The following is a 115343-nucleotide window of genomic DNA, read 5'->3' on the forward strand; positions in this document are numbered from 1 at the left end:
CTGTAATACCGGCAACGAAACCCTGTGCCGCGATGTGAAAAACGCCGGTTATTCCGTTGATGGCGGCATGGCTGAAGAGTGCATTGTCACCGCGGATTACGCGGTAAAAGTGCCTGACGGGCTGGATTCCGCTGCGGCCAGCAGCATAACCTGTGCCGGCGTCACCACTTACAAAGCGGTAAAAGTCTCCCATATCAAGCCGGGCCAGTGGATTGCGATCTACGGCCTGGGCGGACTGGGTAACCTCGCGCTGCAGTATGCGAAAAACGTCTTCAACGCCAAAGTCATCGCCCTTGACGTTAACGACGAACAGCTGAAGCTGGCTGCAAGCATGGGGGCGGATTTAACCATCAACTCCCGCAGCGAAGATGCCGCTAAAATCGTGCAGGAAAAAACCGGCGGCGCGCATGCGGCTGTGGTAACCGCGGTCGCGAAAGCAGCGTTTAACTCGGCGGTGGACGCGGTGCGTGCCGGTGGTCGCGTGGTGGCCGTTGGCCTGCCGCCGGAAGCCATGAGCCTTGATATCCCCCGTCTGGTGCTGGACGGTATCCAGGTGGTCGGCTCGCTGGTTGGTACCCGTCAGGATCTGCAGGAAGCATTCCAGTTCGCTGCCGAAGGCAAAGTGGTGCCAAAAGTGACAATGCGCCCGCTGGAAGATATCAATGCCATCTTCAAAGAGATGGAACAGGGCCAGATCCGCGGCCGTATGGTGATTGATTTACGCTCGTAACGGTCCGTTCCCGCTAACCGCTCCGTTTATGGGGCGGTTTTTTATGACCACATTCCGGCACTCAGGCCAGCGCACGAGCATCAGACTGAGCCCGCCGGGCGCGCAGATAGCCATACACCAGCAGCGCGCTCATCGCCAGGAAGGATAATATCGCCGCCGGTAGCGTGACATAGCTCCAGCTAAAACCGAGCGTAATCATCATTCCGCCAAAATAAGCACCAATCGCACTGCCCAGGTTAAAGGCCATCTGCCCGCCTGCGGCACCAAGCATTTCCCCTCCTTTCGCATTTTGCAGCAGCAGAATTTGCAGTGGTGCAGAGAGTGCGAACAGCCCGGCACAGCAGATGAACCCCATCACCAGCGACGCGGTTTTCTGTTCACCAAAGGCGAAAAGCAATAACAGTGAGGCGACAATCACCATATCGGTCGTAGCAGCAATACGCAGCGGGCTGAAACGACCCGATAGTTTCCCGCTCAGCAGGTTACCCAGCACCATGCCGAGGCCCATTAACATCATGATGATCGTCATCAGCCCCTCGGAGAAGCCAGAGACATTGACCATAAACGGCTTCACAAAACTGAACCACGCAAAAACGCCAGCGTTGCCAAACATGGTGGCGGCGAAAATCAGCCACGGCTCCGGTTTTTTCAGGAAGTGAAACTGCTCGGTGAGTTTTATTTCTGATGCGTCATGAAGGTTTGGTACCCACACCAGCACCGAGAGAATCACCAGCGCGTCAAACAGGGCTATCAGGAAAAAGGTATAGCGCCAGTTGAATGTATGCCCCAGCCAGGTTCCAAACGGAACCCCCACCAGATTCGCCACGGTCATCCCGGCGATCATCCCCGCTACGGCCACCGTCACCTTACCCGGTGGCGCTATTTTCGAGAGGATAATCGCCCCCACACCGAAAATTGCGCCGTGCGGGAACCCCGAGATTAAGCGCCCTGCCGCCAGCCAAAAATAGGATGTTGAAAAGGTAAACATCGCGTTGCCCACCGCACACAGGGCAACCAGAAACAGCAGCGTGGTTTTTAACGAGAACTTACTGGAAAACAGCGCCACAATCGGCGCGCCAATCACCACGCCAAAGGCGTAAAACGAAATCATATTTCCGGCGGAGGGAATGGAAATGCCGGTATCATGCGCCAGTTCCGTCAGGACACCCATAATGCCAAATTCAGCCATGCCCAGGCCAAACGTGCTAAGGGCTAACGAGAAAATTGTCTTTTTCATACCACAACCACGAGTGAAAATTCGCAGCGGGCATTATTGAATAATCTTGTATGGTGAGCCAGTTCAAATCAGCAGACTGACACGTTAATCCATTAATTCAGGTGAATTACACTTCTTAATGCGGCCTCGCTTCTTCCCCGCGACCGGACAACCTGAGGATGACAATCATGGCAAGTAACAAGAAAACCAGCGTCGCTGTTGATGTCGTTAAAAATGCCCCTCTGAAAACAAAAGAGTATGAAAAAGAGCTTCGTCGCCTTCACGTTGAACTGGTCAAACTCCAGCAATGGGTTGTCGCCAAAGGATTGAAAGTCTGCATCGTGTTTGAGGGACGCGACGGGGCCGGTAAAGGCGGCACCATAAAAGCGATAACCGAACGCGTCAGCCCGCGCGTATTCCGGGTTGTCGCGCTGCCTGCGCCTACAGAGAAAGAGAAAACGCAGCTTTATTTCCAGCGTTATGTTCCGCACCTGCCCGCTGCCGGTGAAATCGTTATTTTTGACCGCAGCTGGTACAACCGCGCAGGCGTTGAACGGGTGATGGGGTTCTGCACGCCGGAACAGGTTGAAAAGTTTCTTGATGGCGCACCGGTGATGGAAAAAGCGATGGTCGATGCCGGGATCATTTTGCTGAAATACTGGCTTGAAGTGACGCCGAAAGAGCAGGAACGCAGGCTACGCGATCGCATCAACGATGGCCGCAAGATCTGGAAATTATCGCCTATGGATATTAAATCGTTCAATTTATGGGATGAATACACCGTAGCGCGGGATGCCATGTTTGCCTCCACGGACACTGCCTGGGCACCGTGGTTTGTGGCGCGCTCGGAAGATAAAAAACGCGTGCGGTTGAATATTATCTCCCATCTGCTTTCGCAGATCCCGTATAAAGAACTTCACGTTGAAAAAGTGGATTTGCCGAAGCGAAAAATTGGCAAAGTCAAACCGACAAAATATCCTTTCCGATATATTGCGGAGAAATTCTGATAAGCTGGAATACGGCTCGCATAATGAAGATTACCAGGGGAAACGGTATTGTTTTTTGTTGGCTGCGGTTGATAATGACCGCACCAACAAAGGAGATACCCATGAAACACTCAGCCGTGACGCCCCAACCCTTATGCACGCAATCCCGTGATTTACGACGTCATCATGAAATCGTCCCGACTTCAGTACGTACGCCATCCGCGGAGGATCGCGCATTTATACAAGCCATGAATGAGTTTGTGGAAAAACACGGAACCCTTACAGACGATGAATTTTTCAGGGTATTTTGATGCTTAAACAATTCAACGTTTATCGTAATCTTTCACCAGCAACCAGAGATATCCTGCCTTACTACATGCTTATTCAGGATGACTATTATGCTGATCTTACAACACGCGTTATTGTTCCACTTATGAGGAACAATAGATTACCAATATGGCAGAGTCACCTTGCCCCCAGAATAAATATAGATTTCGAAACGCTACTTATTTATTCACCAATGATAAGTAACCTTAATAATCAGAAAATTAATAGCAAAGATTTTGTGTGTAATTTACGCAATGCTCGTCATGATGTTATAGCCGCCGTTGATCGTTTATTGACTAACACATGAGCGAAGCGCCGCCGGGCAAAGCCGACGGCGCAGGACGTTTTACTTCATCCCTTCCGTACTCTCCTGTTTCGCTTCCTGTCGCTCCACTTCCCGGTACCATCGTGGGTGGTGTTTCTGCGCCCAGCGGCGGCTCACCTTCCCTTCAATCATGCCTTTAATCGACCCTTTAACCCAGAACGCCATATACATATGGATCAAAATGGCATGGATCAGAATGATGGCTGAGGTTGCGTGGATCAGCAGCGCGTAGCGGATGACCTGCATCGGGAAGTACTGCGCAAAATAAGGACGCCAGATGATCACACCAGTCACCAGCAGGACGAAAATCATGCTCATGATGCTCCAGAACATCATCTTCTGTCCGGCATTGTATTTACCGACCTTCGCGACTTTATGTTCGTTCCCCTTCAGGACCTCAATAATGCCCTTCAGCCAGGGAATATCCTGCTTGTCCGGGATATTGTGGTGGACGAAACGCACAAACATAAACATCAGCACCACAAAAATCAGTACGCCAAAAAACGGGTGCAGAATACGCCCCATCTGCGGCGTGCCGAACGTTTCCGTCAGCCATTGCAGCGTCGGGAAGAAGAACGAAATTCCGGATACGGCCACCAGGAAGAAGCAGATCACCACCGTCCAGTGACAGGCGCGATCGACAAACTTTGTGCGCACTATCATTTTCGACTTACTCATGATGCTCCTCCTCGTCGTCATCCACCTCTTTATTCGGCCCGATACCGATGTAGTGATAAATCAGCCCGGCAAAGGTGGCGATAAAGCCCGCCGCCGAGAGTGGTTTTAGCGCCCCTTTCCACAGGTTGATGGAGGTATCGATCGCCGGATCTTTCGGCAGATTGTGGTACAGCTCCGACTGGTCATTGTGATGCAGAACGTACATCACGTGCGTACCGCCCACCCCCTGCGGGTTGTAGATGCCCGCCTTGTCGTAGCCGCGCGCTTTTAGTTTGTCCACGCGCTGCTGCGCCACCTCCAGCATCTCTTTCTTGGTGCCGAAGTGAATGGCCCCGGTTGGACAGGTCTTGACGCAGGCAGGCTCCTGCCCGACGCTGACGCGGTCTACGCACAGGGTGCATTTGTATACCCGGTTATCCTCTTTATTGAGGCGCGGGATGTTAAACGGACAACCCGCAATGCAATATCCGCAGCCGATACAGTTATCCTGCTGGAAGTCGACGATCCCGTTCGCATACTGGATGATGGCGCCTGCAGACGGGCAGGCCTTGAGGCAGCCCGGATCTTCACAGTGCATACAGCCGTCTTTTCGAATCAGCCACTCCAGCTTGCCGTTCTGGTCAGTTTCGCTAAAACGCATCACCGTCCAGGATTTGGCGCTCAGATCGGCCGGGTTGTCGTAAACGCCAACGCAGTGCCCTACCTCATCGCGGATATCATTCCACTCTGAACAAGCCACCTGGCAGGCTTTGCAGCCCACGCAGGAAGAGACATCGATAAGCTTGGCGACTTCGGCCTTATAATCCCGCGCGCGCGGCGCGGGCGTTATCGGGTTGGTCGCGGAGCGTTTGATAATGTCTTGTGTTTCCATCGCCATTTACTCGCTCCTTACGCTTTCTCGATGTTGACCAGAAACGCCTTGTACTCCGGCGTTTGCGAGTTGGAATCGCCAACGTTTGGCGTCAGGGTATTGGCGAGATAGCCTTTCTGCGCCACACCTTCAAAGCCCCAGTGCAGCGGGATACCCACGGTTTCCACCTGCTGACCATTCACGTTTAACGTCTGCAGACGACGAGTGACCACCGCAACCGCACGGATAAAGCCACGTTTGCTGCTCACCGTCACGCGATCGCCATTGGCAATCCCTTTCGCTTTCGCCAGCGTTTCGCTTATCTCCACAAACTGTTCCGGCTGTGCGATGGCGTTAAGCCGCGCGTGCTTGGTCCAGGTGTGGAAATGCTCCGTCAGGCGATAGGTGGTTCCCACATACGGGAATTTGTCCTTTTTGCCTAAACGCAGCACGTCGTCAGCGTAGATACGCACGACCGGACTGGAGATAACATTTGGGTGTAGCGGGTTCGTGCCGAGCGGCGTTTCCATCGGCTCGTAGTGTTCCGGGAATGGCCCCTCAGCCAGCTTGTCGAGGGCAAACAGGCGTCCCAGCCCCTCCGGCTGCATAATAAACGGCCCGGTCTCACTGCCCGGTGGCGCGGTGTTGAAGTCAGGAATATCATTCCCCGCCCATTTCGCGCCGTTCCACGCGATCAGCATCCGTTTCGGATCCCACGGTTTACCGTTGATATCCGCCGACGCACGGTTGTACAGCACCCGACGGTTTAGCGGCCATGCCCAGGCCCAGCCCAGCGTATTGCCCAACCCGGACGGGTCAGCGTTATCGCGATTGGCCATCTGGTTGCCCTGCTCGGTCCAACTGCCGGTGTAGATCCAGCAGGACGACGCGGTGGAACCATCATCGCGCAGGACCGCAAAGCTGTTCAGCAGCTGGCCTTTCTTCGCCACCAGATTGCCGTTGGCGTCATAGAGATCGGCCAGCGCCACGCCGTTGTTCTCTTTGGCCACCTCTTCGGATTCAGGATGATCCGGTTGCTTATAGTTCCAGCTCATCTTCAGCAACGGTTCAGCGCCTTTGCCGCCTTCGGTGCGGTACATCTCACGCAGGCGATGGTAAATCCCGGCCAGAATTTCACCGTCATTACGCGCTTCACCCGGCGCATCCTGCCCCTTCCAGTGCCACTGTAACCAGCGACCGGAGTTGGCGATCGACCCGTCTTCCTCGGCAAAACAGGTAGACGGCAAGCGGAAGACCTCGGTCTGAATTGATGCGGGATCCACATCATTCATCTCGCCGTGGTTCTGCCAGAAGTTAGACGTTTCCGTCACCAGCGGATCGATAACGACCATGTACTTCAGCTTGCTCAGGCTGCGAACCACTTTGTTTTTGTCCGGGAAGGACGCTACCGGGTTAAAGCCCTGGCAGATATAGCCCGTGACGTTGCCCTTATCCATCATGTTGAAATACTTGATGACGTCGTAGGCCTGGTCCCATTTCGGCAGCCACTCAAAGCCCCAGTCGTTCTCTTTCTGCGCCGCATCGCCATAAAACGATTTCATCAGGCTGACGTAGAACTTCGGATAGTTGCTCCAGTAGTTCACTTGCTCCGCACGCGTCGCTTTTGGCGTATTGGCCGTGAGATAGGTTTGCAGATCGGCCTGTTTTTCCGACGGCAGCGTCAGGTAACCCGGCAGGCTGGTCGAGAGTAAACCCAGATCGGTTAAGCCCTGGATGTTGGAGTGACCGCGCAAGGCATTTACCCCGCCTCCCGCCATGCCCATATTGCCGAGCAGCAGCTGAATCATCGCCATGGTGCGGATGTTCTGCGCACCAACGGTGTGCTGCGTCCAGCCCAGCGCGTACAGGAACGTGGTGGTTCTGTCGGCGGCACTGGTAGAGGCCAGCACCTCACACACTTTCAGGAAGTCGGCTTTTGGCGTACCGCAGATGTTTTCTACTACGTCCGGCGTATAGCGGGAAACGTGCTGTTTCAGCAAGTTCCACACGCAGCGTGGATGACTCAGGGTTTCATCGCGTCTGGCATAGCCGTTTTCATCGAACTGATAGTTCCAGGACGATTTATCGTACTGACGTTTGTCCGCGTCATAGCCGCTAAACAGCCCCTCATCGAAGGCAAAATCATCCCTCACCAGCAGGCTGGCGTTGGTGTAGTGTTTTACGTACTCCGCGTTGATTTTATTGTTTTCAATCAGATACAGCAGCACGCCAGAGAGGAACGTAATGTCCGTACCGGAGCGGATCGGTGCATAGATATCGGCCACCGATGCCGTACGCGTAAAGCGCGGATCGACGACGATAAGCGTCGCATCGTTATTGTTTTTCGCTTCCATCGCCCAGCGGAAACCCACCGGATGGGCCTCAGCGGCGTTGCCACCCATCACCATCACGACGTTGGCGTTTTTGATATCAACCCAGTGGTTGGTCATCGCACCGCGACCAAATGTTGGAGCAAGACTTGCTACCGTTGGTCCGTGTCAGACGCGCGCCTGGTTATCAACCGCCAGCATCCCGAGGGAGCGAACAAATTTTTGCGTTAGCATGCCGGTTTCATTGCTGGCCGCCGAGGCGCACAGCATGCCGGTAGAGAGCCAACGGTTCACCGTCACGCCCTGCGCGTTCTTCTCAATGAAGTTGGCGTCGCGGTCGGCTTTCATCAGTCTGGCAATCCGGGAGAAGGCTTCATCCCAGGAAATACGCTGCCATTTGTCGGAACCCGGCGCGCGGTATTCCGGATAGCGCAGACGGTTGTCGCTGTGAACGTAGTCCAGCAGTCCCGCCCCTTTCGGGCAGAGTGCCCCACGGCTCACCGGATGGTCCGGATCCCCTTCAATATGATAAATGGCCTCTCTGGCGTTCTTCGCGCCATCACCCAGGCTATACATTAAAAGCCCACAACCCACGGAGCAGTATGTGCAGGTGTTACGGATCTCTTTGGCACGCAGCAGTTTATAGTTGCGCGCCTGAGCCAGCGCCATTTTGGGAGCGAATCCCAGCATCGCGGCTGTTGTTCCGGCCATACCGCCCGCGCAGATTTTGAAAAATTGTCTGCGGCTGACGTCCATTGTTGTCCTCATTTACGGATAAGACTTCGCGCCGCAAACTAACAGCAAAGCCCCTGTTTTTTTTGCGTCAAATCAAGGTCGCCGGTGTTCGCCCCCTTAATAGTCAGCCATCTCGCATTTAAATACCTCTTTTTGATTAACGGCTTAAGAGAATAATTCGCGACCGGGGCGCGATCGGTGCTATAAGTTTTGCCTTTGGTTTTGAGAGTAATGGCAAGGGTATGGACAGAAAAAGAGCAACGCTGATTGGGCTGGCAGCAATCTTGTTATGGAGCACCATGGTGGGGCTCATTCGCAGCGTGAGTGAAGGGCTTGGGCCTGTGGGGGGCGCCGCCATGATCTATACCGTCAGCGGCTTACTCTGTCTGGTGACGGTAGGATTTCCTCAAATCCGGCGCTTCACTCCCGGCTATCTTATTGCCGGCAGCCTCCTGTTTGTGAGCTACGAAATTTGTCTGGCGCTGTCGTTAGGGTATGCGGCTACGCGTTCACAGGCGATTGAAGTCGGCATGGTGAATTATCTCTGGCCAAGTCTGACCATTGTGTTTGCCATTTTGTTTAACGGGCAGAAATCGTCCCTGTGGGTGATCCCCGGATTAGCCCTCTCTTTACTCGGTGTGTGCTGGGTATTGGGCGGCGAACAGGGGTTGCAGGTGAATGAGATTATCCGCAATGTTGTCTCCAGCCCCCTCAGCTATGCCCTTGCATTTGCCGGCGCGTTTATCTGGGCGGCGTACTGCACGGTAACCAGTAAATATGCCAAAGGACAAAACGGGATCACGCTCTTTGTGTTGCTTACCGCGCTGAGTTTGTGGGTGAAATATGCCCTAAGCGATCAACCGGAAATGGTGTTCAGCGTTCCGGTGGTGGTGAAATTACTCATGTGCGGCGTCGCACTGGGGCTGGGCTATGCGTCGTGGAATATTGGGATCCTTCACGGTAACGTCACTGTGCTGGCAGCCGTGTCCTATTTTACCCCGGTCTTATCCGCTGCGCTGGCGGCGCTGTTGTTGAGCGCCCCACTTTCCTTCTCCTTCTGGCAAGGCGCCATCATGGTCTGTGTGGGTTCTTTGCTGTGCTGGTACGCCACACGAAAATAATCTTTTCCTGATGCCGGGTTAATTACAACCCGGCCACATAATTAACATAAATTTAAAATGTGATCGCCCATTCACTCTTTAGCAAAATAATAGAAAGCGGTTTAGTTTCTGTTTATATTAACTCTCGTTCGTAAAGATATGGCGCGCAAATTGACATAAACTGACACCGGAACGTAATAACTGCATAGCAAACAGTCACGTCAGAAAAAGCATAAAATAATATAATTCACTGCAAAACATTCACTTCACACATCGAAATCAGCGTGCGATTAATCTTATAAGCCACTGATTTTAATGCATATAAATTTCATCGACGATTGCAAAAGCACGAAAAAAACGATAATTAACGCCATGAAATAAAAATGGTAATAATTATATTCCCCGCAACGAAAATGGCGGTAAAACGCGCACAAAATGCATAATTTTCAGGCAATTTATTCGTTAAAGCTGAAATTTACCCGATTACGATCACACTAATTGAAATTATCTTTAATATTTTGAAACTTATTATTGAAAGCAGGCTACAAGATTTTTAAAAATAGCTTGCCATTGACGAACAGCCTCGTTTGTAAATCGTTCGAAGTGGTTCAGGAAATACCCAAGAAAATTATAAGGAATATTTAAGATGAAACTTAAATTAGTTGCAGTGGCGGTCACTTCCATGTTGGCAGCAGGCGTTGTAAACGCGGCTGAAGTTTTTAACAAAGACGGTAACAAACTGGATCTGTACGGTAAAGTCACAGGTCTGCACTATTTTTCTGATGATACTGACAACGACGGCGACAAAACCTACGTTCGTCTGGGCTTCAAAGGCGAAACTCAGATCAATGACCAGATGACCGGTTATGGCCAGTGGGAATATGAGTTCAAGGGCAACCGCTCTGAATCCCAGGGTGCTGACGGTAACAAAACGCGTCTGGCGTTCGCAGGTCTGAAATTCAACGAATTCGGTTCCTTCGACTACGGCCGTAACTACGGCGTGGCGTACGACATCGGCGCATGGACTGACGTTCTGCCAGAATTCGGTGGCGATACCTGGACCCAGACTGATGGCTTTATGACTGGCCGTACAACTGGCGTAGCGACTTACCGTAACACCGACTTCTTCGGTCTGGTTGACGGTCTGAACGTTGCCGCTCAGTACCAGGGTAAAAACGACCGTAACGACATCACCGAATCTAACGGTGACGGCTGGGGTCTCTCTTCTACCTATGAATTCGACGGCTTCGCAGCGGGTGCAACCTACGCGAAATCTGACCGTACTGACCGTCAGGTTCGTGCAGCAAGCGACCTGAACGCAGGTGGCGAGAACGCAGAAGTATGGGCAGCCGGTCTGAAGTACGATGCGAACAACATCTACCTGGCAACCACCTACTCTGAAACCCGTAACATGACGGCTTTCGGTGACGGTCACGTTGCAAACAAAGCACAGAACTTCGAAGTTGTGGCTCAGTACCAGTTCGACTTCGGTCTGCGTCCGTCCATCGCTTACCTGAAATCCAAAGGTAAAGACATCGGTTCTTACGGCGACCAGGATCTGGTGGAATATGTTGACGTTGGCGCTACCTACTACTTCAACAAAAACATGTCCACCTATGTTGATTACAAAATCAACCTGCTGGACGACAATGCGTTCACCAAAGACGCTAAAATCGCTACCGACAATATCGTTGCTGTAGGTCTGACCTACCAGTTCTAAGATTTGTCACACCAGAAAGCCAGCCCCTGCGGCTGGCTTTTTTTTGCCCCTCTGCCCGCTCCCCTGATCGTCATCCCCTGGTTCCGGTATACTGCTCTGTCGTCACTGTCCTAACGTCACAGCCTGAACAGGGAGCCCTCGATGATTACCACCCACGTTTTTATCGCCGTCAGTCTTGATGGCTACATTGCCCGCCAGGACGGCGATATCGGCTGGCTACTCCAGCGCGATGATCCAACGGAAGATCATGGTTATGATGCGTTCATTGCCGACAAAGACTGGATTGTGATGGGCCGGGGAAGCTATGAGAAAGTGCTGACCTTTGACCAATGGCCCTATAACCGACCCGTGCTGGTGCTCTCCAGTCAGCTGGCTGACACCGAGGTGCCCGAGCCGCTGAAAGGTAAAGTGCAGTTCTCCCGCTGTACCCCAAAGGAAGCGCTTGCTGAGCTGGCGGCGCAGAACGCACAACGCGTCTATATTGATGGCGGACAGGTGATCCAGTCGTTTCTGCGCGAAGGACTGGTGGCCGATATGGTTATCACCACCGTTCCTGTCCTGATCGGCTCAGGCAAGCCGCTGTTCGGCTCACTGCCCCGGGATATCGATTTGACGCTTTTATCCACCCGCAGCTTCCCGTCGGGTCTGGTGCAGTCGCACTATCGGCTGACGCGATAACGACACCGCGCCGCTGAACAAGAAGTGAATAGCCCGAAGGTGCAGCGCCTTCGGGCTTGCATTTACTGTTGCGGCGCGTTCGCCAGGCTAAACCAAATCCCAATCGCCAGCAGCAATAACATCCCACCGGCGCTGCCTAACGCCACGCTGTGCGACGTGATAAACGCCGTTTTTGCCGCCTCAATGACGGTTTCACCGAGCGCCGGACTGAGATCCTGCGCGACCTTCATCGCTTCACCAATGGATGACGAGGCTTTATCAGCCAGCGTTGAAGGTAAGCCCTGCGGTAGTTCAATCGACGCAGAGAAGCTGCGGGTCAGCAACAGACCAAATATCGCGATCCCCAGCCCTGCGCCCAGTTCGTAGGACATGGTTTCAATCGCCCCGGCAGCGGCGGCTTTCTCTTTCGGCGCCGCCGCCATGATTGCCGAGGTGGAGGCCAGCAGCGCACTCGCCGCACTGAAGCCAAGCAGCACCATCAGGCACCACGCCTGCCACTGCTGCGTGCTGAAGTCGAGCATCGACAGGCCAATAAAGCTGACGGCGCTCAGCCCCATTCCGCCTGCCGCTACCATGCGCAGCCCCAGACGACCAACCAGTATCCCGGCAATCGGGCCGCTGAACCCGCTGGCGACCATGAGCGGCAGCATGAACATGCCCGCTTCAAACGGGGTAAAGCCATGCACAAACTGCAGCTCCTGGGCCATCAGTAATTCATACCCCACCAGGGCGATCATGGCGGTCATCGCCATCACCACCCCGCTTAAAATGATGCGATGGCAAAACAGGCGCATGTCGATCATCGGCACGCGGGCGCGAAGCTGAATACGCACGAAGATAAACAGCAATACCGCGCCGGTGAGCAGTGTACAGGCCACCAGCCATGGAGAAAGCCCGCCTTTCAGCGCGGTTTTGGCGCTATAGACCAGCAGCAAAATTGCCACAATCAGCATGACGGCATGGCTAATATTCAGCGGCTGCTCTGGGCGCCCTTGCTGACGCGGAACATAGACCGCGGCCAGCGACACCACCACCAGCACAATCGGCACGTTGATCAAAAAGACCGATCCCCAGTAAAAATGCTCCAGCAGCATACCGCCAATCAGCGGACCAAACGCCGCCCCGCCGGACCCGACCGCGGCCCAGACGCCAAGCGCGATGTTGCGATCCCGCGCGTTAATAAACAAGGTGCGTATACCCGCAAGGGTTGCCGGTATGATCATTGCCGCGCCAATTGCCAGCGAGGCGCGCGCGGCAATCAGCCAGCCCGCAGAGGGGGCAAAGGCCGCCGCCAGTGATGACAGGCCAAACAGCGTGCTGCCAAGCATCAGCAGCCGTTTAAAACCGATGCGGTCGCCGAGCGCGCCCATTGGCAGCACCATACCCGCCATCACCAGCGAGTAGATATCGATGATCCACAATAATTCGTTACCGCTGGCGCCCAGCGTCATGCTCAATGTCGGCGCCGCCACGTGCAGCACCGTCGCGTCAATCGCCACCGGGATATACACCAGCACGATAATCACTAACGCTAACCACTGACGAAACATAAATTTCCTTTTTATATAAAAATGGACACATGTCCAGGATGCGATCCTACGGAATGTTGGACACTTGTCCAGCTCTTTGTTACACTCGTTTCATTGCTATTTAAGAGTGAGAGAAAATGGGTTATCTGACCAGGGATGAAAGACGGGAAGAGATCTTACAGGCCGCTATGCGCGTGGCGCTGGCCGAGGGATTTTCCGCCATGACGGTGCGCCGCATCGCGTCCGAAGCCGGTGTCGCTACCGGGCAAGTGCATCACCATTTCACCTCCGGCGGTGAGTTAAAATCGCTGGCCTTCATCCGGCTGATCCGCGAACTGCTGGATGCGGATGTGCTCGGGGAACACGCCAGCTGGCGGGCACGTTTACATGCCATGCTCGGCAGCGATGACGGCAGGTTTGAACCCTACATTCGCCTCTGGCGAGAAGCGCAAATCCTCGCAACCCGCGACGCGGAGATCAAGGGCGCGTATGTGCTGACAATGGAGATGTGGCATCAGGAAACGGTTGCCCTTATTGAAGCTGGCAGGAATGCAGGCGTATTCCGTTCCGGTGACCCGGCAGCAAGTATTGCCTGGCGTTTAATTGGCCTGGTGTGTGGCCTTGACGGCATATATCTATTAAACATGCCTGAAATGGATGACGCTGCGTTTAATAATCATCTTGATAAATTAATTTCTCTGGAGTTGTTTTAATACTCCCTTCTGAGTAATTAAATCCCACCGTTACAATTAGTAACACATTAGGCGAACCCCTATTTCATTTCCAAACTCTGGGGTTCGCTTTTTTATCTATCCTTTCAGATGTATCTCAATACTTCCAATAACCACAATACCAGACCTTCTCATATCTAGCTGTTTTTACTTATTTATTATCTTCATTTGGGTAAGCAAGAGGGCGATATGTCACAACAAAGTGAGAAAAGTCATCACCATCTTTTAAGTAACTGGAAACCGGAAAATCCGCAATTCTGGGAGAATAAAGGCAAACATATCGCGCGAAGAAACCTATGGATTTCTGTGGCTTGCCTGCTATTGGCCTTTTGCGTCTGGATGTTATTTAGTGCCATTGCGGTTAACCTCAATAAAGTCGGATTTAATTTCACTACCGATCAGCTTTTTATGCTAACGGCATTACCTTCTCTCTCCGGCGCAATATTGCGTGTCCCCTACTCTTTTATGGTGCCGATATTTGGCGGACGTAACTGGACAGTATTGAGCACCGTGATCCTGATTATCCCCTGTGTCTGGCTGGGGATTGCCATTCAGAACACCGCGACGCCTTACTGGGTCTTTATCGTCATTGCCCTGCTCTGCGGATTTGCGGGCGCTAACTTTGCCTCCAGCATGGGGAATATCAGCTTTTTCTTCCCGAAATCCAGACAGGGTAGCGCGCTGGGAATCAACGGCGGGCTGGGAAACCTGGGCGTCAGCGTGATGCAGTTGATCGCGCCACTGGTCATTTTTCTGCCGATGTTCACCTTTCTGGGGGTAAACGGTGTGCCTCTGGAGGACGGGTCCACCATGTGGCTGGCGAATGCCGCCTGGATCTGGGCTCCGCTTCTGCTGCTGGCCACCATTGCGGCGTTTATTGGCATGAACGATATCGCCAGCTCAAAAGCCTCTATCGCCAGCCAGCTTCCGGTACTTAAGCGGTTTCATCTCTGGCTGCTGAGCCTGCTCTATCTGGCGACCTTCGGCTCGTTTATCGGTTTCTCGGCAGGCTTTGCCATGCTGTCGAAAACCCAGTTTCCGGACGTTAACATTCTTCACCTTGCCTTCTTTGGCCCCCTGATTGGTGCGCTGGCGCGTTCAGCGGGCGGGATGATCTCCGACAGGCTGGGCGGCGTGCGCGTCACGCTCATCAACTTTGTCTTTATGGCCATCTTTAGCGCCCTGATCTTCCTGACCCTGCCCGGCTCGGGCTCCGGCAGCTTTGTCGCGTTTTATCTGGTCTTTATGGGGCTGTTCCTCACCGCCGGGCTGGGCAGCGGCTCAACCTTCCAGATGATTGCGATTATCTTTCGCCAAATCACCATCGACCGGGTGAGAAAGCAAGGTGGCACCGATGAACAGGCGCAGCATGAAGCCGTGACGGACACCGCTGCCGCGCTGGGCTTTATCTCTGCCATTGGCGCAGTAGGCGGATTTTTTATCCCTAAAGCCTTCGGCACCTCGCTGGCAATGACCGGATCGCCGGTCGGCGCCATGAAAGTCTTCCTCGTGTTTTACATCGTCTGCGTGCTCGTCACCTGGCTGGTGTACGGCCGTAAATCCTCACAAAAATAATAACTACATCTTCGCCGGAGCGTGATGCAGCACCCTCCGGCCATGCTATCGAAGCAGGAGAAATGTCATGAGCAAACTGCTGGACCGCTTTCGTTACTTCAAAACAAAAGGCGACAGTTTCGCCGATGGGCACGGGCAGGTGTATCACACCAACCGGGACTGGGAAGACAGCTACCGCCAGCGCTGGCAGTTCGACAAGATTGTGCGCTCTACCCACGGCGTGAACTGTACCGGCTCCTGCAGCTGGAAGATTTATGTCAAAAACGGACTGGTGACCTGGGAAACCCAGCAGACCGATTACCCCCGCACTCGCCCGGACCTGCCTAACCATGAGCCACGCGGTTGCCCACGCGGCGCAAGCTACTCCTGGTACCTCTACAGCGCCAACCGCCTCAAATATCCGCTGGTGCGCCGCAGGCTGATTGAACTCTGGCGCGAGGCGCTGGCGCAGCACAGCGACCCGGTACTCGCCTGGGATGCCATTCAAAACGATCCGCAAAAAGCGCAGAGCTACCGACAGGCACGCGGTAAAGGCGGGTTTATCCGCTCGAACTGGAAAGAGTTGAACCAGCTGATTGCCGCCGCCAACGTCTGGACCATCAAAAATTATGGCCCGGACCGCGTGGCCGGTTTCTCGCCTATTCCGGCGATGTCGATGGTCTCTTACGCTGCCGGTACGCGCTATCTTTCTCTGCTCGGCGGTACCTGCCTGAGTTTCTATGACTGGTATTGCGACCTGCCTCCCGCCTCGCCCATGACCTGGGGCGAGCAGACCGACGTGCCGGAGTCCGCCGACTGGTACAACTCCAGCTATATCATCGTCTGGGGCTCTAACGTTCCCCAGACGCGCACCCCCGACGCCCATTTCTTTACCGAGGTTCGTTATAAAGGGACCAAAACCGTTGCCATCACGCCGGACTTCTCAGAAGTTGCCAAACTGAGCGACCAGTGGCTCGCCCCCAAACAGGGGACCGACAGCGCGCTGGCGATGGCCATGGGACATGTGATCCTCAAAGAGTTCCACCTCGATAACCCAAGCGACTACTTCCTCAACTACTGCCGCCGCTACACCGACATGCCGATGCTGGTTCTGCTGGATGAGCAGGCCGATGGTCGTCTGGTGCCGGGACGCATGCTGCGGGCGTCCGACCTTGTTGACGGGCTGGGCGAAGCCAACAACCCGGAGTGGAAAACCGTCGCCTTTGATATTGCCGGTAATCTGGTGGTTCCTAACGGTTCCATTGGCTTCCGCTGGGGCGAAAAAGGCAAATGGAACCTGGAATCGCTGGCTGCGGGTCAGGAAACGGAGTTGACCCTTTCCCTGCTGATCACCCACGACAGCGTGGCGGATGTCGCCTTCCCCTACTTTGGCGGCAATGAGAACCCGCATTTTCGCAGCGTGAAACAGGAGCCAGTGTTGACCCGCCGCGTGCCGAGTAAAACCCTGACGCTTGCCGACGGCAGCCAGAAACATGTGGTCAGCGTGTACGATCTGGTGCTCGCCAACTACGGTCTCGATCGTGGTCTGGAAGACAGTAACGCGGCTGAAAATTATGGTGAGATCAAAGCGTATACACCGGCCTGGGGCGAACAGATCACCGGTGTTCCCGCGTATCTGATTGAAAAAATTGCTCGTGAGTTTGCCGACACGGCGCACAAAACGCATGGACGCTCGATGATCATTCTCGGTGCCGGGGTAAACCACTGGTACCACATGGACATGAACTACCGGGGCATGATCAACATGCTGGTCTTCTGCGGCTGCGTAGGCCAAAGCGGTGGTGGCTGGTCGCACTACGTGGGCCAGGAGAAGCTGCGTCCGCAAACCGGCTGGCTGCCGCTGGCCTTCGCGCTGGACTGGAACCGCCCGCCGCGCCAGATGAACAGCACCTCGTTCTTTTACAACCACGCCAGCCAGTGGCGCTATGAGAAGCTGACAGCGCAGGAGCTGCTTTCTCCGCTGGCGGATGCATCCCGATTCACCGGTCATCTGATCGACTTCAACGTCCGCGCCGAGCGTATGGGCTGGCTGCCGTCGGCGCCGCAGCTCAACCTCAACCCGCTGCACATCAAAGCCCGCGCTGAGGCAGCAGGCCTTTCTCCGCAGGAGTACACCGTTCAGGCGTTGAAATCGGGCGATATCCGCTTCGCCTGCGAGCAGCCCGACAGCGGTAAAAACCACCCGCGCAATCTGTTTGTCTGGCGCTCGAACCTGCTTGGCTCCTCCGGCAAAGGCCACGAGTACATGCTCAAGTATTTGCTCGGCACCGAAAGCGGGATACAAGGAGAAGATTTAGGCTCGACCGATGACGTGAAGCCTGAAGAGGTCGACTGGCAGACTAACGCCATTGAGGGCAAACTCGACCTGCTGGTCACGCTCGATTTCCGTATGTCCAGCACCTGCCTGTTCTCTGACATCGTCCTGCCCACCGCCACCTGGTATGAAAAGGACGACATGAACACCTCGGATATGCATCCGTTTATTCATCCGCTGTCTGCCGCCGTCGACCCGGCGTGGGAATCGCGCAGCGACTGGGAGATTTACAAAGGCATCGCCAAAGTTTTCTCTGACGTGTGCGTCGGCCATCTCGGTACGGAAACGGACGTCGTGTTGCAGCCTCTGCAGCACGATTCCCCGGCGGAACTGTCCCAGCCGTTTGATATTCAGGACTGGCGCAAAGGCGAATGCGATTTGATCCCCGGCAAAACCGCGCCGAACATTGCGGTCGTCGAGCGTAACTACCCGGAAACCTGGGAGCGCTTTACCTCCCTCGGCCCCTTGCTGGACAAGCTCGGCAACGGCGGGAAAGGGGTCTCGTGGAACACGCAAAACGAGGTCGAGTTCCTCGGCAAGCTGAACTACGTCAAGCTCGACGGCCCGGCGAAAGGCCGTCCGCGTATCGAGACGGCCATTGATGCCGCCGAAGTGATCCTCGCGCTGGCACCGGAAACCAACGGTCAGGTGGCGGTGAAGGCGTGGGAAGCGCTGGGCGAACTGACCGGACGCGACCACACCCACCTGGCGCTGAATAAAGAAGATGAAAAAATCCGCTTCCGCGATATTCAGGCGCAGCCGCGTAAAATCATCTCCAGCCCGACCTGGTCCGGTCTGGAAAGCGAGCATGTCTCCTACAACGCGGGTTATACCAACGTTCACGAGCTGATCCCGTGGCGCACCCTCTCCGGCCGTCAGCAGCTGTATCAGGATCACCCGTGGATGCGTGCCTTCGGCGAAAGTCTGGTGGCTTACCGTCCGCCGATTGATACCCGCAGCGTCAGCCATATGCGCGAGATCCCGCCGAACGGCTTCCCGGAAAAAGCGCTCAACTTCCTGACGCCGCACCAGAAATGGGGCATCCACTCTACCTACAGCGAAAACCTGCTGATGCAGACCCTGTCGCGAGGCGGGCCGATTGTCTGGATCAGTGAAACCGACGCGCGTGAGCTGGGCATTGAGGACAACGACTGGATTGAAGCCTTCAACGCCAACGGCGCACTCACCGCCCGCGCGGTGGTCAGCCAGCGCGTGCCACCGGGTATGACCATGATGTACCACGCCCAGGAGCGCATTCTTAACATTCCGGGTTCCGAGGTGACCGGACGGCGCGGCGGTATTCATAACTCGGTGACCCGCGTCTGCCCGAAACCGACGCACATGATTGGCGGTTACGCGCAGTTGGCTTACAGCTTCAACTATTACGGCACCGTTGGCTCCAACCGCGACGAGTTCATCATGATCCGCAAAATGAAAAACATTAACTGGCTGGATGGCGAAGGTCGGGATCAGGTACAGGAGACGAAAAAATGAAAATACGTTCACAGGTTGGCATGGTACTGAATCTCGATAAATGCATTGGCTGCCACACCTGCTCGGTCACCTGTAAAAACGTCTGGACCGGGCGTGAAGGGATGGAGTATGCATGGTTTAACAACGTCGAAACCAAACCGGGGATCGGCTACCCGAAAAACTGGGAAGATCAGGAAGAGTGGCAAGGCGGCTGGATCCGCGGTATTCACGGTAAGCTGACGCCGCGTCTCGGCGGCAAAATGGGGGTGCTGTCGAAAATATTTTCTAACCCCGTCCTGCCGCAGATTGACGATTATTATGAGCCTTTCACCTTCGATTATCAGGATCTGCACCGCGCGCCGGAGGGGGATCACCTCCCTACCGCTCGCCCGCGCTCGCTGATTGACGGCAAGCGGATGGACAAGATCGTCTGGGGACCCAACTGGGAGGAGCTGCTGGGCGGCGAATTCGAAAAACGCGCCCGCGACCGTAACTTCCAGAAGATCCAGAAAGAGATGTACGGCCAGTTTGAAAACACCTTCATGATGTACCTGCCGCGCCTGTGCGAGCACTGCCTGAACCCAAGCTGCGTCGCCACCTGCCCGAGCGGCGCCATTTACAAGCGCGAAGAGGACGGCATTGTGCTGATTGATCAGGACAAATGCCGCGGCTGGCGTCTGTGCATCAGCGGTTGTCCGTACAAAAAGATCTACTTCAACTGGAAGAGCGGCAAGTCAGAAAAATGCATCTTCTGCTACCCGCGCATTGAATCCGGCCAGCCGACCGTCTGCTCGGAAACCTGCGTTGGGCGCATCCGCTATCTCGGCGTGCTGCTGTATGATGCGGACCGTATTGAGGAGGCCGCCAGTACCGAGCATGAAACCGATCTCTACGAACGCCAGTGCGACGTGTTCCTCAACCCGAACGACCCGGCGGTGATTGAAGAAGCGCTGAAACAGGGCATTCCGCAGAACGTGATTGATGCGGCCCAGCGCTCCCCGGTCTACAAAATGGCGATGGACTGGAAGCTGGCCCTGCCGCTGCACCCCGAATACCGCACCCTGCCGATGGTCTGGTATGTGCCGCCGCTGTCACCGATCCAGTCCTACGCTGACGCAGGCGGTCTGCCGCAGAGCGACGGCGTCCTGCCTGCCGTGGAGAGCTTGCGCATTCCCGTGCAGTACCTGGCGAACATGCTCAGCGCGGGGGATACCGGCCCGGTGCTGCGCGCTCTTAAACGCATGATGGCGATGCGACACTACAAGCGCTCCCAGACGGTAGAAGGCGTCACGGACACCCGTGCGATTGAGGAGGTAGGCCTTACCGTGGAACAGGTTGAAGAGATGTACCGCTATCTGGCCATCGCCAACTATGAGGATCGTTTCGTGATCCCCACCAGCCACCGTGAAATGGCGCGCGATGCCTTCCCGGAACGTAACGGCTGCGGCTTCACCTTTGGCGACGGCTGCCACGGCTCTGACACCAAATTTAACCTCTTTAACAGCAGCCGGATTGATGCCATCAACATCACCGAGGTGCGCGAACATGGGGAGGGAGAGTAATGCAGATCCTCAAAATCATCGCGCTGCTGATTGAGTATCCCGATGAGACTCTGTGGGAAAATCGCGAGGAAGCGCTTTCGCTCATTGAGCAGGACGCACCCATGCTGCTGTCGTTTGCCCGTCAGCACCTGAGCGCCCCGCTGCTGGATAAACAGGCCGAGTGGTGCGAGGTATTTGAGCGTGGCCGCGCGACATCGCTGCTGCTGTTCGAGCATGTTCACGCTGAATCCCGCGATCGCGGTCAGGCGATGGTCGACCTGATGGGCCAGTATGAGAAAGCCGGGCTACAGCTCGACTGCCGCGAACTGCCGGACTATCTGCCGCTCTATCTGGAGTACCTCAGTATCGTTACGGACGACGAGGCGCGCGAAGGATTGCAGAACGTCGCGCCTATCCTGGCGCTGATTGGCGGGCGTCTGAAGCAGCGCGGCGTGGCGCATTATCAGCTGTTTGATGCCCTGCTGGTGTTGGCCGGAACGCGGCTTTCCAGCGACAGCGTGGCGAAACAGGTGGCCACGGAGAAACGCGATGATACCCGCCAGGCGCTGGACGCCGTCTGGGAAGAGGAACAGGTCAAGTTTATCGAAGACAACGCCACATCGTGCGACAGCTCGCCGATGCAGCACTATCAACGACGCTTTAGCCAGGACGTCGCGCCGCAGTACGTAGACGTCAGCGCCGGAGGCCCAAAATGACACATTACCTGAACGTCTTTTTCTATGACATTTACCCCTACATCTGCGCCACCGTGTTTTTCCTCGGCAGCTGGTTGCGCTACGACTACGGGCAATACACCTGGCGCGCCTCATCGAGCCAGATGCTCAGCAAACGCGGTATGAACTGGGCCTCTAACCTGTTTCATATTGGGATCCTGGGGATTTTCTTCGGCCACCTGTTCGGCATGCTAACCCCGCACTGGATGTATGCCTGGTTTTTACCCGTCGCGGTTAAGCAGCAGTTAGCCATGATTGCAGGGGGGATTTGCGGCGTGCTGACGTTGATTGGCGGGTCCATGCTGCTGATTCGCCGCCTGTTCAACCAGCGGGTGCGCGCCACTTCCACCACGCCGGATATCATCATCATGAGTATCCTGCTGATACAGTGCATTCTGGGGCTGACCACCATCCCCTTCTCCGCACAGTATCCTGACGGAAGTGAGATGATGAAGCTGGTCGGCTGGGCGCAGGGAATTGTGACGTTTAAGGGCGGCTCATCGGAAATGTTGAGTGGCGTTGCCCCCATCTTCCGCGTTCATCTGGTGCTGGGGATGACTATTTTCCTTATCTTCCCGTTCACCCGCCTGGTGCACGTGTGGAGCGCACCGTTTGAGTATTTTACCCGTCGGTATCAGGTGGTGAGATCGCGCCGTTGATTTTGTCGGGTGGCGGCTTCGCCTTACCCGACCTACGTTCAAGCACCTGTCGGCCCGGTAAGGCGTAGCCGCCACCGGGCTTTAATGTCAACTTACTGCCCCTCCGGTTACCAGAGAGAGAATAAATAGCAGCAACAGCACCGCGACGATCAATCCGAATGCAAGTAGCACAGCATGGAACGTTAGCGTTAGCCCTGAGAAAAGAAGTGCCCCGGAGATCCCCCAACGGCTCTCCTTGCACATCCCTCCGATGAACGAAAGCCCCAGAGCCACAACAGCGAGAATAATCCCGGCATTAAGAAGAATGCGGTCGATATCGACCGTTGTTTTTTCTGTTCGGGCAGCAGGACGCTCCCCCTTTAGCCCCGCAATTATCCCTTGTTTTACAGCCGAAACCTTCTCAGCAACCATAACTTCAAGCGCTGGCGGCTTTGGAGAAAACGGGCCGAATGAAAACTGGACGATTGAGAGAATGAGTGCAATTCCTCCCAGCAACATACCCAATGAACTGAATTTATTTCGTAAAACGATTTCCATATCAACATGCCTTCGAATGATGCCGCCGCGTGGGCTGTAGGCCCGGTAAGGCGTAGCCGCCACCGGGCGATGAAGGCTGAAGCATGCCGCTTTGCAGAAGAAAATTCCACCACGAAATGTCGTCTCATAATGGCCCAAAAGTATCGTTATTGGTTCTCCAGGTGACTCATACTGTGAGCAACTGTGCGGAATAATGGCTCCCGAACACAACACAGAAGGAGTTCGCGTGATGAAACCATTTTTTCGTACAGCATTGCTGATGAGCACTTTTTCCACTTATGCTAGCGCGCAGGAAACGACCGGCGCGAATAGCAAAACCATTTGTGCAATGACAGGCGCAACGGCGACTTCGTCTTTATCCGCCTCACAAACGGCGTTAATCGTGGTGGATATCCAAAACGAATATTACGCAGGTAAAGATTTTCGTGGTCAGATGGTGATCCCTGATGGAGATAAGGTACTGAAGAACAGTCAAAAGCTGGTTAGCTATGCCCATCAAAAGGGGATGCCGGTGTACTTCGTGCGCCATATAGCGCCAAAGGATAGCCCGCTGTTTGCCGAAGGGTCTGTTTATGCCAAGTTCCATCAAGACCTACAGCCTTCTGCACGCGATGCCATTATCACCAAAGCGACCCCGAGCTCTTTTGTTGGCACCGATCTGGATGCGCAATTAAATAAAAAAGGGATCAAAAAGGTGATAGTCATTGGCCTGATGACACACATGTGCATTTCCTCTACCGCACGTGACGCTGTTCCGCTGGGCTATAACGTGATTATCCCTGAAGATGCGACAGCAACACGCGATCTGGATGATGGTCAGGGTGGCGTGGTGGACCACAAAGCGCTGCAACGTGCGGCATTAGCCGGTGTTGCCGATGTGTTTGCCGAGATTATGACGACCAAAGACGTTATGGCGCTGCCAGTCACAGAATAAGACCGGACTTGATCCCCGTTGCCAGCCAGGTCTCTATACTGGCTGGCGCACGGAGGCTTAATAACACCTCGCCTTCTCGCTATCGGCGCGAGTTTCGCGGCCGATAGCGAGAAGGCTATTTTCCGTGAGTTTCGAAACCCGCCATCACCGCCGTCAACTCTGCCAGGGAAAAACCGTGCTTCGGATCGTCAACACCCAGCCCGAAGCGTTCCTGCATCAGCTGATACAGCGCCGCAGCATCGGGAAGATGGATCTGCTTCTCCACATGGCCCTTTTGCCAGTGGGTAAAGTTGAAGTTGGTCAGCGTCAGTTTGCCGCCGTCAGGCAGATGGCGACACATCAGCAGATGATGGCGGAAATGGGACTGCGGCCAGTGCGCCGACCAGAAATTCCCCATGACGTAATCACTGAAATATTGTGTCGTCAGGTCAAAGTGGTACATCGACTGCCAGTGCTCATGGTGACGGAATTGCAGTACCCAGTCGTTCCCCTCGCTCAGCAGACGATACAGCCCGTGCGGCGTCTCCTGCTCTTCGTTGGCAAGCAGACGAATCGGTGCCGTCAGCGTCTGGCCGCCAAACCCAACGTCGGCAATCCAGCGCTCGCCGTTAAGTTCGACGAGCAACAGGCGATGCGTGCGCGGCGGCATTTGCGGTGGATTCGCTAATACCACACGTCCCAGCACGCTGCGCACCGTAAACCCGACTTCGCGCAACACGCGCTCAAACAAGCCATTTTGCTCAAAGCAATACCCCCCGCGACGCGCCTTAACAAGTTTGTCGACAAGGCTTTGATCGTCGAGCTGTATTTCGCGCGGTAGTACGACATCGATATTCTCAAACGGGATCGCACAGTTGTGATGTAAATGCAGCGCGCGCAAGGTGTCGATATCAACAGTAGCCGGTTGTTTCCAGTCGATGCGGGCGAAATAGGCAGTCAGAAATGGGGACATGCATCAGTTTCCTTTAACAGTGATGTTCTGTTTATAAACTAATTTTACGCGTCCACTTTGATTTCCGTGCTTTTTCGCCATACTCATCGTTATTGATGAGGAGACCCTATGAGCCACTTTCGTCCTGTTGAATTACGTCATGCCAGCCGTCTTTTAAACCATGGTCCCACCGTGCTTATCACCAGTCGGGATGAAACCCTGGACAGGCGTAACGTTATGGCTGCCGCGTGGTCGATGCCGGTTGAATTTGAACCACCGCGTATCGCCATTGTGGTGGATAAAAGCACCTGGTCGCGTGAACTGATTGAACGCAGTGGGCAATTTGGCATCGTCATTCCCGGCGTGTCCGCCGCCAACTGGACCTACGCGGTGGGTAGCGTTAGCGGGCGCGACGAAGACAAATTCAACTGTTACGGCATCCCGGTGGTGAACGGCCCGGCACTCGGCCTGCCCGTCATTGAAGAGAAATGTCTGGCGTGGATGGAGTGCCGGTTATTACCCGTTACATCCGCTGCAGAAAAGTACGATACGCTATTCGGGGAAGTGGTTTCAGCCGCCGCCGATGAACGCGCGTTTGTCGCCGGACGCTGGCAGTTTGACGGGGATAAGCTGAATACCCTGCACCATCTGGGAGCCGGGACGTTTGTGGCGAGTGGGAAAATGGTGAAGGCGCTGGATTGATATACCCTCCCCCCATCGGGGAGAGGGTGAACGTATTACTTCGCACGCCGAGCAATAATCTCATCCGCCACATTGCGCGGTGCTTCCGCAAAATGGTGGAACTCCATCGTGTAGGTCGCGCGCCCTTGCGACATCGAGCGCAGCGTGGTGGCGTATCCAAACATCTCTGCCAGCGGCACGTCAGCGCGGATAATCTGGCTGCCGTACTGCTCTTCCATGCCCTGCACCATGCCACGACGGGATGAGAGATCGCCCATAATATTACCGGCATACTCTTCCGGCGTTTCCACCTCGACATGCATCACCGGCTCAAGGATCACCGGATCCGCTCTGCGAGCGCCCTCTTTAAACCCGAGGATCGCCGCCATGCGGAACGCCATTTCCGAGGAGTCGACGTCGTGATACGACCCAAAGGTCAGGGTCGCTTTTACATCGACAACCGGATACCCCGCCAGCACGCCGCTGTTCATGGCTTCGCGCAGCCCTTTTTCCACAGAGGGAATATACTCACGCGGCACCACGCCACCCTTCGTGGCATCTTCAAACTTGAAGCCACTACCAGGCTCTAACGGCTCAAGGCTCAGGACCACATGCCCGTACTGCCCTTTACCGCCGGACTGCCGGACAAATTTGCCTTCGATATCTTTCACCGCTTTGCGCAGCGTCTCGCGGTAGGTCACCTGCGGACGGCCGATGTTCGCCTCGACGCCAAACTCACGCTTCATGCGATCGACGATAATCTCAAGATGTAACTCACCCATACCGGAGATAATCGTCTGGCCGGACTCTTCATCGGTATGCAGACGGAACGACGGATCTTCCGCCGCCAGGCGTTGCAGGGCAATGCCCATCTTCTCTTGATCGCCCTTGGTTTTTGGCTCGATGGCAAGGGAGATCACCGGGTCCGGGAACTCCATTCTCTCAAGCGTGATGACCGCATTCGGATCGGTGAGCGTGTCCCCGGTGGTCACATCCTTCAGACCCACACAGGCCGCAATATCACCGGCGCGCAGCTCGTCCACCTCGTGACGATCGTTGGCATGCATCAGCACGATGCGTCCGATACGCTCTTTCTTGCCCTTCACCGGGTTATACACCGCGTCGCCTTTTCTCAACACGCCAGAGTAAACGCGAATAAAGGTCAACTGCCCGACGTACGGATCGCTCATCAGTTTGAACGCCAGCGCAGAAAACGGCTCTTCATCACTTGGATGACGCTCCGCATGCTGCCCTTTTTCGTCCACACCGTCGATGGCCGGTACATCCAGAGGGGATGGCATCAGCTCAATCACCGCATCGAGCATGCGCTGTACCCCTTTGTTTTTAAAGGCGCTGCCGCACAGCATCGGCTGGATTTCACCGGAGATGGTCCGAATACGCAGCCCTTTGATGATCTCAGCCTCATCAAGGTCGCCCGTCTCCAGGTATTTATCCATCAGCGCGTCGCTGGCTTCTGCTGCCGCAGAGACCATTTTTTCCCGCCACTCCTGCGCGGTGCTCAGCAATTCGTCCGGTACCGGCGCATAGTTAAACACCATGCCTTGTGTGGCATCATCCCACACAATGGTACGCATCTTGATGAGATCCACCACGCCGGTGAAATGCTCTTCCGCGCCCACAGGGATCACAATAGGCACCGGATTCGCCTTCAGGCGTTCCTGCATCATCCGTACGACGCGGAAGAAATCGGCACCCGGACGGTCCATTTTGTTGACGAACGCCAGGCGCGGCACATGATATTTATTCGCCTGACGCCAGACGGTCTCTGACTGTGGCTGGACGCCACCCACGGAGTCGTACACCATGACGGCACCGTCCAGCACGCGCATGGAACGTTCCACCTCAATGGTGAAATCCACGTGCCCCGGGGTGTCGATGATATTGATCCGGTGCGGTTCAAACCCTCTGTCCATACCCGGCCAGAAGCAGCTGACGGCCGCGGAGGTAATGGTGATCCCGCGCTCTTGCTCCTGCGCCATCCAGTCGGTTGTTGCCGCGCCATCGTGTACTTCACCCAGCTTGTGGCTCATCCCGGTGTAAAACAGGATGCGTTCGGTGGTTGTCGTTTTACCGGCATCGATATGCGCGGAAATACCGATGTTGCGATAACGTTCGAGAGGGATGGGTCGGGGCATAATATTTCCTTAAGTCTGTAAGACTGAGTTGTGACGACCGGGATGGTCGCCTGTGTGTTCGTTTGCTATAATAGTCCTATTGTACGAGTATTATCGAACTATTTTTTCACGGTTGACCTATTGTTGATATAGCTCAATCTGAACGTTGACGCAGGAAAACGATGATCCCAAACCACCCCGAACCTGAACAAATACTGCTGGAAAATGTGCTGTTTGCTCTCGGCAACCCGCTCCGGCTATCGATTATCCGCAGGCTGGCCGATGGCAGTGAACTGAGCTGCAACGCGCTGCGCCCGGACGATGTGGTGAAATCCACCATGACCCACCACTGGCGCGTACTGCGCGACAGCGGTGTAATCTGGCAGCGCCCGCAGGGGCGAGAGAATATGATTTCACTGCGAAGAGACGATCTGGATGCCCGTTTTCCTGGGCTGATGGCGATATTGCTGCGGGCTGTATAGCCCTGCGGTTACGTTAATATCCGTGGCAACGCTACGCTTTTTCCTGACGATAGACCGGGATCTGCCGTCGGGTGCTGGTCAGCGTATCAAAGACCTCGGTCCCGGAGGTGGTTATTCTCATCCCCGTTTTGCGCAACCGTTGCACATCGGCCGCGATGCGCTGAATGCCGAACCAGAAAAGCCCGTCGAGTGCGGTTACCGAGAGCCCGTTTTCCAGCGCTAACTTTAATCGCTCACGGGGCGCTTTCACCTGCTGGGCGATTTGCCGGTACGGCACTTCGCTCCCCCCTTCGCTATCACTGCGCTGGATACGCGTTTTCAGGTGGTAGTTAAATTCATCGGGGATCCCGTCCAGATTCATTTTCAGGCTATAAACACAGCCGAAGCGCTTGCCGTTAAAAAGCACATTTTTTTGGCTGAGTTGAAGCTCTTTTCTGAGGCCGTCAATTAACTGCGGGGCGCGGGTGAGGAGTAACCGGAAAGGAAGCTCAAAGCTGGTGACGTAATCCACATTCAGCAGCGCCAGACGCAGGCGTTCTTCTGCACCGGCCTGTTGCTCCCGACACTCTTCCAGTACCTCCGCCCACTGACGCGTCAGACGCTCTGGTTCGGCGGCTTCGGTAAAGAGAAATTTTTCAATCTGGTAATCAACTCTTCCGGTCATCGTGCGGTTTCCCGTCGCTGTGAATGCGGTAATTCTATCCAGCGCAGTGATATTTATAAAGAACTGAACCGCAACGGCGTGCTGAAAATGTCGTTGCGATTCAGTCTTCTGACATCCAGGATCAGTGCGCCATTAACCAGCCCATCAAAAGCGTGGCGAAAATCACCGTCGACGCACCGCCAATGCGGGTCGCAATCTGGGCAAACGGCATCAGCGACATGCGGTTAGACGCGGAAAGAATTGCCACATCTCCTGTCCCGCCCAGCCCGCTATGACAGCAGGTGACAATCGCCGCTTCCACCGGGTACATATTCAGGCGCGACGCAATAAAATAGCCGCTCAGCGCCATTGCGATGACGATCGAACCGCACACCACCACGTATCCCACCGAAAAGACCGACACCACGCTCTCGAGCGGCACGTACAGCATGCCGAGACCAATCATCAACGGCCAGACCAGCGCAGCGGAGACGAATTTATAGCAGCTGTGCGCGCCCTGCTCCATGGAGGCCGGGATCACCTTGAAGTATTTGCACAGCACGGCGATGAGGATCATCAATACCGGGCCGGGAATATGCACCAGCTTCTCAAACAGTCCGCCAACGATGAAAAACGCACACACCATCAGCAACCCGCCCCCCATCAGATGGAAATCCGTCTGCTGTACGCTCTGCGCGCTGGCAAACAGGCTTGTGTCATCTTTGCTGCGGGTTAACATGCCATTGCCTGAAAGCGAGGGACGTTTTGCCCCGAGGCGCGCCAGCGTACCCGCACAAATAATGGCAAAAATATTCCCCACTACGGCGGCGGGTGCCAGTTGCGCCACATACACGTCAGGTGTCTGACCCAGTATCGCCGAATAGGCCAGCGACAACGGTAAAATCCCCTCGCCAATCCCTCCGCCGATAATCGGTACGATGATGAAGAAGAAGGTGTGATACGGCGTATAGCCAAACAGCGAACCAACGAGTAAGCCGGTCAGCACGGCCATCAGGGTACCCACCACCAGCGGAACGAACATGCGGATCATCCCCTGGATCAACAGCACGCGGTTCATCCCCAAAATACTCCCCACCACCAGACAGGCGATGACGAAATAGAGCAAATTGGCCTCTTTCATCAACAGGTGAACCGTATCCAGGGTGTGTTTCTCGAATACGCCAAAATAGACCAGCACCGAGGGCAGCATCAGGCACAATATTGCCGGGCCACCAATATCTTTCAGAAGCGGGATTTGTCGGCCAATTTTGGCAAAGGCGAAACCGAGCGTCATGATCACCGCGAGTCCACCGATCATGTTTTTCGGCAGCAGCCCCGCCCACGCGGAGGTGGCCACAATGGCCGCGATCCCGACAAACAGCATCAACGGGACCGCGCCAACTTCAGCATTGCTCAACCCAAAAGCAAAACGTGAAGCAACTGGAGACGTGGTTACAGAATTATCTTTCATATAATCACCGGATTAGTAGGTTCGGATATCAATAAACAGGAATAAATCGTAATTAGCCTGTACTTAATAAAGCTTTAATATTTAATCGTATTCAAATTGCTATTTATAAAAATGGTTCATCGAGAAATTAGCATGGCGATTTCGCCGGAAATGTGAACAGCACGAGAATTTGTTTTTAAATAACTTAATTCATCTTTTCGTAACTAAAGTTTTTAATCGCCGCGTCGGTGTTTTGAAATTAATTAAACCAGAAAGACTGTGACCATTATCACTACGCCTATGTTCCTTAACCGCTAGATTAGCGCGAAACCAAAGACATAAATAAACCTGCGCCTGCAACTGAACCTTATCCGATTATTGAAATTCAGGAGTCATTCATGTCTCGCAAAGAAGTACTGTATACCCCTTATAGCGGCGCCGTATTACTGGAAAACCCGTTATTAAATAAAGGGCTCGCATTTATTAAAGAAGAACGTGATAACTTTAATCTGCACGGTTTGTTGCCACATAACGTCGAAACCATCGAGGAACAAACCGAACGCGCCTGGATACAATTCTGTCATTTTAAAAGCGATATTTCCCGCCACGTTTATCTGCGAAATATCCAGGATACTAATGAGACGCTGTTTTACAACCTGCTGCGTTCGCACCTGAAAGAGACGTTACCCATTATCTATACCCCCACGGTAGGAGAAGCGTGCGAACACTTCTCGACTATTTATCGCCGCGCGCGTGGGCTGTTTATTTCCTGGCCCAATCGTCACCGTATTGATGAAATGCTGCAAAGCTTCTCACGCAATGATATTCGCGTCATCGTCGTGACCGACGGAGAGCGTATTCTGGGGCTTGGCGATCAGGGAATTGGTGGGATGGGAATACCCATTGGAAAACTCTCGTTATATACCGCCTGCGGCGGGATCCACCCGGCGTCTACCCTGCCGATTATGCTCGATGTCGGTACCAATAATCAGCAGCATCTGGATGATCCCATGTATATGGGCTGGCGTCACCCACGTATCAGCGACGATCAGTACGCCGAGTTTATGGACATGTTTATCAGTACCGTGAAGCAGCGCTGGCCCAATGTATTGCTGCAGTTTGAGGATTTCGCGCAGAAAAACGCCACCAGACTGCTGCAGCGCTACCGCGACCAGCTGTGCTGTTTCAACGACGATATCCAGGGTACCGCCGCCGTGACCGCGGGCACGCTGATTGCTGCCGCCCATGCTGCCGGGACCCGTGTTCGCGATCAGCGCGTGGTCTTCCTGGGGAGCGGATCCGCCGGTTGCGGCATCGCCGAAAAAATCGTGGCGCTGATGATGGATGACGGGCTAACCGAAGCCGAAGCCCGCAGTCGGGTCTTTATGGTCGATCGCTTTGGCCTGCTGACTGACGATATGACCAACCTCCTCGACTTCCAGAAAAACCTGCTCACGGCGCGCGAGGCGATCCGCGACTGGCAGGTTGAGTCGAACAATATTTCGCTGCTGGATGTGGTTAAAAACGCGCATCCGACGGTAATGATTGGGGTCTCAGGCCAGCCGGGCCTCTTCAGCGAAGAGATTGTGAAAGAGATGCATCGCCACTGCCCGCGTCCGGTGATTATGCCGCTTTCTAACCCCACATCCCGCGCGGAGGCGCAACCGCAGGATCTCATTGCCTGGACACAGGGCGCCGCGCTCGTCGCCACCGGCAGCCCGTTTGCGCCGGTGTTCTGGCAGGGCGAGCAGTACGATATTGCCCAGTGTAATAACGCCTATGTATTCCCCGGGCTGGGGCTGGGTATTCTGGCCTGCCATGCACGCCGGGTCACCGAGGAGATGCTGATGGCGGCAAGCCGCAGCCTGGCCGCGCAGTCGCCGCTGGTGACAACCGAAAAAGGTGGATTATTGCCGCCGGTGGATCATATAGAAACGGTGTCACGCCATATCGCGTTTGCCGTCGCCAGAGCGGCCATTGAGCAAGGTGTTGCGCCAGCCATGGAGGATGAGATATTGCTGGCGCGGATTGAAGATACCTGGTGGCAAGCAGATTATGCCCCGTACCGCAGGGCTGCGCTGTAGCCGTCAGCCTGCCCTCACGTTACGGTGAGGGCATACTTTAGTGCTGAATGCCTGACTGTTCAGGCATGTCGCCTGTAGATACAGTACTGTTGGAAGTGACCACGCTTTTTTTGCGCGCATATCTGTCCGGCTGGCCTTCAGGACGGGTTTTGAAGCGTCGGTGCAACCACATATATTGCTCCGGCGCCATCAGCACCGCGCGCTCAATTGCCCTGTTCATTTGCGTGGCTACCGACGCTTTATCACCGCCCTGCAGCGTTTCGCCGATATCTTCAAGAATAATCAGTTCGTAACCGCTGCCGTCTGCCTTTCTGCGTGGAACGAACGGGATCACCGCCGGTCTGGCACTCTTCACCAGCATATAACTTCCGGCGGTTGTCGCGGCATCAGGAACCGCAAAGAACGGTACAAACACGCTGTTGGTTTTGCCGTAGTCGTGATCCGGGGCGTACCAGAGAATGTCATTCTGCTTCAGGGCGCGGATCATGCCCTTCAGGTCGTAGCGATCCAGCATGGTTTTATTTGAGCGCAGACGGCCGCGCGTCTGCAGCCAGTCCAGCAGCGCATTATTGTTAGGGCGATAAACACCGACACCCGGGTTGAGCATGCCAAAGATCCTCGCCCCCAGTTCAAGCGTGAGAAAATGCATACCGATGAGCACCACGCCATTTCCGCGCGCCCGGGCCTCTTCCATATGTTCATATCCGCTGACGCTGAAACATTTACGCACACGCCAGTCAGGCCAGAACCAGGCGATCCCGGTTTCGATGACGCCCATGCCAACCGATTCAAAATTACGCTGCAGTAGCTTTTCGCGCTCATCCTTTTTCATGTCGGGAAAACAGAGCTCAAGGTTGCGGCGAGCGATGTCCACACGACGGGGAAGCAAACGCATGGCCAGACGACCAAGCCCGTGTCCGATTCTTAATAAAAGGGGATACGGGAGCTGCACAATGCACCAGAGCGCTGCAATGCCTGTCCAGCTGAGCCAGTAACGAGGATGAAAAAAGGCGAGTGAGAACTGAGGTAATTTTGTCATGAGAAAATTATCCTGTACTGAATTTAACGCAACTGCTGTGCTTACCAGATGATTTCGTGAAAGTTTTAGAGAGGGAAAGTGTAACGGAAACGTCACAGGATCGTATTATCGATTTTTGCGAAATGTCGGGAGAAACTTAAATGCCGGGTCAACGAGGCCGCTGCCCGGCAAATAAAATTACATCGAATAGCCGGGCTTTTTAATCAACGAATCCAGCTTCGGGCCAATTTCGCTGTCCCAGACCTGCGCTTTCCAGTCTTCAGGATTAACCTGGTTTAACGCCACCGACACTGAACTGTCTTTACTGTTGAAATGACGAATTATCACCTCGGCAATATCAGCCGCCAGCGCGTTTTTTTGTTCGTCGTTTAAATCCCGGGGAAAACATTTGATATCTACATGTGGCATATGCAGGCTTCCTGTTATGAATCAGGTTTACACGTTACCAGATAATGCCGTTTGCCTTTAACACCTTGTGCAGTTCAGGAAGCTGACACACGGCGTCTGCAATGGCCGTTATCTTTGGCGTATTCTCGGCAAACCACGCATGCCGTGGCCCCCAGGTACGTGCGACCGCAATATAGACGTCGAGTAGCGTAAGCTGTTCACCCAGCGCAAACGGGGCCGCTTTGAGCTGGCTATCGAACCACAAATAGAGGGATTTGCGGTATTCGATACAATTTTTCTTCAACTGTTCCGGTGCGTCAGGCACCCAGCGTTCGGGATAATCGGCATAGGTAAAGGTCGGATAGACGTTCGCGACAAACCAGATAAGCAAGCGCTGAAACTGCTGACGTTCTGCCTGTCCGACGGGCGGCGCCAGATCGGGACACCTGTCGAGCACCATCAGGGCGATGGCGGCTGTTTCGGTCATGATCGCGCCATTTTCCAGCGCCAGTGTCGGCACCTGACACAATGGATTGAGTCTTTGCAGCAATTCGCGCTGCGGACCGGGCGCATCAAACCCGTCCACATTAATAAACTCGTAAGGGATGTCTGCCAGAGTCAGCATCACTTCGCTGATTGCCGAGCCCCAGCCGGGTGCACCATAAAGTTTGATCATGTTGCCCTCTCAGGAGTGAAAATCCTAAGTGTAGAGCACAATTAATACGTGATCCCAGGCGGGTTAACCTCCGAGTGTGTCACCGCTTCGCCCTGCTCTCCCCAGCGCGCCAGCACCTTCTGATACTCCCCGCGCGTGATCGCGCCGTCCAGCGCGGCCTGCAGGGCGTAGACCAGTTGATTGCCTTTTTTGGTGGTCGTGGCGACATACGCTTTTTTCGGGCCCAGCCCGACAACGCGCGTTTTACCGGTCAGCGCGGCTTTATACGCCGCGACCGACTGTGGTCCAAAGAACACATCCGCCCGCCCGGACTGAATATAAAGATTGCCCGAGGCATCATCCGTCAGGTACACCGGCAGCGCGGGCTCACGCCCGGCCTTTTTATTCTCCTCGTTCCAGCCTAAGAGGATGCGCTCCTGATTGGTGCCGGATCCGACAATAACCTTTTTACCCGCAAGATCTTCAGGACCGTTAATCGACCGCACCGGACTGGTGGATTTCACCGTAAACGCCAGCGAATCGACGCGATAGGTCGCAAAATCAAACTTCTCTTTGCGCTGTTCGGTCACCGCAATGTTCACCAGCGCCACGTCATAGCGCCCGGAAGTGATCCCCAGCGGCCAGTCTTCCCAGGCGGTGGGAACGAGCTTCAGTTTTAGCCCCAGGCTGCCTGCCAGCAGCCGGGCGATATCCGGATCGCTGCCGATTCGCGTACGGTTGTCGCTGGCAAGCAGGGCCAGCGGAGGTGAGTTAAGCGCAGAAATGGCCACCGTGAGGGTTCCCGGCTCGACAAATTTGTAATGAGCGGGGATCTTCGCCACCGCCTGCTGATCCACCGTCACCGGCAGCGGCTGCTCGTTGGCTTTTAAATCAATACTGGCATGGCTGGCGGCGGTAAAGGCCAGCCCTGCCAGAAGTCCATATTTCATGGGTACTCCTTACAGGACTCGGGAAAGGAACTGACGCGTTCGCGCGTGCGATGGCCGGTTCAGCACCTCATCGCTGCTGCCCTGCTCCACAATTTTGCCGTCGACCATAAACACCACCTGATCAGCCACTTCTCTGGCGAAGCCGATCTCATGGGTGACCACCACCAGCGTGGTGCCGGAACGGGCGAGTTTCTTGATGACATCCAGCACTTCGCCCACCAGCTCCGGGTCTAGCGCCGAGGTGGGTTCATCAAACAGTATGACGCGCGGACGCAGCGCCAGCGCGCGGGCAATGGCGATGCGCTGCTGCTGCCCGCCGGAGAGATGGCGCGACCAGGCATCCGCTTTATCACGCAGCCCCACCACATCCAGCAGGCTATACGCCTGCTCAACGGCCTCTTTTTTGCTCAGTTTTTTATGGGCGACAGGCGCTTCAATCAGGTTTTCCAGCACCGTGAGATGCGGGAAGAGATTAAAGTTCTGGAACACATAACCCACATTGACGCGCTGTTTGAGGATCTCTTTCTCTTTTAACTCGTAGAGTTTGTCACCCCGACGGCGATAGCCGATGTAATCCCCGTCAATCTGAATAAACCCTTCGTCGACGCGCTCAAGGTGGTTGATGGTACGCAGCAGGGTCGATTTACCGGAGCCGGACGGTCCGAGGATCACCGTGACGGAGCCCGGTGGGATCTCAAGCGACACGTTATCGAGCGCTTTATGGCGACCAAAGAATTTACTGACGCCGGTAATGGAAATATGTCCTTCATGAGAGGCTTGCATGGACGGGCTCCTGTGCGGGCGTGGTGGTGACGGAACGGGAACGGGTACGGCTGAGGGTACGGTTCTGATTCACCGCCGAGCGACGTTCGCTGCGGGCCAGTCCCCGCTCAACACCATACTGGATAGCGGACAACACGGTGGTAATCACCAGGTACCAGGCGGCACCTACCATCAGCAGCGGGATCACCTCCTGCGTGCGGTTGTAAATCATCTGGATGGTGTAGAACAGCTCCGGCATGGCCAGCACGTAAACCATCGCCGTCCCCTTCGCGAGACTGATGATTTCGTTAAACCCGGACGGCAGTATGGTGCGCAGTGCCTGCGGCAGAATGATCCGCACCGTACGACGCCAGGCCGGTAGCCCCAGCGCAGCGGCCGCTTCATACTGACCATGATCCACGCCGAGGAAGCCCCCGCGAATGATCTCCGCGGTATAGGCGCTCTGCACCAGCGTTAGCCCGACAACGGCGGTAGAGAATTGCCCCAGCACATTGATGGTTTCAAAGCTGCCCCAGGTCATGCCGGTGAACGGCACCCCGAGCGAGAGCGTGTCGTAGAGATAGGAAAAGTTATAAAGGATGATCAGCACTACAATCAGGGGCAGCGAGCGAAACAGCCAGATATAGCCCCAGGCCAGGCTGCTCAGCAGCCAGGATGACGAGAGTCTCGCCAGCGCCAGCATACCGCCCAAAATCACGCTCAGCGCGGTGCCGATCAGCGTCAGCAGTAATGTCTGGCCGACGCCTTCAAGGATCACCGGGTCGAAGAACCAGCGGGCAAACACAGACCACTCCCAGCGCGGGTTAAAGGCGACGGACTGGACAACGACCGCCAGGACAAACAGCGCCACCACGGCACCGACGGCCCGCAGCGGATAACGCGCCGGGACCACTTTTATGGTTTCAACGTTGCTCATCATCGTACCTCATGCGGTTTTACTTAACGCTTCACGAACCAGCGTTTTGGTGAAACGCAACCGACCATCAAACGGGGGCTGGCTGTACTCTTCCGGATCGCGGTTGAGATCGAACTGCGGCTGGTAACCCTGGCTAAGATAGAGCCGTACCGCTTCCGGCTGGCGAAAACCGGTGGTCAGGTAGATCTGGCTGTAGCCTGCCAGCACCGCCCGGCGCTCCAGCTCCTGCACCACGCGCCCGGCAAGCCCCTGCTGACGCAGGCTTTTGTCCGTCCAGATGCGTTTGATTTCTGCGGTGCGTTCGTCGAAGGGTTTGTACGCCCCGGTGGCAATAATCTTCCCGTCACGCTCCAGGACGATAAACAGCCCCTGCGGCGCCAGATACCACTCGGTGAGCTCGACCTCAGCATCTTTCGAAAAATAGTCACCGTAGCGGGCAGCGTATTCACCGAACAGCCCATTGATGATGGGCTGAAGATCGGCATCTTCCGGCGAAACGTCACGAAATTGTTCGCTCATAACGCCTCCTTAATCACCCAGACCGGCCGGGTTGACTTCCGACTGCGGGATGCGTTCCACCCCTTCTCCCCAGCGGTTCAGCACTTTGTCGTAATCGCCGTTTTTGATCACGCCATTAAGCGCGGTCTGCACCGGTTCCACCAGGCCGCTGCCTTTTTTCAGCGTCACCGCGATATGCGCCGCCTTCGGCCAGCCGCCGTCAACGCTACCAACCAGTTTGGTTTTACCGGTCAGCGCCGCTTTCCACGCGCCAATCACGTTTGGGCCAAAATACGCATCCGCACGCCCGGACTGGAGCGCCAGCGTTTGTGCCGCGTCATCTTTGGTGTAGACCGGGGTAAACGGTTTCAGTCCCTTCTTAAGGTTTTCGGCGTTCCATGCCAGCAGGATGGCCTCCTGGTTAGTGCCTGAGCCCACAATAATCCGCAGCCCGGCAATGTCCTCCGCCTTCTGCAGGGATGTGATTGGACTGGTTGATTTCACATAGAAACCGAGCGAATCCTTACGGTAGGTGGCGAAATCAAACTTCTCCTTACGCGCTTTAGTCACGGTGATGTTGCTGATCGCCGCATCGTATTTCCCGGAGGCCACCCCCAGCGGCCAGTCCTCCCAGGAGGTTGGCACCACGTTCAGCTCCAGCCCCAGGCTGTCCGCCACCAGACGGGCCACGTCAACTTCGCTTCCCAGAAGCGTTTTGTTGTCATCCGAGAAAACCGTCAGCGGCGGTTGATTGAGGCCCGCCACCGCGACGGTAAATTTCCCCGGCACGGCAAAGCGATAATCTTTCGGCAACTGCGCGATGGCATCGTCGTTTTTGGCGGTATTGATCGGCGTTTTGTTGGCCTCAATACTCACGCCGGTGCCGTTAATGTTCACATTCTCTGCCCAGACGGCAGGGGTAAAGGCCAGCGCGAGCGCCAGAATAAGTGATGGTTTCTGCATAGCGGGTTCTCTTTTATTGTTGTGTGAACTGATTTTTGGGTTCGTCCAGGCCCAGGCTGTCGCGCAGCGTGGTCCCGGGGTAGTCAGTGCGAAACAGGCTGCGGGCCTGTAGCACCGGCACCACCTGGTCAACAAAGCGCGGGAAGGTATCTGGCGTCCCGCCCTGGATGATGAAGCCGTCGGCTGCATAGCCGTCGAACCACGCCTGCAGGCCATCTGCCACCTGCTCCGGCGTGCCGGAAAAACGGGGGCGTGGTGAGGCCGCTTCCAGCGCGACCTGACGCAGCGTCAGCTGACGTTCGCGGGCATTGCGCTTTATCTCATCCGTGGTGCTGCGGAAGCTGTTTTTTCCCATGTCGCCGAGGTCCGGGAACGGCTCGTCGAGCGGATACTGGCTGAAATCGTGATGTTCGAAATAACGTCCGAGATAATTGAGCGCATCCTTAACCGACACCAGCGCCGCGGTGGTCTGGTACTGGTTTTCCACATCTTCGGCATCTTTTCCGACAATCACGCTCACGCCCTGGAAGATGTGCAAATCAGAAGCACGACGACCGTTATTTTCCAGCTGCTGCTTCACATCACGGTAGAACGCTTGTGCTTCTTCGAGAGTTTCATGGTGGGTGAAGATCGCATCGGCATGCTTCGCAGCCAGCTTTTTACCGTCGTCCGATGCGCCCGCCTGGAACACAATCGGACGCCCCTGCGGCGTGCGACCAATATTGAGCGGCCCGGCGACCTGGAAGAAATCACCCCGGTGATCCAGGGTATGCAGTTTGGCGGGGTCAAAAAACTGACCACTCTCTTTGTTGCGCACAAAGGCATCGCCTTCCCACGAGTCCCACAGCCCTTTCACCACATCGAGATACTCATCCGCAATGCGGTAGCGCAGCGCGTGCTCGGGGTGTTTTTCACGCGAGAAGTTCCTGGCCGACCCTTCCAGCGGCGAGGTCACGACGTTCCAGCCCGCACGGCCGTTGCTGAGATGATCCAGGCTGGCAAACTGGCGCGCCACGGTAAAAGGTTCGCTGTAGGAGGTGGATAACGTGCCCACCAGCCCCAGACGCGAGGTAATGCTCGCCAGCGCGGAGAGCACCGTTAACGGCTCAAAGCGATTTAAAAAATGCGGGATCGACTTCTCATTTATGTAGAGGCCATCGGCTACGAATAAAAAGTCGAGCTTGCCCTCCTCTGCTTTTAACGCCGTCGCTTTGACGAAATCAAAATTAATACTGGCATCGGCCACCGCCGCAGGATGGCGCCAGGCGGACATATTCCCGGAAGCACCGTGCAAAATGGTCCCCAGCCGCAATTGTCGGGTTGCAGACATATTCACCTCTTCTGAATTAAACGTGTTGCAGGGCTTTTTCCGCAAGCTGTGCAAAATAACGGGCAGCCGGCTCAATTAATGCTTCGTCCGGATTAAAGGCCGGGTGATGTAAACCATACGGGCTATTGCTGCCAATGCTGACAAACGCGCCGGGGATCTGCTGCAGATAGACTGCAAAATCCTCTCCGCCCATATGCAACTCGGCATGCTGCGTTTCATACCCCGCTTCCCGGGCGACCGACGTGGCAAACGCCGCCCAATGCTCGTCATTGACCAGCGCAGTCGGTCCGGCATACCAGGTGATATCAATCTGAGCACTGAAGGCGCTGGCGAATCCGGCGGCGATTTCACCGACACGCGCTTTGACGTTCTGTTGAACTTCCGTGCGATGCGTGCGCAGCGTCCCTTCCAGCTCAACGCTTTCCGGCAGGACGTTCCAGGTATTGCCGCCCGCAATGCGCGTTACGCTCAGCACAACGGAGTCCAGCGTATTAACGTTGCGACTGGCGACGCTCTGCAACGCGGTAACAAGCTGGCTTGCCAGCACAATCGCGTCGTTGCCTTCATGAGGCCGTGCGGCATGAGCACCTTTGCCGGTAATGCGGATCACAAACCGATCGACGTTGGCATAGAACGGCCCGCCGCGGGTGGCAAACTCACCCACCGGCAACCCCGGCTCGTTGTGCATGCCGAAGATGGCGCTGACGTCACGTAACGCCCCGGCCCGCACCATGCTCTTCGCACCGCCAAAGTTCTCTTCGGCAGGCTGGAACAGGATCCGCACGCGACCGTTGAGCAACGCTTCACGTTCTTTTAGTTTTAATGCCGCCCCGAGGATCACGCTGGTGTGGATGTCATGACCGCAGGCGTGCATGACTCCCGAACGCTGCGAGCTAAACGCCACCCCGCTGCGCTCTTCGATCGGCAAGGCATCAATGTCCGCCCGCAGGGCAATCAGTTTGTTGCCGGTGCCGATCTCCGCCACCAGCCCGGTAGGCAAGTCATAAGGCAGCGGCGTAATACCGGCATGAGTCAGCCACTGGTGCAAACGGGCGGTTGTTTCCACCTCCTGGCCCGACAGCTCCGGATGCTGGTGCAGCTCACGACGCCAGGCAATCAGTTGTTCGCCAAAACGCATACGTTGACCTCCCTGTTAAGTCGCGCCTGCGCCAGCAGACGCAGGGACTGCACGCGCGCGGCGCCGTCCGCAACCGGTGTGTCGATAATGAATTCGTCAATCCCCCACAGGTGATGCAGAGCGTCCAGTTGTGCCAGTACCGACTCAGCGGTCCCGGCCACCAGTGACTGCGCGCGACGCGCTATACGCAGCGGCTCGCTGCCTGCCTGACGCGCAAACGCATAGGCTTGCTCTTCGCTGGCCACCGTAACGCGCTGGCCGTTTGCCAGCTCCACGCCCCAGACTTCAACCTTTTGTGCCAGCGAGTGCGCCTGGGCCTGAGAATCCGCCACAATGACCTGCACCGCCACAATCACCTCCCGGGCGCTGTGTTCCCGCCAGGTGGTGATGACCTCGCGCAGCAGGTCGGGATCGCCATTCAGGTGAGCGGCAAAGACAAAATGCCAGTTGAGCTTTGCGGCCAGCAGAGCACTTTCGACACTCGCTCCCAGCAGGAATCCCTGCGCCGGAACCGGCGGCAGCGGCGTGGCGCGCACCGTCTCCTCCGCCGACTGATTTTCAGGACGGATCCAGCTATCGAGCTGCGCCAGCTGTTCGGCAAAGCTGCCCTTTTCCTGCTGATTCAGACCGCGTTGCAACGCGCGGGTGGAGAGCGGCAGACCGCCAGGCGCTTTTCCAACGCCCAGATCCACGCGTCCGGGAGCCAGGGCAGCCAGGAGATTGAAGTTTTCTGCAACTTTATACGGGCTGTAGTGTTGCAGCATGACGCCGCCCGATCCCACGCGGATACGCGTTGTCTGCCCGAGGATCCAGGCAATCAATAACTCCGGCGAGGGGCTGGCCAACTGTGGGGTGTTGTGGTGTTCGGCAATCCAGAAACGGTGATAACCGAGAGTTTCCGCCTGTTGCGCCAGCGCCAGGGTTCGCGCCAGCGCATCGGCGGCTGTTTCATTTTCAGCGATGGGGCTTTTATCCAGAATGCTGATTCGCCAGGACATGTTGCGTTCTCGTTTGACTTAACATGTCGTTATTAATAAAGGCGTATTTCACCGCTGAGAAACAATTAATTTACATTTGGTTTGCCGGAAATCAGATATATAAAACCCTGTTAAGAATAAGACTTTAGGGAGGAAATCAGCATTTCCGCCTGAGCGCGGCGGGTAATACGGATAAAGCGTATGTGTGCGTAGTCCGGGTTTTGCATATCGACCTGATAACGCCTGCGGTTGTTGCGCCAGGTTTTAATCGTCCAGATGATAATGGACTCTCTGCTGAAGAAGGCGCGCCGGAAACTCTCTTTATTGCCCGTTCCCGGCCAGAGTTCGTGTTGATGCCAGGCCCGCTTGATCGCCCGGATAACGGCCTGATACAGCGTACGGACAAATCCATAGTCCACCCAGACGACCAGATCCACATTGCGCCATTTAACAGGGCGCGTGCGGTTATAGTTGCCATCGAGCACCCAGTTTTGAGAAGCGCTTAATGCATGCTCCAGTTTTTCCAGAAACGCATCATCTGCTGTGCCCTGCCAGTTCGGGCGCCAGTAAAGCCTGTCCATCTCAATATAAGGAATAGCCAGCTCATCAGCGATCCGTCTTGCCAGCGTGGTTTTTCCACTTCCGCTGGTGCCGATTACATTAATTTTCACCGTTAGCCTCGTTCTGGCAGAATAAAAACCAAACCGATCATAGCGTTTACCTTCCGCTAGTTCCACTGAGCAACTGATAAGCGCCACTGATGTTTAAATCATCAATCCGCGAATCTTTTGTCTAAAAACTCACCACGATTCAGCGCGTTGTGATCCCCGTCTGCTCTGACCACACGATTTCCTTCGACGTGCATCACTTTCGGCACGGTTATATTTTGCGTCGCTTATCAATTGCAGGTAGGATGCCTCGCCATGTTTCGCCTTATCCATACGCAGAATGACTGGGAAGGCGACATGTGTTTGCGCAGAAGCAATCGTTTGTATGCTCTCTGCCAGGCAGGACTATCACGATAATGGTTCAGACAGGCAAACAGGTAACTCAATGAAAACAAGCAATAAAAGCGCAGCCGATCATCATGCTGCTAAACGTCGCTGGTTAAACTCCCATGAAGAGGGCTACCACAAAGCGATGGGCAACCGTCAGGTTCAAATGATCGCCATCGGCGGCGCTATCGGTACAGGTCTGTTTTTAGGTGCTGGTGCACGTCTGCAGATGGCTGGCCCGGCTCTCGCCCTCGTCTATCTGGTGTGCGGGATCTTCTCCTTCTTCATTCTTCGCGCGCTGGGCGAACTGGTACTGCATCGCCCTTCCAGCGGCAGCTTTGTCTCTTACGCCCGCGAATTTCTCGGTGAAAAAGCCGCCTACGTCGCTGGCTGGATGTACTTCGTTAACTGGGCGATGACCGGTATCGTCGATATCACTGCCGTTGCGCTGTATATGCACTACTGGGGCGCGTTTGGCGATATCCCGCAGTGGGTCTTTGCGCTTGGCGCCCTGGCGATTGTCGGCACCATGAACATGATCGGCGTGAAGTGGTTCGCCGAGATGGAGTTCTGGTTTGCACTGGTAAAAGTGCTGGCGATTGTGATTTTCCTGGTCGTCGGTACCGTCTTCCTTGGCAGCGGTAAGCCGCTGGACGGCAATGCAACCGGCTTCCATCTGATAACCGATAACGGCGGCTTCTTCCCGCACGGTCTGCTGCCGGCGCTGGTACTGGTGCAGGGCGTGGTGTTCGCCTTTGCCTCTATCGAACTGGTGGGTACGGCGGCAGGCGAATGTAAAGACCCGCAGACCATGGTGCCAAAAGCCATTAATAGCGTGATCTGGCGTATCGGTCTGTTCTATGTGGGTTCTGTGGTGCTGCTGGTTCTGCTGCTGCCATGGAACGCCTACCAGGCGGGTCAGAGCCCGTTTGTGACCTTCTTTTCTAAGCTCGGCGTGCCATACGTGGGCAGTATCATGAACATCGTAGTGCTGACCGCGGCGCTCTCCAGCCTGAACTCTGGCCTCTATTCTACCGGCCGTATTCTGCGCTCCATGTCGATGGGCGGCTCTGCGCCGAAGTTTATGTCGAAGATGAGCAAGCAGCAGGTGCCATATGCCGGTATCCTGGCGACGCTGGTGGTCTACGTGTTTGGCGTGTTCCTGAACTACCTGGTGCCGTCCCGCGTGTTCGAGATCGTGCTGAACGTGGCCGCGCTGGGGATTATCGCCTCCTGGGCATTTATCGTGGTCTGCCAGATGCGTCTGCGCAAAGCCATTAAAGAGGGCAAAGCGGCTGACGTGAGCTTCAAGATGCCGGGTGCTCCGGTGACCTCATGGCTTACCCTGCTGTTCCTGTTCAGCGTGCTGGTACTGATGGCGTTCGACTACCCGAACGGCACCTATACCATCGCCACCATTCCGCTGCTGGCCGTTCTGCTGATTGCCGGCTGGTTTGGCGTGCGTAAGCGCGTGCATGAAATCCACAGCACCGCGCCGGTTCATCATGACGATGAAAAACACGACGGCCCGCTGGTGGAAGAGACCTCGCGTTAATAAAAAAAGCCGGGTGGCGGCTTCGCCTTACCCGGCCTACATTTCAGGGTTTTGTAGGCCCGGTAAGCGCAGCGCCACCGGGCAATGCCCACATTAGAGCGCGATACGTACCACATCGTCAGGCTGAGTCGCTTCCTGCTGACGGTTGGATTTCTGTTTCACCGTCACGTACAGCGTTTTGCCATCGGCAGAGAGCGCCAGGCTGTTTGGATAGACCGGCGTGTCGAAGGTTTTCGTCACTTTGTAGGTTTTGGTGTCAATCACACTCACCTTTCCGGCTTCACGATGCGTCACGTACGCTTCGTTGCGCGTCGGGTTAAAGAGCACCGCCAGCGACTCTGGCGTCGCGATCTTCTCAATCACGCTGCCATCCTTCAGGCTCACCACCAGCACTTCCGGCTGTTTTGAATCGGTCAGGAAGGCACGCTGCCCGGCCGTATCCAGACTCAGGTTCAGATAGAAGTGCTCTTTACCATCATCCTGTACCTTTTTGCGGCTGATGATTTTGTTGCTGGCGGTATCAATTGTCACCAGTTCGCCGTCGGCGTTGGTGGTATAGAGTCGTTTCGCCTGCGCATCCAGCGCCAGGCCGGTGCCGTAAGTACCGGTATTGGCGATGGTGTCCTTCAGCTTCAGCGTTGTGCCATCCACCACCCAGATCACGCTCTCTTTACCGACCCCGGTGATGTACACGGTGTGGGTGGCATCATCCGCCACCAGTTGGCGTGGCTGCAGCGGTTTGACCGTGTCACTGCGTTTGCGGTCGTCCAGAACCAGGCGCCCTTTCACCTCGCCGGTTTTGGCATCAATGGCGGTTACGGCGCCGTTGATGGTGTTGCCGAACCACAGCGTCTGGGAGGCCGAATCCAGGGTGGCGCCAAACGGTTTAAGATCGTTATGAATAACCTGCGTCACGTCCAGTGTGACCGGATCGAGGCGATACACAATCCCGCCTTTATCCATTTTACGGCTTTGTGATGTCGCAACCCACAGCGCATTCTCCTGCTGGCTCACGGCCATTTCATACGCGCCTTTGCCTACCGCTTTGCGCAACATCTCTTCGCCAGCATGCACCTGGAAGGTACCGGCAAGCAGTAAAGCGCTACACAACAGAGAACGACGCAGACGCGGCGAGCACAGATGACGTAAAGACATAACAATTCCTTTTTCACAAGAGGGGGTGTACTGCTGACATCACTTCCGGTCGGCAACGTCATGGCATTGCCGTTTTGTTAATGAGAATAGTAATCATTAATCAGCAAAATGTGGAGTTTTTCTTTTCCGCTTCGCCTTTCCTTAACGCAATGTGCGGTTATAGTTTTCAAAGCATTTACAAAAGTTTTAACATATATGGACATGTTCCATTTGGTACGTTTCTTATCCTTAACCGGTTTATTTCATGAAAATCATTTCTGCCCATAGGGCTACGCTTCCACTGCTACTGGCTCCTGTTATCTTTTCGCCCCTCACCGCAATGGGCGCGGATGAACAGACCCTGATCGTCAGCGCCACCCCACAAACGGTATCGGAGCTTGATACCCCGGCCGCGGTCAGCGTCGTGAACGGCGATGATATGCGTCACGCCGCGCCACGCATTAACCTCTCGGAATCGCTTGGTAGCGTCCCGGGCCTGCAAATTCAGAACCGCCAGAACTACGCCCAGGATCTGCAGCTGTCGATGCGTGGCTTTGGTGCACGCTCCACCTTCGGGGTGCGCGGTATTCGAATGTACGTGGATGGGATCCCGGCGACCATGCCAGACGGCCAGGGCCAGACCTCTAACATCGATCTCTCCAGCGTGGAGAACGTGGAAGTGCTGCGCGGCCCCTTCTCTGCCCTGTATGGCAACGCCTCCGGCGGCGTGATCAACATCAACACCCAGACCGGTCAACAGCCGCCGACCATTGAGGCCAGCAGCTATTACGGCAGTTACGGTACCTGGCGCTACGGGATGAAAGCCACCGGCGCGATGGGCGACGGCACACACGCGGGCGATGTGGATTACACCGTATCCACCACCCGCTTCACCACCAAAGGCTACCGAGATCACAGTGGTGCGCGGAAGAATCTCGCCAACGCAAAACTGGGCGTGCGGATTGACGATGCCAGCAAGCTGACGCTGATCTTTAACAGTGTGGACATGAAAGCCAACGATCCGGGTGGACTGAATTACCAGGAGTGGCAGGATAACCCGCGCCAGTCTCCGCGTGGCGATCAGTACAACACGCGCAAAACCATCAAGCAGACCCAGGCCGGGCTGCGCTATGACCGCCAGCTCAGCGCGCAGGACGATCTCAGCGTCATGATGTACGCTGGCGAGCGTGAAATGACCCAGTACCAGTCGATCCCTTATCAGCCACAGCTGCGCCCCTCCCACTCTGGCGGCGTGATTGATATGCAGCGTCACTATCAGGGCATCGATACACGCTGGACGCACCGCGGCGAACTGCTGGTGCCGGTGACCTTTACCACCGGCCTGAACTACGAAAACATGAGCGAAGATCGTCGCGGGTATGAGAACTTCGTGATGAACAACGGCGTACCGGAGTACGGCGTAAAAGGCGACAAGCGCCGCAACGAACGTAACCTGATGTGGAACGTTGATCCTTACCTGCAAACCCGCTGGCAGTTAACTCAGAAACTCTCTGTGGATGCCGGGGTGCGTTACAGCTCCGTCTGGTTTGATTCCAACGATCATTACGTTACGCCAGGCAACGGTGACGACAGCGGCGACGCGAGCTATCACAAGTGGCTCCCGGCCGGGGCGGTGAAGTATGCCGTGACGGACGCGTGGAACCTTTACGCTGCGGCAGGTCGTGGATTTGAAACCCCCACCATCAATGAACTCTCCTACCGCGCGGATAACCAGGGCGGCCTGAACATTGGCCTGAAGCCGTCCACCAACAATACCTATGAAGTGGGTAGCAAAACCCGCATCGGCAATGGCCTGCTGACCGCGGCCCTGTTCCGCACCGACACCGACGATGAAATTGTGGTGGATGCCAGCTCTGGCGGACGTACCAGCTACAAAAACGCCGGTAAAACCCGTCGTCAGGGGGTGGAAGTTTCCCTCGATCAGCAGTTTGCTGAAAACTGGAAGCTGAAAATGGCATGGACATATCTGGACGCCACCTACCGCACCAACGTCTGCGGTGATGACAACTGTAACGGCAACCGGATGCCGGGTATTGCCCGCAATATGGGCTTTGCCTCGTTTGGCTGGCAGCCTGAGGAAGGCTGGTATGCGGGTACCGACGTGCGTTACATGAGCGATATCATGGCCGACGACGAAAACACGGCAAAGGCTCCGTCTTACACGGTGGTCGGTCTGAATACCGGGTATAAGTTCAACTATGGCAACTGGGGCCTGGATCTCTTTGGTCGCGTTGATAACCTGTTCGACAAAACGTATGCCGGCTCGGTGATTGTCAACGAATCCAACGGGCGTTATTACGAACCGGCTCCGGGTCGTAACTATGGCGTTGGCCTGTCGGTTGCTTATCGTTTCGAGTAGGACTAAAACAGGCATTTTATTGCCTGTTTTACTCTTTCGTAATCTTAAATATCGTTCCTGATGGCGTAGAGCCATCAGGACTTATTCATGGAGCGAATATTTTACGACGGAAATATAGATTGGCTGCTAAATAATTCCTCAGCTAAAATATTGACGCTGTAAAAGTGAATTAGCTTCATCAATCAGTTTATCCACCGCTTTCTGGCTGGCTTCAACATCCCCTCTTTCCAGTGCCGCAAGTAACTCCTCGTTGTGATACGCCGACGCTTTGATGTCGTTGAGCTCCTGATGCAGATAGTTAATACAGGGCCCGATGCGTATCCACAGTTGTTCAATTAATGCGCTGAGCGTTGGCATCTCCGCATACTGATAAAGGGTGAAGCGAAACACGCGATTCGCGTGCAGCGCCTGCTGAACATTGCCGTTGCGCATCGCCTCATGAAAGGCATCCGACATTTTGCGCAACGTCTCAAGCTTAGCTGGCGTCATATGCTGACAGGCGGCCGCTACCGCCATTGGTTCCAGTTGTTTCCTGATAGCGGTGATCTCGTTATAGCGTTCCAGCGTGACCTCCGGCACCAGAAACGCCTGCGCCGGTGTGGCCTGCAGCGCCCCAGAGGAGACCAGACGCAAAAGTGCCTCACGAACCGGTGTGATACTGGTTCCTAATTTATCGGCAATCTCTTTGGTAATCAGTCGAGCGCCAGGTTTCAACGAGCCTGTAATTAATGCCCCTTTCAAACTGATTTCAACTTGCATGGTAAGACTGATTCTTTGCGCTTTCTCTAAATGATCCAAATCAAGCATGTTCAATTCCTGTAGCTAAAACTTAATGCTATTTATTAACGTCAGTTTAAATAAACGACGTTGGTCCGATATATCCTGTATCGTCATGCCTGGTGGTGGGAAATGCGTATAAACATCAAAAAGTACAAACACGGTTTTTTTATCGCTCTTTGGCTCATCCGCAAGGAAGGCACGAAAGCTGTGTAGGTTTAATTAAAGACAATATATCGTATCTTCACAAATAAATATGGCGGGTTACCCCGCCATAATCTTGTTTATTTATTGTCTGCCGCGACGCGAATCACGACTTTGCCAAAGTTTTTGCCTTCCAGAAGGCCAATCAGCGCCTCCGGTGCGTTTTCCAGCCCGTCGGTCACCTGTTCACGATAGTGGATTTTACCCTCCTGCACCCAGCGCCCCATCTCTTCCTGGAACTCTTTGATGCGGTGTCCGTAATCCTGGCCGATGATAAAACCCTGCATACGAATGCGTTTTTTCAGGATGGTGCCCATTAACAGCGGCAAACGATCCGGCCCCTCAGGCAGACCGGTGGCATTGTAGCCGCTCACCAGACCACATACCGGCACCCGCGCGGAGGTATTGAGCAGCGGGAGCACGGCGTCAAAGACCTTACCGCCAACGTTTTCATAATAGATATCAATACCGTTCGGGCAGGCGTTCTGAAGCTGCGTGGCAAAATCATCGGCATGGTGATCCAGACACAGGTCAAAGCCCAGCACCTCAACGGCATGGCGGCATTTTTCTGCGCCTCCGGCCACACCGATGACCCGGCAGCCTTTGATTTTACCAATTTGCCCAACCGTCGCACCTACGGGCCCCGTTGCCGCGGCAACCACCAGGGTCTCACCCGCTTTGGGTTGCCCGATATCCAGCAGCCCCATGTAGGCGGTAAAGCCCGGCATTCCCAGAACGCCCAGCGCCCAGGAAGGATGGGAGGGATTTTCGCCCAGTTTGACCAGGCCACTGCCGTCAGAGAGGTCGTACTCCTGCCAGCCGCTGTATCCCAGCACCCATTCCCCTGCTTTAAAATCCGGATGACTGGACTGCTCAACGCGGCTGACCGTTCCGCCGACCATCACCGCACCAATTTCAACCGGCGGTGAATAGGATGGCGCATCGCTCATGCGGCCGCGCATGTACGGGTCAAGCGAAAGCCAGATCGTACGCAGCAGAACTTCTCCTGCCGCCGGTACCGGAACCGGCTGCTCTTCGAGACGAAAGTTATCCGCGACCGGCGCGCCGTGTGGACGCGAAGCCAGTACCCAGCGACGATTTTGCGAAACAGATTGATTCATCAGAGACTCCTTATGGTACAGATGTCCATTGATCCTGGCTCATGATCTGCCTGAGCGCCTTAACATTACGAGCCAGACTGGTTAAGCCGAACCACCAGATAGACGCAGGGTTCATTGGTTTCGTTAATGAACCGACAGTCATTGGGCGGCCCGAGCTCCAGACAATCCCCGGCCTGCATTTCGTGGCGGGTGTCGCCTTCCTGAAAGACAAGCTCCCCGGACTGCAGCCAGATCAGCTGGCGGGCCAGCGCATAGGACGATGCGGGCATAGGCACATCGCTCCCGGCTGGCAGTTCAACCTGGACAAGATCGATGGGCAGATCGGTGCGCGGTGAAACATGGCGGCGCAGGTAATGGGTTTGCGGATCGCGCCAGACGGGCTGGTTAGCAAGGCGCAGCAGTTTACCCTCCTGCATCTCCGCTCTTGCTATCAGCGTTGACATGCTGATGCCGAACGCGCCGGATAAGCGCGCAAGCAGCGTTGCCGTCGGGCTGCTGTCGCCGCGCTCGATTTTGTGGATCATGGCGCGCGAGACGCCTGCCCGATCGGCGAGTTCGCTCAGCGACCATCCGCGTGATTCGCGTTCAAGGCGAATTCTTGCGCTAATCCGTTGATTCATCGTGTCTGTTATGGTGTTCATGACGTCATACTATAGTGTATGAACGGTATTTCAATGAGGTTTTAATAACAAAAAAATCGGGCTTATACCGTAGCCATCTGTCCGGGTTGTTGTGTAATATCGTAGCAATAACGTAATAACATAGTAAACAACACATTCAGGGGTTCCATCATGATCGTTCGTCATGCCTGCAAAGAAGACTGCGCCGCTATTGGTGAAATTTACAACCACGCGGTGCTGCACACCGCCGCGATCTGGAACGATACCACGGTCGATACTGATAACCGTATCGCATGGTTTGAGGCCCGCACCCTCGCAGGTCATCCGGTTCTGGTAAGCGAAGAGAATGGCATCATCACCGGCTACGCCTCCTTCGGTGACTGGCGCGCCTTTGACGGTTTTCGTCATACGGTAGAGCACTCGGTTTACGTCCACCCGGATCACCAGGGCAAAGGCATTGGCCGTATGCTGATGAAGGCGTTGATTATTGAAGCCCGTGACATCGGCAAGCATGTGATGGTGGCGGGGATTGAAGCGCAGAACCACGCCTCTATCCATCTTCATCAGACGCTTGGCTTTGTTACAACGGGTCAGATGCCGCAGGTGGGCACCAAATTTGGCCGCTGGCTGGACTTAACCTTTATGCAGCTGCAGCTTGATGAGCGCAGCGATCCGGATGCGATTAAATGAACCAATCACTGACGCTGGCTTTTCTGGTGGCGGCGGGCATTGGCCTGGTGGTGCAAAATACCCTGATGGTGCGCATCACCCAGTCCTCTTCCACCATACTCATTGCGATGCTGCTGAACTCGCTGGTCGGCATTGTGTTGTTTGTCAGCATTCTGCTGTTTAAACAAGGGGTCGCGGGGTTTAACGAGCTAGCATCCACGGTGCGCTGGTGGACGTTGATCCCCGGGTTGCTGGGCTCATTTTTTGTTTTTGCCAGCATTAGTGGTTACCAGAACGTTGGCGCGGCGACAACCATCGCCGTGCTGGTGGCAAGCCAGCTCATCGGCGGGCTGATAATGGACGTGCTGAAAAGCCATGGCATCCCGCTGCGGGCGCTGATCGGCCCGGTGTGCGGTGCAGTGATGCTGGTGGTGGGCGCGTGGCTGGTGGCCCGACGCCAGTTTTGAACATTACAGAATAACGCCGCCTTTGGTGAGCTGCTCCTGGCGCACCTCCATCTCTTCTTTATGTTGCTTACCGTGGTGCGAAATCGCGGTACGCAGGCGCTGCTGCTGGGTATAGCGTTCTTCGCGGCTCAGCTCAGCATCATCGCTCAGTTCAATCAGCAGTTCGTTCATATGTGCAATGACGCTTTCGTCAATCGCGGCATCCACACGGGCGATAACTTCGTTTAAATGTGACATTGTCACTCCTTTTCATTTGCCCGGTGGCGCTGCGCTTACCGGGCCTACGAGGCATGAGTAGGCCGGGTAAGGCGTAGCCGCCACCCGGCGATAAAATGCTTAGTTCAGCTTCGCTTTTGAGAAATCACTGCCCATCAGGCTTACGCTGTAACCCGCGACGTTGCTGCGGGTTGCATAGAACGTTTTGCCGTTTGCCAGCGCAATCCACGGCGCCTGCTGATAGAAAATCTCCTGCGCCTGGCTATACAGCTTCGCACGATCGTCCGGGTTGCTGGTCAGTTTGGCTTTCTGCACCAGGGCATCATAATCCTTATTACACCAGCGTGCAGCGTTGGAGCCGGTTTTGATGCTATTGCAGCCCAGCAGCACATCGGCAAAGTTATCCGGGTCGCCGTTATCCGACATCCAGCCGAACAGCGCGGAGTCATGCTCGCCTTTACGCATTCCGGAAAGATACTCTCCCCACTCGTAAGAGACGATTTTGGCCTTCACGCCCACTTTCGCCCAGTCGCTCTGGATCATCTCGGCAATACGGCGGGAGTTCGGGTTGTACGGACGCTGTACCGGCATTGACCACAGCGTGACCTCCGCGCCCTTCTCCAGTCCGGCCTGTTTCAGCAGGGCTTTCGCTTTTTCCGGGTCGTAGCTGTAATCCTTCAGATCTTTATTAAAGCCCATCATATTTGGCGGAATTGGAGATTTCGCGACCGTACCGGAGCCCATAAAGACGGCGTTAACGATGGCCTTTTTGTCGGTGGCGTAGTTCAGCGCCTGGCGCACAAGCACGTTATCAAACGGTTTTTTCTCGGTATTGAACGCCAGATACCCCACGTTCAGCGCATCGACGGAGTGCAGCGTCAGGTCTTTGTTGTTCTTAATGACGTCAAACTGCACCGGAGATGGCGCAGGAATGATCTGGCACTCATTGGTTTGCAGTTTCGCCAGACGGGTCTCCACGTTTGGCGTGATGGAGAAAATCAGGTGTTTGGTCGGGACCGGGCCTTCCCAGTAGTTCGGGTTAGCCACATAGCGGATCAGAGAATCCACTTTGTACTGCTGGAGTACATAGGGGCCGGTTCCAATTGGCCAGGTATCGACGTTCTCAGGCGTGCCTTTTTTCAGCATCGCATCCGCATATTCGGCAGACAAAATGGAGGCAAAATCCATGCCCCAGTCGGCCAGGAAAGCGGCGTTCGGTTCACTGAGGGTGAACTGAACATGATAATCATCGACCTTTTTAACGTCCTGGATCAGCTTATCGAGGCCGACGTCGTTAAAGTATTCGTAATTGCCCTGCGACACATTGTGATACGGATGTTTAGGGTCTTTCTGACGCATGACCGAGAAAATAACGTCATCGGCATTAAAGTCGCGCGTCGGTTTGAAGTATTTGTTGCTGTTGAACTTCACCCCTTTACGCAGCGTAAAGGTATAGGTCTTGCCGTCCGGTGAAATCGTCCAGGATTCCGCCAGAGACGGAACCGGGGTGTTTTTCACCGGGTCGAAATTGATCAGGCGGTTATAGAGTACCTGAGAGCTGGCGACGAATGACGGGCCTGAGCTGGCAATTTGCGGGTTGAACGACTCGGGGGACGCTTCAGAACAGTAAATAAGGGTGTCGTTGTTTGCCGCCCATGCGGCACCGGCTGGTAAAATAGCGCTCAGCGCAAGGGCGAGCAGTGTTTTCCCTGTAGACATGGTTATAACCCTGACAGTTTTATTATATAGGACAGTAATAACAGCACAGCCGCTATAAGCTGGCAAATAACGAAACACTATCAGGTTATTCTAAAGCCGCGTTTTTCGCTGGTTTTACAGCCAGTGCCGAAAAAGGTGATTTGTCTTAAGTTCCATTATCCGTCAAGCACAACCGTCACGATCTATGCCGCAAGAAATCGGCGCTTTTAGCGTCTCTTCCTCCGTTTGTTTGCTTTCCGGTTTCGTTAAAGTAACGGTGTGAAGAAGTATATGGGATCAAATCGTGGCAAAAACTCTTTTACGCAGCGGTAATCTGGATGATTTTCAGGCCGTTGGCGGCGGCGGACAAGCCGTTTTTGAATCAGCGTTGCAAATACGTGAAGCACTCCGGTTGCGCAAACAGCAGGCCATTGTCGACTGTCTGGCCATTCCGCAGGTCAACGACGGCGGTGACCGCGTGGACTGGTACTCCCCGGTGGAAGGTAGCGTCACCAGCTGGAAAACGGCCAATGAAGATGACCGTTTTCGCGCCCTACGCTATCTGGAAAATACCCTTGCCAGCGTTGAATCGCTGAGTAAGAAATGCCTCCAGTCGCCTAAAACCGCACAACAGCTTTTTGGCTCCTTGCTGTCGAAAGCCTTCCAGTTCCCGAGCGAAAATTTCCTTTATCTGGTCGACGGTAAACCGGTCATTGCGTTCTGGGGATTTGTAAACCTGAACGAAAATGCACGCGATGACGTACTCGACTGCCTGCGCGAATCGCTGATCCCTGAGCCCGCGCCGGTGGTGATTGAAGATCCTGAACCGGAACCAGAACCGACCCCGGCCGTCACCTTTGAACACGCTGACGAACCTTTGATCGCCCCGGCCACGGTTGTGCGCATTACGCCGGAAGCGCTGTATGAGCCCGAGCCCGCCCCCGCCGTTGCGCCGCCTGTTGAAGAGCCTGTTCCTGCGCCCGTCGTGAAAAAGCGTCGCGTTCCCTTATGGTCGCTGCCGGTTGCCGCTGTGATCGTTGCCGCCATTGCCGCCCCGCTGCTGTGGCCAAAACAGGCCCCTTCGGCAGAGCCCGCGCCAGCCGCCGCCCCGGCACCGCAACCTGTGGCGATTGCCCCAAAACCAATTAAAGCGGTTGAACCACTGGCGATGAACCTGCCGCTGCATCAGGCTGAGGTGGTAGAGAATAAAGCGAAGGAACCCGATCCCGCTCCGGTGTCTGCCCCGGTGGTGATTGCCGCGATACCGAAAGATGCCATGGTCATGGAGGCCGGTCAGGTCAAAGCGGGCTCGACGCGTTTCCTGAACGGCACCTGGCGCGCCATTCTTGACGTAAAAGATCCGGTGACCGGCAAACCGCCGTCACTGCGCTATCAGATCCAGAACAACAAAGGCTTCGCCCGTGTTGTGCATGGCGATAACGTTGTGTGCCGCGTAGAGGTTTTCTCCGGCCTGCACAGCAATGGCGAGCTGATGATTAAGAGTCGCGGCAATGCACGCTGCACAGACGGTTCCCGCTACCCGATGCCGGAAGTCTCCTGTAAAGCAGGCACCAGCGATGTCGCCGAATGCAATGCCCGTTATGATGCAAAAACCGTCGTTCCACTGACGTTTAAGAAAGCAGGTGCCTGATCCTATGCTGGTAAATCTTTGCGACTATAAACAGAGCGTTACGCTTATTGCCAACAGCGGTGTACAGTTCCTCGATTTCGGTCTGACCCCGCAGGACACCGCCAGCAACGGGCGTTTCGTGCGTAAAACCGCGAACGGCCCGCTTTTGCGCCTTGATTTCGACCTGGTTAACGGGCGTTACACCCTGCCCGGCACGGACGGCGGCCAGCCTGAGGTAGTCAAGCCTGAGACAACCATCGCGCTGCATCAGTCCCTGGCCGTGCTGGATGGCGTCTGGCTCCCCGTTCCGTTCCTGCGTTTCAACCCGCCGCGAACCTTTGTTGACGGCCCGGACAACTGGGCGCGCGTTCAGGTCCGCAAGCTGGAGACGCCGGACACCGCAGGCAACACCCATCGCGTCACCCTCGCCCTCGACAGCCAGATTGCGGAGCATGCCACCTCCGCGCTGTCGCCGGTGGAAAACGACATCCTCAACGGGACCCGCTTCGCGCTGGCCTGGCGCGATGCCGAAGTAGAAAATTTCCTCGACCAGACGTGGATAGACGGCTGGTTGCGCGAAGCGTTCACGCAGTACGCCTCGGACGTTGAACACCGTTCAGAACGCGATCTGCAACAGGCCATGCGCAGCTTTGAGTATCAGGCACACTGGCTGAATGTGCTGACCATGCTTGGTGAACAGCTCACCGTGCCGGAAGTCAAATTTGTCACCCATACGCTCAGCACGCCTGCCATTCCGGTCGATTTGATCCTCGACGTGGGCAACACCCATACCTGCGGCGTGATTATTGAAGATCACGGCGACGCCAACGACGGTCTGCGCCAGACGGCCGAGTTGCAGGTGCGCTCTTTAAGCGAGCCGCAGTTCCTCAATGAGCCCCTGTTTACCAGCCGCCTGGAGTTCTCGGAAGCACGCTTTGGCAAACAGCACTTCTCGGTTGAAAGCGGTCGCGAGGATGCCTTCGTCTGGCCTTCTATTGTCCGGGTTGGCGATGAGGCGCGTAAGCTGGCCATGCAGCGTCTGGGGACTGAAGGTAACAGCGGTATCTCCAGCCCGCGTCGCTACCTGTGGGATGAGACGCCGGTGGTGCAGGACTGGCGTTTCAGCCAGATGAACAGCAAAACCCAACGCGAGCCGCTGGCAACCGCGTTCCCGCTGATGAACCTGATGAATGATGACGGCGAACCGCTGTTTACGCTGCCCCAGGACGAGCGTCTGCCGGTTTTCTCTCCGCAGTACAGCCGCAGCACCCTGATGACCCATATGCTTTGCGAGCTGCTGGCACAGGCGCTGGGCCAGATCAACAGCGTCGCCACGCGCTTGCGTCTGGGCTTCCCGGCGTCTCCGCGCCAGCTGCGCACGCTGATCCTCACGCTGCCCTCGGCGATGCCGAAGCAGGAGCGCGAGATCTTCCGTCGCCGCATGTTTGAAGCGATTGCCATCGTCTGGAAAGCGATGGGATGGCATCCGCAGGATGAAGACTTTGCCACCCGCAAGCAGCAGGATAAAAGCGTGGTGCCGGTGCCTGAGATCCAGATGGAGTGGGATGAAGCGAGCTGCGGGCAACTGGTCTGGCTTTACAACGAAGCGATCTCCCGTTTTGGTGGTCAGACGGAAGCCTTCTTCGCCTCCCTCGCCCGCCCGGATCGTGAACCCGAGCCTGGTGTCCAGCCGGGTCGCGCGCTGCGCGTCGCTTCTATCGACATTGGCGGCGGCACCACAGATATGGCGATCACCCACTATCAGCTGGATGACGGCTCCGGGAATAACGTCAAAATCACGCCACAGCTTCTCTTCCGCGAAGGGTTTAAAGTGGCCGGCGACGACACGCTGCTGGACGTTATCCAGCGCTATGTGTTGCCAGCCCTGCAAACGCAGTTGCAGAAGTCCGGCATTGCGGACGCGTCTCTGCTGATGGCGTCGTTGTTCGGTGACTCCGGGCGTATTGATACCCAGGCGGTATTGCGCCAGCAGACCGCACTTCAGCTCTTTATGCCGATCGGTCATGCGATCCTTGCCGCGTGGGAATCCAGCGACATTGACGATCCGCTGGCCGGTTTACATGCCACCTTTGGCGATCTGCTGCCGCAGAAGCCGACCCGCAACGTAATGAACTACCTGCAGCAGGCAGTCGACCACGCTCTGCCTGCTGGCTCTGAAGCCTTCGACCTGTTTGCCGTGCCGCTGCATGTGAATTTCCGCGAAATGCAGGATGCAATGCTGGCGGGTCAATTCACGCTGGCCTCTCCGCTTCATGCGGTGTGCGAAGCGATCTCTCATTACAGCTGCGATATTTTGCTGATCACCGGTCGTCCGGGGTGCCTGCCGGGCGTGCAGGCGCTGATCCGCCATCTCCAGCCCGTGCCGGTTAATCGCATCGTATGGCTGGATAAATACCAGGTTCATGAGTGGTATCCGTTCAGCCAGCAGGGTCGCATCGGTAACCCGAAATCGACCGCCGCCGTGGGGGCCATGCTCTGCAGCCTGGCGCTCGATTTGCGTCTGCCGCGCTTTAACTTTAAGGCGGCCGATATTGGCGCCTACTCCACCGTGCGCTATCTGGGCGTGCTGGATAACACCGTTAACACGCTGCGTGAGGAGAACGTCTGGTATCAGGATATCGACCTGGATAAACCTGGCGCAAAACTCGATGCCCGCCTGCATTTCCCGCTGCGTGGGAACGTCACGCTTGGCTTCCGCCAGCTGGCGAACGCACGCTGGCCGGCGACGCCGCTGTACACCCTGAGTATCAACTCGGCGGAACTGGCCAAAGCGATTGCTGGCGACGGCGTGCTGAACGTGCGGCTTAAGCTCTGCGGAGGCAGCAAGCACGAAGGCCCGGAATCTTTCGAGCTGAGCGACGCCTGGCTGCAGGATGGAACCCCTGTCCCACCTGACGCCTTAACCTTCAAACTGAATACCCTGGCCGATCGCCGTCATAGCGGTAGCCACTACTGGATCGACAGCGGGAGTGTATACCTGAAATGAGTGCAACGATGACCACCACGCAGGCCTTAATCGGGTGGATTAACGAGACGCGCCTGCACGCCCCGGTGCTGGATAACGATGCCGACGCCCTGCTGGCACGTATCAATGCGGCGCAGGCGCGGGAGCAGGCCATTGAACAGGCCCTGACCCGGCGGAGCAGCATTGGTCTGTATGGCCACTCCCAAAGCGCCAAAGCGCATCTGTTGCTGTCCCTGTGCGGCAACGGTAACGGGCGGCTGAACGTCACCCCCGGGCAACGCACGTTTGACTACTTCTCACATATCAACCCGGGACATGCCCTGACCAACATGGCACTGCGTTTCACCACTGAAAGCGCGGCAGTGGACGATGAGGCTTTCCCGCTACGTCTGAGCCTGGTCACCGAGGCCGAGCTGGTGCAGCTGTTTATTGCCCGCACCACCTTACACCCGCAGATCCGCGCCGTGGATAAAGCCGTTATCGAGACGCGCCTTGAGAAGTGGCGCGGCCTGCATCAGCCGCAGGGTGTACCGGGCATAACGGCGCAGGAAGTGGGCGCGATTGCCCGCTTCTGGCAGAGCACGGTACCTGCCGCCAGACAGCAAATTGATGATGTGCTGTGGCATCAGTTTGCGCAACTGGTGCCATCGCTTGATCTCACCACCCGGGCCAGCGTCTGGTCGCTTTTGTGGGGTGAGCAACAGGAACTGACCCAGCAGTGGTTAAAGCTCGCCCATGTTCTGCACCAGACCAGCCACGCCAGCGAACTTGCCGCCCCGCTCAGCCTGCTGGTGGATAACTTTGGTCTGCCTGGTGAAGGCTTCCTGACCCATGGCACCTTTACCCTTCCGGACGCTCAGGAGACGCTGCTGCATCCCCTGAACAACGGCGAGATGCTTAATGCCATTAGCCTGCCCGTCGATGTACTGGCATTCCTGACGCGTGAACTGGTACTGCCTGTCGAGAGCAGCGCGCTGGATAACGTCGATATTATTGATATCCCGGTATTTGCAGACAACAGCGCCGATCCGCTAAGCCAGGCCAAATGTCAGTGGCTGCTGGAACACTATCGCCAGCAGCTGCAGCCAGATGTGCTGGTTATCTGCAATGCGGCCGCGCAGCACGACCAGACGGCAAAAAAAGCAAAGGTACTGATGAACTGGGTCAAAGAGACGCAGCCTGCGGAGGAATCAGCCCTGCCGGGTCTGGTGTGGGCGATTACGCCTCACGACGCGCGTTTTACCACCCGGCAAAACCTCGATGAAGCGGTCCAGCATCTGCTGGGTAAACCGGGCCTGCGCTGGGGCACGCTGCAGGCGCTGGACAGCCACAGCATGCAGCGCGTCATCGAGTGGCTGTCTCAGGCCACGTTACCTGCCCAGCGACAGAAACGTCTCAACACGCTGAAAACGGCGCTGCGCCAGGATCTGTCGGCTTTAATGCACAGCTATCTGGCACCACTGGTTGAGGAGCCTGCAGCAAGACGAACTCAGGCCGAGAACATGGTTCGTACCCTGCAAAGCAGCGCTGCCCGCCACGGCGAATTGCTCGAAGGGCTTCTGCCTCCGCTTAAAGCCTTCGAAACGCTTCTGGCCGTCCAGCAACCGCGCGAGGAGCAGGTCAACGGTCTGTTTACGGATACCATCGATCTGTTTGCCGATAATGCGCAGGAAAGTGCCAGCACGTTCCAGACAAAAGATAAAGCGCGCCTGGCGCATAAAGTGTGGATGAACCATTTGCGCCAGTGGAGTCGCAATGACGCAGCGGCCACACGCCTGGGTCTTGAGCCTGCGGTGTTACAGCAAATTGCCGAGGTTCTGGTGGTCGCCAGCTACCGTCTTAACCTGCCTCAGCAGCTTCAGCGTATTGTCGAAACCGACAAGAGCAGCGCCGCACAGCTGCATGCTGTGATAGGTAATTTCGTTGGCTGGCTGGGTTACGACCAGACGCCTGTTGCTGAACGTCCGGCAAGCCGTATCCGTAAGGGGCAGGCAATCTTTGTTACGCCCGTGGTTAGCTGCGCCGCGCCGCGCCTGACGCGCCTGGGGGAACAGCCTGTCCATGCGGCCACCGCATACGTATATGACTGGCTAGTTGCCCTCTATAGCCGGGCAATAGAGAACATTGATTATCAGCACCCGCATGATGTTCAGCCTGACGCACGTCGGGCACTTCGGGCTTTAATCATGTAGCAGCCTTTGTTGCCGGGTGGCGCTGCGCTTACCCGGCCAACATTTCGCAACGATAATCACGCCGCCATACACTCCGCTAACGTCTGCGCCAGTGCCGACGGGTTTTCCCACGACATGGAGTGCCCCGCAGCAGGGATGATTTTGACCTCAACGCCCTTCTGCTTCAGGCGCTCCACATCGTCATCCGGCAAAGAGAGCTCGCCGAAAATCAACGTCACCGGGCAAGGCAGAGACAGAAATTGCGTTTCCCAGTCCGGCTCAACGCCCGCCACCAGACTCGATGCGCCGCGCCAGACAGCATAAGGTGCATTACTTTGGAGGCACCCGGCCCACGCCGTTTCTTCTGCTCGGAGCATGGCCTGATATCCCTGTTCCAGAAACTGCTGTTCCGTTTGTGCGGCAATCGAGCGGCTGAACATCCCACCCCCGGCATGAAAATTGGGTTCCGACACCATCAGCCCTTTAACACGCGATGCCAACAGCCCCGCCGCTTCAATGGCGATGCTGCCGCCCATGCTGTGACCGTACAGCCAGAAGGCATCGAGCTTCAGATGATCCATCAGTTCAGCCACAACGCGGGCCTGATCGGTAGTTTTGTAGCTGTAGTGCTCAGGCTTATCGCTGTAACCGCTGCCGGGTAAATCGATGAGAATCGTTCTGCCCCCGCCAAACTGAGGGTCACGAACGACGCGGGGATATTCATAGGACGAGGCGCAGCCCAATCCGTGGATGAAGACGACGGGATCGCCGGTGCCGGGCAAATCATGCCAGCGGACTGTGCAACCCGCATGTTGCGAGTAAAAACTGTTCATAAGCACTCCTTTTACGATGCACTGTTTATTTATACAGTTATCGTGACGGGAATGCCATGTTCATCGTTTAAAAATGGAAGCGTGCTTCAGAAAAGCGAGACCAGCAGCGCAACGGGGAAGCTCATCGGCCAGGTCGACCCTACCAGAAACGCGCTGAGCAGGCGGATGCGTTTACGATCTTTAGACAGGAACCAGGTGATTAATGCGCAGATAGAAGCCATGATTGCGTAAAAAACCAACATCTTTTGATACAACGTCATTCTGTATTCCAGAGCCGAAAAAATAACCGCACGCAATATGCGTCATATGTTGATACAGATCAAGTTTTTTCGTTACACAATAACCATTTAAATATTAAGGCTAATAACAAATGAGTATATTGCGTTACAACTATGCCCTGACAAGGATCCGTCTTCGAAAACCATGCATGACAAGATCAAGATTGTAGTTGACTCTTTAATCCCTCTGGCTTCGATGCCCCGTGGTTATCTTCAGGTAACAAAAAACCCCGCTTGAGCGAGGTTTGGCATCTTTTCAATGGTGAATTAAAAAGGAAGCATTGCGCGGATTTCAGTGTGCCAACTATGAAAGGCAGGTAGGTCATCTAATAACCAGAAACCTAAACCAAGTACTGCAGCACTCATCATCATTTGAGCAATAACGTTAAACCAGTATTCAATAGGTTTAGTGTCTTTGTGGATATATTCCTTTCGCATCGTTCCCTTGAAGGTTTTAGTGTAGACACCTCGTCGCAAAAAGATAATCGACTGAACAAGCATAAAGGGGCAGGTCAGAAAAATTGCACATACCGTGAACCAATATTGAAATCCCATTACCTGTCATTCCAGTTGCCGTTTGGGGCCATTATTACACATGTTTATCCAATTCCAGTCAGGATGGCATAATCATCAACCAGGTAGCTCTGCTGAGCACTAATTTTAACGTCAATGGTCCACAAGCAAGCGACTGCAATATATTTTCAATATATTACAGCCACTTAGCTGCATATTAGTGTTTTATCATCACATGGCGGACAACGGTATAATCCTCAAGCCCATATACCGACATATCTTTCCCATAACCGGATAACTTCATGCCGCCGTGTGGCATTTCGCTTACCAGCATAAAATGGGTATTCACCCAGGTGCAGCCATATTGCAGACGCGCACTCAGCCGGTGAGCGCGCCCCACATCCCGGGTCCAGACGGACGAGGCCAGGCCATATTGTGAATCGTTAGCCCAGGCCAGCACCTGGTCTTCGTCGTCAAATTCGGTGACGCTCACCACCGGGCCAAAGACTTCACGTTGCACAATGGCATCTTCCTGTTTTGCGCCGGCCAGCAGGGTTGGCTGAAAGTAGTAACCCGCCCCCTCTTTTTTACTGCCACCCGTCACCACGCGAATATGGCTGAGCGCTTTGGCCTCCTCCACAGCCTGACAGACGCGCGACAAATGCGCTTGCGAGCTCAGTGGCCCCAGTTCGGTAGAGGCCTCTTCCGGCGCCCCTATTTTCAGGCTGGCCACCGCTGCGCCCAGTTTTTCCACCAGCGCAGCATAAATGCCCTTCTGGGCATAAATCCGGCAGGCCGCAGTGCAGTCCTGCCCGGCATTGTAGAAACCAAACGTCCGCACGCCCTCGACGACCGCATCCAGATCGGCGTCATCAAAGACGATAACCGGTGCCTTGCCGCCCAGCTCCATGTGGGTACGTTTTATGGATGAGGCGGTATGGCCAATGATGTGCTCCCCGGTAGCAATTGAGCCGGTGAGTGACACCATGCGCACTTTCTCATGCCCGGTCAGCGGATCGCCTACCGTTTTTCCGCGCCCGAACAGCACGTTCAGCACGCCAGCCGGGAAAATATCCTTCGCCAGTTCGGCCAGTTTTAAGGCGGTCAGCGGCGTAATCTCAGAAGGCTTGATGACCACGCAGTTCCCGGCGGCCAGCGCAGGTGCCAGCTTCCACGCCGCCATCATTAGCGGGTAGTTCCAGGGGGCGATGGAGGCGACAACCCCGACCGGATCGCGGCGGATCATCGAGGTATGGCCGTCCAGATACTCACCCGCCGCCAGTCCGTTCAGGCAGCGGGCCGCGCCAGCAAAGAACCGAAACACATCGACCACCGCGGGGATCTCATCGCCCAGCGCGCAGTGCAGCGGCTTACCGCAGTTCAGGGATTCGAGTCTGGCAAACTCGTCGGCATGCGCTTCAAAAACGTCAGCCAGTTTCAGCAGGCATTCGGCACGCGTTTTGGGCGTGGTTTGCCCCCACTGTGCGAACGCCCGATCGGCTGCCTGCACGGCCGCGTCGACCTGCGCGGCAGATGCTTCAGCAATCTCCAGCAGAACCTCTCCGGTGGCAGGGTTATAGACCGGCTGTTTTTCCCCCTCGCCGCTCACCAGTTCACCATTAATCAGCAGTCGTTTTTGCATAGCATTGTCCCGTTGAAATCAATGTTATTTCCCGCTCCCGGCGCTGTTCTCGCCGTCGCGGGTTAGCCACCAGGCTCCCAGAATGGGGAAGGTTGTCACCAGCATCACCAGCAGTGCGACCACGTTGGTGACCGGCACGTCACGCGGACGTCCGAGCTGGTTAAGCAACCACAGCGGTAACGTGCGCTCGTGTCCCGCGGTAAAGGTTGTGACGATAATTTCGTCAAACGACAGAGCAAACGCCAGCATGCCCCCGGCCAGCAGCGCCGACCCAAGATTGGGCAGGACCACGTAACGGAAGGTTTGCCAGCCATCGGCCCCTAAATCCATCGATGCTTCAACCAGGCTCCAGGAGGTGCGTCGGAACCGGGCAATCACATTGTTAAACACCACCACCACGCAGAACGTGGCGTGCCCGACAACGATGGTAAAAAAACCAGGCTCCAGATTGATGGTTTTGAAAGCGGTCAGCAGCGCCAGACCGGTGATGATGCCCGGCAGCGCTATCGGTAACAGCAGCAACAGCGAAATGGCGTTTTTGCCAAAAAACGCGCTACGCCACAGCGCCGCTGCAGCAAGCGTGCCAAGTACCAGGGCAATAGCCGTCGCTAACGTCGCAATTTTAAGTGACAACGTCACGGAATCGATGATGTCGCCACGCCCCGCCGCCACGCTAAACCACTTCAACGTCAGCCCCTGCGGCGGGAAGCTGAAGGCCGCGTCCTCAGTATTAAAAGCGTAGATGGCAATAATCAGCAGGGGGAAATGGAGGAAGATCACCCCGCCCCAGGCGGCCACTTTCAGGAACAACGGTGCGCGTTCAGAGTGCATCGAATGCTCCCAGACGTTTCACGAACGCCAGATAAAGCGAGATAAGCACAATCGGCACCAGGGTGAAGGCGGCAGCCATGGGCATATTGCCGATGGCCCCCTGCTGGGCATAGACCATATTGCCAATGAAATAGCCCGGCGGCCCTACCAGCTGTGGCACGATAAAATCACCGAGCGTCAGAGAGAAGGTAAATATCGAGCCCGCCGCGATACCCGGGATCGCCAGCGGCAGAACAACATAACGAAAGGTCTGACGCGGACGCGCGCCGAGATCGGCAGAGGCCTGCAACAACGAGGCAGGCAGCCGTTCCAGCGCCGCCTGCACGGGTAGGATCATAAACGGCAGCCAGATGTAGACAAAGACCAGAAACCGCCCCAGCCCGGAGGTCGATAACGTGTTCCCGCCAATCGCCGGGAGCGTCAGAACAGAGACCAGAATCGGCTCCAGCCCCAGATGGCTGAGAAACCACTGCGCCACGCCATCTTTCGCCAGCAGTAGCGTCCACGCGTACGCTTTGACGATATAGCTCGCCCACATCGGCAGCATAACGGCAATATAGAAGAACGCTTTCCATTTGCCGCTGGTGTAACGCGCCATGTACCAGGCCATCGGGAAGGCCAGAATGGCGCTGGCGAGGGTGACCGCAATCGCCATCACCAGCGTACGGATAATAATGTCGTAGTTTGCCGGGTTAAAAAGTGCCTGAATGTTCGCCAGCGTCAGGTCCGGCGTAACCGACATGGTGAAGTCATCAAAGGTATAAAAGCCCTGCCACAGTAGCGTAAGGAGCGATCCCAGATAGACGATGCCAAACCACATCAGCGGTGCCAGCAGAAGCAGGAATATCCCCAGCGACGGTTTGCGCCAGAAGTGCGCGGTCATGCGGCTTAGGGTACCGCGCGGTGCGGGAGGATGTAAGACGCTCATCGCCATTTCACCCTTCCTCATGCAGGCGGATCATGGCGTCGCGCGACCATGACGCCAGCACCGCCTGCCCCGGCTCAACGCCGGTGTGCAGTGTGTCCGCGCTGAGATTGGCCTGGCTCACCAGCAGTTTTGCCCCCCCGGCAAGTTTCAGCTCCAGGCGCGTTGCCGCACCCTGATACTGGACAGCCTGAACCACGCCTTCAACCTGAACCTCACCGCTCTCATTGAGTCGGATATGTTCCGGTCGAAGCGAATAAGCACCCTCCATGCCGCACACTTTCTGCGCCAGTGCCGCATCGAAAACGTTCGAGGTGCCGACAAAACTGGCCACGAACGGCGTACGCGGCCGCATGTATAGCTCACGCGGGGTATCCACCTGCTCAATGCGTCCGTTGTTGAAAACGGCGACCCGGTCGGACATTGACAGGGCTTCCCCCTGATCGTGGGTCACAAAAATAAAGGTGATCCCGAGTGCCTGTTGAAGTTTTTTCAGCTCGACCTGCATCTGTTCACGCAGTTTCAGATCGAGCGCCCCCAGCGGTTCATCCAGCAACAGCACGCGGGGTTCATTGACCAGCGCACGCGCAATGGCAACGCGCTGACGCTGGCCGCCAGAAAGCTGCGACGGCTTGCGCGCAATGGCAAAGCTCAGCCCGACCTTTTCCAGCGCCTCCTGCGCCAGTGCATGGCGTTTTTTCTTGTCGATGCCTTTGACCATCAGCCCGTAAGCGACGTTATCGATAATCGACATATGCGGAAACAGCGCGTAGTCCTGGAACACCGTATTGACGTCCCGCTCCCACGGAGGAAGCTCACTCGCTTCTTTACCGAAGATTGTGATCGCCCCGCCGGAGAGTTGTTCAAAACCGGCGATCAGCCGCAGGCAGGTGGTTTTGCCGGAGCCCGACGGCCCCAGCATGGAGAAAAACTCCCCGTCACGAATGGCAATGCTCACCCCATCCACCGCCCGTACGTCGCCGTACAGACGGGAAACGTCATTAAACTCTACCGCGTACGTCATGTTCTGCTCCCGGATGATTAACGGCCACCCATGATGGCGATGTAATCCTGCGTCCAGCGGCTGTAAGGCACATATTTGCCGCCTTCGGCGATCGGGGTTTTCCAGAACTTGATTTTGTCAAAGGCGTCGTAACCGTTGGTTACACAGCCTTTCTCACCCAGCAGCGTACTGGCCTTACACCCTTGCGCCACCACCGGCAGAGAGCCAAACCACGCCGCCAGATCGCCCTGCACTTTTGGCGTCAGCGACCAGTTCATCCATTTGTAAGCACACATCGGGTGTTTTGCCTGCGCGTGAAGCATAGTGGTGTCTGCCCAGCCCGTGACGCCCTCTTTCGGGAAGACGGTCGCGATCGGCTGGTTTTCGGCTTTCAGGGCATTCGCCTGGTATGGCCAGGCGCTGGACGCCACCACGCCTTCATTCTTAAAGTCGCTCATCTGTACGGTGGTGTCATGCCAGTAGCGGTGGATCAGGGCGTGCTGATCGCGTAGCACTTTCAGAACCGCAGCGTACTGTTCTTCCGTCAACTGGTAGGGGTCGTTAATACCCAACTGGGGTTGAGTGGCCTTCACAAACAGCGCCGCATCGGCAATGTAAATCGGACCATCATAGGCCTGCACGCGGCCCTGGTTGGTTTTACCGTCAGGTAAGTCCTGTTTTACAAACACCACGCTCCAGCTGTCCGGCGGTGTCGGGAAGGTTTTGGTGTTGTACATCAGCAGGTTTGGCCCCCACTGATACGGCGTGCCGTAGACATTGCCGCCCACGTTAAACCACTCACCTTTAACGAGACGCGGGTCGAGGGTTTTCCAGTTGGGGATGAGTTCCGGGTTAATCGGCTGAACGCGTTTTCCCATAATCAGACGGAGCGACGCATCTCCGGACGCGGTGACCAGGTCATACCCACCTTTCGCCATCAGGCTCACCATCTCGTCCGACGTGGCGGCGGTTTTAACGTTTACCGCACAGCCGGTCTCTTTTTCAAACTGGGTTACCCAGTCATAGTTTTTATCCGTTTGTCCCCGCTCGATGTAACCCGGCCAGGCAATAATATCCAGCCGACCCTCTCCGTCGCCAATCGCTTTCGGTGGCTCGGCGGCTTGCGCGGTCATTATGGCCATACCAAGCGCACACAGGCTGCTGCGGGCAAATTTTTTGCTCATAAACATTACTCCAGTCGCAATGAAAATTTAGCGGCAGCCGTGCCGTAAAAATATCTCCCTCATTAAACGTAGACCGCGCAAATGCCCCGCACCGTGCGGCTTAAGGAAATTTCATCAAGGTGTGACCGAGGGCGCATTCCCCGTTAACTGGATTATAGACAAGGGGTTAGGCGTGAGAGGTGGTATGCAGATTTCGTATGATGCGACGCGGCAAAATGGTCGCCGCGGCGGCAAATAGATAAGCAATGATTATTTAGCGAGAGACCGGAATCGTTATTTCAACATGCTGCTGATTAATTTCCCTAACTGAATAACGGCTTGCTCTTCCCGCTCCCCCCATGCCCAGGAGGTATTAAAACGGAAAAAAGGTGTCCAGACATCAGAGGTGGAAAACATCTTACCTGGGGCAATACTGATGTGATGGCGTAACGCCTGTTCGCTTAACAGCCCTGCATCCAGCTGTGCCGGAAGCTCCAGCCACAAAAAGTAGCCGCTGTCGTTATGATGGATTTTGACGCCCGGCGGCATATGGCGCAAAAGTGACTGCCACGCCTGCTGTTTACGCTCGGCCAGCGTGCGTCGCAGGCGGCGAAGATGGGCGTCGTAGCGTTTGGTCGCGAGGTAATCCACCAGCGCCAGCTGCATCGGGGAGCTGGTAGAGAGCGTGCTCATCAGCTGAAGCTGCTGAATGCGCCGCGCATGTTTACCCGCCGCTACCCAGCCGATGCGAAAACCGGCCACCAGACATTTCGAAAACGAGGAGCAGTGCAGCGTCATGTCCTGACGATCCCATGCTTTCGCCGGGAGCGGCTTTTCACGGCCAAAATAGAGCTCGCTGTAGACATCATCTTCAATCAGCGTGACGTTGTGCCTCGTCAGCAACGCCACAAGCTGCGCTTTTTTCTCCAGGCTGAGCGTAAAGCCAAGCGGATTTTGACTGTTGGTCATTATCCAGCAGGCCTTGACCGGGTAGTCATTCAGCGCCTGTTCAAGCGCATTGAGATCGATTCCCTCGCGCACGTCCGTGGCAATCGACAGGGCCTTCAACTTCAGGCGTTCCAGCGCCTGCAGCGCGCCGTAGAAACAGGGGTTTTCGACAATCACCCAGTCCCCCGGCTCGGTCACCGCCTGGAGACTCAAGTTCAGCGCTTCGAGCGCGCCTGCGGTGATCACGATCTCCTCCGGTGAGATGTTCATCCCCTGCTGTGCATAGCGGCGGGCAATGGCGTGGCGCAAATCGACATTACCCGGCGGCAGGTTTTCAATCACGCTCATCGCCGTCGCGGTTTTGCTGACGTTTGCCAGCGAGCGGTTGAGTTGCTGAAGCGGGAAAAGACGCGGGTCGGGAAAAGCGGAAGCGAAAGGAACAACCGACGGGTCGCGGCTGGCCTGCAGAACGTCGAAGATATAGGTGTTGATGTCCACCGCTTCGTCGCGCATGACCTGTGCAGGTGGCGCTGGCTGTTGTGCGGTCGGGCGCGAGGCAACGTAATAGCCCGACTGCGGTCTGGCGACAATGCGCCCCTGACTTTCCAGCATCTGATACGCGTGGCCCACGGTCATAAAACTCATGCCGCTGCTCGCCACCTGCTCTCGCAGAGAAGGCAGCTTATCGCCCGGCAACCATACGCCAAGCTCAATCTGCGAGATAATTTGTTGCGCCAGACGCTGGTATTTTTTCATCAGATTCTCCTTAATGCCGACAGTGTATATCAGCAGGAGAAAAAGAGAAGATTTTGCTAACTGTTATGGTTTATGAAATGAATTACTTACGGTACTCGGTCACATGATTGTGTGCGAGACGCGCCGCGGCCAGATGGTCGAGCGTAATCATTGGCGATTTGCAAAAGATGCATTTTGCGCCGAAGGGATTTTTCTCAGACACATCAAAGGCTGAAGTACGGTACTGCGAGCCATGACAGCATGGGCAGCGAAAATGGATATAAGAAGTCATAGGATTCTCCTGTAAACGTAAAAACGTAAATTACTCATGAGCCGATCAGGCGATAATGGTTTGAAACAAAACTAATCGGAATGTAGATAAAGACCCAAGAGAGGCTGCGGAGAGGCACAACGTGATGAGAACTGCTTTATAAAACTACGTCAGATATTTATTTGGACTCAAAACCAGAAGACCATTAACGCACGGTGCTGAGGACAAAGCAAGCGGTTTAATGCATAAAATTCATTAAAAAAATATTTTTATGCCCTACAAGGAAGTATATCAGATGGCAAAAGTGTGAACTTTTTGCCAACTGTTATGGTTAAATTTCGCGTTTCTGCGTCTGATAGTCCGATCTGCACCTCTGTACCATAACAGCACACCGTTTGACATTGAGGCTGTGCATGTTTGGTTTAGATGCTTTTCACCTTGCACGGATACAGTTTGCCTTTACCGTATCCTTCCACATTATTTTCCCGGCAATCACTATCGGCCTGGCAAGCTATCTTGCTGTGCTTGAAGGGCTGTGGCTGAAAACAAAAAATCCGGTCTGGCGATCGCTGTACCACTTCTGGTCCAGGATTTTTGCCGTTAACTTTGGCATGGGCGTGGTCTCCGGGCTGGTGATGGCGTATCAGTTTGGCACTAACTGGAGTGGATTTTCGCAGTTTGCGGGCAGCATTACCGGCCCACTTCTGACCTATGAAGTGCTAACCGCCTTTTTCCTTGAGGCCGGATTCCTCGGCGTGATGCTGTTCGGCTGGAATAAAGTCGGACCTGGGCTGCACTTCTTCGCCACCTGTATGGTAGCGCTGGGGACAATTATCTCCACCTTCTGGATCCTCTCCTCCAACAGCTGGATGCAGACCCCACAGGGCTATGAGATCGTCAACGGGCAGGTCGTTCCGGTAGACTGGTTTGCCGTGGTCTTTAACCCCTCCTTCCCTTATCGTCTGCTGCATATGTCGATAGCCGCCTTCCTCAGTAGCGCCCTGTTTGTTGGCGCATCGGCGGCATGGCATCTGCTGCGCGGAAACAATACGCCTGCCATCCGCGCTATGTTTTCTATGGCGCTGTGGATGACCCTGATTGTGGCCCCCATCCAGGCAATGGTCGGTGATATGCACGGGCTGAACACCTTAAAGCATCAGCCTGCCAAAATCGCCGCCATTGAGGGGCACTGGGAAAACCCACCGGGGGAACCTACCCCGCTACTGCTGTTTGGCTGGCCGGATATGGAACTGGAGCGCACCCGTTTTGGCCTGGAGATCCCCGCTCTTGGCAGCCTTATCCTGACGCACAGTCTGGATAAACAGGTTCCGGCGCTCAAGGAGTTCCCGAAGGAAGATCGTCCAAATTCCACCATTGTCTTCTGGTCGTTCCGCATTATGGCGGGCTTAGGCATGCTGATGCTGCTGCTCGGCGTGGTGGCGCTTTGGTTGCGCTATAAAAAGTGCGTTTACACCTCGCGCCCCTTCCTGTGGTTTGCCCTGCTGATGGGGCCTTCAGGGTTGATCGCCATACTGGCCGGATGGGTGACCACCGAAGTAGGACGCCAGCCGTGGGTCGTCTATGGGCTTCAACGTACCCGGGATGCGGTGTCCGCCCATGGCGATCTGCATATGAGCGTCAGTTTGCTGGCTTTCTTCGTCGTTTACACTTCGGTCTTCGGCGTCGGTTACAGCTATATGGTGCGCCTGATTAAAAAAGGACCTCAGCCTCACGAATCGTTCGCCACCGAGGCCGATGGACGTCCGGCACGCCCGCTTTCCGCAGTTACCACTGGCAATAAGGAGCAGCCATAATGGGTATCGATCTTTCCATTATCTGGTTTGTCATCATCGTCTTCGCGACGCTGATGTATATCGTGATGGACGGTTTTGATCTGGGGATCGGCATTCTGTGCCCGATGACGCAAAACCCGGACGATCGCGATGTGATGGTCAACAGCGTCGCCCCGGTCTGGGACGGGAATGAAACCTGGCTGGTGCTGGGTGGTGCTGCCCTCTTCGGTGCCTTTCCGCTGGCCTACGCGGTGATTATCGATGCCCTCACCATTCCGCTGACATTAATGCTGATCGGTCTTATTTTTCGTGGCGTGGCGTTTGAGTTTCGTTTTAAAGCAACGCCAGCGCACCGTCCGTTCTGGGATAAAGCCTTTATTGGCGGTTCACTTCTGGCGACGTTTACCCAGGGCATCACGGTGGGTGCCGTCATAAACGGGTTTGCCGTCACCGGGCGTGCCTATACCGGCGGTCCCTTTGACTGGTTTACCGCGTTTAACCTGTTCTGTGGCGCGGGTCTGGTGGTGGCCTATGCGCTGCTGGGCGCCACCTGGCTGGTGATGAAAAGTGAAAATGCCCTGCAACAGCGGATGCGCGAAGTTTCTAAAACGCTCTTAATTGTGCTGCTGGCCGTTATCGCGGCGATTAGTCTCTGGACCCCGCTGGCGCACCCGGCCATCGCCGCGCGCTGGTTTACGCTGCCGAACCTGTTTTACCTGTTGCCGGTTCCGGCTCTGGTCGTCCTGCTGAGTCTGTATCTGTGGCGCTGCCTGAATAATCGGCAAAGCCATAACCGGCCATTTATCCTGACGCTGGGGCTTATTTTTCTCGGCTTTAGCGGGCTTGGGATCAGCATCTGGCCGCATATTATTCCACCGTCGATCACCCTCTGGCAGGCGGCCGCGCCGACACAAAGTCAGGGCTTTATGCTGGTAGGTGCGTTGTTGATCATTCCCGTGATTCTGGTCTACACCTTCTGGAGTTATTACGTATTTCGCGGAAAAGTACATCATGGGGAGGGTTATCACTGATGCAACAGCCTGTCTGGAAACGATTGCTGTGGCTGGCCATTATCTGGGGCGGCAGCGTACTGGCGCTGGCAGCTGTCAGTATGTTCTTCCGCATGCTGATGACGGCCGCCGGGTTTAAATCTCACTGATCTTGTCCCGGGCAACCGCTGCGTTGCCCGGTCTTCTTCCCGCACTTTCAGATAAACCCCATTAACGCACGCCAGCGTATCGTTACACTGGTAAATGATTCACAGTATTTATAGTTCGAGAAGAAAAATGAAAAAACTCATTGCGTTAAGTGTTATCAGTCTTGTCCTCTCCGGCTGCGTTAATCCGGGTAAAGCGTCTGTTCAGCCGGAGCAGCTTAAGAACCACCGCTTTGTGCTGGAAAATGTGGACGGGAAAGCCGTGAAGGCCACGACAACGCAACCTGAGATCAGTTTTAGCGCGTTGCCCGAGATCAGCCTGGTTAATAACATCAGCATTTCCGGCGTGATGTGTAACCGCTTCAACGGACAGGGAAAATTGTCCGAAGGGGAACTTAAGGTTAAAGGGCTGGCGATGACGCGCAAACTCTGTACCGAACCACAATTGAACGAGCTGGATCAGGCCATCGGCGACATGCTGCGCAAAGGAGCACAGGTCGACCTGACTGAAGACCAGTTAACGCTGGCGACAGCCGACAAAACGCTGATGTTTAAACGCGCTGAATAATCAGTAGCTACCGCATGATCCAACGGCAAGCGACTGTTCACTGCAGCGTTTGCCGTTTGGCAAGGCGCACATCCCGATCGCAGAGCCATCGAGCTGGCGGGCAACAGACAGTGAGCCACCAATCATCGCGCAGTTGGCTTGTCCAGAACTGGACATCGCGGCTTTCATTCCCGGCGTCACGTGTGCCGCCGTGGCCTGCTGAACAGGTTCGTTACTACAGGCCGACAGCAATAACGCGGCACACCCTACCCAAAACGCTGAACGCATGCTCTCTCTCCCCCATGAATAATGCGAAACCTATGCATAATAGGCATCACATCCCGTGCCGTCGAGAGCGGAAGTGCGTATTTATGCGCTGCTGAAACAATTTCTCGCAATTTTTTTGGATATTGTTGAACCTGAAGCTGTTGGCAGTATATTACTGCTTTGCTCTTTGGGATTACGTTAACAGGCTGGTTCATAAGGATAATAATCAATGCCGATTTACAATAAGTCGTTTTGCGTAGCCGTACTCGCGCTGTGTTCTTTTCATGCCCGGGCTGAGCAGTGCTCACCCGAAAGCGTAAACAAAAATAAAACCAATAATTTCATCCTACTGCAACAGCAAATTAATGGAGCAATACCTAAAACGATTGAAACCAGGATTGAGAGTCCGGACGGTTACATCCGTACAACAATAAATGCGAGTTACAACCGCTGTGGCGAACTTCTTGGCGGCAGTATGCTGGAGGTAAAAACAGCAACCTATCCTCAATCTGTTCTTGTGATTACCAGTGCGATAAAACTCAGTAAAGCGGATTACGGCTGGCGCATCCTTGTCGATGGCAAAGGCATCGGAACGGACAAGCGCAACCAAAAATCGACACTGTTATTCCGTCATAATGTTGAAGGTATGTATTTGCTAAACAAAAAAGGGATTATCAGTAAAGCAGTTAACCGCGGCATCATTACTGCCACAACTCCGGGGGAGAAAGATCGAACCAGCATGGGCACCATTCTGTATACCTTCAATACAACAGGGGCTCTTACCCGTTCAGAAAACAAAAGTAACCTGGCGATTGAGAATTACCGCACGGAGTACGAGTACGACACGCATCATCGCCTGACAAAAAGGTACACACCTAACGTCGTGGATGAGTATGTTTACGATGATGCAGGTCGCCAGCTGACCTGGACGAACACCGAGACCTATTACACTATCGAAAAAACGGTGAATACCTGTAAGGAATGGGACACTAACGGGGAATGTATCCAGGCGGATATCGACATCACTATCTCCTCACCAGATAACGACAAAGGCAAGGCTTTTGAGTACAAACATAAAGCAGCCATGACAGCGACTTATGAATACTGGAACTGAATTGTTTAAGATTTAGAAGGGTTTTTCACCTAAAGTTTGATCTACTCATTGATGGTGAGAATACCGAGGACACAAATGCGAAAATCGCAAAATCCGGCCTTTGCTAAAATAAGGGAATAATATTCAGGGTCTGACCAGATTTACGGACCCCTCTTTTTTTGCGCAATGTAAGGGTGTCGTCCTATGCAAACTATTGACGGTAATGGTGCAGTCGCGTCAGTCGCGTTTCGCACCAGCGAAGTTATCGCCATCTACCCGATTACGCCAAGCTCTACAATGGCCGAACAGGCAGATGCCTGGGCAGGAAACGGGTTAAAAAATGTCTGGGGCGATGTCCCGAGAGTCGTCGAAATGCAGTCCGAAGCGGGTGCGATTGCCGCGGTGCATGGTGCGCTGCAGACGGGAGCGCTCTCCACGTCGTTTACCTCCTCGCAGGGATTGCTGCTGATGATCCCGACGCTGTACAAACTGGCCGGTCAACTTACCCCGTTTGTCCTGCACGTCGCGGCACGAACCGTTGCTACCCACGCGCTCTCCATTTTTGGCGATCACTCCGACGTGATGGCCGTGCGTCAGACCGGCTGCGCCATGCTGTGCGCCAGCAGCGTCCAGGAGGCCCAGGATTTCGCGTTAATTTCCCATATCGCGACGCTGAAAAGCCGCGTGCCGTTTATTCACTTCTTTGATGGTTTCCGCACCTCCCACGAAATCAACAAAATCGTGCCGCTGGCAGATGACACCCTTCTCTCGCTTCTGCCGCAGGCGGACATTGATGCCCATCGCGCCCGCGCACTCAACCCGGAACATCCGGTGATCCGCGGGACATCGGCCAACCCGGATACTTACTTCCAGTCCCGCGAGGCAACGAACCCGTGGTACAACGCGGTGTACGATCATGTGGAACAGGCGATGAACGATTTCGCTGCCGCCACCGGACGGGAATATAAACCGTTTGAATATTATGGCCATCCACAGGCGGAACGCGTGATTGTGCTGATGGGTTCAGCCATTGGCACCTGTGAAGAAGTCGTGGATGAACTGCTGACGCGCGGCGAGAAAGTTGGGGTGCTGAAAGTTCGCCTTTTCCGCCCGTTCTCAGCGAAACATCTGCTCTCTGCGCTGCCGGAGAGCGCACGTAGCGTGGCCGTGCTCGATCGTACCAAAGAGCCAGGCGCACACGCAGAACCGCTGTATCTGGACGTCATGACCGCGCTGGCGGAAGCCTTCAGTAACGGTGAGCGCGAAACGCTGCCGCGTGTCATTGGCGGGCGTTATGGTTTGTCGTCCAAAGAGTTCGGTCCGGATTGCGTGCTGGCGGTGTTTAATGAGCTAAGTGAAACGAAGCCGAAACCTCGCTTTACAGTCGGTATTTATGACGATGTCACTCATCTCTCACTGGCCTTGCCGGAAAACACCCTGCCCTCCGGCGCGAAACTTGAGGCGCTGTTCTACGGTCTGGGCAGCGACGGCAGCGTTTCGGCAACCAAGAACAACATCAAGATCATCGGTAATTCCACACCGTGGTATGCACAGGGTTATTTCGTCTATGACTCCAAGAAAGCCGGCGGGCTGACCGTGTCCCATCTGCGCGTCAGCGAACACCCTATCCGCTCCGCGTATCTCATTTCGCAGGCTGATTTTGTCGGCTGTCACCAGCTGCAGTTTATCGATAAATACCAGATGGCCGAACGTCTCAAACCTGGCGGTATTTTCCTGCTCAACACGCCGTACAGTGCGGATGAGGTCTGGGCGCGCCTGCCGCAGGAAGTGCAGGCGGTGCTTAATCAGAAAAAAGCGCGTCTTTTTGTCATTAACGCGGCGAAGATTGCCCGCGAATGTGGTCTTGCCGCGCGCATTAACACCGTCATGCAGATGGCGTTCTTCCACCTGACAAACATTCTGCCGGGCGACAGCGCCTTAATGGAACTGCAGGGCGCGATCGCCAAAAGTTACAGCAGTAAAGGCCAGGAATTGGTTGAACGCAACTGGCAGGCACTGGCGCTGGCGCGCGAGTCGCTGTCTGAAGTACCGCTCCAGCCGGTGAATGCCAGCAGCCCGAACCGTCCTCCGGTGGTTTCTGATGCGGCTCCAGATTTTGTTAAAACCGTAACGGCGGCCATGCTGGCGGGGCTGGGCGATGCCCTTCCCGTCTCCGCCCTGCCGCCGGATGGCACCTGGCCGATGGGCACCACCCGCTGGGAAAAACGCAACATCGCCGAAGAGATCCCAATCTGGAAGGAAGAGCTGTGTACCCAGTGCAATCACTGTGTGGCAGCGTGCCCGCACTCTGCCATCCGGGCCAAAGTCGTTTCTCCGGACGCGATGGAATCGGCCCCATCCAGCCTGCATTCGCTGGATGTGAAATCCCGGGATATGCGCGGACAGAAATACGTTCTGCAGGTTGCACCAGAAGATTGCACCGGCTGTAACCTCTGCGTCGAGGTCTGCCCGGCCAAAGACCGACAGAACCCGGATATCAAAGCCATCAATATGATGTCGCGGCTGGAACACGTGGAAGAAGAGAAAGTGAATTATGACTTCTTCCTGAACCTGCCGGAAATCGATCGGAGCAAGCTGGAACGTATTGATATCCGTACCTCACAGCTGCTCACGCCGCTGTTTGAATACTCTGGTGCCTGCTCCGGCTGCGGGGAAACACCGTACATCAAACTGCTGACGCAACTGTACGGTGACCGGATGCTGATCGCCAACGCAACCGGCTGTTCGTCTATTTATGGCGGTAACCTGCCGTCTACCCCATACACCACCGACGCCAACGGCCGCGGCCCGGCATGGGCGAATTCGCTGTTTGAGGATAACGCCGAATTTGGTCTTGGCTTCCGCTTAACGGTGGATCAGCACCGCGCACGCGTGATGCGCCTGCTGGATCAGTTTGCCGATAACATCCCTGCCGACCTGCACGCTGCGCTGCACGCTGAAGCCACGCCTGAGGTTCGTCGTGAACAGGTTACGGCGCTTCGTAATGCCCTTCAGGGCGTTCACGGTGCAGAACAACTGGTGACCGACGCTGACGCCCTGGTTGAAAAATCGATCTGGCTGATTGGCGGCGATGGCTGGGCATATGATATTGGCTTTGGTGGGCTGGATCATGTGTTGAGCCTGACCGAGAACGTGAACATCCTGGTGCTGGATACCCAGTGTTATTCCAATACCGGCGGACAGGCGTCAAAAGCCACGCCGTTAGGAGCGGTAACAAAATTTGGCGAACACGGGAAACGCAAGGCGCGTAAAGATCTCGGCGTCAGCATGATGATGTATGGCCACGTGTACGTTGCGCAAATCTCACTCGGCGCGCAGCTTAACCAGACGGTGAAAGCGATTCAGGAGGCGGAAGCGTATCCGGGCCCATCGCTTATCATCGCCTACAGCCCTTGCGAAGAGCATGGTTACGATCTGGCGCTCAGCCACGACCAGATGCGTCAGTTGACCGCCACGGGCTTCTGGCCGCTGTACCGCTTTGATCCTCGCCGGGCAGAGGAAGGCAAGCTGCCGCTGGCGCTCGATTCACGCCCTCCGTCAGATGCCCTGGCTGAGACACTGCTGCAGGAGCAACGCTTCCGTCGCCTCAATGCGCAACAGCCAGAGGTGGCTGAGCAGTTGTGGAAAGATGCCGCCGCCGATCTGCAAAAACGGTACGACTTCCTGGCGCAAATGGCCGGGAAAGCGGAAAAATCCACCAGCGAATAATCCCCATGCCCGGCTTGTCCGGGCATTTTTATGCCATAAAAAAAGCCCGGTGTATTCACACCGGGCCAGACCAAATAATCCCTGAGCATCACGTTAAATGAATAAATGATATTCATGGGAATTATGGATAATAATCTTAAAGGCATATAACGGGGCAGACATTACCTGATTTACTGCATGATTAATAATTTTAATTTATTATGTTTTTCACTAAAACATTCATCAAACAAATTAACATTACCGCAGAAGAATTCCCTTTAGATTTTACTCACTTCGTAACAATTATAATTTATTACTCTTTCAGCGGAGTGATTTAGCATGTGACAACTCTCCGCAAAGGAAAGTTCAACAGGTAATTAAATAAAAACAACCGCAAAGGAATACCATAATGCAAAGAAAAGTACTGGCCCTGATGATTCCGGCTCTGTTAATGGCTGGCGCTGCGCATGCAGCAGAGATTTATAATAAGGATGGCAATAAATTAGATCTGTACGGAAAAGTAGATGGTTTGCACTACTTCTCTGATGACACGTCTAAAGACGGCGATCAGACCTATATGCGTTTGGGTTTCAAGGGCGAAACCCAGATCAACGACATGATGACCGGCTACGCACAGTGGGAATACAACATTCAGGCAAATAACACCGAAGGGTCCGATAACCAGTCCTGGACACGTCTGGCCTTCGCCGGTGTGAAAGTGGGTGACTACGGTTCCTTTGACTACGGCCGTAACTATGGTGTCCTGTATGACGTGGAAGGCTGGACCGATATGCTGCCAGAGTTCGGCGGCGACTCTTACACCTATGCCGATAACTTTATGACCGGTCGTGCCAATGGCGTAGCAACCTACCGCAACACCGATTTCTATGGCCTGGTGCCGGGTCTGAACTTTGCTCTGCAGTATCAGGGTAATAACGAAGATGCCAGCAATAACCAGGAAGGGACCAATAATGGTCGTGACACGCGTCATGAGAATGGTGACGGCTTCGGTATTTCTACCACCTATGATTTCGGTATGGGAATTTCAGCGGGGGCGGCCTATACCTCTTCTGACCGTACCAACGATCAGGTGAGAAATACCACCGCAGGCGGGGATAAAGCGGATGCCTGGACCGCGGGTCTGAAATATGACGCCAACAATATCTATCTGGCGGCCATGTATTCTGAAACCCGCAATATGACCCCTTACGGCGACAATGAAAGCGCCGTGGCGAATAAAACCCAGAACTTTGAAGTTACCGCACAATACCAGTTCGATTTTGGTCTGCGTCCGGCAATTTCCTACCTGCAGTCGAAAGGTAAAGACCTGGGCAACGGTCAGGGCGATCAGGACCTGGTTAAATATGCCGACGTAGGCGCAACCTATTACTTCAACAAAAACATGTCCACCTATGTGGATTATAAAATCAACCTGCTGGATGAAGATGACAGCTTCTACAAAAACAACGGTATCGGTACCGATGATGTCGTTGCATTAGGCCTGGTTTACCAGTTCTGATGATCAGAGCCCGCAGCATCATGCGGGCTCACCTTTTTTGAGGTTAGTCGCACAACAGCACGCTATCGCGAGATTGTTGAGGATAAGTTGAAAGACTGCGGGTTAGACTGCGCAGATATCCCCCTCATCATTAAGGATAACTGTGTTGTTTGGTCGTGTATCCCTTGCCCTACTGGCTCTTTTAGCGTGTTTGTGGATGGCGTTAATTTTCGATTTCCGCGATATTGTTGGGCACCTCGGCACGCTCTTAAATCATCTCGACAGGCATTAACAGTGAGCCTTTGAAAACAAAAAGCCACCAGCAGTGCCGGTGGCCGTGATACCCTTCGTGAATGCTATTTTTTCACGGGCTGAGGCTTTTTATCCCCTGATTCAGGTGCCTCACGTGGGTCGTCTTTTTCAACACTAAGCATAATGTCTCCTCTTTAAGATACCCACTTCCCACTATAGTCAGCGTTAGCACAATGTGGCCAGGCGGCTAGGACGCTTGTGTTGGCGCGCGTTTGCGAAAAGAGAGATAGCCAAAGACCCCACTTTCGCCATCCGCAGGATGGTTAACCCCATCCATCACCGTCACTTCCGGGAAATCGAACGGAGAGACGTTTTCAAAACAGGCGACATTTACACCGTATTCATTGGGATTAGAACGCCGCTGATGGAAGGTATAAATCCCGCAGACCGAGCAGAAGAAATGCCGGGCTGTACCGGTGTTAAAGCGGTACTCCGTAAGTTTATCCTCGCCTTTGGTGACGGTTATACCGGTTAACGGTGCAGAGACCACAACCGCCCCTCTCATCCGACAAAAAGAACAGCTACAGCGACGGGCGGTATTTAACCCATCGGTTAACGCAACGGTGAATGCCACTGCACCACAATGGCATCGGGCATGACGGATTTCTGCCATCGTTTAGACCCCTTTTCTTACCAGCTCAGCGGCCTTGACGAACACCTCATCCTCTACGCCGTCACCCTTTTGCCTGCCGAGTCTTAGCAGTTCATCAACAATGCTGTTACGATCGATCGGTTTCTGTGCCGAAACAAGCCCGATAACAGCAGCACCAATCGCCAGCCCAACTAACCCGGTTTGTTCATCTTTGTTCTTCATGTTCATGCTCCTGATACCACAAACAAGCGTAGCAGGGTTTTAAAAACGCGGTGTCAGACCGTATTTCAACGATTTGATATTTGCGGCCCAAATCTTGATATCGTTTTGCAGGAGAAGGGTGAAATCTGAATTCAGATGCGCCACCAGGGCATTGACGCTGTTTGCATCGACCACTGAAAAATGTTCAATTCTGTTCGACCCAACCTGAACACAGTAATAGCTGGCGGGCAGCACTTTACCATTCACATTAAGCGGCAGCGTTTTTTTCCGCATTGCCCTTCGGTGATGTATGAAACCACCAGATTAGCGGATTTTTTCCCGGGCTGAGATACGCTCACCATTACCGGAAAACCTTCCGACGTCTGCGTCATGTCATAAAGAACGGCATTTTTTATATACCAGGTATTATATTCCCGCTCCTGAAACGTCGACCAGCCAGGCGCTGAATAAAACATCAGCGCTGCCAGCGTAATACATTTTATTTTCATGAGATGCTGTCATCCGTGTTGTTGCACGTATTATTCAGAACGGACAAAAAACAGCAACCCACCAGGATTTGGCCTACTACTATTGGCAGTAATGATGCTCATTAGCGATCAACAAAACCAAAATGATACAGCGCCACCGTGGCTAAGATGCTCACGACCACAGACATCAAAAACCAGGTTTTGAACGGCTGCTTTTGCGTTTTATGGCGAAAGATCTGTTGACCCATAATGGCGCCGGGCCACCCGCCCACAACGCCGAAGACCAGTAAGGTTACTTCAGGTATCCTGCGCATTCCTTTCCGTGCTGCCATTTTATCGGCGCCGTAAATAACCATAGTCAGGACGTTAATGAGCAGGAACCATATGGCTACGGGCCAGGCGGAAAAGAGACTGCCGATAGCAATACAGAGTAGCAGGAAAAAACAAAATTTATTCAATGTGTTAGGTCCATTCACAGGATATGTAAGCGTATTCAGAGAAGGCATTATACGGTATCTTGCGCATGAATCAGGTTTGGGTGACATGACGGGATACCCCGCTTTTGCAAGCGGGGTAAAAAGCGTGAATGTGACTTAACTGTTTGACGCACCGAATTGCATTTTGTGAAGCTGTGCGTACACCCCATTGTGAGTCAGCAATTCCGCATGGCTTCCGCGTTCAACGATAACGCCATCTTCAACAACAATGATTTCGTCAGCTTTTTCGATAGTCGACAGACGATGCGCAATCACCAGTGATGTACGGTTCTTTTGCAGTTCCTCGAGCGCAGACTGTATAGCGCGTTCCGATTCCGTATCCAGGGCTGACGTTGCTTCATCAAGGATGAGTATTGGACTGTCCCGCAACAGTGCGCGTGCAATAGCGATACGTTGCCGTTGCCCACCAGAAAGCAGTACCCCGTTTTCACCGATGATGGTATCAAGACCGTTATCCATCTTGTTGATAAAGTCCATCGCATTTGCCATACGCGCGGCATTCTCGATCTGGTCACGGGTGTACTGCTCCGTACGACCGTAGGCGATGTTGTTGGCAACCGTGTCGTTGAACAGGTGGACATTTTGCGACACGAGCGCCACCTGGTTACGAAGCGACTGAAGGGTATATTCTCGCAGGTCGTGGCCGTCCAGCAGAATTTCACCTTCATCAATATCATAAAATCGCGTCATCAGGCTGGCGATGGTTGATTTACCCGAGCCGGAACGTCCGACAAGGGCTACGGTCTTACCGGCAGGTATGTTCAGGGTGATATTGCGTAGCGCTGGGGCCTCACGTCCCGGATAGGTAAACGTCACATTGCGAAACACCACGTCCGCTTTTGCGCGTTCAAGTACACGCTTACCTTCATCTTTTTCCTGTTCGGAATCAAGAATAGTGAACAGCGTCTGGCAAGCGGCCATCCCGCGCTGGAACTGTGCGTTCACATTGGTCAGGGATTTAAGAGGCCGCATCAATGCAATCATCGATGTGAAAACGACGCTAATCGTTCCCGCCGTCAGGGTCGCCATAACACTCGGGAAGCTGGCAGCATAAAGAACAAACGCGAGTGCCAGGGAAGCAATAAGCTGAATAACAGGATCGGAGATTGACGATGCGGACATCATTTTCATTCCCTGCAAACGCATCTTATTGCTGACCTTATCAAAGCGTTTTGTTTCAACGTCCTGACCGCCGAAAATCAATACTTCTTTATGGCCTTTAAGCATCTGCTCAGCACTCGCCGTGACCTGCCCCATCGTATTCTGCATGCTTTTACTGATAGTGCGAAAGCGTTTGGACACCATACGGATAGTCACGGATATAACAGGTGCCAGTACAATCAGGATGATTGAGAGCTGCCAGCTATAGTAGAACATCATTGCGAACAAGCCGATGATTGACGCGCCCTCACGGATGACCGTTATCAGCGTACCTGATGACGAAGATGCGACCTGTTCGGAATCATAGGTAATACGCGACAGCAACGTCCCGGTTGACTGTTTGTCAAAAAACGACACAGGCATGCCCATCAAATGGCGGAACAATTTCCGGCGCACATCCATCACCACTTTGCCCGAGACCCAGGAAACGCAATAGCTGGAGATGAAGCTGGTAATACCGCGTAGCGTCATCAATCCGATAACCACAACCGGCATCCATAACATGACAGAGCGGTCCATTTTGCCCACGCCATCATCCATTAACGGCTTTAGCAAAGACAGCATAAAAGGATCGCAGGCGGCATTTATCATTAATGCTAATGCCGCAACCAATAGCCCTTTCTTAAAAGGCGATATTATAGGCCAAAGACGGCGAAACGTAAGCCAGGTGGAAAGGTCTTTGTCAGTTTGCATACGGGAGCCTTAATAATGAGAGCCGTTGAGCATAACGTACAGTTTTAAAGGAACCACTGCACAACGGTATTAAGGGTATGTTGTGTTACTTCAACGAATATCTAACCACTCGCGAATAATATTTTTTTGCTCTGTCATGTTCATTATGCTTATTTTATTTTTAACTTTATTTCACCCTATTATCCAACCATCTATTAACATATCCCACCCCAGAAAGAAATGAATAAAACAGAAGCAGATAAATCTTAATGTTTACTGATTGCAGTTTCTTTCACCGCATATAAATTTTCGCTTTGTGCATGTTGAACATTTGTTATAGTTACGACTAAAAGTAGCCACACTGTATATACGTGCTCCAGTTAAAAGACTGACAATCAGCAGCATTTTCAACCTGACGCACGTGAAACACTTCTCCTGCCGTATCTTTTATGCATGCTTCCTTCATTGACGTAAAAAGATGAAGATACAAGACACAACCCGCCAGGAAGCACCCAACTAAAAGACATACTTTTAAAACAGCCATCACCGTTTCCCTCCTGCTTTGTACGGGGAAAACAGCTTAATAGCTTGAAGATGAATAGACTCTCAACACAGTGCAGTTTAAGTGGCTATTCGTGCAGGTCACGCTAAAACTACGTATCAGCATGCAGGACCCCATCGTGAGGTCCCGGGTTGTTTTCTACTACTTATGAAATCGCTGCGCTATGCAGCCTGAAGATGATAAGCAGAAATCAATAACGCCTGGTCGTGGTGACCGGTGCTCTGTCTGTCCAGTCGGGACGTTCACCAGCCATGATCGCCCGTTGCTGAGACGGTGTTACAGATTGCGTTATATCAGGCATTGGCTTATAAACCGGTTTTTCCGCAGGAGTGATAACCACATCAGAACTACACCCTGAGCACAATAAAATCATAAAACCAAAAGAACTTAACTTAAACACTTTCAACCCTTCCAGTGGGATATCATCTTAAGGGAATCGTTCGCCAGTGATTGCTAATCCGGGCCGCCAGCACATCAGTAAAGTCGCATGCGAGCTGCACATTCCCATACGCTGAAACGCCAGATGATAAGCAGCGATACAAGTTAAATCAATACTGATGCGAATGAAGAGCAACGGAAATAGTCATAAAGGATTACATCTATAAAAAAGAGGGGTTTCAAATAGAAGCACAAGATTAAACGCCACATATACGGGTACGCTGTGGCCGTTTATTGCTCTTTTTTGCTTAAAATGGAAATTCCCTTTCGTTGACGAAGCGTTGCAATTCACTGTTGTTAAATAATGCTGTATTAAAACGATTGTAACTATAAAGTTAATTAGAGGTTAATATGAAGGGTGGTATTTTTGCATTTTTGGCATTAGGTGTCGCGTTAGCAATGACAGGGTGCTCAAGTGATTATGTTATATCGACCAAAGATGGACATATGATGACCACACATGGAAAACCAGAGCGAGATAAAGACACCGGTTTAATTTCATACAAAGATGCAGATGGCAGCATTCATCAGATCCATCAATCGGATGTGAAAGAGATTGTAGAAAAGTAACCACCTGATCTGTCCTTCCGTTTTACTGGCTCCGCCATTTTATTGAGCGGAGCTTGCCTGCCCTTACCCACCGTATGTTATCTGTTTTGACGACCACGTCTCGCTGATGGCGAACAGAAAGCCGATTACGCTTTACCGCAAGTCGGCACAAGATCCTTCATCGCTGTAAAACGTGCTGGTATTCGCCGCCGGAATCCGTACCATACGCGACATACTTTTGCCCGCTGGCATTGACTGCCGGCGTTAACCCATCTTTCATAGCCAGACAGTTGCGGCATAGAATGCGTGGAAAATGAATGGCAACAGGTGCTGATGCTTAACGATTAGTCGGCACGCTGATAACTTTTGCCCCTGCTGGCTCCGAAGGTAGCAATAAATGCAAGACAATCAATCAAATACAAAGAAAGAACAATACAACCTGAATAAGCTGCAGAAGCGGCTGCGCCGTAATGTGGGCGAAGCCATTGCAGACTTCAATATGATTGAAGAAGGCGACCGCATCATGGTTTGCCTGTCAGGGGGTAAAGACAGCTACACCATGTTGGAGATCCTGCGTAATCTTCAGCAGAGCGCGCCGGTGAAATTCTCCCTGGTGGCCGTAAACCTTGACCAGAAACAACCGGGTTTCCCTGAGCATATCCTGCCGGAATATCTCGATAAGCTGGGCGTTGAGTACAAAATCGTCGAAGAAAACACCTACGGTATCGTAAAAGAGAAGATCCCGGAGGGCAAAACCACCTGCTCTCTCTGCTCTCGTCTGCGTCGTGGCATTCTGTACCGGACCGCGACGGAGCTGGGCGCAACCAAAATTGCGCTGGGTCATCACCGCGACGATATCCTGCAAACGCTGTTCCTGAACATGTTCTACGGCGGAAAGATGAAAGGCATGCCGCCTAAGCTGATGAGCGATGACGGCAAACACATTGTCATCCGCCCTCTCGCCTATTGCCGCGAGAAGGACATTGAACGCTTCTCCCAGGCGAAAGCTTTCCCGATTATTCCATGCAACCTGTGTGGCTCTCAGCCGAACCTGCAGCGCCAGGTCATTGGTGACATGCTGCGTGACTGGGATAAACGTTATCCAGGGCGCATCGAAACCATGTTCAGCGCAATGCAGAACGTGGTGCCTTCTCACCTTGCGGATGTTGAGCTGTTTGACTTCAAAGGCATCAACCATGATTCAGAGGTGGTGAATGGCGGCGATCTGGCGTTTGACCGGGAAGAGATCCCCATGCAGCCTGCGGGCTGGCAGCCGGAAGAGGATGATAATCAGTTTGACGAGCTGCGCCTGAACGTACTTGAAGTGAAATAATCCTGTCGCGTCTCAGAGTCCGTCTGAGACGCGTTTTTTCTGCCGCTTATTTCAGCAATCTGACCCGGCAGGTTTTGCCTTTAATTTTCCCGTTTTGCAGCTGCTTCCATGCCTTATGCGCAACCGCCTGGCGGATTGCCACATATACGTGTGCCGGATGAACAGTAATCTTGCCGATATCGGCGCCATCCAGTCCCATGTCCCCTGTCAGCGCGCCTAATACGTCGCCTGGACGCATCTTGGCTTTTTTGCCGCCATCAATGCACAGCGTCGCCATTTCGGCTTCGAGTGGCACAACGCGAACGTTCCCCGGGGTGTTCACCCAGTTAAGCTTTATCTGCAGCATTTCAGACAAGATATTGGCGCGCTGCGCCTCTTCCGGCGCGCAGAAGCTAATGGCCAGCCCGCTGTTTCCGGCACGTGCGGTACGCCCAATGCGGTGAACGTGTACTTCTGGATCCCAGGCCAGCTCATAGTTAACAACCAGCTCCAGCGATTTAATGTCCAGCCCGCGTGCGGCGACATCGGTTGCAACCAGCACACGGGCGCTGCCGTTCGCGAAGCGAACCAGTGTCTGGTCACGATCGCGCTGTTCCAGATCGCCATGCAATGACAGCGCGCTTTGCCCGGCGGCATTCAGGGCATCACACACCGCCTGGCAATCTTTTTTGGTATTACAAAACACCACGCAGGAGGCGGGCTGGTGCTGGCTCAGCACTTTCTGCAGAAGCGGGATTTTGCCCTGCTGCGAGGTTTCAAAGAACTGCTGCTCGATGGCAGGCAGCGCATCCACGCTGTCGATTTCAATCGTCAGCGGATTTTTTTGTACACGACCGCTGATTGCAGCGATAGCGTCAGGCCAGGTCGCAGAGAATAACAATGTCTGACGATCTTCCGGCGCGAAGCGGATCACTTCGTCGATCGCGTCGCTGAAGCCCATGTCCAGCATACGGTCCGCTTCATCCATCACCAGCGTTTGCAGGGCATCCAGTGAAACGGTGCCTTTTTGCAGATGATCCAGCAGACGGCCAGGTGTCGCGACAATAATATGAGGCGCATGCTGGAGAGAATCACGCTGCGCCCCGAACGGCTGTCCGCCGCAGAGGGTTAAGATCTTGGTGTTGGGCAGGAAACGCGCCAGACGACGCAACTCACCCGCGACCTGGTCAGCCAGCTCGCGGGTCGGGCACAGAACCAGAGACTGGGTCTGGAACAGAGTGGCATCAATATGCTGTAACAGTCCAAGACCGAACGCTGCCGTTTTCCCACTGCCGGTTTTTGCCTGTACGCGAACATCGCGCCCCTCAAGAATGGCGGGTAATGCGGCCGCCTGAACAGGCGTCATCGTGAGGTATCCCAACTCGTTGAGGTTATCGAGTTGGGCGGCAGGCAGAACATTCAGGGTAGAAAAAGCGGTCACAATAGTCTCTCGTGGTCATCTTTGCGGTCAGATGGCGCGTATCCTCGCAGATCTCGGGGTTCGATGCGACAATTTAATCGGTTCTTCATCGGGCGGCGGGTCGGGCATAGGTTGCGGACGCGGAATGGGATCGGGCATGGGCGTTGGGTCGGTCGGGACCGGATCGGACTGCCGTGAATGCAGTCGTTGCAGCGCGAGTAGATGGTTCATCTTTCCCTCCAGTTTTTTGGATTGACCCTTTTAGGGTAGACCCTGAGAAACGGGAGGCAAAAAAAAGCCGACTATTAAAGTCGGCGTCGTACGAATCAATTGTGCTATGCAGTAATTCAAAAAAGGAAGTAAGACAATATGGAGCGCAACGCCCATCGCTTGACGTTGCATTCACCTGCGGGAGTAATAATGCACCTTACACGGTTTCTGTTTATTGACTTTGCTCAATTAAAAGAGCGTTTTGATCCGCGCAAAAGGTGGAAAAAGCGTAAATTTACAACCATTTACTACGATGCAACCACCATGCAACACCGCCAATCAAAGCAGCTAACATGACGCAAAACGCGGTAAAGCCGTAGCGATAAGCACCGCCGGGAATGCCGCCCAGGTTTACGCCAAACAGACCGGTCAGAAAGGTACTGGGTAAAAAGACCATTGCCATCAGCGACATCGTGTAGGTTCTTCTGGCCAGCGACTCCTGCATCACCTGTGCTATCTCATCGGCCATTACTGCGGTTCTGGCAATACAGGAATCAATTTCATCCAGCCCGCGCCCCAGTCTGTCAGCAATGTCCTGCATTCTACGGCGCTGGTCATCATTCATCCAGCTGAGACGCTCGCTGGCCAGACGGGCATATACATCACGTTGTGGCGTCATGTAGCGACGCATCACAATCAGTTGCTTGCGCAGTAACGCCAGGAAACCGCGTGGCGGTATCTGCTGATCGAGCAGGTTATCTTCCAGATCGATAATTTTATCGTGCAACTCTTCGATAAACTCGCTCGCGTGATCGGTAAGCGCATCGCAGACATCCACCAGCCAGCTGCCGCAGTCGGTCGGCCCGGTGCCCTCTTTCAGATCGTTTACCACGTCATCCAGCGCCAGCACTTTACGCTGCCGAGTGGAAACAATTAGCCCATCATCCATATAGACGCGCATCGCCACCAGCTGATCCGGACGTTCATCCGTGCTGCCATTAATACAGCGAAGCGTGATCAACGTACCGTCCCCCATCCGGCTCACGCGTGGCCTCAGGCTTTCCCCTGCCAGCGCATCACGCACGTTGTTTGGCAGTAAAGGGGTGGATGCCAGCCAGTCAGCGCTGTCCGGATGGGTATAGTTCAGGTGTAACCAGCAGGGATGCGCGTGATCGATCACGTCGTTGTCTTCCAGCGGCCGGGCACCGCCTTTACCGTCAAACACCCACGCAAACACTGCGTCAGGAACGTTCAGTTCAGACCCTTTTATGCTCTCCACAACGCCTCCACCTTTTAGCTTTTCGTTGTCAGTCTAGCTTTCGGCAGAGGTTACGCAACCACTATGTTCAGCATGGCGCTGAAATCGCTCGGGAATTGTACGGATAACGGCGGCGTCCCTTCAGGCGGAATGTCCTTGTCGCTGTGGGAACGCCAGCGGAACAATCGGCGTAGATAACGAACTATCAGCCGCGTATCCCCCGTCGAGCCGGAAATTGCGTGTCCGTGACTGCAGTTCGATAACCTGATTGCGCAGCACGTCAGAGGAGCCGTTAAGTTCCTCCGCCATCGCCACATTGCTTTGCGTAACCCTTTCCAGTTCTGATAAAGCCAGCGTAATCTGTGAAATTCCCTTCTCCTGCTCGGATGTGGAACTGGAAATTTCATCCATCAGACGGCTGACATTGCCGGATCCGGCCACAATCTCACGCATGTTTTTTTCCGCTTCTGACACTACCGTCACGCCCTGTGTAACGTTATTGCTGGTGACTTCAATCAGCGTTTTGATGTTCTTCGCCGCTTCCGCGCTGCGGTGTGCCAGATTTCGCACCTCCTCAGCGACCACAGAGAAGCCTTTTCCGTGGTCTCCCGCCCTTGCCGCCTCAACGGCCGCGTTAAGCGCAAGGATATTGGTCTGGAAGGCAATGCCGTCGATCATCGAGATGATTTCCGTCATTTGCTGTGCGCATTCGGTGATCGATTGCATATTGTGAGCAACCTGCCCCATCAGCTCGCCCCCCTTACGCGCCTGAAGCGTTGCCTGATTGGCCTGTTCACTGGCGAGTCGGGTGTTATCAGCATTGTTTTTGGTGCTCGCAGCCATCTGCTCCATGCTGGCTGCGGTTTGCACCAGAGAAGCCGATTGCTGCTCCGTTTTCACTGATAGCTGCGCGCTGCGTGCGGAGAGTTGATCCGATAAGGTCATGGCGGTTTGTGACGACGCCCTGATTTCCCGGACCAGCGTTGCAATATTGCCCGAAAGGCTGTTAATCCCGGGAATTAAACGCCCTGCGCAGTTGTTGCCAAACTCGGGGATTGTCACGCCAAGATTCCCTGCCGTGACTTCTTCAATACTTTTTTTCACAGTATTGATCGGTGTCACAAGATATTGGGTCATGTAAATCCAGAGTAAAAAAAGAGCAATCACATTTATTACATTGAGCGTTATTAAGAGTGACGATGCGCCGGTAAATAGAAAGACGACAGCTGCGTTTAGCAAAAAAAGAGACAAAAGGAAATAGACAATGAAGGTTCTGACACTAATATTTTTTAGCATGATTATTCCCACAACTTAATATTTTGGTCGGCATTAAGGTTTATAGCATCCGTACTGGCGTTTGTCCTCACGAATAGCGGTGCTTTGTCGTTTCGCAGTTAGCAACCTGCAATTTAACTTAAGTGAGATAAAAAAAGCGTATTGTGGGAAATATTGTGCCATGGATACTGTGATACTGGTCTGACACGAACTTAAGCGATACCATCACCTGCGGCTAAATGGGTTAATCACCACCCTATTTTAGAGACTTTGTTGCAATTAACTGCCCTTGTTTAGCTGTGCTTAACAAGTTAGAACTGAGAATATATTTTATATTGCTTACAGTTTTGCGTTTTAATAGTGCGGGCCGTTTTACGTACCCTATAACTAATATTGTTTGAACTCGCCTGCACGCAGCCAGATAAAGATCTGTCCCGGTTGGCGAAATCAGTAACCCCTTTGGCGTGGGATTGCATAATGCTCAATGTATCGTGGGACCCAGTGTTAATAGCCATCTCTTATCTTGTGGCCTTTATCGCCTCGTTTGTGGCCCTGGAGAATGCCGGGAAAATCCCGCTTTCCAGCGGGAAGGCCGCTCTGTTCTGGCGTTTTGCCGGAGGGCTTACGCTGGGCGTCGGGATCTGGTCGATGCATTTCATTGGTATGTTAGCGATGAAAATGCCCATGATCATGAGCTACAACCTCTGGTTAACCCTCGCCTCAATGGGCGTCGCGGTGGTGGCGTCTATGCTGGCAATGAATATTGCCGTGACGGGCGCTCGCCTTTCGCCCTTCAGACTGCTTCTCTCTACCTTAATTCTGAGCGCAGGCGTGGTGTCAATGCACTATATCGGTATGGCCGCACTGATGCTGGACAGCCCCATCATCTGGGATCACCCCATCATCGGTTTATCCGTATTGATTGCCGTAATGGCCTCCGGTGCCGCGCTCTGGTTGGCCTTTCACCTGCGGCATCAGCGAAAAGGGATCTTTATCAATCGCATTCTCGCCGCTTTAGTTCTGGGCGCTGCCATCTGCGCCATGCACTACACCGGCATGCGGGCCGCTCAGTTCAGTGATATGGCTCATACCCTACCCGGCGGTATCAGCGAACTGGGATTATCGATAGGGGTGTCGGTCACCACGCTGTGCCTGCTCGGCATGATGTTGATTATCTCACTCATTGATTCCCACTGGCGTACCAACCGGCTCACGGACAACCTTCAGGCGCTCAATCGTCAGCTTGAACTACAGGCACGGTTTGATGCCCTTACCGGCCTTGCTAATCGCCACCAGATGGACCTGCGCATGCAGGATTGCCTGCGCAGCGCGTTGCTTAGCAATAAACAGTTTGCCGTGATCTTCCTCGACGTTGATCACTTTAAACAGGTTAATGACACCTGGGGACATAACGTCGGGGATGAGTTGTTAATCACCATTGCGCAGCGCATCACGGCGAGGCTTACCCGTGAGATGACCCTGGCAAGATTGGGGGGCGATGCTTTTATTCTGCTGGTTCCAGAATGTGATGACGACAAACTCCAGTCCCTCCTCTCAACGCTGCTCGACGATGTGCGCCGCCCGCTTTCCGTATGCGGGCATACGCTGAGTACAACGCTCAGCGCAGGCGTCAGTCGTTATCCGCAGGATGGCGAAACGCTGCATGAGTTAAAGCTAAAAGCAGATGCGGCAATGCAGTACGTTAAAAAGCAAGGCCAAAACGACTGGGCGGTCTACCGGACAGAGATGTCGACGGCGATCCCGGCTAACCCCGGTTTTTTGCAGGAACTCACGCAGGCGCTTGAGCGCGATCAGTTTGAGCTGTGGTATCAACCCACCTGGCACGCTGAAGAGAGAACTATCCACGGCTTTGAGGCGCTTCTTCGCTGGCGACATCCCGAACAAGGCGTGCTGCTGCCGAATCTGTTTTTACCTTCGCTTGAACAGACGGGTTTAATTATTCCCGTGGGTAACTGGGCGATTGAGGCCGCATGCCGTCAGCTGCATTTCTGGACTGAACAAGGTTTTGCCCACTGGACGTTGTCTTTTAACTTATCCCCTGTTCAGTTTGAACAGCCGGATATCTTTCAGACCGTATCGTCTCTGTTGCAGAAATATAATCTTTCTCCTTCCCGGCTCATCCTTGAGGTTACGGAGAGCACCGCCCTTAAAAATCTCGACCGCAGTATCGAATTACTGAGTGCATTCAACCAGGCCGGGATCACCGTCTCTATTGATGATTTTGGCACCGGTTATTCTAATCTGCTTATGCTCAGCGTGCTTCCGGCAAAAGAGCTCAAAATCGACAAAAGCTTTGTGACGTCAATGCTGGAAAATGAGAAAAGCCGCAAGCTGGTGGAGACCATTATTAATATTGCCCGGACCATGGAGATGTATGTTGTTGCCGAAGGGATCGAAACAGAAGAGCAACGAGCGGTGTTAACAGAGCTCGGGTGTGATTATTTGCAGGGTTTTCTGTTCGCCAGACCTTTGCCTGCCGAACAGATCCCGTGGCTACTGCTGCAGATTAATTCACAGAAACAGATTATACCAATTGGTAAAATTCATTCGGAATCCGCTTTTGTTTCACAAAAAAATCATGCTACACAGGGTTAACTGGAGTATGGTTCAGAGGAGTCCACGCGAGTCGATTCCGTCGTGATCGTCAGGCATATTGTGCCGATGTACAGGAATTCCTTATGTCGCAAAATTATTTTGATGCGCTGAATGTCATTAAAACCCCCGTGTGGCTGATCTCTCCCGTTTCCGGCCATATTATTTTTGCGAATACGACCGCGGTTCAGGTGATGGGGGATAAAACGGTGGATGATCTGCGAAAAGGCGCTTTCTCAGCCAATGCGCAAGACGTCCTGTCGATGTATATCCCTGAGCTGAAAACGGACCAGGAGATTGTCGAGATCTGGACAGTCTGGCGCGACGGGCATGAAACCGCGTTGAGCTGTCGTCTTTCGCTGACCCACCATGCGCCGTACGGCGACATTATCGTTTTTGAAGGGACTACACATCCGGCACCGACCGGGCTTAAAGCGAGCCGCTCCGCTACTTACCAGCGAAAAAAGCAAGGATTCTATGCTCGCTTTTTTCTGACAAACAGCGCCCCGATGTTGCTGATCGACCCAGCTCGCGACGGCCAAATTGTTGATGCCAATCTCGCCGCGCTTAACTTTTATGGCTACTCGCACGAGGAGATGTGCAGCAAGCATACCTGGGAGATCAACACTCTGGGGCGCGATGTGATCCCAGTGATGAGCGAAATCGCCGCTCTGCCGGGTGGGCATAAGCCACTCAACTTTGTGCACCGCCTTGCCGATGGATCAACCCGCCATGTTCAGACCTATGCCGGACCAATTGAGATCTACGGGGATAAACTGATGTTGTGCATTATCCATGACATCACCGAGCAAAAAAGGCTGGAGCTTGAGCTGGAACATGCCGCGTTACAGGATGCCATGACGGGCCTGCTCAACCGGCGACAGTTCTATATTATCGCTGAGCAAATGAATCTCACGCACCTTCCTCTACAGCAGCAATTCAGTTTACTGCTGGTGGATACCGATCACTTTAAGAATATCAATGACGTTTTTGGTCATCTGAAGGGGGATGAAGTGCTCATCGCACTTTCACGTACCCTGGAGGCCTGTAGCCGGAAAGAGGATTTCGTGTTCCGCTGGGGAGGCGAGGAGTTTGTCATTCTGCTGCCACGCACCTCTCTCGATACTGCAATGCAAATCGCCGAAACGATCCGGGCAGCGGTTGCCCGCATCTCGATCCCCGGCCTGCCGCGATTTACGGTCAGCATTGGCGTGGCGCGGCACAACCAGGATGAGAGTATCGACGACCTCTTTAAACGGGTAGATGACGCGCTTTATCGCGCCAAGAATGATGGCCGTAATAAAGTCCTGGCGGCATGAAACTGGTGTATCGGATAAAGCCCCGCTACAATGCCCATCTTGATGAAAAAGACTATGGGTGGGTATCGTCTGCAATGGGAAGAACAGAAATAATCCTCACCATAATTATTTTAATGCTTATTATTTTCGGATTCTGGTTTATCTTCAGCGGCGAGATCTGGTTAGTGGCGGAATATATTGAAAACAGCATTTACCCCACTTTCGACGCGCTGTAACGCACGTTTAATCCGTTGTTTCACCTACCGAAATTATCAGGTATCGGCCAACTCAATAGGCGCGTAAGATATGCGCCGTTATCCTCCATTATGTTGGTAACGAATTGCTAAATCACTTGCTTATTTTGCCCGTGCTCTGACGGGCTTTTTTATTTCCGACATTTGCGCTACACCAGGCTATATCTAAAACGTCGTTATCCATAAAAGTGAGAAAATGATGAGCAAGAAAATCCTGATGCTGGTGGGCGATTACGCCGAAGATTACGAAACCATGGTCCCATTTCAGGCCTTACAGATGATTGGCCATCAGGTTGACGCCGTCTGCCCGGATAAAGCGAAGGGTGACTATGTCATGACCGCTATCCATGATTTCGACGGTGCTCAGACCTATAGCGAAAAACCGGGTCACCGTTTTATCCTCAATGCCGATTTTTCCGCCGTTAACGAGCAGGACTATGACGCCCTGCTGATCCCTGGCGGCAGAGCGCCTGAATACCTGCGGTTAAATGATGACGTACTGAAGCTGGTGCAGGCATTTGATGCCGCGCACAAACCGATTGCGGCCGTGTGCCATGGCCCACAGTTGCTGGCCGCCGCCGGGATCTTAAAAGGACGAACCTGTAGCGCCTACCCGGCCTGTGCGCCTGAAGTGCGACTCAGCGGCGGCGAGTATGCCGATATCGGTATCGATCAGGCTCACGTTGATGGTAACCTGGTCACCGCGCCGGCCTGGCCTGCGCATCCGCAGTGGCTGGCGAAATTTGCGAAGTTGTTGTAATAGGCCTGCAAGGCAACCTGCTCTTTACATACGCTCTTCAAGCCAGACGATCGACCGCAACAAAAAAGCGTTCTTCCGTCAAAAGAGCGCGTTCTTTAATGCTCTGAAACTCGCGCCGGATAAACCAGCCCGCTTCCGGCGCCATGCTCAGATAAAACACCTCACGAAAGCCCGGAGCTTCAACACGCATTCTTACACAACCCGTTTCTCCTGCACGGAAGAGCTGCTCTGGCACGATACTGACACTACGCTCGCCATTCTGCAGAAGGATAGTCGCTATCTCATAGCGGCAAATTCCGCTACTCAGGCTATAACCTAATGTGCTCAGATCATGAAGATACTGACGTGATAACGTGACTTCAATGCTAGTGCCCGCAAACCACTCAATGATTTGCTGCGCCAGCCCCTCTAACCGCTCGTAGAATTCAACGATTTCAGCCTCAACTGAGGTGTTACCTGACATTATATTCTTGCTACTCTGTTGCACTTTTTTAAAGAAACGTTCTCTGGCTGACACGCTGTTGCCTCTGTTCTCTTTCACACGGTTAAACCAGGATCAGCGCCCCCTGCGCTGACCGGCCATTTTTATCTTCCCGGATGCTTCCTTGCCTTCTTAAACGAGGGAACCCTTTGTAGCTATTCCGCCGTTTTTTGTTTCATCAGGGCATAACGGGCAATCAACTGCTGCAGATGCTGTTCTGTCTGGCTCTGCTGCGCGGCAGGCCACGGCTGGTTTTCAGGAAGATCTGCCAGCTGTCGCAGTTGTTCCTCTGCAGGCACGGCACTGTTAAATGCCTGCATCATGGTAAACACCGCTGATTTCAGCTCGCTGACCGTCATGTACTTACCCCGCTGTTCATCAAGTGCGTTAAGCCGGTTCGCCAGTTGTTGCAATTGGGTCATTCCCTGATGCCAGCCAGTCAGATATGGCTGCGGAAGTGCAGCAACGTTAACCTGCTGCTGCCACTGTTGCGCCAGCGGTTTCGCCTCTTGCGGCCAAAGGATCACCGCCTGCTGCACCAGGCTATCGCCGTAGCGCCATGCCCAGTCAGGTTTCAGTTCCCTAAGCTGTGCGAGCCGATTTTGCGTCTTGCTAAGCCCTGCCAGTGATGATGGTGACGCTTGTCGCAGCGCCTGCAACTGCGCTTTAGATAATTCGTCAGGTAAAGGCGCCAGAGTGGCATCGAGCTGCGTTTGAGCCAGGTCTGGTGTATGCATCGTCTGCCATCCCCATGCCACCGAGCTGGCAATCACCAGCATGGTCGCCATTCCGGCGACAAATGGCTTCCAGGGCTTCACCGGAGGCGGCGCGGTCATCACCTGCCTGTCCGGCAGCGGCTCCGGCTGCGCGACATAGACCCACCTGACGTGTTCTGCCGGGGTCGTAAAGCTGGCCGGGAGAACAGCACCGCCCGCCTCCTGCCCGCCGTCGCTGTTTTCCAGCCGTACCGCCGCGTTATGGACCTGGGTACGCAGAGCATCGAGCTGGCTGGCATGCCTCAGTTCAAGACGCTGCAATACGTCGCCCAGTGCGTTCAGGTGCTCTTCTGTCTGGTACAACTGACTGAGGTCGGTACAGGTCAGCGTGAGGGTGCGCATCGTCTGTTGTAACCGCCTGCTGAGCGCGCTGAGAATTTCCATACGCGCATGCACAGGCTGCGGCCAGATATTGCCCCACTGGCGGGAGAGGAGCGCGTCCAGTATTGCCAGTCCTTCGTTCATGCCGTACAGACCGGCCAGATGCGTTCGGACGAGCGTATACCAGGCCGCGGTCTGCAGTTCCACCCCGTTGTGCTCAAACAGCGACAGACAGAGCTTTTCCGCCTGCGACCAGTTGATGTCCGGTCGCGCCGGGTGGGTCAGTTTGTTCATTTCGTCACGCAGGGCGGCGTAATCCGCAAGCGTACGCGGGTCGCCGCCGGTTTTGAGGTGGCGTTCGGATTGTGTCGTCATGATGGTTTAAGCCTGAATAAAAATCAGAGTGCGGCACGGGTATCAAGATACTGCTGCTGTTTCAGGTGGCGGATTAACACCCTGCCCTCCGGCATAAATTCCGTACCGTAACGGACCAGACCGATGCCCTTCAGCTCCGCGTCGATGGCGTAGCGCAGTTCGCCGGGAATAGCCTGTTCAAGCAACACCACATCGATTCTCTTAAGCCGGGGCTCGTACTTAAGCAATACAGACGATAAGATCCCCATCAGTTCATGGGTCGTACCCGGCATCCCCTGCAGAATTTTGGTCATATCCGGCAGACCATAGTCCGGCAGGTGCGCCAGCGTACCGGCGCGGCAGTTGAGCACGCGCTGCATGTTATCAAGTACGGATAAAATCACCTGGTTCTGCTCACTGACCTGGTGCAGGCTCAGACCACCGGAAAAATTACCAGTCAGCATTTCATACAGCGATGGCGTGTTATGTCCCTGTGGCATCAGTCATCCTTTCGCGGTTGTAATGTCAGATGGTTATTCCCGGCTTCAAGAATGCGCGGTTTATCCGGATCGAGATCTTCACGTCTGAGCACCTGTTTCCAGGTGTTGTTAACCATATCCGGATGGCGGAACAGCCCGACCACCGCGACAAACTTCGCGCCTTCTTCCATCGGCATATCAAGGCCCACATCCCCGCCCGGCTTCACCACCACGTCACGGCTGGCCAGAAGGTCCGCTTTAAGAATGGTCTCCCCGTCCTTCAGCAGCTGCTGATAGACCGTTTTGTCGAAGATCTTGCGGTCTTTCAGTTGATACACGCGGACTATCACCGGCTCAGACAGCGAGTTACTTTCGCGGGAATCGGTGTTCAACGCTTCACGGGCGGTGAAATCCAGATGCAGTACCTTAATTTTTTTATAAAACACAGCGTTAAATGCCGATTTAGTGCCATCAGTGATACCCTGCGTCATCCCGCAGCCCGCCAGGCTGAACGCCAACAGTGCAGGCAGCCAGCACGCGGGTTTAATCAAACTTGTACGTAACACGTCGGTTTCCTTGTTGTGGTGTTGCAGGTTGCAGGCCGGTGTAATAGCCCAGTTCCGTCGTAAAGGTTTGCGGGATATCATCTGCAAACGCTCCCTCCTCCGCCCCCAGTACGCCATTCATGCCGAGCCAGAAAGATCCTTCACCGAGCGGTGGCACGGCCAGCAGGCGGGTCAGGGTTGTCAGGGTGATTTTTGCCTTAAAACGCCAGCCAAGGTAGACACGCAGCATCACCAGGAAGTCCTGATACAGCAGACCGTCCGGTTTCCATCCCTGTGATTCCTGTTCGTTATCGGTGGACAGCGCGATCAGCAGCTGGCTGCTGGCATCCATCGCTTCATCTCCAAGTGGCGTGTTGCCATCCAGTAGAAAATCGTCATCACCGTAAAAACCCAGTGGCTGACTGACCTCCACCGGACGCAGGCAGTACGGGCTGACCGTCACGGTGGTATCCGGTGCCAGCAGGCTCACCAGGGCCTGTATCCCCTCCTGGGTTTTCCCCGGTTGCTGAAGTACACCCAGCAGAGCCAGAAAACGGGATACCGGTGTGGCAATGTGGTTCGCGGTGCCGGGAATACCCAGCCCCACCAGGCCCAGCAGCGACTGCGAAATGCTGTCGCTCCCGCCGGGCTCAAAGGTGGCCGGGTAAGAGTACTTACGCCAGATGCGGTAAAACTGCGTCAGGATGCGGTGGCTGAAGATATCCAGAAACCCCTGCAGCGCATCATGTCCTTCACGGCGCTGAGTGATGTCATCAAGATACGCCGTCGGCAAGGGGGAATCGACACCGTACATCCCCATGAAGGTCGCTCGAATAACCGGAGGCGTGTTGTCATCGTCTTCATCATATTCGACAGACTTCAGTTCACCGGCCGGGAACCCCATCCCCGGATGCGGTGCAAAGCGTACCGGGTCATCTGCGGGATGACTGGTTGAACCCATCAGTGGCCTGCCCGGATGACGTTTCTCCAGCAACTGACAGAAACGATAAAAATTCATGCGGTGCAGGTCGGCTTCCAGCCGCGGGGTCAGCCGGGAATGCGGCGACTGTGCTTCTCTTCCCATTCCAGGCGCTCTCCTGTCGGTTGCAGAATGATAATCAGGCGGTTAAACAGATAAATGTCGGTATACAGCGCGAAGAAACGGCTCAGCATCTCGCCAAACAGGCAGATGTCGCCGCGCCCGGCAAAGCCGTGGCTGTCCAGCGTCACTTCAATCTGCACGCCACGAACCAGATAGCCCTGCTCAAAGCGCACGGTTTCACTGTGTTTCACGTCGAGGATGGCTTCCAGGCGGCGGCGGTTCATCTCGCTGTCGGTCCATTCATACAGCGCCAGGGTCCCGCGCAGCACATCGGCGTTATCCATCATCGACAGAAACCCGCTGCCAAGGTGACTTAGCACGCGCCAGTGAAAACGGTCCTGCGCCGGTGGATAACAGGGCAGCGTTGGCGCACATAGGTTGCGCACGGCAATATTGGCCGAGGTCGTTCTCATCACCGTATCAAGTACAGTGCTCTGCAGCGCACGCCGTGGCAGCTGGCCGTTGGTACCGGTGAGCGTCAGCGACAGGCTCTCATCTTCCGGCACCGTATGGTTATCAAACGCTTCACCGCCGAGGATGAGCCAGGTGTTATGCAACCCGGATGGCCCCCGGCGCACGCGGGTGTGGTAGTAATATTCCGGTGCTTCATGACGCATCATTCCGCCTTTGTGACGGAAGCTCGAAAACGGCACGTAGGTATGCTGGCTCGATGACATCACCGAATCCACGGTGTATATCTCGGTATGGCCATCCTGCACACGCATCGGGCGCAGCATGTATTCGGTTTGTAAGGAGTTAAGCGTCAGTGGGTCAGATTCCAGCGGAAACAGGTTAATCACCGGCACGCAGTTCAGGCGCAGATGCTTTTCGGTAAAGCTGAAATCGTGCTCCCAGCGTTCTGCCAGCACCACATCGATTTCAAACCAGGGGAGTTCAGCCGGAAAGGCCACGCTCTCCAGTCCGCGCAGCCCCGTGAACATGAATTTCTCGCGAAAGGTGAAATACTCCAGCAGCAACTGGTAACCGCTGAAACTGCTGTCCCCTTTCGGCCACAGTCTGTCATCTTCACCAAACCCCAGTGCGGTGAAATACCCGTCCAGCGGTCTTCTGTTCGTGTCACCCGGCATCCGCAGCCAGAGGCGCGCAGTGTTCATGGTAAAGGCTTCATGCATGGCGCAGGCCAGTGGTGCGTCAGCATTGAAATAGAACGGGATCTGGCTGAGATCGACACAACTCCAGTCAGCCAGATGGCTGCAGCTGAAGCGCAGGCTGATGACCGAACGCCCGTCCGGATCAGTCGACAGGCGGGCATGCTCCAGTGCAAGTGGCTGTAGGGTTATCTCTTGAGTTGTGGTGTAGCGACAACGTGTGCCTTTTTCTCCGATCGGTCGCGAGTTTACTTCGAAGCCTTTGTCAATACGCATCGGTTCTTTCATCTCACGCCAGTCGGGGGTGAACTCCACCACCGACATCGAGGGAATGGTGCGCAGGTAATGCGGCCACAGCAGGCTGACCAGCCCTTCGGTCAGTTCAGGCAGATCGTCATCAAGCTTCTCGCGAAGACGCCCCATGAGGAAGGCAAAGCCTTCAAACAGACGTTCCACGTACGGGTCGCGCGCGCCCGCTTTATCAAGATTGAGCATCGCTGCCTGTTCAGGGTGAGCACGGGCAAATTCTTCGCCCGCTTCCAGCAGGTAGCGCATTTCGGCGTCGTAATAACGCAGGGTTAAGTCGTCCATAGATAACCAATATGATTGAGTGTCTTACTGTGTTCAGGAATAAAGCGAAGCCATGACAGCTTACAACTTAATGAAATGAGATATTACCGACTAACATTTTTTACTTAATCGTTTAAAAACCAGTAAAGATACGATATAAATAGCAAAGAATGCAATATTTGACGTACAAAAGAATAACCAAGCCATGTAATAGGTTTCGTCAACCAAATAATCCAGGCGTGTTCCAGTTAACGCAGGTTCATACGTGTATTTGACATCTATAAATGAAAGGGAAAGAACTGCTGTACTGACCAGTAAAAATAAAGCTACGGGTGCACAAATAAGCAACAGACGTTTATTCATTCTCAACTCCCCGGGACTGACTGGATATTGTGGGAGCATAACCGCTCGAACCTTTTCTGACGAACCCATGTTCTCCACATACTGATGGTGGTAGTACGTATTCGGTGGCTATTCCCGGCATCCATCCATCAGGGTGACCGGCGCATTTCACATAGCCTTTACTCTCAAGAGTCGAAGTATACGCACAGGAAAATATGACAACACTTACGATAAAAACGCCTGCCAGCCCAATAAATAGCCTGTTTGTTTTTTTACATTTAATAATAGCCTGTTTCTCTCCGTGTCGCATAGCCAAAAACCAGTATATATATTGGAAGAGAAGAGTTACCAGGACCATGAGTAAAGCGAAAATAGTTGGTGAAAATACAATGTTACTTACAAATCCAAATAATTCACTAAATGCATCATTTGCAAACCACAAAGAGCAAAAAAATGAAAAAAAACAAATAACAAGGCTTCCAAAAACCCTGCGTTTCGCACTCATAAGTCAATTATCTAAGGAACCAGAACACCAATATATCCTTTAATGTATTTCTTTTATTTCAGATTCAACAACCTGTCACATCATCAATATGCCACGCCATAGAGATTCGCATCTACATATACGAACAGCAGTTACCAGGAGTGTTAACGACAGGTGATATATGAATAATGTGAGCAACCAGAACTAACAATCAAAAAAGAATAAAATATAAATCAGGAATATTTTCACATTCAAAGTTACTCTCAATCCTTTCGAGCCTGCCTGTATGATCGCGCTATGCTTTTGATAGCTCAAAAGTAATCGCACACAATCTTTAATTCCTTAATCACATGTATATATTATCAATACATATAACACTTTTCAATGGTTCAATTGTTTCACTCTCCTCGTTTAAATGAATATCTCATTAATAATCCATTATGATTTTGCATTGTATTAACACAGCACAAAGTAATCCATGTTTATTTTTCCTTGATTAACTGCTAATTTATAAACGGTGAAAAATCCAGCTGCGCAATATAATAAGATGGTTTTAAATTTTTTCAATTTATGAGGCAGATAGACGGATCTTTAACGTAGCGGGTTGCGGTTCCTGCCATCCAGCCTGATGGAATACCATTACAACGGACATATCCCTTGCTGAGCAATTCTTTAGGGTACAAACAGGAAAATAACACCCCTAATATTAAGATAGCAATGCAACTCCACTTCAAATAAGAAACATAATTATCCATTGTTTTTAAAGCAAAGCCCCTCCCCTTAAAAATCATCAGAATAAAATAAGTAAGTGGGAAAATCATCACAACAGGCAAGGCAATTAATGCAATGCTTAACCATGAGAACACAATGCTATCTTCGAAAGAGAAGTATGACTGAAATATACTATTCCCAAGATAAATACTCAGCGCACATAAGCCAAGGATTATTACTATAGCAAGAAAAGGACGCATTTTTTCTTCAAACATCAGTACAATCTCCGTTGAATACTCGTCAGATTATCACGAATATAATTGCGAACCTCCTCAATAATCACATCCTTTCCTCTAATTAGCATTTGTTCAGCAAACATCGCCCCAAGATCCAGTAATCCCTGTTCAGCCTCTCTGGCTTTGTTTGCAAATTCTTGTTGTGCTGACTCTATATAGGCTACAACTTTGTCAGTCGCACCAAATTTTTCATCAAGAACATTTAAGGTAATGGCAGCAACACCGCCAACGACAACAACTATTGCTAAGTTTGCAACGATCCATGGAGTTACCAGAACCAGTCCCACCCCCCAAACGACAGCAGATGCTATACCAATTTTAACTGCATCTGTTGCCAGACTACCAATAAATTCAGCGAAGGAAGTTTCATCATTCATTATGTAATCGATAGTGCGATATGCTGCAGCCACATAAAAGGTTAATCTTGCACCTTCTATGATCGATTTCTTCAGACCATACTTGCCTATGCCTATATCTACAACCTTAGGGTTCTTTGCGGAAAAAACTGGCGCATTTAATATTTTCCTAACTCCAGGGTAGCCACTAATTTTAATCAATTCTGTGCCTTTATGATTCACATATACCGTGGCCTTTATCCCAAAACTACCTAACTGCCCCACCAACATGGATGTTGTGACGACATCCTTTATATTTGTACCATAGTTAACAATTATTTGACCTGGTGTGCTTTCAGTTATCGCAATCCAGCCGTATTTCCACGCCCCCCAGGATGACAATATATCAAACACTTCGGGTAAAGTTAATAACATGATGTCTTGGTTATTTTGCTTAAACATCATTCTTAACTTTTCATCAGGTAAATCATGTGTGTTTTTTAACACAGGGTAATCAGATACAAATCCCGTTGGCTTTTGTTCACCAGTGAGATAAGAGGGCAATTCCGGGGAAGTTTGCCCCGGCGCCACAAAACCTGCTGCTGATTCTGCTGTAGATGCTCCGCTACTCTTCTCGTACGTATCATCCATCATCGACGGAATAAACTTCGCCTTACACGGACAGGAACTGTAGCTGTCGAGTGTTCCGGCCATTCGCCTGCCGTGAATGGTATCGTTATCAATGCCACCGGCTACCTTGTAAAGCCCTACAAATTTACCACAGGTCACGCCGTCCTGCTCCCTGGCAACAGGTTTACCAAACAGTGTGTGATCTTCTGCGCCCGTGATAATTCTTCCGCCGCAGGTCGTTTTGTCACCCTGAACCAGATAAAAACCTTTTGCTGGCATATGTTTTTCCTTATTTGCTGAATTCAGTCCTGGTTACCCGCAAAGCACCGCACTGCCTGCCGGGTCAAGCGCAATCAGGCCAGCCAGAAGCTGGTCCATCTCCGGCTGAAGCCGTGACTTATCGGCTTCACTGCGTGTGGCTTTTATGCGCAGCAGTCGGAAGCGGCGTGATTTCACTTCAAACAACAGCGCCGGCGTCCACTGCGCGAGGGTGATGGACTGTGCGGCATTGTCGAGCTCACCCAGTAAATGCAGGGCCAGTTCATTTTTACCTTTCTGCTCTGCCACACGGGCCATCAGCAGACGCAGCAACCATCTGTCTTTGGTGTCGGTACCCGGGCGTGTCTGCAGCCAGTGGAGTGTGGCATCCAGTCCTTCGCTGTCTGCTTTCTCCAGTGCTTCAGGTTCAAGCGCCAGAATATCGTTATCACCCGTACTGATAGCGCTGACAGGTTCATCCCGCCAGCCGGACAGATCGTCCAGCACGCTCTGGTTTATCCAGTTCAGCGTGACCTCATCGGCAAACGGTGTCCCGTCGTTGAAGGCCAGGGTTTCAAGCCCGGTTAGACGGCGCAGCAGCCCTTTCAGGTCGGCTGTGATGATGTCGGCCAGCACATCCTGCCCCGACTTCATCAGGGCCTGATGGGTGTACCACTGCAAATCCAGCCAGAGGTGATTGGCACCGCGTGAGAAGGTATTGTCCGCCTGCTCCAGTATTTCCAGCCAGCTCTGTTGCAGATAGAGGCGCTTGAGCATCGCCCGCTGGTCAGATCGCGGCGGCTCGATGCGCGTTTTCCCTTCAGCATCCGGTGCCGGAATAGCACTCAGCGTGTCATGACGCAGGCTTTTCATCAGCCGGTGCGCCGCAAGCCAGCCACCGGGTTGCTCACGCAGGTACCCCGTCAGGGTGCGAGCCTGAGCCAGTAAGTCCTGACCCGAGGTGATGCGGCTCAGCACTGGCGCGTCCTGTTCTGTTGTGTGAGATGGCTGCTGACTACGTGTCTGATTGCTTGCGTTCTGCGGTACAACGGCATCCACGCCCCCGCCTTTCATCAGACGGGACTCAAGAGCGCTGTACAGGGCATTCAGCTCCGCCCGTGATGCTTCAGGCTCTGTCTCCAGGCTGTCAGCAATGAGCAGTAGCGCCCCGGCAGTACGCTGTGCATCCTCGCGTACGACCTCCGGGTACAGTGACAAACTGTCCAGTACACGGGTACCGCCGAGCCATTCCAGCGCGGCCTTGCGGCTGCGGTCCCGCCGGGGGTGAAGCTGCATGCCGTAGCGCTGCAGTAATCCTGCCACCAGTTCAAGCCCTTCGGCGAAGCCAGCTTCGCCGTCCTGGTGCAGGCGCGCCCAGCAGTAATAAGTGGCAACCCGGATATCTTTGGCAGTAATGGTCAGCAGTTTTTCAGCAAGCGTGCATATCAGCCCGGTATCGATGCCGGAAAGCTTATTAACCTCCTCGCGAATGCGCTGGAAATCATCGTCATATCCCGGGTCTTCTCCCGCCGGACAGGTTGCGCTCACCGGGGCAAGCCAGGGCTGCCAGTTTTCCGTGCGTACCTGCGCCTGCTGTCGCAACAGGGTTTCATCCGCCTGACAGGCGGCAACCAGATTCTGCAAAATATCCATTATTCCGTTCCGTCCATATCACTGTCTTCCGTACTGGCCATCAGCGCCTGCGCCGTGGCCGCGCTGTCGACGCTGAATATCTGATCGGGCAGCGTAAAGCCGCGCAGTGCCAGTAACGCCAGCGGCCCGCTGCCCAGCTGTGAACGCAGCACCCACTGCAGGGTACGGCCATCCGGCGCGGTGAAACTCATCATCCACTGACTGCGATCAAGCTGCGCACACTTGCCCTGGTCCAGCCAGCGAATAAAGCCCCAAGTCCCGCTGTAATCCCCGAACAGACGCGCACCGGCGTTGACCGTGGTCCAGGTTAGCATGGTACCCGGCTTGTACGTGTCTCCCGGCCAGCGGAAGGACTGCCAGTCAGCCATCTGGTTGAAGTAGTGCAGCTTTTGTCCATCAACAGTCAGTTGCGTCTCCACCACCTGCGGTACCGGACGCGCCTGCAGTTCGAAGCTGATACCCTGGCTGCCGTCGGTAAACAAAATGTCCGACAGCTGACTCAGCTGATTAATCGCCCGCAGGAAGGCCGGGTTAAAACTCAGCCCCTGGCTGTTGACCTTATCCGGCACCCACTGGCTGCCCTCCTTGTGCAGAACACCACCGAGCTCTGTCGTCAGGAAGCGTTCAATACGTCCGCTGTCCTTACGCACAAATTCAGCCAACATCGGCAGGGAGGCATCACTTTTACTCGCGGCAAACGGGAAACGCCCGTCAAATGCGGTGTGCCAGTTCGCCACCACAGAGCGGCTCCACTTGTCATTGAGGCTCGCCGCCGAGGGCTGAAGCACGGTTTCCCATGCCTGGGTCAGCGGCTGCACAAACATCGTGCTGCCAAAACCACTCCACTCTTCGCCAAGACTTGCAGAAATGAGACTGCCGTACTGCTGGGTGTCGGTAAGGTCCACGCTTTTGCCCTGGAATACGGTCTGCGCCAGGGTCTGCATCATTGACTGCGGGTCAGAGGCGCTGGCCACCTGTTGCAGGCGCAGACGCACGCGGGTGATACGGGTCAGGTACGTCTGCAGGCTCAGGGAGTTATCAGCCGACATGACGTTGCTGCCCTTGTTTTTACCCAGAAGCTGAAGCAAAGGTCCAAAGGTGTCATCCAGCGGCCCCTGCGGTCCTGACGCAGACTGATCAATCGCAGGCTTATCTTTTCCGCCTACGAGATCTTTTGCCGATTTGATGATCGAGTCCGAAAGAGCTTCGCGCTGCTGTCCGGTCTGTCCCTGCCAGGCGAGGGTATTCATCAAGGCGATCAGCGGTGACTGGCGGACATCGCTCATCAGCGTCAGCTGGTCGGTGACATCCGCTATGTTGTTCGCCGGATTAAGTTGCAGGTTGTTGAGGAAGCTCAGCCAGCTGCCAGCAAAGTCAGTGAAGTAGCGTTGTGTCAGACGCGCTTTCAGTGCTTCCGGCGACAGGTCTGAGGAGACGGCTTTCCGGCTGTCGCTCAGTACCCAGTCGATTTCATCCCGGCGGGAATTTGCGGCCTTTTCGATAGCCTGCTGAATCCCCCCCTCCCAGGCCTGACGGGTGAAAATTCCCGGTACCACCTCATCGGTGGTAAACAGGCGACGGGCATCGGTACCGCCGGTCATGTCCTCCAGAGACACATCGGCAAAGTTACGGCGCACGGATTTGAGCATGTTCTCGTACAGCGTGCTTTCCGCGTTGCGCCGTCCTATCTGCTGCAGCAGCACCTGGCGGCCCTGGCTGACCAGCTGCACATCCGGCGTGATTTTCCACTGTGGCTGCGCTGGCAGTTCGGATATATAGAAAGCCCACAAATCCGGTGACAGGCTTTGCCACAGGCCTGCTGAGATACCCATTCGCGTCGGCTGCACGGTTTTCATGGTCTGCGCGTAGAATGCGCCGTCGGCTTTATCCGGACGAGCCATCATCAGCCAGGCTTTCAGCTGGTCATAGCCCGGTTTCGCCAGTCGTGCCCGTTGGTCACTGTTGGGGGCAGAATTTGCCAGCGCGCTGAGCTTCTGCTTAAGCGCCTCATTTGCCGGGTCGCGTATCAGGCGGTTGTTTGCCACGCCGTACCAGGGCAGCATCGCATCAAGCAGTTGCTGATTATGGTCGAGGCCGAAGCGCTGATACCAGGGCGCTCCGTCCTGGATACTGTGCTGCAGGCGGCCGGCATCATTGCGCAGAGTATGCAGGGCCGTCAGCTGGTAATCCGATACGGAAGGATGCTCTACCAGGGCATGCGCCTGCTGCGCAACAGAGACTATATGTGACCGGTTAACCGCGAACGACAGCAGCGTTCCCGCCCCCCAGACACCGATAATGGCCATCAGCGTCCAGGCAAGCGTCTGCTCCCACGCCATACCGACACGGCGGCCACGCACGCGGGGGCAGTCGTCAACGATACCCTGCCAGGTTGCCGGCAGGGTCAGCGCATGACGCTGTGACCCCGGAATATACTGCTCAGCGTCGGCTGTGCTCGCTGGCGTACCGGCAGTTTTCTTCTCCGGCAGGCTGAACATCAGCCCCCGCAGGGGAACGCGCTGCTGGGAGGCAGCCAACCATGGCACCAGTTGCTCAGTCCAGCGGACGATACCGCCGTCCTGGAGATGCTGACCCAGGCGCAACAGAAAGTCGTGGCGGTTGTTCTCAGTGACCTGACTCACACCCTGCGTTCGCAATGCAGGCAGCATCCGCTCAAGCTGACGTGTAATATCGTCAGCTTTGGCACGCAGCGGGAAGCTTGCGCCTACCGCCTGCTCAGGACGCGTATCCTGCGACCAGTTGCTGTCGCACAACTGCCACAGCCAGACCGGGGCGGAATAGCGCAGCAGTTCGCTGATTTTTTCCAGCCCGCGTAAATCGTTGTCGCTGATTTGCGGGGTCAGCTTAAGCGACTGCGGTAGTACACGGATAATCCCGTCCAGCGGGCGTCCGCGTCGCAGCTTGCGCAGCGCGATGTATTTTTCGCGGTCGGGCTCCGATGCAAGGCTGCCGCCGTAAATCAGCACGGTGCGGTTACCTTCAAGCCACTGCTGCTGTTGCAGGCCGGGTACCAGTTGTTCGATTGCCGCTTCATCGCCAGTGATTAACAGCAGACGGGTTTTGCTGCGCCAGTAAAGACTAATACGGGAGCGGAGATGCGCCCGAATCCTGTCACACATGACCACCGCAGGGTGAACAGGGTCGTTATCATTTTCCCGTTTCTTTTTCTCATCATCACCACTGGCATTGGCGACAAGCGCATCAAACTCCTTTTTACCGGCACTGAGAGCAGCCCACAGGTGCACAACCAGCATGATAAATGTGCATCCTGAAATACATCCGCCAGCGATAAGCCAGTAAGTTTGCTGCTGACTACCGTACTGAATCCCGGCAATATCCGGATGCTTCCAGACCATGAACGTCATAGCGGCTAACAACAAAAAGAAAATCAATGTGACAGCAAGATAGCGGCCTTCCGTAGACTTCGGTGCAAAAGCAAAAGGTAGCTTCACGGATCCATCTCCTGTCGGGAAGCAATGGGGGTAATGAGTGTGCTCCACAGCACATTCTGTGTCGTATCACCGCAGATAATCATCTGTGGGGACTGTGTTTGTCGGGCGATTTCAGTGGCGGCTGCGATGGCCAGCCAGGGGGCTGCGGCTCCGGCATGCCCCATGGATCTATCGAGTGAAATAACGGAGTCGTTCGCTACAGACTGCGCAGGATGCGCATTCTGGCACGCGATCACTTCTGCGCGTTGCTCACCCGTCATCCCGGCAAGCCATAAATTTTTAACGATATTTTCTTTGAGCGGGACGTTCCAGGCGGCCATTTTCATTCCCTCGCTCAGTTCACCTGAAGGGGAAGCATCTGGCCGGTGTAACAACGCGAGAGGTTCGAGTACCTCCTGTGTCAGGCGGTTGCCAAGAAGCAGCGCAACGGCTGCTTCAGCAGTATTGTTTGATTCAACCGGATCAATCTGGAGACCGATAATCAAAAGCATCGCCTCATCTTTAATACGGTGATCCAGCCAGTGGCTGACTACCCCCGGCCCATTACTGTCTATGTACTCAACAGCACAGGTTATGCCACTCTCGTGCCAGGCTTCCTGCCAGATATCTCTGACAGCAGGTAATGGCAGTGATGACGAAACATCGAGGATGACAACAAGCGAGGCGTATTCCGGAAACTGGTCAACTGGCAGATCGGCAATGAGTTCAGAGAACAGACGTGAGACGACCAATTCAGGAGTACCTTCAGGTTCTGTGGTAATACGGCTCAGCCTCTTGCTTTTTTCACCTTCCCAGTCGGACTGAGAAATTATAATGCTTTGATTATTGAGCATCTCAACAGCGACAGAACGCTGTTCGTCTTCCTGATGGGCAGTTATAAATGTCGTATTCAATATCTGAAGCGCACGGCGTACCCTGCGGGTCTCACGCAAGATCCATTGTTCCCGGCGCCTGTCAAAACTATTCGCTTTACTGTCCTGTAATGACCAGAGCCACATACGAAAACCGAAACTTATAATCCAAACAACAACGGGCGTACCAATAGCGACCAACCAGAAGTGGTTGTTATCGATGTAGCGTCCGAATATTCGCATGAGGATCACACTGATGACCAGCATTGCCGCCAGGACAGCAAACCAGCGGGATATTTTTGGCGGAACTGGCCGTGGATAACATTCAGGAAGATGTTTCAGGGAAAAAAGCATTCATAACCTCTGTTGTAAGAAGTTTTTATTGCAGACCTTAAAATCATCAAACCTCGCTAAAAAAATCGACATTTTTAAACAGCACTCGAAATCAAACTCCTTCACATTTTCACCAATTTATATTCATTGATTCAAAAACTGATTCAACTTTTTCTAGAAAACAGATTTCATTTTTCTGAGAGTATTTTATTAGAGCGGAACTATATACTGCTGCGTAATCATCTTGCGAGTAAAAATATATATCCCTAACAATGCTTATCGGTTTTCTTTTTTTATCCTCAAAAACAATATCAGAAACAACCACACCTCCTTTACCCTTTGGAGTGAATTTTATTTTTACAATTGGATTTAATGCTTCAATGTATTTATTGTTGCCACTTTGCTTTGCAATATCATGTATTGTACTTTTTAATTCATCTTCATCATAGCTATACGTTTTATTTGATTCATCCCATCTGAGATAGCTTGCTCCACCTGTGGGGTTTGCCTCTGAGGTAAGATTGAATATATCTTTTATCCCTTTATACTGTATTGGAACCGGTTTATAACGACATTCAGAATCAGAAGACGCTTGTTCAATGGGGGCGTAATTAAAATCTCCGGTATCGAACTCTATCGTTTTACAAAAATCAATGTTTTTTGCATAAGCATTAATAACCACTCCCATTGAAAAAATGGCAACCAAAAGCTTAATTTTCATATTAGCACCATCAGCTTAAAAATTTTACATTATCATTTGCAGAAACACTATCATTTAAAGCGTAAAATGCGTGTTCAAAACAAGGCCACCGGATACCATCTAATCCAGTGCTCCCTCCATTAACACACTTAGTTACCGCCTTCACTTCTGCATAAGTAGTCCCTTGATCGGCCCAGTAATGTATACTCAACGCCCCCCAATTAACTAGTTTTTTATTCTGCACCTTCACTCTTTGCTTCTGAATCCAATAAAATCCGCCTGCGTCACAACAATAATAAGATGACGATATTAAATTTTCCGCACTAGCTGAACTTATGAACTTTGTGGCATCCCCCTTATATTCACCATATATTTTATAGTTATTCCTACCTGTAAGCTGTATAATTCCACGGCCTTTAAATTTGATGCCATCTCCAACTTGATTGTTTCCAAGTTTTTTAGCGAGTTCGTTTTTATTATTATGTTTTGAATCAAATTCAGGTTCATACTTATCAAAATATGAATCTTTCCCTTTCTCTTCACATTCGCTCATACGGCCTGTTTCACAATATATTTGTGAAAGAAAATGAGCTAATCGCATTGTGCTATTTACACCAAAAGTTCTCATTACCAATGCCAGGCTTTTTCTCATTTCTGATGGGCGAATTGTTGCTCCTGACGATTTTTCTTTCTTTTGATTAAGGTACTCAATGACGTTTTTTTCCGTCAGTCGCCCTTCTTCTCTTAATGTTGATTCATTCTTAACAGTTTTTCTAACCGTTCTTACAAAATCCGGCTCACTCAACCAACTACATTTTCTAAAATGTTCAATGAATGCTTTTGGCTCAAAATGCCACAGTCTTCCACTACTGAATGCTCCGGAATCAAAACACAGCGCTTCTGCATGAGCTTTAAATTTTGCATAATCTGCTTCCGTCATCGGAGCACGCTTATCATCCCCCGTTTTCAGCCATGAAAAACGGGTGTCGATCGTACTTTTTTCCCATTCGAACGGGAAATGACAGATTAACTTTCCACACTGATTATTGTACTCACCTTCCTCCTGCAGCTTCCTGATTATGGCCGAGCTACACTGACTGTTACTGTCAGCATCGTCATCGACCAGCTGCCAGCCCGTCCAGTGAGGAAAATCAGCGTCACTGAACTTTTTGATGTTCGCGTCAGCGAGATTAACCACACCTTTGCCACCCGGGTAATTCACGGTCATCCATAATGGCGCATCTGCCGGTGCCAGCGTTTCGTGCTCCGTATTGATCACCCGGCCAAAACGAAGCAGTTCAAACCCCGCGCTGGGGCTTTCCATATAATTCCGCATCGCGGTTTTATAAAGATTATATTCGTAGTCTTCACCGTCAGCATTCACCAGAGGGTCGCCCAGCAGATCATACTTCCCGTCAGTCTGTGTATTTTTCTGGCGGGTCACCATCGTGCAGCTGCCTTGTGCCAGAGTCATACTGACATACAGCGGCGCACTGCTGGTATACAACTCCGAAAGACCGGTTATGGAAGTACTGTTATCTGCGGGTGCCTTGTCATAAAACTTCGTTCCGGCCGGAAGATAAAAGTGAATATCGCCGTAAACTGCATCGGTTCGGCCATCTTTCGACACATCCAGTTCACGGGTCGTTCTGCCCGCCAGCTTGCTGATATTGTCGTCATCACAAAAAATCTGGAAATGGAATTCATTCTGACCACTGCACATTCCTGAAGAGCCCAGGGGGGCTTTACGGTATATTTTTGCATCCTGTTTGATTTCTGCCTCCAGAAATTTCATATGCATATACAGTGAATAGAAGACGACCTTCCCGTCTTCTCCGCTTCCTATCTCCGTTTCATGCTTCAGCAAAACATAGCCATCATCTGTCGGTCCGAGATAATTGAGTGGTTCTGCATCTTTAGACGATGATGGCTGACGGAACGAAACCACCACGCCATCAGCAATTGCCCGTATTTTTTCAGGAGAATTTCCTTCGTCTGTATGTGTAATGTGAACACCCCCATGCCAGGATTCTGCTCCGTTCAACGGGAACCCCTGGTCTGTATTTACCGGCATCATTGCGCCAGTCCAGTCGGCATCAGTCTGGGATGCAGTTCTGTTTCTCAGAAACGGTGGGCTGATAATCATGTAATGACTCCGTGTCAGGAAAAAAGGAAATAACTGGCTGGCGCTGTTGCTTCCGGACCAGCAGGACCAGCACCCGGGACATCTTCATCTTTGTCTGTTTTTTCTTGCTGGTTGTTACCGGAGCTGGCAGGCTCTGCTACTACCGGAGCAACACTCGGAAAATCTTCTGGTTTATTTGCCTTCTGCTGACGATCATAAAATCCTGCCCGTGTCCGGTAATCCCCGAGCGTCGCCGCCTCAATCGCATTCGCATCCAGCGTGATATAGCTCCCGCCGCCGTTCAGCGTGATCTTCTTCTTCGCAAGGATCTGGATTGCATCTTCCGTGCTGACGATGCTGATTTCCTTGCGTGCCAGCAATTCCATCAGATCGTTCTGTGCCTGTACCTGCACCGCCCCCTGGTTCGCGATGAGCCTGATCCCCAGTTTGCGCACAAACACGCTCAGGGCATTGCCCACCCCGATGAACAGATTTTTCACCACGCTGATGTCCGCATTTTTACCGGCCGTGGCAATCAGGTTCTGCCCGGCCGATACCTGCAGGTGTTGTCCGCTGGTCAGCGCCATACCGTCCGGTGCGCTCATCAACAGCACCGATTTTTTGAGATCTGTCAGCTGCTGTTCCAGCAGGGTGATTTGCGCCTGAAGATCGGCCGGGTTTGCGGTCGCCTTCTGCGCATCACCGGAGATGGCTGTCATCTGCTCCCGGGCATCGCCGAGGTTGCTGACCGCCGGCTCCATCTCCAGCACCTGGCCCTGCGCCTTCGCCTGCCCGTCCGCCGAGATGAATATCCCTTTCTGCGCCCGGATGGCACCCCAGCTGTCGGTTCTGAGCTCAAACCCCTCGCCGCGCTGCTGTTTTTCGCTGTCGACCAGGTGGCCGAGATTCAGCTGGCTCTTGCCGCCGTATTCCGTGCTGACCTTGATATGCTCTTTCCCGCGCTCATCGTCGAGGCGGATTTTGTTGTTCGCCGGGGTGCGCAGAACGTTACGTTTGTAGTTGCGGATGGTGACGTGGTCACCGTGCGCTGAGTCGTGCAGCACACCGGCGATGTACGGCCGGTCCGGGTTGCCGTCTTCAAAACCTATCGCCACTTCGGTACCCGCCAGCAGCGGCAGGTGCAGGCCGTACGTGTCGCCGGCATACGGGCGGGACTGGCGGACCCACAAGCTCTCGAACCCGGTCTCCCAGTTGTCCCGGTCGAACAGCATGTTGACGCGGTAGCGGCCGTCTTTATCGATATGTCCGTAGATGTCGTTCTCGGTGGTACTGGTGACGCGGGCCGGTAAGGTGCCGGCCATCACCGGACGGCTGCCTGGCTCCGGGCGGAAACAAAAATCGGTGCTGTCCGGGATACCGTCAAACCTGACGCCAAAATCTTCATCACGCCGGGCATGGCTGTGCATCGCCGTAACAACCACGCCCTGCGCAAACACCTCAGCCACTTCATAACCACCGGTGACTTTCACTACCTGCCCCGGAGAGAGCACCGGACAGCTGGTGAAGGCCCGGGTCTTCGTCTGGCCATTCAGGTAACGTTCGTGACGAATGCGGGCGTAAAACGCCCCGGACTCCGGCGCCGGGTTGCGGTCATACGCGCTGCCGGGTGTCAGGTAGTTATCGGCCCAGTGATAGGCCTCACCATATGTGGTGGTATCCCCGCAGGTCGCATCCACCAGGGTATTCATGTCTTCCGTGGCCTGGCGGTAGTTGTAGTCGCGGGTGCTGACCTGCTTCTGCACCACGTTATGGTGGCTCTCCATCTCCCACACTGAGTCCACACCCTGTGAGTGCTGCCCTGACGGCGGCACCGACGGCAGCGCCAGACCTTTCTCATACCCCTGCTGGCTGTCGTAAAACTCCACCACGTCGATGTTCAGCCGCGTGTCGGTGGTGAAGCGGAACCAGATACCGACCTCACCCAGCAGGCGGGTGATAAAGTGCAGGTCGT

General features: G+C 54.1%; 98 protein-coding genes and 3 pseudogenes (2 of these 101 only partly in view). 38 read left to right on the forward strand and 63 right to left on the reverse strand.

From position 1 onward, the window contains the following. On the forward strand, positions 1-730 hold the 3' portion of the coding sequence (gene adhP / locus ACQG22_RS11910; protein ID WP_013096530.1) for an alcohol dehydrogenase AdhP. Its footprint begins 281 nt before the window's first position; 730 of the gene's 1011 nt are visible here — the last part of the coding sequence; its start codon lies beyond the left edge, outside the window; its stop codon occupies positions 728-730. A gap of 61 nt (positions 731-791) precedes the next feature. On the opposite strand, the gene araJ is transcribed toward adhP, so the two are convergent. Further along, on the reverse strand, positions 792-1967 hold the full coding sequence (gene araJ / locus ACQG22_RS11915) for an MFS transporter AraJ (protein ID WP_057072360.1): 1176 nt from the start codon (positions 1965-1967) through the stop codon (positions 792-794). A 167-nt stretch (positions 1968-2134) separates the two neighbouring features. Between araJ and ppk2 the strand changes: the two genes are divergently transcribed. Then, positions 2135-2953, forward strand: a complete 819-nt coding sequence (gene ppk2 / locus ACQG22_RS11920; protein WP_013096528.1) for a polyphosphate kinase 2 — start codon at positions 2135-2137, stop codon at positions 2951-2953. A gap of 289 nt (positions 2954-3242) precedes the next feature. Continuing rightward, a complete protein-coding gene (locus tag ACQG22_RS11925) occupies positions 3243-3566 on the forward strand; it encodes a CcdB family protein (protein WP_071843270.1) in 324 nt (107 codons plus the stop codon). Between the two features lie 39 nt (positions 3567-3605). Here ACQG22_RS11925 and fdnI read toward each other — a convergent pair whose 3' ends face one another. From fdnI to fdnG, 3 genes are read right to left on the reverse strand one after another with little or no spacing between them, the layout of a single operon-like run. Next, on the reverse strand, positions 3606-4262 hold the full coding sequence (gene fdnI, locus ACQG22_RS11930) for a formate dehydrogenase-N subunit gamma (protein ID WP_013096526.1): 657 nt from the start codon (positions 4260-4262) through the stop codon (positions 3606-3608). Beyond that, the gene (fdxH, locus tag ACQG22_RS11935; protein WP_161657120.1) at positions 4255-5139 is read right to left on the reverse strand and encodes a formate dehydrogenase subunit beta; all 885 of its coding nucleotides are present in this window, start codon (positions 5137-5139) and stop codon (positions 4255-4257) included. Before fdxH ends, fdnI begins: the two co-directional genes overlap by 8 nt. Positions 5140-5150: 11 nt before the next feature. Beyond that, on the reverse strand, positions 5151-8198 hold the full coding sequence (fdnG, locus tag ACQG22_RS11940) for a formate dehydrogenase-N subunit alpha (RefSeq protein WP_369706469.1): 3048 nt from the start codon (positions 8196-8198) through the stop codon (positions 5151-5153). A gap of 221 nt (positions 8199-8419) precedes the next feature. Between fdnG and yddG the strand changes: the two genes are divergently transcribed. From yddG to ACQG22_RS11955, 3 genes are all read left to right on the forward strand, one after another. Next, complete coding sequence (gene yddG, locus ACQG22_RS11945) at positions 8420-9298, forward strand: aromatic amino acid DMT transporter YddG (RefSeq protein ID WP_062676900.1); 879 nt, start codon at positions 8420-8422, stop codon at positions 9296-9298. Positions 9299-9923: 625 nt separating this feature from the next. Next, positions 9924-10997, forward strand: coding sequence for a porin OmpC (ompC, locus tag ACQG22_RS11950; protein ID WP_062729506.1), 1074 nt, complete (start codon positions 9924-9926; stop codon positions 10995-10997). 141 nt (positions 10998-11138) lie between these two features. Beyond that, a complete protein-coding gene (locus ACQG22_RS11955; RefSeq protein WP_155022092.1) occupies positions 11139-11675 on the forward strand; it encodes a dihydrofolate reductase family protein in 537 nt (178 codons plus the stop codon). A gap of 62 nt (positions 11676-11737) precedes the next feature. Here ACQG22_RS11955 and ACQG22_RS11960 read toward each other — a convergent pair whose 3' ends face one another. Then, positions 11738-13225: an MFS transporter gene (locus ACQG22_RS11960; protein WP_047024879.1), complete on the reverse strand. Its 1488-nt coding sequence runs from the start codon at positions 13223-13225 to the stop codon at positions 11738-11740. A gap of 116 nt (positions 13226-13341) precedes the next feature. Here ACQG22_RS11960 and ACQG22_RS11965 point away from each other — a divergent pair, with 116 nt between their 5' ends. From ACQG22_RS11965 to narI, 6 genes are all read left to right on the forward strand, one after another. Beyond that, the gene (locus ACQG22_RS11965) at positions 13342-13917 is read left to right on the forward strand and encodes a TetR family transcriptional regulator (RefSeq protein ID WP_045294179.1); all 576 of its coding nucleotides are present in this window, start codon (positions 13342-13344) and stop codon (positions 13915-13917) included. Positions 13918-14124: 207 nt separating this feature from the next. Beyond that, positions 14125-15510, forward strand: a complete 1386-nt coding sequence (locus ACQG22_RS11970; protein ID WP_029883341.1) for a NarK family nitrate/nitrite MFS transporter — start codon at positions 14125-14127, stop codon at positions 15508-15510. A 67-nt stretch (positions 15511-15577) separates the two neighbouring features. Further along, positions 15578-19318, forward strand: a complete 3741-nt coding sequence (locus ACQG22_RS11975; RefSeq protein ID WP_369706468.1) for a nitrate reductase subunit alpha — start codon at positions 15578-15580, stop codon at positions 19316-19318. Beyond that, entirely contained in the window at positions 19315-20859 is a 1545-nt protein-coding gene (gene narH, locus ACQG22_RS11980) for a nitrate reductase subunit beta (protein ID WP_029883343.1), read from the forward strand. The genes ACQG22_RS11975 and narH overlap by 4 nt, the downstream gene beginning before the upstream one ends. Then, the gene (gene narW / locus ACQG22_RS11985) at positions 20859-21554 is read left to right on the forward strand and encodes a nitrate reductase molybdenum cofactor assembly chaperone (protein WP_013096513.1); all 696 of its coding nucleotides are present in this window, start codon (positions 20859-20861) and stop codon (positions 21552-21554) included. Before narH ends, narW begins: the two co-directional genes overlap by 1 nt. Then, positions 21551-22231, forward strand: a complete 681-nt coding sequence (gene narI / locus ACQG22_RS11990; protein ID WP_013096512.1) for a respiratory nitrate reductase subunit gamma — start codon at positions 21551-21553, stop codon at positions 22229-22231. Before narW ends, narI begins: the two co-directional genes overlap by 4 nt. Before the next feature lie 87 nt (positions 22232-22318). Here narI and ACQG22_RS11995 read toward each other — a convergent pair whose 3' ends face one another. Next, positions 22319-22768 carry a hypothetical protein gene (locus tag ACQG22_RS11995; RefSeq protein WP_108453123.1) on the reverse strand — a complete coding sequence of 150 codons (450 nt, stop codon included), beginning with the start codon at positions 22766-22768 and terminating at the stop codon, positions 22319-22321. A gap of 229 nt (positions 22769-22997) precedes the next feature. Between ACQG22_RS11995 and ACQG22_RS12000 the strand changes: the two genes are divergently transcribed. Then, positions 22998-23702: a cysteine hydrolase family protein gene (locus tag ACQG22_RS12000; protein WP_369706526.1), complete on the forward strand. Its 705-nt coding sequence runs from the start codon at positions 22998-23000 to the stop codon at positions 23700-23702. 115 nt (positions 23703-23817) lie between these two features. On the opposite strand, the gene nhoA is transcribed toward ACQG22_RS12000, so the two are convergent. Continuing rightward, positions 23818-24654, reverse strand: a complete 837-nt coding sequence (gene nhoA / locus ACQG22_RS12005) for an N-hydroxyarylamine O-acetyltransferase (RefSeq protein WP_369706467.1) — start codon at positions 24652-24654, stop codon at positions 23818-23820. 108 nt (positions 24655-24762) lie between these two features. Between nhoA and ACQG22_RS12010 the strand changes: the two genes are divergently transcribed. After that, complete coding sequence (locus ACQG22_RS12010; RefSeq protein WP_058684719.1) at positions 24763-25335, forward strand: flavin reductase family protein; 573 nt, start codon at positions 24763-24765, stop codon at positions 25333-25335. 35 nt (positions 25336-25370) lie between these two features. Here the strand turns inward: ACQG22_RS12010 and fusA are convergent, their stop codons facing one another. Further along, the gene (fusA, locus tag ACQG22_RS12015) at positions 25371-27470 is read right to left on the reverse strand and encodes an elongation factor G (RefSeq protein ID WP_040022647.1); all 2100 of its coding nucleotides are present in this window, start codon (positions 27468-27470) and stop codon (positions 25371-25373) included. A 161-nt stretch (positions 27471-27631) separates the two neighbouring features. Here fusA and ACQG22_RS12020 point away from each other — a divergent pair, with 161 nt between their 5' ends. Continuing rightward, positions 27632-27931, forward strand: coding sequence for an ArsR/SmtB family transcription factor (locus ACQG22_RS12020; RefSeq protein ID WP_029883352.1), 300 nt, complete (start codon positions 27632-27634; stop codon positions 27929-27931). A gap of 31 nt (positions 27932-27962) precedes the next feature. Here the strand turns inward: ACQG22_RS12020 and ACQG22_RS12025 are convergent, their stop codons facing one another. Together ACQG22_RS12025 and ACQG22_RS12030 are read right to left on the reverse strand one after the other, a co-directional pair. Beyond that, the gene (locus tag ACQG22_RS12025; protein WP_045294193.1) at positions 27963-28595 is read right to left on the reverse strand and encodes a helix-turn-helix domain-containing protein; all 633 of its coding nucleotides are present in this window, start codon (positions 28593-28595) and stop codon (positions 27963-27965) included. Between the two features lie 121 nt (positions 28596-28716). Next, positions 28717-30045 (reverse strand): 2-hydroxycarboxylate transporter family protein, encoded by a 1329-nt coding sequence (locus ACQG22_RS12030; RefSeq protein WP_029883354.1) that lies wholly within the window; start codon positions 30043-30045, stop codon positions 28717-28719. A 377-nt stretch (positions 30046-30422) separates the two neighbouring features. On the opposite strand from ACQG22_RS12030, the gene ACQG22_RS12035 reads away from it, so the two are divergent. Then, positions 30423-32108: an NAD-dependent malic enzyme gene (locus ACQG22_RS12035; protein WP_369706466.1), complete on the forward strand. Its 1686-nt coding sequence runs from the start codon at positions 30423-30425 to the stop codon at positions 32106-32108. Between the two features lie 37 nt (positions 32109-32145). On the opposite strand, the gene ACQG22_RS12040 is transcribed toward ACQG22_RS12035, so the two are convergent. The 11 genes and pseudogenes from ACQG22_RS12040 to ACQG22_RS12090 form a co-directional block, all read right to left on the reverse strand. Further along, on the reverse strand, positions 32146-33147 hold the full coding sequence (locus ACQG22_RS12040; RefSeq protein ID WP_038981834.1) for a Kdo(2)-lipid IV(A) acyltransferase: 1002 nt from the start codon (positions 33145-33147) through the stop codon (positions 32146-32148). Between the two features lie 177 nt (positions 33148-33324). Further along, positions 33325-33555, reverse strand: a complete 231-nt coding sequence (gene pptA / locus ACQG22_RS12045; RefSeq protein WP_013096502.1) for a tautomerase PptA — start codon at positions 33553-33555, stop codon at positions 33325-33327. 34 nt (positions 33556-33589) lie between these two features. Continuing rightward, positions 33590-34210, reverse strand: a complete 621-nt coding sequence (locus ACQG22_RS12050; RefSeq protein ID WP_369706465.1) for a glutathione S-transferase family protein — start codon at positions 34208-34210, stop codon at positions 33590-33592. A 41-nt stretch (positions 34211-34251) separates the two neighbouring features. Further along, positions 34252-35139, reverse strand: a complete 888-nt coding sequence (locus tag ACQG22_RS12055; RefSeq protein ID WP_048972823.1) for an ABC transporter substrate-binding protein — start codon at positions 35137-35139, stop codon at positions 34252-34254. Positions 35140-35148: 9 nt separating this feature from the next. Then, a complete protein-coding gene (locus tag ACQG22_RS12060) occupies positions 35149-35922 on the reverse strand; it encodes an amino acid ABC transporter ATP-binding protein (RefSeq protein WP_040022655.1) in 774 nt (257 codons plus the stop codon). Next, entirely contained in the window at positions 35906-36838 is a 933-nt protein-coding gene (locus ACQG22_RS12065; RefSeq protein ID WP_023621243.1) for an amino acid ABC transporter permease, read from the reverse strand. Before ACQG22_RS12065 ends, ACQG22_RS12060 begins: the two co-directional genes overlap by 17 nt. A gap of 9 nt (positions 36839-36847) precedes the next feature. Further along, positions 36848-37357, reverse strand: a complete 510-nt coding sequence (locus tag ACQG22_RS12070; RefSeq protein WP_013096497.1) for a GNAT family N-acetyltransferase — start codon at positions 37355-37357, stop codon at positions 36848-36850. A gap of 9 nt (positions 37358-37366) precedes the next feature. Beyond that, positions 37367-39629: pseudogene (locus tag ACQG22_RS12075) on the reverse strand (NtaA/DmoA family FMN-dependent monooxygenase). 16 nt (positions 39630-39645) lie between these two features. Then, positions 39646-40767: an amidohydrolase gene (locus ACQG22_RS12080; protein ID WP_108453115.1), complete on the reverse strand. Its 1122-nt coding sequence runs from the start codon at positions 40765-40767 to the stop codon at positions 39646-39648. Then, a complete protein-coding gene (locus ACQG22_RS12085; protein WP_369706464.1) occupies positions 40746-41765 on the reverse strand; it encodes an LLM class flavin-dependent oxidoreductase in 1020 nt (339 codons plus the stop codon). Before ACQG22_RS12085 ends, ACQG22_RS12080 begins: the two co-directional genes overlap by 22 nt. Positions 41766-41875: 110 nt before the next feature. Then, a complete protein-coding gene (locus ACQG22_RS12090) occupies positions 41876-42415 on the reverse strand; it encodes an AAA family ATPase (protein ID WP_044158442.1) in 540 nt (179 codons plus the stop codon). A gap of 382 nt (positions 42416-42797) precedes the next feature. On the opposite strand from ACQG22_RS12090, the gene ansP reads away from it, so the two are divergent. Next, positions 42798-44294: an L-asparagine permease gene (ansP, locus tag ACQG22_RS12095; RefSeq protein WP_020684770.1), complete on the forward strand. Its 1497-nt coding sequence runs from the start codon at positions 42798-42800 to the stop codon at positions 44292-44294. 93 nt (positions 44295-44387) lie between these two features. Here the strand turns inward: ansP and ACQG22_RS12100 are convergent, their stop codons facing one another. Further along, a complete protein-coding gene (locus ACQG22_RS12100; protein ID WP_062729497.1) occupies positions 44388-45449 on the reverse strand; it encodes a YncE family protein in 1062 nt (353 codons plus the stop codon). 244 nt (positions 45450-45693) lie between these two features. Between ACQG22_RS12100 and pqqU the strand changes: the two genes are divergently transcribed. Then, positions 45694-47808 carry a TonB-dependent receptor PqqU gene (gene pqqU / locus ACQG22_RS12105; RefSeq protein ID WP_062729496.1) on the forward strand — a complete coding sequence of 705 codons (2115 nt, stop codon included), beginning with the start codon at positions 45694-45696 and terminating at the stop codon, positions 47806-47808. A 138-nt stretch (positions 47809-47946) separates the two neighbouring features. On the opposite strand, the gene ACQG22_RS12110 is transcribed toward pqqU, so the two are convergent. The 3 genes from ACQG22_RS12110 to ACQG22_RS12120 form a co-directional block, all read right to left on the reverse strand. Next, positions 47947-48615: a GntR family transcriptional regulator gene (locus ACQG22_RS12110; protein WP_013096488.1), complete on the reverse strand. Its 669-nt coding sequence runs from the start codon at positions 48613-48615 to the stop codon at positions 47947-47949. A gap of 254 nt (positions 48616-48869) precedes the next feature. After that, positions 48870-49910, reverse strand: coding sequence for an NADP-dependent oxidoreductase (locus ACQG22_RS12115; protein WP_062729495.1), 1041 nt, complete (start codon positions 49908-49910; stop codon positions 48870-48872). 65 nt (positions 49911-49975) lie between these two features. Beyond that, entirely contained in the window at positions 49976-50551 is a 576-nt protein-coding gene (locus tag ACQG22_RS12120; protein WP_013096486.1) for a helix-turn-helix domain-containing protein, read from the reverse strand. A 150-nt stretch (positions 50552-50701) separates the two neighbouring features. Here ACQG22_RS12120 and ACQG22_RS12125 point away from each other — a divergent pair, with 150 nt between their 5' ends. Then, positions 50702-51220, forward strand: a complete 519-nt coding sequence (locus ACQG22_RS12125) for a GNAT family N-acetyltransferase (protein ID WP_178328038.1) — start codon at positions 50702-50704, stop codon at positions 51218-51220. Then, entirely contained in the window at positions 51217-51666 is a 450-nt protein-coding gene (locus ACQG22_RS12130) for a DMT family transporter (RefSeq protein WP_369706463.1), read from the forward strand. Before ACQG22_RS12125 ends, ACQG22_RS12130 begins: the two co-directional genes overlap by 4 nt. A gap of 3 nt (positions 51667-51669) precedes the next feature. Here ACQG22_RS12130 and ACQG22_RS12135 read toward each other — a convergent pair whose 3' ends face one another. Together ACQG22_RS12135 and ACQG22_RS12140 are read right to left on the reverse strand one after the other, a co-directional pair. Further along, positions 51670-51903, reverse strand: coding sequence for a YdcY family protein (locus ACQG22_RS12135; RefSeq protein WP_062856304.1), 234 nt, complete (start codon positions 51901-51903; stop codon positions 51670-51672). Positions 51904-52002: 99 nt separating this feature from the next. Beyond that, entirely contained in the window at positions 52003-53601 is a 1599-nt protein-coding gene (locus tag ACQG22_RS12140) for an ABC transporter substrate-binding protein (protein ID WP_369706462.1), read from the reverse strand. Positions 53602-53884: 283 nt separating this feature from the next. On the opposite strand from ACQG22_RS12140, the gene ACQG22_RS12145 reads away from it, so the two are divergent. The 3 genes from ACQG22_RS12145 to ACQG22_RS12155 are packed head-to-tail and all read left to right on the forward strand — an operon-like array spanning position 53885 to position 60388. Beyond that, positions 53885-55231, forward strand: coding sequence for an SrfA family protein (locus tag ACQG22_RS12145; RefSeq protein ID WP_369706461.1), 1347 nt, complete (start codon positions 53885-53887; stop codon positions 55229-55231). A gap of 4 nt (positions 55232-55235) precedes the next feature. Beyond that, the gene (locus ACQG22_RS12150; RefSeq protein WP_029882937.1) at positions 55236-58217 is read left to right on the forward strand and encodes a virulence factor SrfB; all 2982 of its coding nucleotides are present in this window, start codon (positions 55236-55238) and stop codon (positions 58215-58217) included. Next, positions 58214-60388 carry a virulence factor SrfC family protein gene (locus ACQG22_RS12155; protein ID WP_369706460.1) on the forward strand — a complete coding sequence of 725 codons (2175 nt, stop codon included), beginning with the start codon at positions 58214-58216 and terminating at the stop codon, positions 60386-60388. Before ACQG22_RS12150 ends, ACQG22_RS12155 begins: the two co-directional genes overlap by 4 nt. 56 nt (positions 60389-60444) lie before the next feature. Here the strand turns inward: ACQG22_RS12155 and ACQG22_RS12160 are convergent, their stop codons facing one another. The 10 genes from ACQG22_RS12160 to ACQG22_RS12205 all read right to left on the reverse strand — a co-directional run bounded on the left by ACQG22_RS12160 (position 60445) and on the right by ACQG22_RS12205 (position 69530). Next, the gene (locus ACQG22_RS12160) at positions 60445-61200 is read right to left on the reverse strand and encodes an alpha/beta fold hydrolase (RefSeq protein ID WP_369706459.1); all 756 of its coding nucleotides are present in this window, start codon (positions 61198-61200) and stop codon (positions 60445-60447) included. Positions 61201-61286: 86 nt separating this feature from the next. Next, positions 61287-61460 carry a GhoT/OrtT family toxin gene (locus ACQG22_RS12165; RefSeq protein ID WP_013096478.1) on the reverse strand — a complete coding sequence of 58 codons (174 nt, stop codon included), beginning with the start codon at positions 61458-61460 and terminating at the stop codon, positions 61287-61289. Positions 61461-61745: 285 nt separating this feature from the next. Continuing rightward, a complete protein-coding gene (locus tag ACQG22_RS12170) occupies positions 61746-62033 on the reverse strand; it encodes a hypothetical protein (RefSeq protein WP_029882934.1) in 288 nt (95 codons plus the stop codon). A gap of 175 nt (positions 62034-62208) precedes the next feature. Further along, the gene (gene patD, locus ACQG22_RS12175) at positions 62209-63633 is read right to left on the reverse strand and encodes an aminobutyraldehyde dehydrogenase (protein ID WP_369706458.1); all 1425 of its coding nucleotides are present in this window, start codon (positions 63631-63633) and stop codon (positions 62209-62211) included. Positions 63634-63657: 24 nt separating this feature from the next. After that, positions 63658-64464, reverse strand: coding sequence for an ABC transporter permease (locus ACQG22_RS12180; RefSeq protein WP_029882932.1), 807 nt, complete (start codon positions 64462-64464; stop codon positions 63658-63660). After that, positions 64454-65398 carry an ABC transporter permease gene (locus ACQG22_RS12185; RefSeq protein ID WP_013096475.1) on the reverse strand — a complete coding sequence of 315 codons (945 nt, stop codon included), beginning with the start codon at positions 65396-65398 and terminating at the stop codon, positions 64454-64456. Before ACQG22_RS12185 ends, ACQG22_RS12180 begins: the two co-directional genes overlap by 11 nt. Position 65399: 1 nt before the next feature. Further along, positions 65400-66413: an ABC transporter ATP-binding protein gene (locus ACQG22_RS12190; protein WP_048972263.1), complete on the reverse strand. Its 1014-nt coding sequence runs from the start codon at positions 66411-66413 to the stop codon at positions 65400-65402. 17 nt (positions 66414-66430) lie between these two features. Next, entirely contained in the window at positions 66431-67576 is a 1146-nt protein-coding gene (gene ydcS / locus ACQG22_RS12195) for a putative ABC transporter substrate-binding protein YdcS (RefSeq protein ID WP_048972261.1), read from the reverse strand. A gap of 273 nt (positions 67577-67849) precedes the next feature. After that, entirely contained in the window at positions 67850-69259 is a 1410-nt protein-coding gene (locus ACQG22_RS12200) for a PLP-dependent aminotransferase family protein (protein WP_023621162.1), read from the reverse strand. Positions 69260-69341: 82 nt separating this feature from the next. Further along, a complete protein-coding gene (locus ACQG22_RS12205; protein ID WP_020689184.1) occupies positions 69342-69530 on the reverse strand; it encodes a hypothetical protein in 189 nt (62 codons plus the stop codon). 392 nt (positions 69531-69922) lie between these two features. Between ACQG22_RS12205 and ACQG22_RS12210 the strand changes: the two genes are divergently transcribed. From ACQG22_RS12210 to hslJ, 4 genes are all read left to right on the forward strand, one after another. Then, entirely contained in the window at positions 69923-71323 is a 1401-nt protein-coding gene (locus tag ACQG22_RS12210) for a cytochrome ubiquinol oxidase subunit I (RefSeq protein ID WP_048972259.1), read from the forward strand. Beyond that, positions 71323-72333, forward strand: coding sequence for a cytochrome d ubiquinol oxidase subunit II (gene cydB, locus ACQG22_RS12215; RefSeq protein WP_048972258.1), 1011 nt, complete (start codon positions 71323-71325; stop codon positions 72331-72333). Before ACQG22_RS12210 ends, cydB begins: the two co-directional genes overlap by 1 nt. Then, positions 72333-72461 carry a DUF2474 domain-containing protein gene (locus ACQG22_RS12220; RefSeq protein WP_013096467.1) on the forward strand — a complete coding sequence of 43 codons (129 nt, stop codon included), beginning with the start codon at positions 72333-72335 and terminating at the stop codon, positions 72459-72461. Before cydB ends, ACQG22_RS12220 begins: the two co-directional genes overlap by 1 nt. A gap of 127 nt (positions 72462-72588) precedes the next feature. Beyond that, a complete protein-coding gene (gene hslJ, locus ACQG22_RS12225) occupies positions 72589-73026 on the forward strand; it encodes a heat shock protein HslJ (RefSeq protein ID WP_048972257.1) in 438 nt (145 codons plus the stop codon). Here hslJ and ACQG22_RS12230 read toward each other — a convergent pair whose 3' ends face one another. Next, the gene (locus ACQG22_RS12230) at positions 73027-73293 is read right to left on the reverse strand and encodes a putative hemolysin (protein WP_013096465.1); all 267 of its coding nucleotides are present in this window, start codon (positions 73291-73293) and stop codon (positions 73027-73029) included. Between the two features lie 208 nt (positions 73294-73501). On the opposite strand from ACQG22_RS12230, the gene ACQG22_RS12235 reads away from it, so the two are divergent. The 3 genes from ACQG22_RS12235 (at position 73502) to ompC (ACQG22_RS12245) (ending at position 79592) form a co-directional block, all read left to right on the forward strand. Continuing rightward, a complete protein-coding gene (locus ACQG22_RS12235) occupies positions 73502-74386 on the forward strand; it encodes a hypothetical protein (protein WP_048972255.1) in 885 nt (294 codons plus the stop codon). A 183-nt stretch (positions 74387-74569) separates the two neighbouring features. Further along, positions 74570-78094, forward strand: coding sequence for a pyruvate:ferredoxin (flavodoxin) oxidoreductase (gene nifJ, locus ACQG22_RS12240; RefSeq protein ID WP_369706457.1), 3525 nt, complete (start codon positions 74570-74572; stop codon positions 78092-78094). Positions 78095-78482: 388 nt separating this feature from the next. Further along, on the forward strand, positions 78483-79592 hold the full coding sequence (gene ompC, locus ACQG22_RS12245) for a porin OmpC (RefSeq protein WP_013096462.1): 1110 nt from the start codon (positions 78483-78485) through the stop codon (positions 79590-79592). 335 nt (positions 79593-79927) lie between these two features. On the opposite strand, the gene ACQG22_RS12250 is transcribed toward ompC (ACQG22_RS12245), so the two are convergent. From ACQG22_RS12250 to msbA, 6 genes and pseudogenes are all read right to left on the reverse strand, one after another. Continuing rightward, positions 79928-80005, reverse strand: a complete 78-nt coding sequence (locus ACQG22_RS12250; protein ID WP_223232805.1) for a hypothetical protein — start codon at positions 80003-80005, stop codon at positions 79928-79930. Between the two features lie 65 nt (positions 80006-80070). Beyond that, positions 80071-80496 (reverse strand): GFA family protein, encoded by a 426-nt coding sequence (locus ACQG22_RS12255; RefSeq protein WP_045294236.1) that lies wholly within the window; start codon positions 80494-80496, stop codon positions 80071-80073. A 3-nt stretch (positions 80497-80499) separates the two neighbouring features. Beyond that, positions 80500-80697: a hypothetical protein gene (locus ACQG22_RS12260; protein ID WP_013096459.1), complete on the reverse strand. Its 198-nt coding sequence runs from the start codon at positions 80695-80697 to the stop codon at positions 80500-80502. Between the two features lie 39 nt (positions 80698-80736). Beyond that, positions 80737-81185 (reverse strand): annotated as a pseudogene (locus ACQG22_RS12265) (hypothetical protein). 101 nt (positions 81186-81286) lie between these two features. Continuing rightward, the gene (locus ACQG22_RS12270) at positions 81287-81670 is read right to left on the reverse strand and encodes a DUF1294 domain-containing protein (RefSeq protein WP_248076089.1); all 384 of its coding nucleotides are present in this window, start codon (positions 81668-81670) and stop codon (positions 81287-81289) included. Positions 81671-81757: 87 nt separating this feature from the next. Then, positions 81758-83515: a lipid A ABC transporter ATP-binding protein/permease MsbA gene (gene msbA, locus ACQG22_RS12275; RefSeq protein WP_369706456.1), complete on the reverse strand. Its 1758-nt coding sequence runs from the start codon at positions 83513-83515 to the stop codon at positions 81758-81760. 1330 nt (positions 83516-84845) lie between these two features. Between msbA and ACQG22_RS12280 the strand changes: the two genes are divergently transcribed. The 3 genes and pseudogenes from ACQG22_RS12280 to ttcA all read left to right on the forward strand — a co-directional run bounded on the left by ACQG22_RS12280 (position 84846) and on the right by ttcA (position 86376). Then, positions 84846-85064 carry a YgdI/YgdR family lipoprotein gene (locus ACQG22_RS12280; protein WP_129327302.1) on the forward strand — a complete coding sequence of 73 codons (219 nt, stop codon included), beginning with the start codon at positions 84846-84848 and terminating at the stop codon, positions 85062-85064. Between the two features lie 93 nt (positions 85065-85157). Further along, positions 85158-85342 (forward strand): annotated as a pseudogene (locus ACQG22_RS12285) (site-specific integrase); the annotation flags it as partial. Between the two features lie 98 nt (positions 85343-85440). Beyond that, positions 85441-86376 (forward strand): tRNA 2-thiocytidine(32) synthetase TtcA, encoded by a 936-nt coding sequence (gene ttcA / locus ACQG22_RS12290; protein WP_013096454.1) that lies wholly within the window; start codon positions 85441-85443, stop codon positions 86374-86376. A gap of 46 nt (positions 86377-86422) precedes the next feature. Here the strand turns inward: ttcA and dbpA are convergent, their stop codons facing one another. The 4 genes from dbpA to ACQG22_RS12310 form a co-directional block, all read right to left on the reverse strand. Next, on the reverse strand, positions 86423-87796 hold the full coding sequence (gene dbpA / locus ACQG22_RS12295) for an ATP-dependent RNA helicase DbpA (RefSeq protein WP_038985129.1): 1374 nt from the start codon (positions 87794-87796) through the stop codon (positions 86423-86425). A 27-nt stretch (positions 87797-87823) separates the two neighbouring features. Then, positions 87824-87988, reverse strand: a complete 165-nt coding sequence (locus tag ACQG22_RS12300) for a hypothetical protein (protein ID WP_283841960.1) — start codon at positions 87986-87988, stop codon at positions 87824-87826. A 292-nt stretch (positions 87989-88280) separates the two neighbouring features. Beyond that, positions 88281-89264, reverse strand: a complete 984-nt coding sequence (gene zntB, locus ACQG22_RS12305; protein WP_047023108.1) for a zinc transporter ZntB — start codon at positions 89262-89264, stop codon at positions 88281-88283. Positions 89265-89384: 120 nt separating this feature from the next. Continuing rightward, positions 89385-90539, reverse strand: a complete 1155-nt coding sequence (locus tag ACQG22_RS12310; RefSeq protein ID WP_100168167.1) for a methyl-accepting chemotaxis protein — start codon at positions 90537-90539, stop codon at positions 89385-89387. Positions 90540-90995: 456 nt separating this feature from the next. Here ACQG22_RS12310 and ACQG22_RS12315 point away from each other — a divergent pair, with 456 nt between their 5' ends. The 4 genes from ACQG22_RS12315 to ACQG22_RS12330 all read left to right on the forward strand — a co-directional run bounded on the left by ACQG22_RS12315 (position 90996) and on the right by ACQG22_RS12330 (position 95443). Next, positions 90996-93134 carry a putative bifunctional diguanylate cyclase/phosphodiesterase gene (locus tag ACQG22_RS12315; protein WP_161657216.1) on the forward strand — a complete coding sequence of 713 codons (2139 nt, stop codon included), beginning with the start codon at positions 90996-90998 and terminating at the stop codon, positions 93132-93134. 83 nt (positions 93135-93217) lie between these two features. Continuing rightward, positions 93218-94450, forward strand: a complete 1233-nt coding sequence (locus tag ACQG22_RS12320) for a sensor domain-containing diguanylate cyclase (protein ID WP_369706455.1) — start codon at positions 93218-93220, stop codon at positions 94448-94450. Then, on the forward strand, positions 94447-94665 hold the full coding sequence (locus ACQG22_RS12325; protein WP_020689199.1) for an Ecr family regulatory small membrane protein: 219 nt from the start codon (positions 94447-94449) through the stop codon (positions 94663-94665). The genes ACQG22_RS12320 and ACQG22_RS12325 overlap by 4 nt, the downstream gene beginning before the upstream one ends. Before the next feature lie 217 nt (positions 94666-94882). Then, complete coding sequence (locus ACQG22_RS12330) at positions 94883-95443, forward strand: DJ-1/PfpI family protein (RefSeq protein WP_369706525.1); 561 nt, start codon at positions 94883-94885, stop codon at positions 95441-95443. Between the two features lie 37 nt (positions 95444-95480). Here ACQG22_RS12330 and ACQG22_RS12335 read toward each other — a convergent pair whose 3' ends face one another. The 7 genes from ACQG22_RS12335 to ACQG22_RS12365 form a co-directional block, all read right to left on the reverse strand. Further along, positions 95481-95960 (reverse strand): hypothetical protein, encoded by a 480-nt coding sequence (locus ACQG22_RS12335; RefSeq protein ID WP_194500098.1) that lies wholly within the window; start codon positions 95958-95960, stop codon positions 95481-95483. 119 nt (positions 95961-96079) lie between these two features. Beyond that, positions 96080-97396, reverse strand: a complete 1317-nt coding sequence (locus tag ACQG22_RS12340; protein WP_369706454.1) for a VasL domain-containing protein — start codon at positions 97394-97396, stop codon at positions 96080-96082. 23 nt (positions 97397-97419) lie between these two features. Beyond that, entirely contained in the window at positions 97420-97875 is a 456-nt protein-coding gene (gene tssE / locus ACQG22_RS12345) for a type VI secretion system baseplate subunit TssE (RefSeq protein ID WP_038419559.1), read from the reverse strand. After that, the gene (gene tssJ, locus ACQG22_RS12350; RefSeq protein WP_369706453.1) at positions 97875-98420 is read right to left on the reverse strand and encodes a type VI secretion system lipoprotein TssJ; all 546 of its coding nucleotides are present in this window, start codon (positions 98418-98420) and stop codon (positions 97875-97877) included. Before tssJ ends, tssE begins: the two co-directional genes overlap by 1 nt. Then, positions 98398-99483 carry a type VI secretion system baseplate subunit TssG gene (gene tssG, locus ACQG22_RS12355; protein ID WP_369706452.1) on the reverse strand — a complete coding sequence of 362 codons (1086 nt, stop codon included), beginning with the start codon at positions 99481-99483 and terminating at the stop codon, positions 98398-98400. Before tssG ends, tssJ begins: the two co-directional genes overlap by 23 nt. After that, complete coding sequence (gene tssF, locus ACQG22_RS12360) at positions 99447-101201, reverse strand: type VI secretion system baseplate subunit TssF (protein ID WP_369706451.1); 1755 nt, start codon at positions 101199-101201, stop codon at positions 99447-99449. The genes tssG and tssF overlap by 37 nt, the downstream gene beginning before the upstream one ends. 90 nt (positions 101202-101291) lie before the next feature. After that, the gene (locus ACQG22_RS12365; RefSeq protein WP_127869327.1) at positions 101292-101543 is read right to left on the reverse strand and encodes a hypothetical protein; all 252 of its coding nucleotides are present in this window, start codon (positions 101541-101543) and stop codon (positions 101292-101294) included. A 194-nt stretch (positions 101544-101737) separates the two neighbouring features. Here ACQG22_RS12365 and ACQG22_RS12370 point away from each other — a divergent pair, with 194 nt between their 5' ends. Next, a complete protein-coding gene (locus ACQG22_RS12370; RefSeq protein ID WP_369706450.1) occupies positions 101738-102070 on the forward strand; it encodes a hypothetical protein in 333 nt (110 codons plus the stop codon). Positions 102071-102569: 499 nt separating this feature from the next. Here the strand turns inward: ACQG22_RS12370 and ACQG22_RS12375 are convergent, their stop codons facing one another. The 8 genes from ACQG22_RS12375 to ACQG22_RS12410 form a co-directional block, all read right to left on the reverse strand. Further along, entirely contained in the window at positions 102570-102992 is a 423-nt protein-coding gene (locus ACQG22_RS12375) for a DUF1240 domain-containing protein (protein ID WP_426711543.1), read from the reverse strand. Further along, the gene (locus tag ACQG22_RS12380) at positions 102992-104257 is read right to left on the reverse strand and encodes a PAAR domain-containing protein (protein ID WP_250182141.1); all 1266 of its coding nucleotides are present in this window, start codon (positions 104255-104257) and stop codon (positions 102992-102994) included. The genes ACQG22_RS12375 and ACQG22_RS12380 overlap by 1 nt, the downstream gene beginning before the upstream one ends. 33 nt (positions 104258-104290) lie before the next feature. After that, complete coding sequence (gene tssA / locus ACQG22_RS12385; protein ID WP_369707026.1) at positions 104291-105889, reverse strand: type VI secretion system protein TssA; 1599 nt, start codon at positions 105887-105889, stop codon at positions 104291-104293. After that, positions 105889-109362 carry an ImcF-related family protein gene (locus ACQG22_RS12390; RefSeq protein WP_369707027.1) on the reverse strand — a complete coding sequence of 1158 codons (3474 nt, stop codon included), beginning with the start codon at positions 109360-109362 and terminating at the stop codon, positions 105889-105891. The genes tssA and ACQG22_RS12390 overlap by 1 nt, the downstream gene beginning before the upstream one ends. Continuing rightward, entirely contained in the window at positions 109359-110567 is a 1209-nt protein-coding gene (locus ACQG22_RS12395; protein ID WP_058679505.1) for a hypothetical protein, read from the reverse strand. The genes ACQG22_RS12390 and ACQG22_RS12395 overlap by 4 nt, the downstream gene beginning before the upstream one ends. A gap of 109 nt (positions 110568-110676) precedes the next feature. Next, positions 110677-111267 carry a hypothetical protein gene (locus ACQG22_RS12400; protein ID WP_222168444.1) on the reverse strand — a complete coding sequence of 197 codons (591 nt, stop codon included), beginning with the start codon at positions 111265-111267 and terminating at the stop codon, positions 110677-110679. A gap of 10 nt (positions 111268-111277) precedes the next feature. Further along, positions 111278-113392, reverse strand: a complete 2115-nt coding sequence (locus tag ACQG22_RS12405) for a M23 family peptidase (RefSeq protein ID WP_426711544.1) — start codon at positions 113390-113392, stop codon at positions 111278-111280. A gap of 14 nt (positions 113393-113406) precedes the next feature. Then, positions 113407-115343, reverse strand: the 3' portion of a protein-coding gene (locus tag ACQG22_RS12410; RefSeq protein ID WP_369706959.1) for a type VI secretion system Vgr family protein. The gene runs 505 nt beyond the window's last position; 1937 of the gene's 2442 nt are visible here — the last part of the coding sequence; its start codon lies off the right edge, out of view — the gene reads right to left on this strand; it ends in the stop codon at positions 113407-113409.

The organism is Enterobacter cloacae complex sp. 309I3, assembly GCF_050031595.1.
GTDB classification, from domain to species: Bacteria; Pseudomonadota; Gammaproteobacteria; order Enterobacterales; family Enterobacteriaceae; genus Enterobacter; species Enterobacter cloacae.

Bases quoted from the DNA above. Each gene is read 5' to 3' on its own strand.
- araJ (WP_057072360.1), bottom strand. From the start codon at position 1,967: ATGAAAAAGACAATTTTCTCGTTAGCCCTTAGCACGTTTGGCCTGGGC.
- ppk2 (WP_013096528.1), top strand. From the start codon at position 2,135: ATGGCAAGTAACAAGAAAACCAGCGTCGCTGTTGATGTCGTTAAAAAT.
- ACQG22_RS11925 (WP_071843270.1), top strand. From the start codon at position 3,243: ATGCTTAAACAATTCAACGTTTATCGTAATCTTTCACCAGCAACCAGA.
- fdnI (WP_013096526.1), bottom strand. From the start codon at position 4,262: ATGAGTAAGTCGAAAATGATAGTGCGCACAAAGTTTGTCGATCGCGCC.
- fdxH (WP_161657120.1), bottom strand. From the start codon at position 5,139: ATGGCGATGGAAACACAAGACATTATCAAACGCTCCGCGACCAACCCG.
- yddG (WP_062676900.1), top strand. From the start codon at position 8,420: ATGGACAGAAAAAGAGCAACGCTGATTGGGCTGGCAGCAATCTTGTTA.
- ompC (WP_062729506.1), top strand. From the start codon at position 9,924: ATGAAACTTAAATTAGTTGCAGTGGCGGTCACTTCCATGTTGGCAGCA.
- ACQG22_RS11955 (WP_155022092.1), top strand. From the start codon at position 11,139: ATGATTACCACCCACGTTTTTATCGCCGTCAGTCTTGATGGCTACATT.
- ACQG22_RS11960 (WP_047024879.1), bottom strand. From the start codon at position 13,225: ATGTTTCGTCAGTGGTTAGCGTTAGTGATTATCGTGCTGGTGTATATC.
- ACQG22_RS11965 (WP_045294179.1), top strand. From the start codon at position 13,342: ATGGGTTATCTGACCAGGGATGAAAGACGGGAAGAGATCTTACAGGCC.
- ACQG22_RS11970 (WP_029883341.1), top strand. From the start codon at position 14,125: ATGTCACAACAAAGTGAGAAAAGTCATCACCATCTTTTAAGTAACTGG.
- ACQG22_RS11975 (WP_369706468.1), top strand. From the start codon at position 15,578: ATGAGCAAACTGCTGGACCGCTTTCGTTACTTCAAAACAAAAGGCGAC.
- narH (WP_029883343.1), top strand. From the start codon at position 19,315: ATGAAAATACGTTCACAGGTTGGCATGGTACTGAATCTCGATAAATGC.
- narW (WP_013096513.1), top strand. From the start codon at position 20,859: ATGCAGATCCTCAAAATCATCGCGCTGCTGATTGAGTATCCCGATGAG.
- narI (WP_013096512.1), top strand. From the start codon at position 21,551: ATGACACATTACCTGAACGTCTTTTTCTATGACATTTACCCCTACATC.
- ACQG22_RS11995 (WP_108453123.1), bottom strand. From the start codon at position 22,768: ATGGAAATCGTTTTACGAAATAAATTCAGTTCATTGGGTATGTTGCTG.
- ACQG22_RS12000 (WP_369706526.1), top strand. From the start codon at position 22,998: ATGAAACCATTTTTTCGTACAGCATTGCTGATGAGCACTTTTTCCACT.
- nhoA (WP_369706467.1), bottom strand. From the start codon at position 24,654: ATGTCCCCATTTCTGACTGCCTATTTCGCCCGCATCGACTGGAAACAA.
- ACQG22_RS12010 (WP_058684719.1), top strand. From the start codon at position 24,763: ATGAGCCACTTTCGTCCTGTTGAATTACGTCATGCCAGCCGTCTTTTA.
- fusA (WP_040022647.1), bottom strand. From the start codon at position 27,470: ATGCCCCGACCCATCCCTCTCGAACGTTATCGCAACATCGGTATTTCC.
- ACQG22_RS12020 (WP_029883352.1), top strand. From the start codon at position 27,632: ATGATCCCAAACCACCCCGAACCTGAACAAATACTGCTGGAAAATGTG.
- ACQG22_RS12025 (WP_045294193.1), bottom strand. From the start codon at position 28,595: ATGACCGGAAGAGTTGATTACCAGATTGAAAAATTTCTCTTTACCGAA.
- ACQG22_RS12030 (WP_029883354.1), bottom strand. From the start codon at position 30,045: ATGAAAGATAATTCTGTAACCACGTCTCCAGTTGCTTCACGTTTTGCT.
- ACQG22_RS12035 (WP_369706466.1), top strand. From the start codon at position 30,423: ATGTCTCGCAAAGAAGTACTGTATACCCCTTATAGCGGCGCCGTATTA.
- ACQG22_RS12040 (WP_038981834.1), bottom strand. From the start codon at position 33,147: ATGACAAAATTACCTCAGTTCTCACTCGCCTTTTTTCATCCTCGTTAC.
- pptA (WP_013096502.1), bottom strand. From the start codon at position 33,555: ATGCCACATGTAGATATCAAATGTTTTCCCCGGGATTTAAACGACGAA.
- ACQG22_RS12050 (WP_369706465.1), bottom strand. From the start codon at position 34,210: ATGATCAAACTTTATGGTGCACCCGGCTGGGGCTCGGCAATCAGCGAA.
- ACQG22_RS12055 (WP_048972823.1), bottom strand. From the start codon at position 35,139: ATGAAATATGGACTTCTGGCAGGGCTGGCCTTTACCGCCGCCAGCCAT.
- ACQG22_RS12060 (WP_040022655.1), bottom strand. From the start codon at position 35,922: ATGCAAGCCTCTCATGAAGGACATATTTCCATTACCGGCGTCAGTAAA.
- ACQG22_RS12065 (WP_023621243.1), bottom strand. From the start codon at position 36,838: ATGAGCAACGTTGAAACCATAAAAGTGGTCCCGGCGCGTTATCCGCTG.
- ACQG22_RS12070 (WP_013096497.1), bottom strand. From the start codon at position 37,357: ATGAGCGAACAATTTCGTGACGTTTCGCCGGAAGATGCCGATCTTCAG.
- ACQG22_RS12080 (WP_108453115.1), bottom strand. From the start codon at position 40,767: ATGCGTTTTGGCGAACAACTGATTGCCTGGCGTCGTGAGCTGCACCAG.
- ACQG22_RS12085 (WP_369706464.1), bottom strand. From the start codon at position 41,765: ATGTCCTGGCGAATCAGCATTCTGGATAAAAGCCCCATCGCTGAAAAT.
- ansP (WP_020684770.1), top strand. From the start codon at position 42,798: ATGAAAACAAGCAATAAAAGCGCAGCCGATCATCATGCTGCTAAACGT.
- ACQG22_RS12100 (WP_062729497.1), bottom strand. From the start codon at position 45,449: ATGTCTTTACGTCATCTGTGCTCGCCGCGTCTGCGTCGTTCTCTGTTG.
- pqqU (WP_062729496.1), top strand. From the start codon at position 45,694: ATGAAAATCATTTCTGCCCATAGGGCTACGCTTCCACTGCTACTGGCT.
- ACQG22_RS12110 (WP_013096488.1), bottom strand. From the start codon at position 48,615: ATGCTTGATTTGGATCATTTAGAGAAAGCGCAAAGAATCAGTCTTACC.
- ACQG22_RS12115 (WP_062729495.1), bottom strand. From the start codon at position 49,910: ATGAATCAATCTGTTTCGCAAAATCGTCGCTGGGTACTGGCTTCGCGT.
- ACQG22_RS12120 (WP_013096486.1), bottom strand. From the start codon at position 50,551: ATGAACACCATAACAGACACGATGAATCAACGGATTAGCGCAAGAATT.
- ACQG22_RS12125 (WP_178328038.1), top strand. From the start codon at position 50,702: ATGATCGTTCGTCATGCCTGCAAAGAAGACTGCGCCGCTATTGGTGAA.
- ACQG22_RS12130 (WP_369706463.1), top strand. From the start codon at position 51,217: ATGAACCAATCACTGACGCTGGCTTTTCTGGTGGCGGCGGGCATTGGC.
- ACQG22_RS12135 (WP_062856304.1), bottom strand. From the start codon at position 51,903: ATGTCACATTTAAACGAAGTTATCGCCCGTGTGGATGCCGCGATTGAC.
- ACQG22_RS12140 (WP_369706462.1), bottom strand. From the start codon at position 53,601: ATGTCTACAGGGAAAACACTGCTCGCCCTTGCGCTGAGCGCTATTTTA.
- ACQG22_RS12150 (WP_029882937.1), top strand. From the start codon at position 55,236: ATGCTGGTAAATCTTTGCGACTATAAACAGAGCGTTACGCTTATTGCC.
- ACQG22_RS12155 (WP_369706460.1), top strand. From the start codon at position 58,214: ATGAGTGCAACGATGACCACCACGCAGGCCTTAATCGGGTGGATTAAC.
- ACQG22_RS12160 (WP_369706459.1), bottom strand. From the start codon at position 61,200: ATGAACAGTTTTTACTCGCAACATGCGGGTTGCACAGTCCGCTGGCAT.
- ACQG22_RS12165 (WP_013096478.1), bottom strand. From the start codon at position 61,460: ATGACGTTGTATCAAAAGATGTTGGTTTTTTACGCAATCATGGCTTCT.
- ACQG22_RS12170 (WP_029882934.1), bottom strand. From the start codon at position 62,033: ATGGGATTTCAATATTGGTTCACGGTATGTGCAATTTTTCTGACCTGC.
- patD (WP_369706458.1), bottom strand. From the start codon at position 63,633: ATGCAAAAACGACTGCTGATTAATGGTGAACTGGTGAGCGGCGAGGGG.
- ACQG22_RS12180 (WP_029882932.1), bottom strand. From the start codon at position 64,464: ATGCACTCTGAACGCGCACCGTTGTTCCTGAAAGTGGCCGCCTGGGGC.
- ACQG22_RS12185 (WP_013096475.1), bottom strand. From the start codon at position 65,398: ATGGCGATGAGCGTCTTACATCCTCCCGCACCGCGCGGTACCCTAAGC.
- ACQG22_RS12190 (WP_048972263.1), bottom strand. From the start codon at position 66,413: ATGACGTACGCGGTAGAGTTTAATGACGTTTCCCGTCTGTACGGCGAC.
- ydcS (WP_048972261.1), bottom strand. From the start codon at position 67,576: ATGAGCAAAAAATTTGCCCGCAGCAGCCTGTGTGCGCTTGGTATGGCC.
- ACQG22_RS12200 (WP_023621162.1), bottom strand. From the start codon at position 69,259: ATGAAAAAATACCAGCGTCTGGCGCAACAAATTATCTCGCAGATTGAG.
- ACQG22_RS12205 (WP_020689184.1), bottom strand. From the start codon at position 69,530: ATGACTTCTTATATCCATTTTCGCTGCCCATGCTGTCATGGCTCGCAG.
- ACQG22_RS12210 (WP_048972259.1), top strand. From the start codon at position 69,923: ATGTTTGGTTTAGATGCTTTTCACCTTGCACGGATACAGTTTGCCTTT.
- cydB (WP_048972258.1), top strand. From the start codon at position 71,323: ATGGGTATCGATCTTTCCATTATCTGGTTTGTCATCATCGTCTTCGCG.
- ACQG22_RS12220 (WP_013096467.1), top strand. From the start codon at position 72,333: ATGCAACAGCCTGTCTGGAAACGATTGCTGTGGCTGGCCATTATCTGG.
- hslJ (WP_048972257.1), top strand. From the start codon at position 72,589: ATGAAAAAACTCATTGCGTTAAGTGTTATCAGTCTTGTCCTCTCCGGC.
- ACQG22_RS12230 (WP_013096465.1), bottom strand. From the start codon at position 73,293: ATGCGTTCAGCGTTTTGGGTAGGGTGTGCCGCGTTATTGCTGTCGGCC.
- ACQG22_RS12235 (WP_048972255.1), top strand. From the start codon at position 73,502: ATGCCGATTTACAATAAGTCGTTTTGCGTAGCCGTACTCGCGCTGTGT.
- nifJ (WP_369706457.1), top strand. From the start codon at position 74,570: ATGCAAACTATTGACGGTAATGGTGCAGTCGCGTCAGTCGCGTTTCGC.
- ompC (WP_013096462.1), top strand. From the start codon at position 78,483: ATGCAAAGAAAAGTACTGGCCCTGATGATTCCGGCTCTGTTAATGGCT.
- ACQG22_RS12250 (WP_223232805.1), bottom strand. From the start codon at position 80,005: ATGCTTAGTGTTGAAAAAGACGACCCACGTGAGGCACCTGAATCAGGG.
- ACQG22_RS12255 (WP_045294236.1), bottom strand. From the start codon at position 80,496: ATGGCAGAAATCCGTCATGCCCGATGCCATTGTGGTGCAGTGGCATTC.
- ACQG22_RS12260 (WP_013096459.1), bottom strand. From the start codon at position 80,697: ATGAAGAACAAAGATGAACAAACCGGGTTAGTTGGGCTGGCGATTGGT.
- ACQG22_RS12270 (WP_248076089.1), bottom strand. From the start codon at position 81,670: ATGCCTTCTCTGAATACGCTTACATATCCTGTGAATGGACCTAACACA.
- msbA (WP_369706456.1), bottom strand. From the start codon at position 83,515: ATGCAAACTGACAAAGACCTTTCCACCTGGCTTACGTTTCGCCGTCTT.
- ACQG22_RS12280 (WP_129327302.1), top strand. From the start codon at position 84,846: ATGAAGGGTGGTATTTTTGCATTTTTGGCATTAGGTGTCGCGTTAGCA.
- ttcA (WP_013096454.1), top strand. From the start codon at position 85,441: ATGCAAGACAATCAATCAAATACAAAGAAAGAACAATACAACCTGAAT.
- ACQG22_RS12310 (WP_100168167.1), bottom strand. From the start codon at position 90,539: ATGCTAAAAAATATTAGTGTCAGAACCTTCATTGTCTATTTCCTTTTG.
- ACQG22_RS12315 (WP_161657216.1), top strand. From the start codon at position 90,996: ATGCTCAATGTATCGTGGGACCCAGTGTTAATAGCCATCTCTTATCTT.
- ACQG22_RS12320 (WP_369706455.1), top strand. From the start codon at position 93,218: ATGTCGCAAAATTATTTTGATGCGCTGAATGTCATTAAAACCCCCGTG.
- ACQG22_RS12325 (WP_020689199.1), top strand. From the start codon at position 94,447: ATGAAACTGGTGTATCGGATAAAGCCCCGCTACAATGCCCATCTTGAT.
- ACQG22_RS12330 (WP_369706525.1), top strand. From the start codon at position 94,883: ATGAGCAAGAAAATCCTGATGCTGGTGGGCGATTACGCCGAAGATTAC.
- ACQG22_RS12340 (WP_369706454.1), bottom strand. From the start codon at position 97,396: ATGACGACACAATCCGAACGCCACCTCAAAACCGGCGGCGACCCGCGT.
- tssE (WP_038419559.1), bottom strand. From the start codon at position 97,875: ATGCCACAGGGACATAACACGCCATCGCTGTATGAAATGCTGACTGGT.
- tssG (WP_369706452.1), bottom strand. From the start codon at position 99,483: ATGGGAAGAGAAGCACAGTCGCCGCATTCCCGGCTGACCCCGCGGCTG.
- tssF (WP_369706451.1), bottom strand. From the start codon at position 101,201: ATGGACGACTTAACCCTGCGTTATTACGACGCCGAAATGCGCTACCTG.
- ACQG22_RS12365 (WP_127869327.1), bottom strand. From the start codon at position 101,543: ATGAATAAACGTCTGTTGCTTATTTGTGCACCCGTAGCTTTATTTTTA.
- ACQG22_RS12370 (WP_369706450.1), top strand. From the start codon at position 101,738: ATGACAACACTTACGATAAAAACGCCTGCCAGCCCAATAAATAGCCTG.
- ACQG22_RS12375 (WP_426711543.1), bottom strand. From the start codon at position 102,992: ATGTTTGAAGAAAAAATGCGTCCTTTTCTTGCTATAGTAATAATCCTT.
- ACQG22_RS12380 (WP_250182141.1), bottom strand. From the start codon at position 104,257: ATGCCAGCAAAAGGTTTTTATCTGGTTCAGGGTGACAAAACGACCTGC.
- tssA (WP_369707026.1), bottom strand. From the start codon at position 105,889: ATGGATATTTTGCAGAATCTGGTTGCCGCCTGTCAGGCGGATGAAACC.
- ACQG22_RS12395 (WP_058679505.1), bottom strand. From the start codon at position 110,567: ATGCTTTTTTCCCTGAAACATCTTCCTGAATGTTATCCACGGCCAGTT.
- ACQG22_RS12400 (WP_222168444.1), bottom strand. From the start codon at position 111,267: ATGAAAATTAAGCTTTTGGTTGCCATTTTTTCAATGGGAGTGGTTATT.
- ACQG22_RS12405 (WP_426711544.1), bottom strand. From the start codon at position 113,392: ATGATTATCAGCCCACCGTTTCTGAGAAACAGAACTGCATCCCAGACT.